Here is a 115,343-nt window from a genome sequence, read left to right as displayed (position 1 = left end):
GAGAAAGTTGAGGTATCTTATAAGTGATTTAGTTCTTCTAATAATACCTTTTCCCTCCATGATTCCAATCACCTTATTTTTTTCGTCAGTTATTTCACCAGTAAAAGCACAAGCTGATTGATTTTACTGGTGAAATAAAGCTCGTTCATCCTCGACAAAAAATTGGGGGCATTTTCTACAATCCTTAGTTTTTACGAAGTTCCATTGGATGACTAATACTGCCAAGTTAATCTACCTTTCTTATAAGTCCTGTACTTTCTAATAGGGGGCTACAACTTCGTATTCTATTTGTGGGTTGGTATTTAATCATAAAAGAAATATAAAAAACTGGAACAATCGTGAAGGAACTGAAAAAATTAATTGGATAGACAATAATACAGTGGTAATAAACGGTCATACGTTAGATGTGTCAAATGATAAATTTAAGTTTAGAAAACAATAATACTCGCCCTTTTCTTCAACAATCGGGCGCGATTCGGTAGTGACCCCTTAAAGTTAGAGTTTTTATTATGCAGCTAATTGGCTGGCATGTTTTCGGTAATTTACCGGACTCATGCCGGCCAGTTTTTGTTTAATACGAACATTATTATAATAATTGATATACTCATTTATTTTCTTTTGTAATGCTTTATAAGAGATTAATTGTTCTCCATAATACATTTCCTGTTTTAGTAAGCTAAAGAAGTTCTCCATGGCCGCATTGTCTGCGCATGTTGCTTTACGAGACATGCTTTGAAAAATCCTGTTCTGCCTTAATGTTTTCACCCACGTATTGTGTTGATAGTGCCATCCTTGATCAGAATGAATTGTTGTCCGATATTCAGCACGCTTTAGAATAATTGGAAGTGCTTGTTTAAGTGAATCTAACACAAAATCTAGGCTTGGCCGTTTTGACATACTAAACCCAATAATCTCACCATTATATAAATCCATGATCGGACTTAAATATAATTTTTCATCATCTGTACATTTAAATTCAGTTACATCAGTCACCAATTTTTGAAGGGCATATGACGTTCTGAATCTACGATTCAAAAGGTTTTTAGCGACTTTCCCAACTGTTCTTTTGTATGATTTGTAGCGTGATTTACGTACGAATTTTACACATTTTAACCCTAGGTTTTTCATGATTCGTTGTACCTTTTTATGATTAATTGTATGTCCTTGCACTCTTAATTCCGCATGAATTCGGCGGTAGCCATATCGACCTTCATGTTTTTCAAAAGTCTCTAAAATCAAGACTTTCCTCTCTACGTCTGGATCCTTTTGCCCCATCTGTTTGATATGATAATGATACGTCGCTTCTGGATTTTATTGATAACAAAAACCCCAGTTTGATACTGGGGAGACGGTTTGTCAGGTAAAAATATTATTTTTCTGGATAATCTACATGTAATGGTGGTGGAACTAACCAACCTTTATTTTTATTTAGACGAAGTAGTTTTGCACCGATTTGAGCTTTTGCTGTATGAAATTGACTATACATTAGTGCAATATCTTCTCGAGTAGATGTTCCCATTCCTTGACTGCATGCAACTAATCCTGTAGCAAGGTCGGCTGTAAGTGCAGCACTTATTTCAGGATCATTAAATTTTGCTCCAGGAGGAATATCTTCCACCCTTGCAACAGGTCGTTCGGGTGAAGCAGGAGGTAGAGCAATACCATTAGTTTTTAGAATTTTTTCTAATTGTTTTACTCATCTCTACAAAGTTCAATAATATCTTCAATAATTTTCTTAAGGTCTTCATCTCCAGCATGATTGTAAAATGTTTGATAGCCAGAAATTATACCATAGTTCACAACTAAACCCGACCAAACACTAAATACTTCACCATAATGCAATGGTTCATCTTTTGGATTTCCACCCATAATACCCATAATTACAATGTAAGGATAGTATGGTTAAAATTTAAAAAAATTTATTTAAAAAATTATGTTACTGAACATTTTGAGGACATCATGTAATAGTATTTCAATAATAGGGCGCTTTCCTGGAAACGTGGAAGATTAATTAGAGTTCAAAACAAACTATTGATGCATTGCTGCTGAACAATAAGCGCATATAAAAACACTGTTTATCAGTCTATTTTCCCAGAATTAAATAAATACTTTTAGACCGGAACATATATTTAAATAATAATATTTCGGTTATCTTGGTAGTTAATTACCAATTTACTTGCAATGCATATACTTTTGCGTTTATTTTTCTATTGAATGTCGGTACATCTAATGCAAGTGAAGTAGTTTTAAACGACACAGAGATTGAAAAATTGAGAGAAAATTACATATCACTAGGTATTGATGAAGTATCAGGAGAAAAGCTAATTCAAAAAGTATTAAATGGGGAGCTATTAGATTCACAAAACCCTGAAAAAATTAAAGAAAAAGAACATGAGCTTGTTTTACTACCAGATGGCGAAACAAATATCATAGTTTTTGATGACGGTTCGAGAATTGCTTTACAAATGGAAGAAGAAAATTTAATTACACCATATGGGTATTCTGAAGTACCTGTGAGCAACAGTTGTTCTTCAGGTTCTGGATATAATACATGTACTGTTACAGTAAAATACAATGATTTAATATGGACTATTTCATATAAAACAACAGTAACTCGTGTACAGGGTGGACAAACTACAATAACAGATCCTAGAGACCTATATGTTGATATGGTTTTATACGATTGGTTAACATTGGATCAAAAAGCTACTAATCCAACGGCAACTAGTTCAAAACCAGCTAGAACTGCTTGGAAATTCAAGGCTTCTCATAAAACAGGTTTGTACACTGTTACAAGAGATCTTGCAGTATATGCAACAAACTCAAGTATTTATACTAGACTAGAATGGCAATAATTTTTTAAATATTAAAAGACAAAATCAATTATTTAGGTTTTGTCTTTTTATATTTAATATGAATTAGCCGTAAGGGAGATAAATTATGGACATTATAGTTTTAATAGCAATATTATTAATTATTTTTTTCACGAGTAGCACAATAGAAAAAAAAATAGAAAAAATGAATGATAAAAATTCAGAGATAATTGAGTTATTAAAAGATATAAAAAATGAACTTAAAAACAAATAAAACATTGAAATTTTTTTGCCTTATTCCTAAAAGGAGTAAGGTATTTTTTTCTCATTAGAAATTTGTACATAAATCCATCGTTTTGTATACACGGAATATACTCTACTAAAAAATCAGGTTTATTAATTTGAAAAAAACCATATTTGTCTTCTAGCTTAGGAGTTAAAAAGTAAAGGTTCAAAAATGCAGGCAAAAGGTTCTAGCCCCTGCTGTTACAGAATCAGACTTGAACTGAGAGTTCTTTGGATGTAGATGAGTTTCAATATGAAGGGAGATTTTCTAAGTGTCATACATCAAAAGAAATGTTAGATCTTTACAATAGCAACAAGACTGTAGGTATGTTTAACAACAGGAAGTAAAGAAGCGTTAATGATACACAAATATGGATTTTCCCCAACATAGATGATGACGAATCTAATTTTCGTGTATTTTTATATTCAACAATCGTGCGCAATTGTTGGGCAACAAATCAACTATAAAAGTAAAAGGATCGAGCCATACACAATTATTATAAATAATCGAGAAACACACTTTCCTTCCAATGATAATGAAAATTAAAAGCAAAACCCACAATAAAGGAGCTTTATGTCCTATATTGAGGATTTTTATTAATTCCTAAGTATACAACTTTTTTGCAACACTTATGTGGATATCTTATCCAATAAAAAGAATTTAAAAATGCGTCTTTTAGCGTTTGAAAGTATAAGACCTTTTTTTAACTTAACAGTGAGTAATAACTAATACTGTCACATTATATAATTTTATTTGTCCTATAAACCTTGGTACAGAGTAGTTGTTGCTGTATCAAGGTTTATATTTTTTCCTAGATTATTTTTTATAAAGATTAAAAACTTCTACAATAATTATAATTAATGTTTTCCTCTCAAAATTCCTCTGTCATCTAATGGTATATAAAACCTTCAACTGATTGGTTGAAGGTTATTCAAATATTCCTTTGAACTATAGTATAATCAAGAAATTAAGTTTGATTAAAATTAGCCTTTCTTATAATATTTAGTAAGTTTTTCATATTCAAAATAGCAGTCAGATTACATAGCTGGTCACAAAGTTTTTAGGTAATTGGAGTGGCATATTTTTAACTATAGTGGGGTGAAAATTAACAATAATAAATGAAGTACACTAGTCGAAAAGGAAAAAATACATTGAAGAAAAATAAGATTCCATTACAAACAAAAATATTGGGACTAATTAGCACCCTGATCCTTTTTATTGTATGTCTTCTTGCAAGCGTATTTGCTTACTTGCAATATGTTGATGCTAGGACGCAAGTAAAACAATTAGCATTGCAATCGGCTATGACTATTTCTCTCATGCCGGAACTTAAAGAATCTATTGGGAAAAGCGATTTAGAGCTAAGTTTTCGTCCAATTGCTGATCAGGTAATAGATCAGGTAAATGCGGAAAATATTATTATTGAAGATCGAGAGAAGATTATTTATTCGCATAGAAACCCAAGTCAGGTCGGTAAGAAGAGTTTTGACCATACAAATAATCATGGATTAATATTTGGTGGCTCTAATAATTTTGAAGTGGAACGCGAGAGTGGTTCTGTTTTAATAGGGAAGGTTCCTATCATTGCAGACAATGGAGAGTACACTCGTGTAATTGGAACCGTAGCAGTTGAATACGCGGAAAAAGACATCTATCAAAATATTTACAAGCGTGTTAAGTCTATTCTCATTGCATCTTTAATTGTTTTAATTTTAGGAATCATTGGTGGTATTTTTTTAACCAAAAGTATTAGAAAAGATACTATGGGCCTGGAACCGCATGAAATCTCGTCATTATATAGGGAAAGAAGCGCCATTTTGTTATCGGTCAAGGAAGGGATCATAGCAATAGATCATAATGGATTCTTAACTTTAATTAATCATTCTGCAAGGTCAATGTTGAACCTTATTGATGATTCCTCGATTGGCCAACATATTAAATTTGTATTACCATCCATTAATATCGACTATGTCCTGCAGAAGGGTAAGCCAATTCATAATGTAGAGATAATAATAAATGATAAAGTATTTATTTTTAACTTTATTCCAATCATTGAAAATGAACAGATTGTGGGTGTAGTTTCTAGTTTCCGAGATAAAACAGAGCTGAAAAAGCTTATTGATACGATCACGGAGGTTCGCGAATATTCAGAGGGACTTCGTGCCCAAACTCATGAGTACGCTAATAAACTTTACTTATTATCAGGGTTAATTCAATTAGAGAGATACCAAGATGCATTTGAATTTATACAAAAGGAGTCAACTAATCATCAGCAACAGAACCGTATACTTTTTAATCAAATTCATGATATAAATGTTCAAGCTATACTATTAGGGAAACTAGGTAAAGCATCGGAAAAGAAAATTACTTTTGAAATTGATCCCGATAGTTATGTAGACCTCTTACCAAGTCATATTGGAATCACTGATATCGTTACAATCATTGGAAACCTTATTGATAATGCTTTTGATGCAGTAGCCAACCAAGAAGAGCGAAAGGTGATCTTTTCAATTACAGGAATTGGGAATGATATCATTATTGAAGTAGCAGATAACGGAAAGGGGATTGCTGAAGACGTGTTAGATTCTATATTTGATTTACACAGCTCATCTAAAGGTAAAAACAGAGGGTACGGCTTATTTAATGTTAAACAAATTGTAGATTCTTTAGGTGGAACAGTAGAAGTAAATAATGACAAAGAAGGAGGGGCCATTTTCACGGTATTCCTTCCGAAAAAAATTAAGGGATAAAATGAAACCTACTCAGTGAAATTTTCTAGAGCTCCACTGATGTTGAAATTAAGGGTTTACTCCCATCTAAGACGTTAAACGGGTTGGTGTTTATATACCAGCAAAGCGAGATAAAAGAAGGAGAGGAGAAAAATGATTAAGGTTGTCATAGCGGAAGATGATTTTCGAATTGCACAAGTACAAGAACAGTTTTTGCAAAAGGTACCAGATGTAAAGGTCGTTCAGAAGGCACTGAATGCAAAGGAAACAATGGAAATACTAGAGAATTACGAAGTTGATTTGCTTTTTTTAGATATCTATATGCCTGATGATCTTGGAACAAATTTGTTATCAAAGATTCGAGAAAATTATCCTTCAATTGATATTATTATGGTGACTGCTGCAACAGAAAAAATAATGCTTGAAGCGGCTGTGAGATATGGTGTTAGTAATTATTTATTGAAGCCAGTGACCTTGGAGAAGTTTGTTGAAGCAGTTGAAGAATATAAAAAGAAGAAAAGACTACTAAGCCATAGTGATGAGGTGAACCAAGTATTGATTGATCGATATTTTGGGGTAGCTAATCAAACCTCCGTCAATCAAAAAGATTTACCTTCAGGTGTAGATCGTCATACTTTGGACAAAGTGAAAAAAGTAATGAAAGAACTAAAAGGCGGTATTTCCATTGAGGAAATGGGTGAACAAATTGGAGCATCACGTACCACTGCAAGAAGGTATTTAGAGTTTCTCGTTTCAATTGATGTTTGTACGGCAAAACATGAATATGGAGTCGTCGGTAGGCCTGAGAGGAAATATTACTATAAAGGATAACAAGGTTCGATCAATAATATGGACAAGGAATGAACAATGAGAAAAATAATGAGTATTTTCACGCTTATTGTCATACTTTGCTGTGGTTGTTCACAAGATGATGGGCAAGAAGCTATAACAGATACAGTAACAATCATTGCTCCAAGCTCTATAGGTGGAGGTTGGGACAAAACAGCAAGAGCTATACGGGACATTTTAGTGAATAACAATTTGGTTGACGAAGACATTCATGTACTGAATAAAATAGGTGCTGGTGGAGAGCTAGGATGGAAATATACAAAGCAGCAAAAAGATCATGTGCTGGCAATGAATTCAAGCCTACTCATTACCAATCATTTATTGGGACAAAGTAAGTTAACTTATAAAGATTTTACACCGATTGCCACCCTAGCTACTGAATGGGATGTTGTCATTGTTTCAAAGGATTCAGAAATAAAAAGTGCAAAAAATTTAATGGAGAAGCTGAAAGAAATACCTCAAGCATATAAAATAGGTGTCTCCCCGAGATTAGGCAATGATGATCAGATTTCTTTTGTATTAGCGAGTAAACAGGCAAAAGTAGAACCTGAAAAACTAGATTTTTTTGTATATGAAAATAGCAATCAAGTAGTGGATGCATTATTAAAAAAGCAAATAGATGTTGCAACGATGACTTTATCCGAGGCTAAAAAATATTATGATTTGAATCAGGTGCAACTGCTCGTCATTTCATCAGAGAAACGATTAAAGGAGCTTCCCGAAATTCCTACATGGACAGAAGAAGGAATTGATTTAGTTTTTAAACATTGGCGCGGCATTATGGGACCGCCTAATATGTCAAAAAGGGAAATCGAATTTTGGGAGATGACATTTGCAAAAATGGTAAGAACTGAAGAATGGAAACAAACTTTAAAGAAATATATGTGGGAAGATTTTTATATGAACAGTAGTGAAACCTCAAAATTTCTTGATGAGGAAAATAAGAAATATGAGAAATTATTAGAAATTTATTAAGAAGAGCTACTCTTTAATATTTTAATGGAAAATTAATGGTTTTTTCTTCTTTATTATATTCAGATATGACTTACAAGGTTGACTTATGAGACCTATGTTTTTGTCTTTCTACCATTTCATACATGTGGTAGAGAGATCATGCATAGTCCTAGGTTAGCCTTTTTTGATTTGTGTTAGGGAAGACATTAGGTGGCGTAAATCTTAAATTTACCGTGAACAAAATGTACGAAATAGATAAAAAGAAATTAATAAACATTAATTTGTAAACGATTACATTTGATCGAAATTATTTTATTATAGGGTAAATATTCGAAAAATTAGTTATTTATCGAATTGGTAAATAATTTAGTAGAGCAATTGGGGGGAGAATTATGCTAGCAATTTTAGGCTTTTTAATGATATTAGTATTTATGATTTTGATTATGACGGGACGTCTTACAGCAATGATTGCATTAATTGTAGTTCCAATTACGTTTGCAGTTATAGGTGGATTCGGAAGTGAAATGGGTCCGATGATGTTGGATGGAATTAAAAGTGTCGCTCCAACAGGGATTATGATTTTATTTGCAATTCTATTCTTTGGTATTTTGATTGATGCTGGTGTATTTGATCCAATCATTAAAACAATTCTAAGGTTAGTAAAAGGTGATCCTGTAAAAATTGCCATTGGAACAGCAGTTTTAGCTCTTTTGATTTCTTTAGATGGTGATGGTACGACAACATACATGATTACTATTTCTGCATTTCTGCCGCTTTATAAAAGAATTGGCATGCGACCAATTGTATTAGCTGGTATTGCCGTTTCAGCTTCAGGTGTAATGAATCTTCTACCTTGGGGGGGACCAACGGCAAGGGTTATGACAGCTTTGAATCTTGAAATGTCAGAGGTTTTTACACCCGTAATTCCTGCAATGATTGGCGGCGCTATCTTTGTTCTGTTTATGGCATTTATGTTTGGAAGAGAAGAAAGAAAGCGAATTGGCGTTATAGAATATGATTTTGAAGCTACAGCTCAGCTTGCTGCAACAGTAGAAGATGACCATTTAAAACGTCCAAAATTAATTGTCTTTAATTATGCTCTAACAATCGTCCTTTTAGTAGCATTAATTATGGAGTTATTACCACCGGTTACATTATTCATGCTTGGTTTTGCGATTGCGATTACTGTAAACTATCCAAAATTAAAAGATCAAAAGGAACGTATTGCGAATTATGCTGACAATGCATTATCTGTTGTTTCAATGGTTTTTGCAGCAGGGATTTTTACAGGAATTCTTTCAGGTACATCAATGGTAGATGCGATGGCAAACTCAGTTATTGATTATATTCCAGATGCTATGGGTTCACATTTTGCTGTTGTTACAGCGATCCTTAGTGCACCATTTACATTCTTTATGTCAAATGATGCCTTTTACTATGGAGTACTGCCGCTACTTGCTAAGGCAGGAGCAGTATATGGCATTGATCCAGCCTTAATCGGTAGGGCTTCCCTTTTGGGGATGCCAGTCCACCTTTTAAGTCCACTTGTTCCATCTACTTATTTATTAGTCGGTATGGTTGGAGAAGATTTCGGCACATTACAACGTATCTTCTTAAAGTGGGCATTCGGCTCTACAATTGTCATGATTATTGTTTGTGTAGTATTAGGAATTTTTCCTCTTTAATGAATTATCGTTACGCAATATCTCTTATCCATAAAAACAGAATCGGCAAATCAATCTGTTTTTATTTGGATAATCAACATAATTAAACATTTCAATCTAAAAACGCCCAGAGTATAATCTGAGCGTTTTTATTACGCTTTAATATGTACAATCAAGCGTCATCCCCACCCATTTAAGATTATTGCATTAGTTTTGAATAGATAATTTTAGAACCGGATATAAATATAAAAAAATTGAAAGGAACTAGTTATGGAATTTTATAAAGAGAAGGAAATCTATTGTTTTAGCTGTCGTAAAAAAACTATATTTACCTGTAAAGATATGCATAACAAAATTGGGGTAGACAGCCATTGTAGCGAATGTTCAGGTATTTGGTTTGAGTGGCAAAATAGAGCAGTTGAAAGAGAAATGGAAAAATGGATTGAATATAATAAAGGGCTCCTTAACTAGTTTTAGGGTGGATAGAGGTTTTGGGACTATCCAAAATTAATCTATACCGATCGTAGCTTAGTAGAAAATAAAATCATTTACCTCTATTTTTCTTAGTAGTGAAATGATTTTTTTATTAGATCAATTTCCATAATTTATTATTTTTTATATAAAGATGTAACCTTTTAAAATAGTAAAACGTTTAATATAGTAAGCCAATTAATCAAAAGGTGTTTATATTTCTAAGATAATGTGGGTGGGTTTTCAACTAATCAAGAAATAGTTATGTATAACTTATGCAAAGGAGTGTTTTTATGAAAAAGCTATTGATTATAACAAGTTATTTAGGGTTTTTTCTACTAGGAGGTTTGACTTTTACGTACTTCTCAACATCTGAAGCGGCTAGCATTACGAAAAAGATCGAAGTAGTTCAGGATAAGATTAGTTATTATGTAGATAAAGTTAAAAAAGTACCCCCTGAAGGTCAATCTGGATTTATCTATCAAGGCACTACATATGTTCCAATGCGCTTTGTTGCTGAGTCTTTAGGAGAAAAGGTGACATGGGATGGGAAAACTAAATCAGTTTATATTGGTGATGTTCCAAAATTCATCTCTTTAAAAGATGTAAAGCCTATTGGAAGTGAGGAAGACCACTTCTTCCACAATCCAAGCACTGTCGTTATTAGTACAGGAGAGAAGTTTGAACAATCCTATCAGCTTGGTGGTTATCATGGCGGAGGAGCTGTACAAGATCATACCGTTGAATATTTAGCTAACGGAAATTATAAAGGATTCGAAACATATTTGGCGCCAGTTAAAAAGTTAGTAGCTGGTTCTTCAGGTATAGGGTCCTTGAAGATTTATGCGGATAATAAATTGATTTACGATAGTGGCTCAATAAAAGACAAGGTGAAGGTAAATGTTAATTTAGAGGGAGCTACAAAAGTGAAATTTGAAATTGTAGGAAGTGGATTAGGTATATTAAATCCTCAATTTGTTCAATAATCGTTACGTTTATAAACAGAGAAGATGACATGTTGTCATCGTCCTAGTATTGGTATCTATTTATTAAATGCTAAGTTACAAAATAAGCGGGTAAAAGTATTTAATATCATTTAGAGTAAGACGTGGATGATGTAAAGCCGTCTTATTAAAAGTGAATTTTTCTCGTAAAAGTTAGATTACTTTCTAACTTTTGCGAGTTTTTTTTATGCATGCCTAGTAAATAGTATTTTATTTCCAACAATCTAAATAGTCGGATTATTGTTGCAACACTAAAAAAATCATGATAATATTAGTAAAACGTTTTACTAAAACGTTTTACTTGTGAAGGGGATGAACATATTGAGAAATAAACGAATTGCAACGATTGGGGATGCAATGGTCGTTTTTAATCCATCTAAGACAGGTCCTCTACGTTTCGTTCCTTCCTTTGAGCGAGCTGTTGGTGGTGCAGAATTAAATTTTGCAATAGGTGTTACACGTTTAGATATGGAAGCAAAATGGATTAGTTGTATTGGAGACGATGAATTTGGCAAGTTAATTTATAACTTTGCGCGTGGTGAAGGAATCGATGTATCACATGTTTTACGAACACCCCATATTCCAACGTCTATCTACTTTAAAGAAATTCGGGAAGACGGGGCAGGTAAATCGTTTTATTACCGTAACCCATCACCTCTACTTGAGTTGACAGAAAATCGTATAGATGAGTCAGTACTTGATGATGTGGATTTATTACATATTAGCGGAGTGTATTTAGCAGTATGTGAACATAACATTCAAGTTGCATTGAAATTAATTGCCTTAGCACAGGCAAAAAGTATTCCTATATCCTTTGATCCAAATTTACGTTTAAAACTATGGTCTATAGAAGATGCCAGAGAGGTTTATGAAAAAGTGTACCCATCTATCAATCTTCTGCTAACAGGACAGGATGAATTTGAACTTTTATTTGAAGGGCGAACAGTTAAGGACGTTCAAGAGAGTTATAAAATAGATGAAATTATTGTAAAAAAAGGTGAGCAAGGTGCAACGGTTTATACAGCCACTGAGCAGTATGATCGAGAGGCTTTTACTATTCGTGCTATTGACACAGTTGGAGCAGGGGATGCATTTGATGCGGCCTATGTCTATAGCTATTTAAATGGTGATGATATCGAAGAACGTCTCCGTTTAGCCAATGGCGCAGGTGCATTGGTAGCAACGATTAAAGGAGATAATGAGGGTCTTCCATCATTGCAAGAGTTAAGACAATTTATCGGCGACGAAAAATTAATTGAACGTTAGGGGTTGTCAGGAGTGCAAAAAATTGAAATTTTGAAAGCGTTGTCAGATGCAAAAGTTGTCGCTGTTATTCGGGGACGTTCACCCGAAGAAGCGACGGAAATTTCAAAAGGTGCCATTACAGGTGGCATTCGAGCAATTGAAATAACGTATACAACACCTTTTGTTGAAGAAACCTTTAAAGCATTACGCGATTGTGATGCAATAATTGGAGCTGGCACAGTATTGGATGTTGAGACTGCACGTCACGCCATATTAAACGGTGCAAAATTTGTGGTTAGTCCTAGCTATAATGCTGCGATTGCGAAGCTTTGTAATCGTTATAGCATACCGTATTTACCAGGGTGTATGACTATTACAGAGATGGTGACAGCCCTTGAGGGTGGTAGTGACATTATAAAATTATTCCCGGGAAATCAATATGAACCAAGCTTTATTAAAACTGTTAAAGGCCCTCTCCCAAATATCACAATTATGCCTACAGGCGGTGTTGGTTTAACTAATATGAATAAATGGTTAGATGCTGGTGCGGTAGCGGTTGGTATTGGAAGTGATTTAAATAAAGCATTTGCAACAGATGGCTATGAAGGTGTTGTAGCTCAAGCAAAAGCTTATATGGAAAATCTATCAAACTAGGAGGTAACAAGTATGAATATGACTTTTAGATGGTATGGTCGTGGCAATGATACAGTGAAACTAGAAGATGTGAAGCAAATACCTAATGTTAAGGGGATTGTTTGGGCACTCCATCACCTACCAGCAGGGGAAGTATGGTCTAAAGAAGCTATTCAAGATGAAGTTGATTATATTCAGTCTTTTGGATTCCATACAGATGTCGTAGAAAGTGTCAATGTCCATGAAGATATTAAACTAGGATTGCCAACACGTGATCAATATATTGAGAACTATAAACAATCTATTCGGAACCTTGGTGAAGTGGGTGTTAAAGTTATTTGCTATAATTTCATGCCAGTATTTGATTGGACACGTACAGACTTATTCCATCCATTAGAAGATGGCTCAACGGCTCTCTACTTCGACAAGGAGAAGGTAATGAATTTAGATCCACAAGAACTGGTGAATGAAGTAAGTGCTTCTTCGGATTTAACCCTTCCAGGATGGGAACCAGAACGATTAGCTCGACTTTCAGAATTATTTGAGCAGTACAAAGAAGTTGATGAAGTTAAACTTTGGGATAACTTAGCTTACTTCTTACAAGCTATTTTACCAGTTGCAGAAGAAGTAGGTATTCAAATGGCGATTCATCCAGATGATCCACCGTATTCAATCTTTGGCTTACCGCGCATTATTACAGGATCAGAAAGCTATGAAAAATTAATTAAAATATCTGATTCAAATGCGAATGGCTTTACGTTTTGCTCAGGTTCAATGGGAGCAGACCCACAAAATGATATGGTAGCAATCGCTGAAAAATACGCACATCGTGCTCCGTTTGCCCATATCCGTAATGTGAAAATCAAGGAAAATGGTAGTTTCTTTGAAACATCGCATTTTACATCGGATGGCTCAATCGATATTAAAAATATTGTCCGTACATTAAATGACCAAAACTATGAAGGCTATGTTCGTCCAGATCATGGTCGTCATATTTGGGGCGAACAATGTCGTCCAGGCTACGGCTTATATGATCGTGCACTTGGCATTATGTATTTAAATGGTCTTTGGGATGCTTATGAAAATCTAAAGAAATAGGTGACATGTATGAAAGCACTACAAGTAATGAAACCTTTTGAAATGGCTTTAATTGATGTAGCAGAACCAGTGATAACAAATTCAACAGACGTGCTTGTACAAACAGCATATGTTGGAATATGTGGCTCAGATATGCATATTTATCATGGTTCGAATCCATTAGCGACATTACCTCGTATACCAGGGCATGAAGTTGTTGGACGTGTATTAGAGGTTGGCCAAGAGGTACAAGGATTAAAAGTGGGTGACAAAGTTGTTGTCGAACCAATTCGTTATTGTGGTGAGTGCTACGCTTGCCGTAAAGGACAACCAAACGTCTGTGAACAGCTTTCTGTTTTTGGTGTTCATGAAGATGGAGGTATGCGTGAGCGTTTTGTAGTTGCAGAAAAGCAATTGCATAAAGTAGCAGATCACACACCTTTTGAAGAGGCTGTCTTAATCGAACCTTACACAATTGGCGCACAAGCCGTATATCGTGGTGAACTACAGAAAGGTGAAACCCTATTAATTCAAGGTGCAGGACCGATTGGCATTTGTATTTTAAAGATGGCTAAATTAATGGATGCTCGTGTAATGATTTCTGATTTGGATCCAGCTAAGCTTTCATACGCAAAAGAACTTGGAGCGGATGAAGTTGTCAATGTAAAGGAACAAGATTTATTAGAGGCTGTTAATCAATGGACAGATGGAGTAGGTGTCAATGTATCTATTGATGCGGTATGTATTCCACTAACATTTAAGCAATCGATCGATGCTGTTTCAGTTGCTGGAAGAGTGGTAGTTCTTAGCTTTGGAGAGGAAGCCATTGAGCTTGCCCCCCTACCAATCACGAAAAAGGAATTATCGATAAAAGGATCACGTTTACAAACATTCCAATTTGAAAACGTAGTGAAGCTTGTTGATGCTGGGAAGCTACAGCAACAAGGTTTAATTACACATACTTTCTCATTACATGAAGCAAAAGAAGCCTTTGAATATATAGAAAAAAACCCAAATGAAGTACGTAAAGTTATTTTAAAAGTAGGTGAGAAAGGTGCATGAAGCATTACAAAATAAAGTTGCCGTTGTAACAGGTGGTAGTGGTGTTCTTTGCTCAGAGATGGCAAGGGAATTGGCTAGGCAAGGTATGCGAGTTGCCATTTTAAATCGTACAGCACAAAAAGGAGAAGCAGTCGTCCAATCGATTAAAGAAAATGGTGGAGAAGCTATTAATTTTACTGTGGATGTTTTAAACAAAGAATCATTAATAGCATCGAGACAAGCAATTTTACAGCGTTATGGTCAAATTGATGTTCTTATTAACGGAGCGGGTGGCAATCATCCAGATGCTATTACGGCTGATGAAGTATATAAAGAAGAATCAATTACACCCAATTTCTTTGAATTAACGGCAAACGGTTTTGAAAGCGTATTCTCGAATAATTTTACAGGTACGTTTATAGCTTCTCAAGTTTTTGGAGAAGCATTGCTGAAAACGAAGGGGACGATTATTAATATTTCATCCATGAGTTCCTATGCCCCTATGACAAAAGTGCCTGCATATAGCGCGGCAAAAGCAGCGATTAATAACTTTACGCAATGGATGGCTGTGCATTTTGCAGAAGCATGTCTACGAGTTAATGCCATCGCACCTGGATTTTTTATTACTGAACAAAACCGTAATTTATTGCTGACTGAAGATGGATCACTAACAACCCGTTCAGAAAAAATTATTACAGCTACACCACAAAAGCGTTTTGGAAAACCACAAGATTTATTAGGAACATTATTATTTTTAGCTGATGATACATACTCAGCATTTGTCACTGGCGTAACGATTCCTGTTGATGGTGGATTTATGGCTTACTCCGGCGTTTAACAGAGGGGATTTATTTCAAATTTAGGGGTGAATGATATGAAACAACAAGGTATTTTTGGAGATGGCAAAACGGTTGTTATTGTCATGCTATTTTTAGCGGGTGTCATTAACTATTTAGACCGTTCAGCATTATCAATTGCAGCACCATTTATTCAAGAAGATATTCATCTAACGTCAACACAATTAGGGATTATCTTTAGTAGCTTCTCTGTTGGGTATGCCATTTTCAATTTCTTAGGTGGAATGGCTTCCGATAAATTTGGTGCCAAGTTAACGCTATTTGTAGCAATGATTGTATGGTCTTTATTCAGTGGAGCAATGGTATTAGTAGTAGGGTTTGCTTCATTAATTATTGTTCGTATTGTATTTGGTATGGCGGAAGGGCCACTATCCTCAACCATAAATAAAATGGTGAATAACTGGTTCCCAGCGGATAAACGTGCCTCTGTAGTAGGGCTAGCCAATAGTGGTACGCCACTCGGTGGTGCGATCGCTGGTCCAATTGTTGGTTATATAGCATTAGCATATGGCTGGAAGTATTCATTTATTGCGATCATGATCCTTGGATTTGTTTGGGCAATTGTATGGTTTAAAGTAGTAAAAGAAAAGCCGAACAAAGAAGACAGTGTAGAATCAATGGCACAATTAGAAATTGCAGCAGAAGATATCAATCATAGTCGTGGCCTGTCTTATTATTTAAAACAGCCTACAGTATTATTTACAGCCTTCTCATTTTTTGCCTATAACTATATTCTGTTCTTTTTCTTGACTTGGTTCCCAAGCTACTTAGTGGAAGCTCGTGGCATGGCTGTTAAAGATATGAGTATCGTAACAGTTATCCCATGGATTTTAGGATTCCTAGGTTTAGCATTGAGTGGGATTGTATCAGATTTCATTTATAAACGCTTTATGCGTAAGGGTGTTTTATTCTCTCGTAAAGTCGTTCTAGTTACATGCTTATTCTTAGCTGCTGTCTCTATTGGCTGTGCAGGTATTGTAACAACAACAATTAGTGCTGTTGCGCTTGTTGCCACTTCCGTTTTCTTCTTATATTTAACAGGGGCTATTTACTGGGCCATTATTAATGATGTGGTGGAATCTAAGTATGTTGGATCTGTTGGTGGATTTATGCATTTTCTTGCAAACACGGCGGGGATTATTGGACCAACTTTAACAGGTTTCCTAGTAGATAAAACAGGAACGTTCTCAGCTGCTTTCCTACTTGCAGGTGGCTTAGCAGTCATCGCTTCATTAGCAGTTATTAAATTTGTTACACCAATAGTTCATAAAGAAATAGCTTAGAAATAGAAAGGATGGATTCAAATGAACAATCAGTCAGTTATTAAAATCCATCCGATGGACAATATTGTCATAGCCTTGAGTGATCTTCCTCAAGGCTTTTTACTTCCATTGGATGGGATAGAAATAACGTTACAGCAACCAGTACAACGTGGGCATAAGATTGCCATCACAACTCTTTCTAAAGATACACATATCACAAAATATGGTTTTCCAATTGGTCATGCGACAGAAGAAATCCCATTAGGTAGTTGGGTTCATTCACATAATATGAAAACCAATTTATCAGGAGAATTAAGCTATGAATTTAAACCCAAAACACATCCCATAGCAGAGCCTCGTCATGTACAGCGCACGTTTAAGGGCTATCGTAGAACAGATGGTCAGGTTGGCGTGCGGAATGAAATCTGGATTATTAATACGGTTGGTTGTATTAACAAGGTAGCTGAAAATTTGGCGAAGTTAGGCAATCAATTATTAAAGGCTGACAATTTTGATGGTGTACAGCATTTCGCACATCCATATGGTTGCTCACAACTGGGTGATGATTTAACGTATACACAAAAAATTTTAGCTAATTTGGTTCACCACCCTAATGCAGGGGCGGTCATTGTATTAGGGCTAGGATGTGAGAACAATTATATTGAGTTATTTAAGAAAACAGTCGGGCATTATGACGAACAACGCGTAGCCTTTTTAAATGTTCAAGAGTCAGCAGATGAAATGGAAGAGGGGCAACAATTGCTGGAAAAGGCCTTTGACTATGTGACGACATTTAAAAGACAAGCATTACCTATTTCAGAACTGAAAATTGGTTTGAAATGTGGTGGTAGTGATGGTTTCTCTGGCATTACAGCTAATCCGATGATTGGCCTATTCTCTGACCAATTAATCTCAGCAGGTGGATCAACGGTGTTAACGGAAGTTCCAGAAATGTTTGGTGCTGAACAGATTTTAATGGAACGTGCAAAAGATGCCGCTGTTTTCGAGGATATTGTGCATTTAGTAAATGATTTTAAACAGTATTTTATGAAATATAATCAACCTGTATATGAAAATCCCTCTCCAGGAAACAAAGCGGGTGGAATAACAACATTGGAAGAAAAGTCACTTGGCTGTATTCAAAAAGGTGGATTCCAAGAAATAAAAGAGGTGCTTGATTACGGCGACCGTATGTCAACAAAGGGGCTACATCTACTAAATGGCCCAGGAAATGATCTTGTATCAACAACAGCACTTGCCGCAACAGGCTGCCAAATTGTTCTTTTCTCAACAGGTAGGGGAACACCGTTTGGAGGACCTACACCTACAGTTAAAATTTCAACAAATACTCCACTTTATGAACGCAAAAAAAATTGGATTGACTTTAACGCAGGGCAGTTAGTGGATGGTAAGCCTATGGATGAAGTAGTCGATGGATTTATGGAGTATATATTAGCGTTAGCTTCAGGTGAAGTACAAACGAATAATGAGAAGTATGGTTTCAAAGAAATCGCCATTTTTAAAGATGGCGTGACGATGTAGGAGAGAAAATGACATGAAGCATCCTATTAAAATTATGCAAATAGGTGATGGGAATTTTATTAGAGGCTTTTTTGACCTAGCGGTTGAAAAACTTCAAGTTCCTTGCAGTATCGTTTCAGTTGCAGCGACAGCAAGAGGAAAAACGGTCAAACAACTAGAAGAACAACAGTTGCAATTCACTGTGATGGAACGAGGGTTAAAAAATGGTGAGGTTGTAGAAGAAGAAACCTCCGTTAAGGTTATTCAAGATACTATTCATCCATATGTGAACTGGCATTCATTTTTGCAATATGCGCAGTCAGAAACACTTGAAATGATTGTGTCAAATACAACAGAGGCCGGAATTTATTACGAAAATATCCCTTATCCAACTGCCTGTCCAACAAGCTATGCAGCAAAGTTAACAGTCTTCCTAGAACAATATTTCAATCATTTTCAAGGTGAAAAACAACTGGCCATTGTGCCTCTGGAATTAATAGAACAGAATGGTTCTACCCTAAAAATTATTTGCCTACAGCATGCTAAAGACTGGAACCTGCCTACAGCATTTAATGAATGGCTTGCTACTTTAACTTTTTGTAATACACTAGTAGACCGTATTGTAACAGGTTATCCACAAGATTATCACGGTGAAGATGCCCTTTATACAGTTTGTGAACCCTATTTCCTTTTTGTAATTGATCAGAAAGAGCCGTTTAAACATTGGCCAACAAATAATGATTTACCTTTTGTATTTGATGATTTAGACATGTATCGGAAACGCAAAGTTGCCATTTTAAATGGTAGTCATATTTTGCTTTCAGCATTTGGGAAAATTTTTCAATATACAACTGTAAGAGATGCATTTTCTAACACAGGTATTCGAGCATTTATTGAAAAAGTAACAAATGATTTTACCAAACGATTTCAAGTGGATGAACACTATCAGCAAGATGTTTTTGAACGTTTTTTAAATCCATTTATTGAGCATCAGCTATATGATATTCAATTAAATGAGTTATCAAAGTGGCAAACGCGAATTGCACCATACGCCGAAACAGAAATATACTATCAAGCTTTAGCGTTAGGAATCTATGCAATGAATCCAAGACGCTTTTCCATGCGTGAATCGGATCAGATTATTGAAATACTGACTGAAATCCATAACCATTTTGAACAAGGTCAAACAGAGCCAATGCAACAATTTATTGAACAACATTTCCAGTGTGATGCAACTAAGGTTATTCAGCAATTATCCACAATTCATAGATTATTGGAGGAAATAGCATGCGACAATTGATCATTAATGAACCATTTCAAATGGTGGAACGTGAGGTAGACAAGCCAATTATTAAAAAAAGTCATGATGTTCTATTAAAAATCACACATATTGGCGTGTGTGGAACAGATACACATGCTTTTGCAGGTGAACAGCCATTCTTTAGTTATCCACGAGTGTTAGGCCATGAACTAGCTGCTATCGTGGAGGAAGTCGGTGAAGCAGTTAAGGACATCCACGTAGGAGATCGTGCAACAGTTATTCCATACATTCATTGTGGAGAGTGTGTTGCATGTCGTCGAGGTCAAACAAACTGCTGTAAATCTTTGAAAGTATTAGGTGTACATATGGATGGTGGTATGGGCGAATATATCGTAGTTGATGACAGTATTGTCATTACAGATAATGCTGTATCAGGTGACCAATTAGCCATTGTGGAACCATTAGCTATTGGTGCCCATGCAGTACGTCGTTCGGAACTAACAGAAAATGATACGGTACTTGTTATCGGTGCAGGGCCAATTGGATTAGGAGCAGCACGTTTTGCTAAGTTACGCGGTGCAAAAACAGTATTAATGGATTTGAACGAAGAACGTTTAAAAGAAGGACAGGCATGGTCGGAAGCGGATGGTGTGATTGTTGGTAGCCATGACATAATGGCGCAGTTACATGAAAAATTTAATGGTGAACTTCCTACAGTTGTCTTTGATGCAACAGGTAATCAACAATCAATGGAATCTTCATTCCAATACGTAGAAAATAGCGGCACATTAGTATTTATTGGTTTAATGAAGAAGACCATTACATTTAATGATCCTGAATTTCATTCAAAGGAATTAACGTTAAAGAGTAGTAGAAATGCTACTTTAGAAGATTTTGAGACAGTGATGAACTATATGCAGTCAGGAGCGATAAAGCAAGGCTATGTTACGAAAAATATTGCATTTGACGAAGCGATTTCTTACTTTGAGGCAAAACAATATAACACGAACAAAGCGCAAATTTATTTTAAATAATGGGGAGGACTTTCAATGAATATTTCTGTATCAGCATTAAAAGAATTAGTTGCTCAAAAATTCACAGCTCATGGTGTTGACGCTGAAACTGCGGCGCAAGTAGCAGATGTTTTGATTTATGCAGATTTACGTGGTGTCAGTTCTCATGGCGTTATGCGTGTGGAACATTATATAACACGTTTAAAGGCAGGGGGCATAACGAAAAACCCAAATTTTTCAGTTGAAAAGCGTGGCACAAATCACCTTCTATTTAAGGGGGATAATGGTTTTGGACATGTTATTTGTAAGGAAGCAATGGATGAAACGATTAAAATAGCAAAGGAACATGGCTCATGTACAACGATTATTCAAGAAAGCAGCCATTGTGGGGCACTCGGCTATTTCCTTGAACAGGCTACGAGCAAAAATTTAATTGCTATCATGTGCTCTCAAACCGACTCAGCAGTTGTCCCTTTTGGAGGAAAAGAGCCTTATTTTGGCACGAATCCGATAGCTTACGGTTTTCCAACAGACGATAAACCAATCATTTTGGATATGACAACAAGTAATGTGGCCCTCGGGAAAATTTTATATGCACGTGAAAAAGGAGAGACAATCCCTAATACATGGGGAGTTGACGTACAAGGGGCGCCAACTACAGATCCTCATCAAGTAAAATCTTTAACACCGTTTGCAGGGGCAAAAGGATATGGTATGGCACTTGTAGTAGATGTTCTCTCCGGAATTTTAGCAAGTGCAGCTTTTGGTCCACATATTTCAAAAATGTATGGTGATTACGAACAAAAGCGTAATCTAGGACAATATTTATATGTATTAGATCCAAATATTTTTGGAGATATTGATCAATTCAAAGCAAATATCTCACAAATGATTAATGAATTACATGATGCTCCAACGGCACCAAATTTTGATCAAGTACTGGTACCAGGCGAAATTGAACAGAAACGAAGTGCGGAAACAATGGAAAAGGGCATTGATTTACCTGAACAAGTGTATAACTATTTGAATAGTTAATTTAACTAGTAAAGTATGCTATGCTACATAATACCAAGGAGAGTTTTCATATTTATAGGTAGGAGATTGATTTTAGTGAAAAAAACAACAATTGCCGATGTTGCGCAATATGCAAATGTTTCAAATAGTACCGTCTCTCAATTTTTAAATAAGCGATATGAATATATGAGTGTAGAGACCCGTAAGAAAATTGAAGAAGCTATTGAAACTTTGCAATATCGTCCAAATTTAATGGCTCGTAGCTTAAAACAGAAATCCACCTTTACGATAGGTATTATAGTAGCGAATATAATCCATGACTTTTCAACAAAAATTATTAATGCATTGGAAGCAGAGTTCGATAAAGAAGGCTTCCATATGATTGTATGTAACTCGGCGGATAACCCTAAAAAAGAGAAAAAGCATATCGAAACCTTACTAGAAAAACAGGTGGACGGCTTAATCGTTTTTCCAACGGGAGAAAATAAAAATCTCTATATAAGACTTCATCAACAAGCAATGCCAATCGTTTTTATTGACCGATTTATTGAGGGAGTAGATATTCCTGCTGTGTTGCTTGATAATTTTTCTGCAATGGATATGGCGGTAGAGACGTTCCAAAAACAACCATTAGCCATTATCACTACTTCTTTAGCCTTACCGATTACTCCTCGTGTAGAACGTTTAGAAGGATTTCGACAAGCGCTCAGAAATAGGAATCTGTTGATTGATGAGCGCTATATAAAAAATGGTGAGCCAGCTGAGATGACAGAGATATTCAATCAATTATTTACATTGGAACAACCACCAAAGGGAATTATTGCGGCAAATGATCGTATTTTTCAGGAATTAATGCTTTATATTAAAAAAAGAAACTTACATGTGCCAAATAATGTACAAGTAATCGCTGTTGATGATGTACCATATGCAAATTTTTTAACACCTTCCATTACAACCTTGAAGCAGCCCATTTTACCAATGGCTCAGAAGGCGGCTTCGTTGCTCCTAGCAAAAATCAAAAAAGAACCACTAGCTGATGAACAAAAATTATATCGCTTTAAACCGATTTTAATTCAGCGAGATTCAACAAACTAAACAAGCAACCCAAAGCTATGCATTTAGCTAGGGTTGCTTGTTTTAGTTGCACTGTAATTCATAGATAGATATGATTATCTAAAGGAATACTTTTATGTAAAAAAAGACCAATAATTCATTCTTGGATGATAGAAAGGAGACTTATGAGCACCATTAGGAAGTATCGTCTCATTCTGTTTGGCTTTGGTTTCTCATATTTGGGAAATTGGGTGAATTTAGTTGCCCTTAATTTATTAGTTTGGCACTTAACAGAGTCCCCAGCAGCTATGGCTAGTATCTTTATTGTGGGGCCAATTGCGCGTATTATAACGAGCTTTTTTGCAGGTTCTATTATTGATCGATCCAATAAACAAAAATTGATGATTTATAGTGATATTGTTCGTGGCATATTGATTTTATTGTTACCGTTTACATCCTCGATTTGGCTTATTTATTGCGTATTATTTTTATCTAATATAGTAAGTAGCTTTTTTGGACCGAGTAGTACCTATTATATTTCAAAATATATTCCAGACGAAGATAAACAATCCTTTAATGCAATTTTAGGAATGTTTAGCTCTGGCTCGTTTTTAATTGGACCTGCATTGGCTGGGTTTATTATTGCAATATCCAGTGTATCTGTTGCGATTTGGTTTAACGCCTTGACGTTCTTTGTCTGTGCTTTCTCGATTTTTAAGCTTCCAGCAGTAGAAGATCATCAGAACATGCATCGACAGCGCATTACTTGGCAAATGCTAAAAGAGGATTATGGTGTTGTCTATTCATTTACAAAGAAAGAGGGCGCTTTTGCAAAAGTTTTTCTCTATTTTCAAGGTGCTTTAATGATTGCTTTTGCATTAGACTCACAAGAAGCTACATTTATTAAACAGAACTTACAAGCTTCAGATGGTCTATATGGTGTAATTGTCAGTATTGCAGGAATTGGTGCCATTATTGGAGGAGCAATGGCTGCACGATATGCTAAAAAGTTTTCGACAAGACAATATATTGTTTATGGTCTGCTCCTGACAATGATCTGCTACACATTATTTTACTCATCACCGAATGTTACATTAGCAATTATTAGTTTTATTGCCTTAGGGATATGTATGTCATTTTGTAATGCAGGCTATAGTACATTTTATCAATTAAGTGTTCCAACAGCTATCATGGGGCGGTTTGGCAGTGTTTCAACAATGGTAATAAATGTACTGCAAATTGGTTTTACTTTAGCTTTAGGATTGCTAGCCGAATGGTTTTCGCTACAAATGGTTTGTATCGTATTTGGTGCGGTCGCTATTTTTATCTCGCTTATTTTATATGTATTTATGCATTCAAAATCAGCATATGAGGGTTTGAAAGAAGAGATTGTCTGAAGTAGGACCACTCTAATTTTAGCTAGTATTAGTCATGTTAAAGAGAATTTCTCTTAGTAAAAGTTAGCACTCATATAATCAAAAAAACAACCCAGAATAATGTTATGTCAAAATTTTAGGAGGTTAACATGGCTAATTCAAGACAACGAAAACCAGATGATCGATCCAATAATGTTGAACGAATTCAGGGTATTATTAAAAATACCGAAGAAAAACTTCATGAAGCAGAAATTAGTATGGAGTTTGCAGATCCTATGCAAAGTAAAATGGTAAAAGAAAAAAATGAGCGTCGTAAACAATCGATAGAAGCGTTGAAAGATGAAATGAAAGATGAAATGGCAGCACGTAAAAATGGCGAAGTGTAGTACTGTATTGTTGGAAATAAAGAAATAAAACATCGACTTCCCATAAGGGTAAGATATCATTGATCAGATGGTTTAGATGTCCTATCAGGATTTCTATATGGCCATCTGCTTTTTTATTTTCAACATGCTTCATGTTATGGTGGCTTTTTATAATTAAATTACATAGAAAAATCTAAAAAAATGAACCTTTCTTAATAGTCATTTGTTTATAAGTTAGAACAAGCAGAAAGGAGTGCCATAAATTGACTGAACGTGAATTATTCGATTCATACAACAAAGATGTATACCGTACTTGTTATTACATGCTACGGAACACCCAAGATGCAGAAGATCTTTGCCATGATGTCTTTGTCATCGTCTTTCGTCAGGATTGGAAAAGCGTTGAACACATAAGAGCTTGGATTATGCGTATTGCAATGAATCAATGCTTAAATCTACTAAAAAGAAAGCAATCTCACCTGAAAAAACAGAGTCAGATTCAATTGCTCCACGAACAGACTACGGCATCAGTTAAATCTGTCGACACCATTGTACTGGAAAAAGCAGCAGAGGAGGAGTGGGAAGATCTTCTAAAGCAGCTACCAGAAAAGCTGATGGCTGTTATCACTCTCCGCTATATCGGAGAATTATCGCTAGCAGAAATTGCAGAAACATTAAAGATCCCAGTAGGCACAGTAAAATCTAGGCTTCATAAAGCATTGAAAATCATGCGAAAAGAACTGGAGCAAAATCAAAACCTTTGGTTGAAGGGAGAGAATCAATTTGGAACGCATTGAGAAGAAGCTTAAAAGCAAGATGAAGACAACCAATAATGTACAGTATCCTGATTTTGATCAAATGTGGAGCAGTATCCAGAAAGATGAGTTAAAGACTTTAGAAGAACCAATCGAACTTCGACCTCGTAGAAGGAAGAAATTTGCTTTAATAGCGGGCCTAGCTGTGGCTCTAATGGCTACCCCTGTCTATGCAGCATTGAATTATGACTGGTCTAACATACTTTCGTATAGAGAGGGAATTCAGTCTGCTTTAGAACAGGGCTTAGGCCAAAAAGTTGAACAATCTGTTACGAAGAGTGGGTTTATGCTAACCGTACATACGGTGTTTATTGATGAAAACAGAACCTTCCTTTTGTATAGTTTAAAACCTGACGCCTCTTGGAAAGGAAAGGATGTTAGTTTTGATCAAATTGGTCTTACAGACTCTAACGGAGATTTTATTAAAGGAAATTATGCACATCTTTGGAATGAAGATCTCGGCCTCTTCCAAGGATATTTTGAGACAGACTGGGTTGCTGATGACCAGAAGTCCAATATTAATTTCTCGATGAAAAATATTCATTCGATTGGTAATGAAGAGAAGTCAATTAACTATAATCCTAATGATACTAATACGCAGGTTTTCACTATTCAAAAGGATGGAATTGATAATGTAACTATACAAGCTTTTGAACAACCAGAGGGGAAAATACTCCTTCAATCAGCCGTTACGTTTACAGACGCTAAAATGAAGAACAAGTGGGTACGTATCAAGGCTTTAGATGATAAGAATCAACCTATACAAGAAGCGGAAACACCTGTTTTTGGTACTCCTGGAGCAACAGATGAATACTTGAGTCAACAAATTTTTACTAAAGATAGCTTAAAAACCAAAGGGTCAAATTTTCAACTGGCGTATGAACATACTTTAGGTGTTGCAGAGGATACTTGGAGTATTGAGATGAATCTGACCAAAGAGCAACTGAAAAAAGGATCATTTAGAAAAGTGGTAAATATTCCTTTAGAAAATGTCCCTGGTGGAACAAAAATTCATGAAATGAAAGTTACACCAACACAAGTTCGATTAATTCTGACAAGTGAAGAGAGATATGCTCATCAACCTTATATGGATTATCAACTGGATATTGGAGGAGTACTATTAGATGGAGGAAGATGGGATGTAGAAAATGATCCCTATAAAGTAGAACTTCGCTTTGAAATGACGGGGGTTGATGTGTCGATGTTGGCGAAACAATCTATAACCTTAGTAGCCAAACACCGAGTGGATGTAGAAGATGGCGATCATAAACCGATTCGTTTGACTGACATATCAGAGAAACCTCAAATTAAAACATCTACGATTGGGGAGTTTCCAATTACATGGACGTATTATAAGAAGGACAATAACCTTTACGTTGAATCCTTTAGCTCTGATCCAACGTTTGGTGGTGTCAGTCAAACTTATTACCTAGACCATAAAGATCGAAATTATGGGATGCCTCTCACAGTAGGATTTCTCGGTGATAATAATAATAAGAATATAGATGAGTATAAGAATTTCAAAGGTAAAGATCTTGATATATATGTTTGGAAATATACTACGAACCACCCAGATGCAGAGCTACGTGTGCCACTACAATCTTTGAAATAAAAGGCTTACCAATCCCACTTATTTGGATACTTCAAATGAGTGGGATTTTATTTTTATAGAGTTACCGCACATGTATAATTAAATAAGTTACATTAGAATTGCACACGATTATTAGTTTGATTTACCTCTTAGTATGAGGAAGAAAGGAAATTTGAAATGGAACATTCTTTGAAAAAAGCGATTGTCTTGCAAGCAGTAGAAGAGCCGGTTACATACACGGACAGTAAACTAGGTGGTCAACCTTATTGTAAGCCGGGTGATGAATTCCCCATCCATGAGAGTGGAACACCTTATATGTTTTTGGCACAGCTTAATTTTTCACAGCTACCTAAGCTAGAAAATTACCCACAGCATGGTCTTTTGCAGTTTTTTGTATTGGCAGATGAGGATTATGGTCTTTATGAGGATGGCTATTATTGTAGGTACTATGAGGAAATTGAAACCTCCGTTGATATTGAGCCTTTTTCTGAAGAAGAAGAGGAGTATGAGCTGTGTGAACCGATCATCTTTGGTGGCCCTTATGCATTAAAAGCTACTTTACAGGAGGAGTTAGTACCTTATACTGATCCACGTTCAGTTCACTATGAATTACCAATGGAGGATCCTGAGTATGGTAAGTATTTTGATAAAACGGATAGTAGTGGCACAAAGATAGGGGGCTATGCGTTCATGGATAAAAATAGTTTTGATGAACATAATAGCCATGCCGAATTGCTGTTTCAATTAGATATGGAAGGTAATGATAAAAAGACCTATGCCATGATATTAGATTCAGGTACAATGCAATTCTTTATTGAAAGAGAAGCCCTAAAAGCTAAGGATTTCTCCAAGCTATATTATTATATTTATAGTTTGTAAAATAGAACTATTTTAAATTAAATGAGGAGATTCATGTTATGCCCTCTACTGAAAACAAAAAATCCTTTACATATAAGCTTGGTATAGGCGTTATTATTTTTTCTCTTTCCCTATGGTTAGTCCCAATCATTACACCATTCACACCCATACCTACAAAAGTAAAGGCTGGGCTTATTCCAGGAAGTATTATTGTAGCTGAAATCATGTTTTGGCTAGGTGCTCTACTTGTTGGGAAGGAAGTAGCTAACAAATTTAAAAGTTACCTCAACCCTAAAAAATGGCGAGAAAAAGACGACACGAAATCGAAGCAATAATCAAAGCACTTGTTTGAATTTTTGTATCGCTTCATTACATCTCCTGAAGCGACTGTTCATATATGGCTGGATCAATTCGTTAAAAATTTATATTTTAAAAACTGAGAGCATATAGTCATTAATTTGGCTATATGCTCTATTTTTTCTCTTCACGGTAACTATATCCCTATTGTGGGTCTTGGTCGCGTAGTGGGGATAGTTACACAAAATTGCTAAATAAAAGTAAATTATAGTTGCAAATCTGGTTTAATGTGTATATATTGTATATAAAGTATATATACAATATTTCACGAAGAGGTAATTGCATGCAAATTATTATTTCAAACAGTTCAAAAGAGCCTATTTATGAACAAATATATGCGCAGATTAAAAAATCGATCTTAACAGGTGAATTACAAGAGGGGCATCCATTACCTTCCATGCGCCAGCTAGCAAAGGATTTAGAAATTAGTGTCATTACAACGAAACGAGCTTATGAAGAGCTTGAAAAAAACGGCTTTATTTACTCTATTGTTGGAAAAGGTTCGTTTATCTCTGAACAAAATACAGAAATCATGAAGGAAAGAAAAATGAAGGCTATTGAGGAAAAGTTATTAGTGGCGATTCAAAATGCGAAGGAAATGGATATTAGCTTAGTTGAGTTAAAGGAAATGCTTACTTTATTGTATACGGAGGATGAGTGATGGAAAGTGTTATTGAATTACAACATATACAAAAATCTTTTAAAGGTTTTCAAATAAAAGATCTTTCGATTAACGTTAAGAAAGGTTTTGTCACAGGGTTTATAGGAGGGAATGGAGCAGGGAAATCGACCACAATTAAAATGATTATGAATTTATTACAGCAGGATAGTGGGACCATTTCTATTTTCGGTAAGAGTTATAAGAAACACGAAAAAGAAATAAAAGAGCGAATCGGTTTTGTCTATGATGAGAATATTTTTTATGAAAATATCACACTAAATGATATGAAAAGAATCATTAAACCAGCTTATAAAAACTGGGATGACAAGGCATTTCAGCAGTATATTGAACAGTTTGAGTTACCTCTGAACAAAAATATGAAAACCTTCTCAAAGGGGATGAAGATGAAGGCATCATTAGCGATTGCCTTAGCTCACCATGCGGAATTAATTATTATGGATGAGCCAACGTCAGGTCTTGACCCTATTTTTCGCAGAGAGCTTCTAAATATTTTACATGAATTAATGCAAGATGAAGAAAAAACTATATTTTTCTCAACACATATTACAACAGATTTAGATCGCATTGCAGACTATATAACCTTTATTCACCAAGGTGAGCATATATTTACGAAGGAGTTTTATAAGATTGAAGAGGATTATGCCGTCGTCAAAGGGACACTTGATCTATTAGATCGTGAAACGGAGCAGGAGTTCGTGTCCATTCGCAAAACAAACAGCGGATTTGAAGCGTTAGCGAATGAGAAACATCGTATTAAAACTATATTTGGTGATACCGTTGTTGTAGAAAAACCCACGCTTGAAGATATTATGTATTATACAAAGAAGGGGTGGTAATATGCTGAATCTTATTCTAAAGGATATCTTAATCCAAAAAAACACGCTCATCATCTACATAGCTACTATTCTACTTTATTTACTGGTTAATGTTTCTCCGGTATTTATAGTATTTGTTTATAGTGTTGTTTTTATTTTAAATGCTTTCTCTAGTGATGAAAAAGATAATGCCAACATCTTACTTAATTCATTACCCTATACACGAAAAGAAATTGTTAGTTCAAAATATATTGGAGCGTTAATTTTTACAGGATTATTCATATGCTATACGTATTTAGCCAATTATCTTTTAAATGGAACAGTGGTATTAATATTGTGGAAAGAAATATTACTTAATATGGGTCTCGTTATGATTGCCATATCATTTATTTTACCGATATCCTATAAATTTAAAACCAAGTATCTAACTATTATTTGTATTGCTTTAGTTGGAATGTATATGGTCGTAATAAATTATTTTGTTCCTAACTTTAATGATAGGTTAAGAACCCTAGTGCAAAATTTTATGACTGTACAGGAACTACAACTATACCTTTTTGCCACAATCATTACTGTTCTGTTATTTATTAGCTCATGGTTGCTATCGATACGTATTTATGAGCGGAAAGCTTTTTAAAACTTTCAATGAGGTACTAAAAAAGTGAATGGGGTGTTACCATGACTAGATTTTGTGTGCTGACTATTGGTAAGACACACAGTGGTAAATCTACATTTGCACGAAGTTTAGAGCAGATGTGCCAAAATTGTATTGTGATAGATCAAGATCAACAAGCACAATTTTTATATGATTCTTATTCTAAGCTAATCCCGAATAATGGGGAAAATACGATTAAATATAAATTAACAGAAACACTCGTACAATATGCGGTAGATCATACGAAGTTTCATATTGTGTTATGTAATTCTAATTTAAACGAATTTAATAGAAACCGTCTTATACAAAGGTTTAATAATAGCGGATTTCACATCATCATTGTCAAATTTGATTTACCTATAGAAATACTGGAATCTAGAATTAATGAGGCGAGGCGTGATACCTCTATTTTGCGAACCGTTCAAACTTTTAAGGATGTTCTTAACTCACAAAAAGATTATCAGCTAAAGAAAAGTGTAGAACATGCATACAAAGAATTTTATGTAACAAACGAAATTCAAGTAGATTCTGTTTTAAGTGAACTAAAAAACTTGCTAAACGGATAGTTTAAAGAAGAAAAAACGGCTAATCCCATTGAATAAAGGGAATCCAGCCGTTTTTTAATTACAAAGAAGATTTAAAAGCAACTTTCCATATCACCATATTGATAAAGAAAAGCATAATGAAATAAACAGTGGATCCGAAAGTAACCTGACTAGCGATTAAAAAGTGTAAACCTGCCAGCATAGCTAAAGGGATAAACAGCAACATTGTTTTCCAGCCTTGAGCATCTCCAATTTCATCATAGGGTCTGGTAAAGGGTATTTTGTTGCTCATCATAACAAAACAGAAGACCGTATATAGCCAGCTTGTTACTAAAACCACTAACAAATCTGGGATAATTCGAACGCCGTAAATATAGCAAAATACAATACTTAGTACGATATATAAAGGTATATACAATTTAATTAAAAAGGCCTTTAAGCTACCTTTTTGTAAACCTATATAATCTTTAATCGGAAGTGTTTTATAGATCCAAGCGGCCTTATATTTAGCAGAATGACCAAGGAAAAGCACTGCAGAAGGAATAATTAGCATACTAAAATAAATCGTTAAGTAGCCCATACTGCTCGAGTAGTCAATCTCCTCAGATCTGCTAAAGGTAAAGATAAAAATAAATGGGATAATAAATGAAAAACCTAAAGAAGGATAGACTTTGAGCTTAAACTCTCGCTCTTGCCTCATCATCAGAGTGGAAAAACGATAGAAGGCTCGTTCTTCATGTGTTCTACAAATAAGAGATAATAACAATGATTTGAGTCTATTGTTCTTCTCTTTTTTAGATTTACTTGTACTTAGTAGTTTTTGAAGATTGCGTTCAAACGTTGGGATGAGTTTGATATATAACCAAATAGAGATGATAGGAATAATCACTGCTAAGATACTGTAGATTACTGTTAATAAGGATGTGTCACCATGAAGTATTAATTCATACGGAGCGGCGAACCACATCGGGATGAGGAAGAGGCTCCACCAATGAAACGAAACCACCATATCTAAGTTAACAAATTCAAATGATCGAATCAGCACTTGATAACCAATCATGAGCATCAGAGATAGTGCAATTTGTACATAGTTAATCATATCCTTCAACTTTTCGCCATCAAAGAAACGTAAGATAACGATATATAAAATGGCAGTTAACGCCACGATAAATAAATTAATGAGTATGATTTCAAAACCTGTTAAAATAAAAAATACAATTCCTTGCGTAAAGAGGCTGATAACAAGGGGGATAGCTGTTAAGGCAATTGTTAAATAGGATAAATAAATAAAAATATGCATAAATTTTGCGGCATTAATAGTTCTAGCAGAAATCGGCTTCGTCGAAAGTATACTTTTATCTCGCACATCTAAGAGCACAGAAGAAAAGTCAGAAATTAAAGAAGTCATAATTAAAAATATAATCATTGCAAAGGCAATACTCATTTGAAAAAGAAAGTTTTGACCAAATCCCATAAGTGGGATGAGTATAAGTCCGAATAAGACATAAATCCATAGAGACTTAATATATCCAAATTTTTGATCGTCTTTCTTTTTATTCTGTTGAAATAGTGTGGGTACTTTACGCTCATCCATCGTTAGTTTAAGTTGTAGAATTTTTCTCATCATGTCATAATCAATGCCCATTTTTACAAAAAGCCATCGAAATATATCAAGCAATTGAAGTGTTTTAAAATCCGTCATAATGACACTCCTTGTACGATGGAGACAAACTTTTCTCCAATCTCCTGATGTTCATGGAATCCAGTTAACTGGTTAAAAATTCTTTCCAGCGTTCCTTCCATGTTATCAGCTTGTAATTGGGCAAATGTTCCGTCCGCAGCAATTTTCCCATCATACAGCAGGATGATACGACTACTGATTTTTTCAACGACATCCATAATATGAGATGAGTAGAAGATGGTTTTTCCTTGGGCAGCTAGCTGAGTTAAGATTTCTTTAAATATCATGACACTGTTTGCGTCTAAGCCGTTAATCGGTTCATCTAAAAATAGTAGGTCTGGATTATGTATGACGCTTGCAATGATTAGTAGTTTTTGTCGCATACCCTTTGAATAAGAAGAAATTCTAGAATAATACGCTTCACCAACACCAAACAGTTCCATTAGCGATTTCGATTTGTCAGATGCCTCCTCAAGCTCCAGTCCATACAGCTGCCCAATAAATGTTAAATATTCATAGCCTGTTAAGTTATCATAAACATCCGCAATTTCAGGAACATACCCGATTTTCCGCTTATAATCAATTTGATCCTGCTCTATGGTTTTTCCAAAAAGCTTGATTTCTCCGCCATAATCGCCCTCAAGCCCTAAAATTAATTTTACAGTTGTACTTTTCCCAGCGCCATTTGGGCCAATATAGCCAATAATTTCTCCTCTAGATACATGAAGGTCAATCCCCTTTAAGATTTCCTTGTTCCCATAACTCTTCGTTAAATTCGTAATCGTTAAAATTTCCTCCATTTCCTAGCTCCTTTCTAATTTCTAGAAATTTTACCATAACTACACTATAGCATACTTATAAGTAGAAAAATTCCTTTTGGTAAAATGAAACCAGTTCATTTCCAGCTTTGTCTAACTTTATAAGAAGGGAGGGTTTATTATGACAACTGATGACAAAGAAAAATTGCTTTATGAAGTAATGGATCAACATGGGGATTATTTAAAAAGATTAATTTATACATATGTAAAAGAAATTCAGAAGACGGAGGATCTTTTACAAGAAGTTTTTATTAAATTTTATAAAAGCCTTGATGTCTTTGAAGGACGTTCTACTATTAAAACATATTTATATCGAATAGCAGTGAATGAATGTCAAAATTACTTAAAAAGCTGGCATTATAAAAAATTTGAAGTGACAGAAAGAGTGAAAAATTGGTTAAAGAGAGACTCTATTGAACTAGATGTTTTACGCCAAGAGCAAAATCAGTCTATAGGGCAAATAGTGAATTCTTTACCCATCAAATATCGAGAAGTAATTTGGCTCCACTATTATGTTGAATTATCAATAGCAGAAATGGCTGAAGTGTTAAAATGCTCTCCCAACACAGTTAAGACCAGGTTAGCTAGAGGGCGGAAATTAGCAAAAATAACGATAGAGGAGGGTAATTTAGAATATGAGTATTAAAAATGAACTGGAGAAATCAATACCTACGTCTATTAAATTTACAAAGAAAGATAGAGCAGATATTTTGGCTAAAATAAACCAATCTCCTAATTATAAATATCAGTGGAAACCTTTGGTGGTTTCTATTTTTGCAGTTGTCCTAATTGGAATTAGTCTCTTACCTACTCTTCAAACAGTAGAGAAAACTACAATAGATTCTCCCTTAGCTACTACAGATACGCGTGATGAGTCTCAATTAGTAGAAAGTACTGCTATAAAGCCACTTCCACCTCTAACAGAAGAAATAAAAAAACAGTACTATGCGCAATATGTAAAAATTATAGAGGAGGCTATGGCGCTGAAATCAGGTTTAAACATTGCTGTTGGACCAATGGAGGATTTCGAAGATGAATATTGGATTTCACCTGAAGAATTTGAAAAGAATGTCCAATCTTGGGTAAAACAACATTTAGCCACAGAACGCGAAAGAATTAATAACTACCTGATTACACCAGAACCTGTAATTACCAATGACGATGGTAGTACTACTAAAAAAACCTATATGTACTTCCCTGATATTTTAAGAACTGTTGAAGTAACAGGGGATTTTGAAACGCAATATGATGCATCCCACAAACGCCAACTGTTTTCTTCTGTTGAAAATGTTTCTACAAGCCTAATAAAAACGCAATCAGGAACGTGGAAGCAAACCTCCTATAAAACAGCGTTAATTGACGATGGGCGAACATTTAGTATTCAAATAGAGGGGATATTTGAGCTAAATACAATACAATACGAGAAGAGGTTTACCATTGAATTTTACTGTGATGAAAATGGCAAAATCTTTTAATCGTGACCACTAAATTAATTTCTCCGAATTTAATTCATCAATTTTCTTATACGGTCTCTTTTTCTCTTGGCTTTATAAAATTGCTCATCACCATTTGTCTGGACGTTCTAAAAAAGAAAAATAAAGGTTTTCAATTTTGATTGGGTTTTAAGAGGGGGCAGATAGTTGAGCGGGCCTATAAAGAAGCCCACAGTTATGAAGATATGATTTATCAGCTATTAGAAAAGTTGAATCCGGATGAAAGAAGGATTAGGTGATACTAATAAATAGTAGAGAAAATCATATTTTCTCTACTTATTGTACATGGGATATTTCGGGTATTTTGAAGCTGGTATTGTATTTAGCAATTCCCATATAATTAATGTTGTAAAGGGAAGATTGGGAGGTATGGAATGTTAATTAAATCCAATGAAGATTTGCTTGTTTTATTAGACGGTTTGTTGCGTGAGCCCCAACATTTCTGGAATGACTTTTATGATACATTTCAAAATATTCCTTTCTTTGTGAATAAGCCTGACGAAAATCTTGTACACTACTTTGAGAAGAATATGATTAATCCTGGTAAAGTGTTGGAAATTGGCTGTGGTGCTGGACGAAATGCTATTTATTTAGCTAAAAATGGATGTTTCGTGGTTGGAGTGGACATATCCGATAACGCACTGAAATGGGCTCAAAGAAGAATGAATGAAGAAAATGTCAATATAGAATTCGTCTGCGCTAATATTTTTGAGTTGGATTATGAACAGAATAGTTTTGACTTTATTTATGATTCAGGATGTTTTCATCATATAGCGCCACATCGTCGTGTTAGTTATATAGATATGATTGATAAATTATTAAAACCAGGTGGCTACTTTGCTTTATGCTCGTTTGAGGAAAATGGTGCATATGGCGGTTCTGCCATGACGGATGAAGAAGTATATTTAAAACGAAGTTTAGAGGGAGGACTTGGCTATACACAAAATCAATTAAAAGAAATATTTCACTTTTTAGAGGAGATAGAAATAAGAAAAATGTTATCTAGGTCTACGGATGATCTATATTTCGGATTAGATGGATTTATTGTAGGATTATTTAAAAAAGAAATAGCTAGGTAAACAAAGATGAGAAAAATTAAAGTGGTATTGTCAGAGTATGACTTGAATTGGGAAGAACAATTTTTATATGAGAAAAGAAGAATTCAAAAAGTTATTGGACATGCATTATTAGGGATTGAGCACATCGGTAGCACATCTATCAAAGGTTTGAAGGCCAAGCCCATTATTGATATTCTACTAGGCGTCAAAAGTATAGAGGAGGTGCCAGAATTAATAGAGGCGCTAAGTAATATTGACTATGAATACGTTCCGAAGCTAGAGCTAATGGATAGAAGATTTTTTAGAAAAGGGTTATGGGGCCAAGGAACATGTCATTTACATGTATGTGAATATAACAGTAAAGAGTGGAATGATAAATGCCTGTTCCGAGATTATCTCCGAATAAATCCTCAAGCAGCGAAAGAATATGAAACGTTAAAAGAACAGCTTGCTAATCACTTTCAGTATGATCGCCAAACCTATACCAAGAAAAAAGGGCCGTTCATTCAAAAAATTATTGCTAGGGCAAAAGTTGAAGACTTACTATAAAAGCCATTCTCAACAATATAGAGAATGGCTTTCTTCTATTATAAATAGTCTATCTAGCAAGCTCGACAACGGTATCATAAAAAATATTAGTTGCTACAATAATATCTTCATCTGAACTGTATTCTAAAGGATTGTGACTAATACCGTCCTTTGAACGGACGAATAACATCCCAATCGGTGCAATTTCCGCGATATTCATGGCGTCATGCCCAGCACCACTGATGAGGGAGTAAGGACGTATTCCCTGTTTTTCAATGCTTGTAGCTAATTGTTGTTGTAGCGCTGTATTTGTTTTTGCAGGTTTAATGCGCTGTAACACTTTAGAAGTCAATGTGACATGTCTTCGTTTAGCAATCAGTTGCAGTTGTTGCAATATGGCAGCCTCTAATGTACTTACTTTATTTTCGTCAATATCCCGTAGATCAATCGAGAATGTGACCTTGCCAGGAATAACGTTTGTGCCATTTGGAGAGACAGTCAACTTGCCGACAGTTGCGACAGATTCAGTTGTGTCATTTAATAGCTGCTCAATAGTTAAAATCATTTCACTTGCTGCAGTTAGCGCATCCTGACGAAGCGGCATAGGTGTTGCACCAGCGTGTTCGCTGACACCTGTTACGGTTACCTCTAGCCATAATGGGGCTGCTATGCCTGTTACAACACCGACGGGTAGATCTTCATTCTCTAATACTTTTCCTTGCTCAATATGCATTTCTAAATAAGCTGTAATGTCATTACGTTGTGCATTTATTAAAGGATAAGGAGTCAAGTTGAATTCCTTCATTGCCTCTTCAATGGAGATGCCAACTTCATCTTTATGCTGTAATTGTTCCTCTGTTAATAGGCCAGCCATTGCGCTACTGCCAAGTAGACCAAAGCTAAATCTCGTACCTTCCTCATCTTTAAAGGCGACAACTTGAATTTTTTTTGAAGGTAGTAACTGTTGCTCGTGCATAGTATGTACCACTTCAATTGCCGCTAGCACACCTAATGCACCATCATATTTACCGCCTTCTGGTACTGTATCAATATGAGAGCCTAGCATTATGGTTTCATTACCCTCACCATAAGTTCCAATAAGGTTTCCAACTGCATCGACTGTTACACGCATTCCTGCTTGTTCCATATAAGTTGTGACTAACTCAATGGCTTGCTTTTCTTCCGGCGTGAACGAGAAACGATTAATACCACCTGTTGCTTCATTACGGCCAATTTGGCTTAAGTCTTGAAGATGCTGTAAGAGTCTATCTCCATTAATCATGACAATCACTCTTTCATTTGGAATTGGAAGTGGCATTGACCTTCACGCAAGACAAATTGGTCATGAACCACCTCTAAATTTTTATTGTACCCTTTGGCAATAGAGGGGTCGATCACTTTGCAATATAAAATGCCGTATTTGCCCATATCATCATCAGCCCATTGTTGACCTAGTGGGCAGTGAGTAAATGTTTGTTCTACCTCATTTTCTTTATAGACGGTTTCAATTTCAAATAAATCACTACGGCCCATATCATAGTTTGTTAAATAGTTATCCACTGAATTTTCTAGGCCGTTTGTGCGTGCACGTTGAGCAATACCTTGGCCCCGTTTATGGCCGAAACGTTCGACTGCGCGCATGATGACCTGTTCACCCGCTTCACCAAACTCATCTACAACTGGCTTAGCAATTTGTGCAAACATTTTTGAAAAACGGGCGAACGTTGTTAAATCCGCAAATTTCTCTTCACCTTCCACGATCGATGGTAAATATTCAAAGAAAGTATGATTTTCGCCTTCTGCTGTTGCCTTCTTAGCCATGGCTTCAGCGTCCTTTAAACCAAATGCCTCTAAACCTTTTTGTATTAATTCACGACCATGCTCCCCATATTGCTCTGTAATGGAGAGATGTAACTCTGTAAACATTTTTGCCGTAATTACGTCCATGGATAAAGCCTTCATCATTAATTTTTCCCTTGCCATTAGTATGAGCCCCCTCAATACAAATCTTATTGATTTACTTGGATTTTATTTTTATTATAGAGGTGGCTAGTAAATGAAATCAAATGAATATTTACACAATTTATTATGAAAAAAAATCATAAAAGGAGATGGCGGTAATATGGCAACATTGGCACAATATATTGCTTTCCATACGCTGATCAATACGGGGAATTTTACAGAAACAGGATTAAAGCTAAATCTTACACAGTCTTCAATCAGTCACACGATTAGTAATTTAGAGGCAGAATTTGGTTTGTCACTAATTATTCGAAACCGTAACAATATTGTTTTAACGAGTGAGGGAAAGATTATTTATGAGCATATCTCAAAGATATTGCAGCAACAGCAGCAACTAGAAACCTCAGTCGCTAAATTAAAAAACCTAATTGGTGGTACGTTATCCGTTGGTATTCTACCAAGTGTTTCACTTGTCTTACTGCCAAAGGTTTTAGCGTACTTTGAACAGCATCATCCGGATTTACACATTCGTTTGTTGGAAGGGGATTATGACCAAATAGAGGATTGGTTACATAATGGGGTAGTAGATATTGGATTTTTAGTACAACCACATTCTAAACATCTTGTATTTGACGCGATTTTTGATGATGAACTTGTCTGCATCATGGCGAAGGAGCATCCATTAGCAAAAGAGAGTGAACTTAACATTGAGCAATTACAGGATGAACGTTGGATTATGCCTAAACGTACTATTGACCGAGATGTATCAAGGGTTTTAGCCAAACATAAAATCCACCCGAATGTGGTATATGAATTATCGGTCGATCAGGTCATTTTAACAATGGTTAATGAAAATTTAGGTATTTCCATTGTTCCGAATTCTCTCTTACTACATGCGCCAAGTAGTTTGATTAGAAAAAAATTTTCTCAAGCATATATTCGACAGGTTGGAATTGCATACAAACACAGTGTTCATCTTTCTCCGGGGGCTTTAAAGTTTGTAGAAATATCGAAATACTTTGCATCCTTTTTACAAATTTAGTTATTGACAATTAAAATAACCCGAACTATTATCTGATAAAACCAATTGGGATTGTTTACTTTAATCAGATGGAGGACGTTTGGGTTATGCATACGATTGTTTATGTTGAGATATTTATCTATTTACTCGCAATGCTTGGAGTTGGGATTTACTTTAGCAAAAAAGATTTATCACATAATGATTACTTTCTAGGGGGCAATAAACTACCTGGCTGGGCGCTAGCCTTTTCAGAACGAGCTACTGGGGAGTCAGCCTACATGTTTTTAGGGGCAATTGGCTTTATTTATGTAGCAGGACTTTCTGGCATTTGGATTTTATCAGGCATGCTCTTAGGGGTAGTTGCTTCATGGTTATTTTTATCAAAACGTTTTATGACTGAGCAACAAAAATATAAGGTGAATAGTTTAACAGACTATATTGCTGTCAAATTTCCAAAGCATGCTGACATTATTCGTTGGCTAGCTTCTGCGGTTATGGTGTTATTCTTTGTTTGTTATTTAGCTGCTCAATTTTCAGGGATGGGCAAAACGATTTACTCCTTCTCAGGATTAAACATTACTTGGGGTACAATTATTATTGGTGCAATAATAATTGCCTATTCATGTATGGGAGGATTTATGTCTGTTGTGTGGACAGATACAATCCAAAGTTTTTTAATGCTCATCTCATTTATTATTGTCCCTATCGCGGCTTATATGGAAATCCAACATCAGGGTTTAAGCATTTCAACAGAGCTTGCGAATATGGGCAATGGTGCGGATAGCTGGGTGGGCGGCTTAAATGGACTTGCTTTAGGAGCTATGCTATTTACAAATCTGTCATGGTTCTTTGGTTGGCTAGGCGGACAACCTCAATTAAGCTCTCGTTTTATGGCTATTACAACTGAAAAAGAGCGCATTACAGGACGTAATATGGCCATCATTTGGACGCTCATTGTATATGTAGGTGCTTTCTTATCAGCTATTTTCGCATCCACTTTGTATAAACAAGGCTCTATAGAAGACCCAGAGATGATTTTACCTCATATGGTATTTGAAATCTTACCACCGTGGGTTGCGGGAATTATTGTTGCAGGTATTTTAGCAGCAATTATGTCCACAGCATCATCACAATTATTAGTGATTACAACGTCTATAAGTGAGGATATTATCCACAAGACATTACGTTGGAATGTTTCTAGTAAAAAACTAGTTCACCTTTCTCGTCTAGTTGCAGTGATTAGTGGGATTGTAGGTATTATTATTTCACTTAAATCAGGCTCAGTCATTTATAATTTAGTTTCCTTTGCATGGGCAGGGATTGGTAATACATTTTCTGTTGTCATTCTTTTAATCTTTTTCTGGAAACGTGTTTCAGGTATTGGGGTCATTGCCACAATTGTTGTAGGTTTCATTAGTGCAATTGCATGGTCTCTCTCTCCTATGGAGGCCATTGTTTCGGCTAAGGCAGCGACATTCTTTATTTGCTTAATTGTTGGGGTTATCGTGTCTTTAGTATGTCCTGATAAAGAGCAAGAGCAAATAAAAGTGTAGAAGTTTAAAAGTATTTTGGAATAATAAGTGGAACTCCTGTTTTGAAGATATTTCTCAAAATAGGAGTTTTCTTTTTATACAATTGAAATATGATAAAAGGAAGAGCAACCACTCTAACAGGAAATTACATAATGTGTGGACCTTTTAGATAAACGATGGATATGCAAAAATGAAGCAAGGGGGTTAGGAAGTTGTTTAATGATTTTAAGGTTTTAGATGAAGGTCCTGTTTATGTGCAATTAAAGAAATATGTTCAAGATATGATTGTCAAGGGACATCTATTGGAGCATCAAAAGCTTCCATCTACCCGTGAACTTAGTAAGTTATTAACAGTCAGTAGAAATACAGTGTTGAACGCATATGCCGAATTAGAGCAAGATGGCATTATCTATGCAGTGAAGGGCAAAGGGCATTTTGTTGGAAAGGTTACTACATTAAAAACATCGTCTATTATTGAAATGGATTGGAAGAAGAGGTTAAATGATACGACTTTATTAGCAGATGAAATTGATTTAATAAGACAAGATATACACTGGCAAAAGGGCATGATTTCTTTTATTAGTATAGCCCCAGAAGAAAAGCTTTTTGATGTTGAAAACTTCAAAAGGGCATTCCTCACAAGAATGTCCATTGAAGGAGATATTGTTTTAAATTATGGCTATGCAAAGGGATATAAACCTTTAATTGATTACCTTCTTGGTTATATGGAAATGAAGGGTGTAGATATTTCTAATAAAGATATTTTGATTACTAATGGTTTTACGGAGGGGCTAGATATATTATTGTCCTCTTTCGCCAAAAAGTCAGGGCGTGTTCTATGTGAAAACCCTACGCATCATGCAGCATTGAAGCTTTTCCATATGCATGGATTAGACATTCATGGGATCGATATGAGTGATGATGGGGTTGATATAGGTCAGGTGGAACAAGACTTAGCGGAAAAGCAATTTGATTTTGCCTATTTCATCCCGTCCTATCATAATCCAACTGGAATCGTCACTTCTTCTGAAAAAAGGAATGCTATTTTCCAGCTCTTTTCAAAATACCAAATCCCCATTGTAGAGGATGGCTTTAACGAAGAATTAAGGTACACAGGTTCTCATTTGGCACCACTGATAGCCTTTAGCGGATCAGGTAATAACATTGTCTATATTGGCAGCTTCTCTAAAATCCTATTTCCAGGCCTACGTGTTGGCTGGATTTTAGCAGATAAAGAATTAATCAGTTATTTAGAGAGCATGAAAAGAGCTCGAACGATTCATACATCGACATTAGATCAGGCGGTGTTATACCAATATTTGCAGGATGGCTATTTTGAAAAATATTTAAAGAAGGCAAGGTCTGTTTATAAGAAAAAATATGAGCTTGCTCGTCAAGCTTGTATGCAATATATTCCCTTTAGCAGAATAACAGGTGATGGGGGCCTCCATCTTTTTATAGAGCTAGAAGAGGGTGTAGATGCACGGATACTATTGGAGAAATGTTATAACAAGGGTGTCGTGTTTTATCCGGGAGATGTATTTTTCACAAATGGAAGAGGTAATAATACATTTCGTTTAGGATTTTCTCGATTATCAGACGAGGATATAATTCGTGGAATTCAAATCATCGGTGATACATTGAAAAATGACATGAGGGGTTGAGAAAATGAAGGTTGGCGTAATCATGGGTGGCACTTCCTCCGAAAAGCAAGTTTCGATTATGACTGGTAAGGAAATGGTCGCTCAATTAGATAAGCACAAATACGATGTTGTTGCCATTACGTTGGATGACAACAAAGAGGTAATAGATAAGGTTCGTGACATTGATGTGGCGTTGCTGGCACTACACGGTAAGTTTGGAGAGGACGGTACGATTCAAGGTGTATTAGAAGCATTGGATATCCCTTATACCGGGAGCGGTCTGTTAGCTAGTAGTTTGTGTATGGATAAAAATATGACTAAAAAAATACTACGCTATGAAGGGGTTGCTACACCTAATTGGCTGCACTTTGTTAAGGGCGAGGAGCTTCCTTTACAGAATATAGAGCTTATGGGCTATCCACTTGTTGTTAAACCGAATGCGGATGGCTCAAGTGTAGGTGTTCACATCGTTCACGATCGGAGTGCCTTATTAGCTGCTGTTACGGACGTATTTAAATCGAATAACGAAATTATTATCGAGGAGTATTTGATCGGTGACGAGATTACATGCGGGATACTGAATGAGGAGCTATTACCTGTCCTATCAATCAAACATACGGCAGTATTTTTTGATTATAAGGCGAAATATGATGATACTTCCACGATAGAGGAGCCAATAGAACTTCCGCCTGCTATTCATGAACGAGTAGCAAAGGCTGCTATGATTAGTTACAAGGCATTAAAATGTAGCGTTTATGCTAGAGTGGATATGTTGGTTAAGAATGGCGTTCCTTATGTGCTGGAGGTTAATACACTCCCTGGAATGACACCAAATAGCTTACTACCAAAAAGTGCACAGGCTGCTGGAATTAGCTATTCAGCATTATTGGATAGCATTATTGAAAGCTCCTTACAGATTAAGAGAAATGGATAAAATAGAGAAAACACCTTTTGTTTTTGCGAACAAAAGGTGTTTTTGACTTTTTTAAGATTTTGCTAATTCAATAAAACCTTCTCCAAAAACGTCTCTTACATCATGAATGGCAATAAAGGCGTCTTTGTCGACCTCTTTGACAATTTTTTTGAGCTTTACAACTTCTTGCTTACTAATCACAATATACAGGATTTCCTTTTGTTCCTTTGTATAATAGCCATGGCCTGCAAGAACTGTAACACCACGATTCATATAAGCAGTCACCTGTCCAGCAATTTCTTCAGGTTTTTTGGAGATAATTGTAACAGCCTTTTTAGGGTTAACCCCCTCAATGACAAACTCCATCACCTTTGTGCCGATATAGAGCATAATAATCGTTAGCATTAACGCCTCTGCCCCAATAATAAAGTAAGATGAAAAAGCGACAATTAAATCAAAGAATAGAAGTCCATAGCTAATACTCCAACCAAGATATTTGTTAGTAATTCTAGCTAAAATCGTAGAGCCTGCCGTTGTACCACCAACTCTTATAATCAAGCCAATGCCGACTCCGGCAAAAACGCCACCAAAAATCGTATTGACGATAATTTCATCTGAGGAAATAGACCAAGATTCTGTTAAATGTAAGAACAGCGAGTGGAAGGAGACCGCAATAATTGTGTAGATTGTCGTTTGCCTATTTAAAAATTTATAGCCGATGATCAGTAAAACTGCGTTCATAACAAAGCTGACAATACTTGGCGACCATCCGAACAAATAGTAAGCTATAATTGTTAAGCCTGTTACGCCACCCTCACCCAAATCATTCGGAATAACAAATAAGTTAACCGCTAGGGCAAAAAGCAAAGCTCCAAGCATAATCATAAAAATATCAATAACGTATTTTTTCATTCACATAACACCACCATATCGAAGTTTATTTTTTTCTTAAATTCCATACTATATCAGGTTTTCTCTAAATGATATACTTTTTAGAATGTTCATTTGTGATATATCGACAATAATTAGTTTGTCTTTAGAAGGAATATTGAAACTTGACATATTGTAGATAGAATTTATAATAATCGTAACAATTCAAGGAGGATTATTAAAAAATGACACATGCTATGAGACTACGTTTCCCAATGTTGAACCAATAACTAAATAGGGTCAAAAACTCTGTTTGTGAAATCAGAGTAAACGGGATAGTCTGTCCTTTTTTAATCATCTTCATATGTATAAGAAAAGGGAAGCAAGGGCTTCTTTTTTAGTGAGAATAAATCTACACTATCTCTTTTACTTTTCAACACAGACAAAACCAAGTCTGTGTTTTTTTATTGAATATAGGGAGGGAAATGTAATGTACAGTCTATTATTCTTTTGATACGAGCTTTTAATAGAAGCTCGTATCGATACCATAGCTATCGATACGAAATAATTAAATTTCGGGAGGTAGCAACATGGAAAAGGTTTGCTTTGAATTAGAGAATGTAGTCGTGACTTATTTAGATCAAGAGATATTGAATATAGAAAAATTAGCTGTGCATCAATTTGACCGAATAGGAATCGTTGGTAAAAATGGTGCTGGTAAAAGTACATTAATGAAATTACTTGCTGGGAAGATTCGACCAACAAACGGGAGGATAAAAAGCCATGTTCATTTCGGGTATTTTGAACAAGTGGAAGCACCGACATCCACTAAACCAGATCCAGCCTTATTGGGCAAACTTGCCGTACCCAAGCAATCTGACCAGCTTAGTGGTGGAGAGCAAACACGATTAAAGCTAGCACAATTATTTTCTATTTATGAGGAAGCTTTGCTCATTGATGAGCCAACAACACATTTGGATCAAAAGGGTATTTCTTTTCTACTTGATGAATTGCGCTATTATTATGGGGCACTTATACTAATAAGTCACGATCGTGCTGTACTAGATGATCTGGTTACAACCATATGGGAAGTTGAAAATGGTAAGATCACAATTTATGCGGGCAATTACAGTGATTATGCTTACCAAAAGCAATTAGAACGAGATCAGCAAAGTCAGGCATATGACCAATACTTGAAAGAAAAAAGCCGACTTGAAAAAGCTGTTGATGAAAAGCTGAAAAAAGCTGAAAAAATTGCTCAAGCAGGTAGTATGTCGAAAAGAGAGGCTAACGCAAAACCGAATCGTATGTTTATGACAAAGTCCAAAGGCACAAGTCAAAAAGCTGTGCAGCGTGCAGCTAAAGCCATCGAGCATCGAATAGAAAAGCTCCGGAAAGTAGAGGCTGTACAGGGAGAGAGAAAAATAGTTTTCCGGCAACCGAAGCCTTTAAAACTACACAATAAATTTCCGATTATGGCCGAGCAGCTCTGTTTACACGTTCAGGAAAAGGTACTATTGGATAATGTAAGCTTTCAAATACCATTGGGTAAAAAAATTGCGCTTACAGGTAGTAACGGTTGTGGTAAAAGTACCTTACTACGACATATCGCTAATAATGGTGAAGGATTAACCATCTCCCCTAAGGCTAAGATAGGTCATTTCCTACAGATGAGCTATCAATTTAAAAGCGAGGAGACCGTTCTGCAATTTTTGAAAAATCGCTCTGAATATGATGAAGGCCTATTACGAAGTATGCTTCATTCCATGCAGTTTATAGGAACCGATATACAAAAAGTCGTAAAGTTTTTAAGTGGTGGAGAAGCCATACGCCTCCAGCTCTGTCAGCTGTTTTTGGGAAACTATAATATTTTACTATTGGATGAGCCGACTAATTTCTTAGATATTCATGCATTAGAAGCGCTTGAGCAATTTATGGCTGCCTATGAAGGAACAATCATCTTTGTCACGCATGATAAAAAGTTCATCAAAAATGTAGCGGATGTCCAGTTTGTAATAGAAAATAAAAAGATATTTTAAATAAAAAGTGCGATTCTTTTATTAGAAGAATCGCATCTTTTTTATTGAATTTTTATTTTGAAGGAGGTAAAAGGGAAAATTTGGCGAAGGTGTAAGATAGACATTATAAAAAGGGATGATGACGATGATCAATACGAGTGTGACGACAAAATTAAAAATTAATCAGCCAGCCCATAAAGTATTTGAAGCCATTATTTCTCCCACTGAGATCGGGAACTATTGGTTCTCTAGCAGCTCTGAAAGATGGGGAGAGGGTAAAAGAATTACGCTTAAATATGATGAATATCAGTTCGAGGGTGTCATCACCGTACTGGAATTGGAGGCCAGTAAAAAAATTGTGTTTGTTTGGGGCGAAGAGCAAGGAGAAGTGACAATGGTTACCATTACCCTTGAAGAGTCAGAAAAGGAAACGATTATTACTGTAGTGGAGTCAGGATTTAATGCACATGACCCAGAAATTGTGGCAAAAATGATGGGTCAAAAAGAGGGATGGGTTTATACGTTAACATGCCTCAAAGGATATGTAGAGAATGGAATTAGTACTTTAAGAGCTTCGTTAATTCATTGAGGAGGAAGGGTATGACAACGGCTAACAGCGATGGAGTTTGCCTTGAATCAAACAAGAGCTTCTATTTGTATCCTTGTGGGAGTGATGCTACCAGAAGAAATAAGCACAGAAAATAGTGTTACGCTTAAATAATCAATCGTCTACAGCGATGGTTGCTGGAAGTAGCAGAGTGATGGGAGGAGAATATGAGAACGTTGTTTTGGGTGATTGGCATTGTTTTAGTTTGTGCAGTATCAGTACTAGGCATTGTCTTTTGGAAGTTTCAGAAGGAAATTAAGAAGGATGATCCTGAATATATTGTGCAATTTATCAAGGAACATAAAGAGGATAAAAATGTTTCTGTAACAATTCAATACAATCAACAACATTGGGTGGAGCTCAATACAAAGGAACCGTTACCGCTTGCAAGTACGGTTAAAATAATCGTAGCCATCGCTTATGCGCAACAGGCAGCAGATGGTCGTATTAATCCTCAGCAACAGGTCGATCTAAAGGAATTAGAGCCATTTTATATTCCTAAAACAGATGGCGGTGCACATGAAGCATGGTTAGCACAATTAGACCTTCAGGGTATGGAAAGTGTCCCTTTGAGCGAGGTAGCAAACGGTATGATTGCGTATAGTTCCAATGCGAATACGGATTACTTAATGCATATACTCGGTCTTCAATATGTAAATGATGTTCTTACACAACTTGCTGTAAAAGAGCATGAGCCCTTATATCCAATCGTAAGTGCTATCTATATTCCCACTCAATTAATGGAAGAAAAGAGTTTAACGAAAAAAGAAACATTAACAGCTTTAAGAGATATGGATATGACTGAATATCGAGAAAGGGCATTGACTATTCACGAGAATTGGGTAGAGCACCCTTTAACAAAAGAAGAGAAAGCAAAGGCACTAAAAATGCTCAATATGGATTTTCAAAAGGTATGGTCTGATCGTTTAATAAGGGCTTCCACAGACAATTACATCTCTATTTTAGAAAAATTGAATAGTAAAAATTATTTTAGTAAAGATGTACATAAGTACTTAGATCCTGTAATGGAGCAGTTGATGCTTAACCCCAAAAATCAAGAATGGCTCAAACATGCAGGCCAAAAGGGAGGATCGACAGCTTTTGTGTTAACTTTAGCTGCCTACGCGGAAGATAAAAAAGGCAATCAAACGGAAATCGCCTTTTTTGCTAACGACTTAAATACGATGGAACAACTGAAATTATCTAATAGTATGAATAGTTTTCAATTGAAATTTCTTACAGATGAGGGCTTTCGGATGCGTTTAAAAAAGGAGTTGTCTGAGTCGTGAGTTGCCTTTAGCAGGGAACTCATAGTACACCAGCAGTAGGATCGTGCAAGCTAAATCCAAGCTCTGCTTCGGCATCTCGTTTCCAATCATCTTCAACTCCTTGTTCAGGAACCCATTTTATCGCAGTACTACTAGATAGATAGCTTTTTGACCAGTCTCTCATACATGACAACTTCGCCCACTCTTTTTATAGGTGTACCTTCTTTCATTCAACTGCATAAACTAATGTTATTATGCGTGAGAGGATTGAGTTGAATGTATCACCCTTATTATGGAAATAACCAAATGTATTATTATGGCTATCATCCGGTTTATTGGACCTATCCAAATCAAATAGAGCAAGGGGAAAGAAAGATTGTAAGAACTGACTATGGGCCTGAGCCATTCATTGTAGACATTGAAGAGGTAACAAAGCAAAACAAAAATTATCGCACAGCATTGTGGACAGGTAAAAACCTACAAGTAACGGTGATGAGTCTCAATATAGGTGAAGATATAGGCTTAGAAGTTCATCCTCATGTCGATCAATTTATATGTATTGAGGAGGGACATGGAGTAGTACAAATGGGTCCTACAAAGGATTATTTAAATGATCAACGATATGTCTCAGAAGATACGGCTATCATGGTACCTGCAGGAACTTGGCATAATCTTACGAATACAGGCAATAAACCGCTAAAGCTTTATTCGATTTATGCGCCACCAAATCATCCATTTGGAACTGTTCACATAACAAAGGCAGATGCGATGGCAGCAGAATGATAGAATGGCAAAAGTGACAGTTAGGGCTGTTGAACAAACTAATAGAGTTTTTAAAGTGATGGATAGAATGCTAAAAATAAACTGATAGGAACTAGGGAAATACCCTAGTTCAGTTTTGCTTTAATTGCATGAGAGCGCCAAAATATTGCTGTGCTGTTGTAAAGCAAATAAATGCTAGCAGCTCACTAATTTCTGCCTCTGTTAAATAGTCTTTTAAAACAGCTGTGACATTAGGAGCTGTATGGCCTTTTGAGGCTAGGAAGGCTTCGGCAAACCCTGTACATATCGCTGTTTTCTCATCATAATGCTGTGGATCGGGTTTTCCCTTTGCCTTACAATATTGACAACCATTTTTTTGAGCCAATGTTTTGCGAACCTCTTCTTTTAATGGAGCAGATAAATGCCCATCCTTTTCGAGTACCTCGCCCAACTGTTGCCAGTGCAACTGTATGCCCTCGTTATAGCCTAAAAGTTGTTGAAATGGCGTTAAGCCTTTGTCGTGTAAATGAATTAGTGTCATAAACATCCCTCCTTTAATTAGTGTAAAATGTGAATAACGAAGTTGACATACAAATTCGAAGGAAGATGTTATTATTTTCTTTTAAAAAGAAGGGATATTTCCAAAATGGATTTCATTAACGAATTGATACTAAAAGAGTTGAAAAAAGATAGTCGGATTTCCATCAGTGAATTAGGGAGAAGGGTACATTTATCTGCACCAGCTGTTCGTGAAAGAGTAAAGCAATTAGAGGAACAAGAAGTTATTAAGAGGTATACACTAGATATAAATCAAAAGGCATTAGGTTTTCCAATTGAAGCTATAATCGAAGCAACAATCAAAAATAATCGCTATGCGGATTTTAAAGATTATATTAAGGCTTATACAAATATGGATTTTTGTTATCGAATATCTGGTGAAGCTTGTTTTTTATTAAAAGCCCATTTTCAATCTTTTTCTGATGTAGAACAATTTATTGATGAATTACAACCATATGCACATACAAAAACTAATTTTATCTTTTCTGATATATGTGACGACATTTATTAAAGAAGGAGATAGTGATGGATATCAAATTATTTGTAGATGAAATTGATGCATTAGTACATTTTTTAACACAAAATGAATGGTTTTATCACACGGATCAGCATGTAAAAGCAGAGTCTGTTCGAGCAGCGTTTGCAAAGGGTTTTTTTAAAGACGATCGTGAAACATATTGGTTACTTGAAAATGAAGAAAAAATAGGGGTTATGATTATTCATGATATAGGCGATACTATCCCTCTTTTTGATATTCGTTTAGATGCAAAATGTAGAGGGAAAGGATACGGTGTCCAAGCACTACGTTGGCTACAAGATTATTTATTTGGCGAAAAAGGTAAGGTCCGTATTGAAGGCTATACAAGGGTTGATAATATTGGCATGCGCAAGTGCTTTAGCAAAGCTGGTTTTGTGAAAGAAGGCTATTTGAGAAATGCGTGGGAAAACGAAGATGGTACAGTGACGGATAGTATTTTGTATGGTGCCATTAAAGATGATTGGGTTTTAGGAGAAACTACACCCATTAAAATAGATGAAGTACCATTTTAAATATTTGTAAGGAGCGCTTTGACATGAACAACGAGTTATTAAGTGTCTTAAGAAAATCTTGGTCGATTCATTCTAGTTCTAAATGGAGTTTAGATAACCCTGCAAAAGGACAATGTGGAGTCACTTCTTTAGTTGTACAGAATATCCTTGGTGGCGACATAAAGAAGACATTTCTTGATGAAGGTTGGCACTTTTATAATGTAATTAATGGGGAAAGAATGGATTTTACGAAGGAACAGTTTTCATACATAATTGACTATCAAGATATCGATTCAAATAGAGCAGAGGCTTTTCAAGATACGAATGATGACCAATATAGTTATTTAAAATCACAAGTGGATAAGATTTTAAGTAAGGCAGAGAGCTAAATTTCTCTGCCTTTTAAAATTAAAAAAGAAAGGTGTTGACGTTTAGTAAAATATCGTGTTATTATTATCTCGAATTCAAGATATATAAATTCAAGATAAATGAATTCAAACCTTTAGTTCTCGCAAGGAGGTACAATTATGGGTTTTTTGAATAAATTATTTAGTTCAAAAAAAGAGGAGGAACAAACAATGGCAGAATTAAATATTGGTATTATTATTGGATCAACTCGTGAGGGGCGAGTAAGCCCTCAAGTAGCACAATGGGTAAAGGAAATTGCAGATCAACGCGGTGACGCAAATTATACAGTAATTGATATTGCTGATTATAAATTACCTTTATTAGGCGAACCAGGACAAGATGCTTCAGGAGCACAAGGTTGGTCAGAAATTATTGCTAAACAAGATGGTTTTGTATTCATCGTACAAGAATACAATCACTCTATTACAGGAGCATTAAAAAATGCACTAGATTATTTACGTGTAGAGTGGAATAACAAAGCAGCTGGAATCGTATCTTATGGTTCTGTTGGCGGTGCTCGTGCAGCAGAACATTTACGTGGCATTATGGGCGAGCTTTTAATCGCAGATGTACGTGTTCACCCAGCACTATCATTATTCACAGATTTTGAAAATGGAACAGACTTTAAACCAAAAGAAGTACAAACAGATTCAGTAAATCAAATGTTAGATCAATTAATCCCTTGGTCTAAAGCGCTATATACAATTCGCTAAGCTTATATAGTTTGAGGTAGGTTGTAATTGGGCACAGTAAAGGTAAGAAAAATTAGTCATGAAGGGGCTTGTTAACATGAAAAAACATACAGCAGGTATTCACCATATCACAGCGATCGTAGGACATCCGCAAGAAAATATTGATTTTTATGCAGGAGTGTTAGGCTTACGTTTAGTAAAACAAACAGTAAACTTTGATGATCCAGGCACATATCATTTATATTTCGGTGATAAAGGTGGGAAACCAGGAACAATCATTACATTCTTCCCTTGGGCTAATGCTTATCAAGGACGTATTGGTGACGGTCAGGTCGGTGTCACAACGTATGTTGTACCAGAAGGGGCACTACCATTTTGGGTTAATCGCTTAGCGAAGTTCTCTGTTCCTTTCCAAAAAGCTGAACGTTTTGGTGAGCAAGTCATTCAATTCGATGATCCGCATGGTCTGCATATTGAACTCGTTGCACGTGCTGAAGGTGAATTAAATGAATGGACATTTGGTGAAGTCACACCTGAAGTTGCCATTAAAGGCTTTGGTGGAGCTATTCTATATTCAAGCCACCCTGAAGAAACGGCAAAAGTTTTAACAGAGGTAATGGGTTTTGAAAAAGTAGCGACAGAAGGTGACTATACTCGATATAAATCTAGTGCAGAGATCGGCAATACAGTAGATTTAAAAACAGTTGCAGGTCAACGTGGTCAAATGGGTGTAGGGACAGTTCACCATATTGCGTGGAGAGCTCAAGATAATACGGATCATTTAGAATGGCAAGAGTATGTTATGAATCATGGACAACATGTAACGGAAGTAAAAGATCGTAATTATTTTAATGCGATTTATTTCCGTGAACCTGGCGAAATTTTATTTGAAATCGCTACAGATCCTCCTGGATTTGCTCATGATGAAACACCAGAAACAATGGGTAGCCAATTAATGTTGCCACCTCAGTATGAGCAGCATCGAGAGCAATTAGAAAGAACATTAATCCCGATTAAAGTGCGTGAGCTTGATTAAGAGGGGTGAGTCGCTTGATTTTGATTGATCCTAAGAATAATTCAGAGCGCGAAAACTATAAGTTATTGATTGGAAGTATTATTCCAAGACCAATCGCGTTTGTAACGACGAAGTCAGAGCAAGGGGTTATCAATGGAGCACCATTTAGTTACTTTAATATCGTGTCATCCAATCCACCGATGATTTCTTTAGCGATCCAAAGACCAAATGGACGTTTAAAGGACACAGCTCGACATATCCATCATCAGCAACAATTTGTAGTTCATATTGTCGATGAAGATAATGTAGAGCAGGTGAATGAAACAGCAGCTTCATTGCCTGTTACAGAAAGCGAACTTGCACGAACAAATTTTACATTAGTCGATAGTCAACAAATTGCCGTTCCTGGCATTCGAGAAGCAAAGATTCGTATTGAGTGTCGCCTAGTACAATCCGTTCCTTTGATGAATGGGGAGGAACAGACAGGAGATTTATTTATTGGAGAAGTTGTTCAATTTCATATAGATGAAGCAATTTATCATGAAGGAAGAATCGATCCAAGAAAACTAAATGCTGTTAGCAGGCTTGCGGGATCAAACTATGCTAAAGTTGGCGAGATTTTCTCGATAGAACGTCCACAATAGATGAACAAATAAATGCGAAAATGTTGTGTTATCAACATTTTCGCATTTTTATATCTCTTGATTCATGGGTGATTAGAAGGCGAAATGACTAATCAAATATTGAGTGCGCGTGCCATGGCATCTAAATAGTTCTGAATAGCCAGCTGACTTATTTTCGCTTCTGGCACAAAGACCTCAAAACAATGGTAACTGCCAGGGTAGAGGTGGAATTCAACCTCAACTCCTGCCTGTGCAAGACGTGTTACATAATCAAGGGTTTCATCACGAAATAAATCAAGTTGACCAATACATATATAGGTTGGCGGTAATCCTGCTAAGTTTTCGGCTCTTGAAGGGACTGCATACGGAGAAAGGGCATTAATGTTCTCTTCCTCTCCTAAATACATACGCCAGGCAGTCATATTATTTGTTCTATTCCATGTTGCATGATCATCAATGATCTCATAGCTAGAATGTGTTTCGTTTCGGTTATCAAGCATCGGATACAGTGGCATCTGGAATATAATTGATGGTCCTCCTTTATCGCGAGCCATTAATGCTAGTGCTACTGTTAATCCTCCACCACCGCTTGCACCAGCAATTGCCACCCGTCTGACATCGATACCAAGTGATTGCTCCTTATTAGTCATCCAAACTAATCCAGCATAACAATCTTCAATTGCTGCTGGATAAGGATGTTCAGGTGCCAGTCGGTAATCGATGGATACGACAACGCAGTTAGCTGCTTGAACAAAGCGTTCACATAAAACATCATCCATATCAGGGTGTCCCATGACAAAGCCACCACCGTGTATCCAAAGCATAGCTGGAAGTTTATCCTGCTTCCGTTTAGCTGGTTCATAGATTTTAACCAACATTTCGCTCCCGTCATCTCTAGGAATCATCCGGTTGCTAGTAAGTACATGTTCTGATCTTTTCGAAGGTGAATGGGACAGGAGACTTCGACTCCAAGTTAAATCCTCCTCCAATCGAAAGCCAGGAAATTCTGTGTAAGCCTTCCTTAATTCTGGTAAGACTCGGTTAATAATGGTCATAAATAAACTCCTCCTGTTGAATAATGAAGTCTTAAAGAAATGGCTCTCCTTCTAGAGCCATTTCAGCTTCCCATTTGGCGACTTCCTCACGTACACGAGGGGCAACTTCTGTTCCAAGTAGTTCTATAGCTTGCATGACTTGATCATGTGGCATTGTACTTAATGGCACGTATAGCATAAAGCGTGTAATTCCGACGTGTTTACGAAGGTGAATAATTTTTTCAGCAACAGTATCTGGATCTCCGACATATAATGCTCCGTCAAAACTTCGTGCAGCATCATAACTAGAACGATCATAATAAGGCCATCCTCTTTCTTTGCCTAATTTATTCATACCAGCCATTGTTGATGGGAAAAATGTGTCTGCTGCCCATTCCCTATTCGGCCCAACAAAACCTATTGAATGAGAACCTACTTGAAGTTTTGATAAATCATGACCTGCATGAAGCGCGGCCTTTTTATACAGCTGTACAATCGGTGCAAACTGCATTGGGCTGCCACCAATAATGGCTAGCATAAGCGGTAATCCTAAAAGGCCAGCACGCATAGCAGATTGTTGATTTCCTCCGCTAGCCACCCAGATTGGGAGAGACTCCTGAACTGGTCTAGGATACACACCTAAATTATTGATTGCTGGTCGATGTCTACCTTCCCAAACTACTTTCTCGGACTGTCGAATGTTAAGTAGTAAGTCTAAATGTTCCTCAAATAGTTCATCGTAATCATGTAAATCGTAGCCAAATAAGGGGAAGGATTCGATAAAGGAACCACGACCTGCCATGATTTCTGCACGTCCATTCGATAGTCCATCCAATGTGGGAAAATCCTGAAAGACACGCACAGGATCAGCCGAAGAAAGGACAGTTACGGCACTTGTGAGTCGAATGTTTTTCGTTTGAGAAGCAGCAGCAGATAGCACCATTGCTGGAGAGGATGCGGCATAATCTTCTCGATGATGCTCGCCAATGCCAAAGACATCTAATCCTACTTGATCTGCAAGAATCATCTCTTCTACTACTTCACGTAAACGCTGGGCATGACTAATTACTTCACCACTGTGAATGTCTGGTTTTGTTTCTACGAAAGAAGTAATTCCTATTTCCATTTTGTATATCTCCTAATCAAATTAATAATTTGTAAATCGTTTTGTCGTTACCCAAAAAAGAAGGGCGATCGTGCTAATAGAAGCTCCAAGCAAGCAAACGCCTTTCCAGCCGAAGAGTGCATACGTCTGTGTAGAAGCGATTGAACCGCCAGCGCTTCCGATAGAATAGAACACCATATAGCCAGCGGTAAGACGGCTGCGGGCTTCGCTAAGCAATGGAAGAATCATCGCCTGGTTTGTGACATGAACTGCCTGTACAGCCAAATCAAGCAACACGATACCTACAATTAATGCCCATAACGACTGTTCTAAATAGTTGATAAACAACCATGAAATGAGTAAAAGCATTAAAGCAATACCTGTGGTTTTTTGTCCAAAACCTTGATCTGCTAATTTCCCTGCCTTTGCAGCCGCTAAAGCACCAGCCACTCCAACAAGGCCAAATGCTCCAATGACACTGTGTGAAAGAGCTAATGGTGGCGCACTAAGTGGCAGAACAAGTGGCGTCCACAAAATACTGAAATCAGCAAAAATTAGCATGGCTACAACAGAGCGAATACGTAATGTTCTTTCTTGAATAAACAGCGTAAACACGGAGCTAATTAGCTGCCAATAGGATAGTGATTTTACTTCACGCTCTACTCTTGGTAACACTTTGAGAAACAGACTGACCATTAAAAGCATGAGGGTGGCAGAGACAAGATAGACAGAACGCCAGCCTGCAAGATCTGTTAATAGACCAGCAAAGGTTCGAGCAAGCAGTATACCTATGACGATGCCACTTGTGACAATGCCAACGACACGACCACGATTTGTAGAAGAAGCCATGGTTGCTGCAAATGCCACCAGTGTCTGTGTCACAACGGCAAGTAAACCAACTAGGGCCATACCAGCGAATAGCACTACAATATAGGAGGCAGTACCGACTATAAACAAAGCCACGGTGGATAATAGCATTTGACCAATAATCAAGCGTCGTTGGTTTAGTAAATCTCCAAGTGGCACTAGAAGTAGTAAGCCTAGACCATAAAAAATTTGCGTGATAGTAATAATCAAACCAATAATCGAATGATCAATAGCAAACTCTAGAGCTAGTTGATCAAGCAACGGCTGTGCAAAATAAATATTGGCGACAGACATTCCGCAGGCGGTTGCAAATAATAATGTTACAGCTTGAGACATCGTAGGTTGTTGACTTAAAGAGGGTGCATCTTTTTGTGGTTTTGGATCATAGTCCACGCTGTATATTCTCCTTTCGTAATGAATTGTCATCATAACATACCGTTCGGTATAATATAATTATTGGTAAATATATCTTAGTCGTATTTATCATGTCAAGGTTTATTAAAAATAATGTATAAATGGTTTGATTTATAAAGTGGAAATTGACAATAATAACAATAGGTAATACAATAAATACATACTGTTTGGTATTTAAAAATATAAGACCTACTCTCGAATCCTTAAATAACGGAGGTAAAATTTGAATGGCAAGAACCCGTGAATTTGATGAGGAAAAGGTATTAGAAGCTGCTATGCAATTATTCTGGGAAAAGGGATATGAAGCGACTTCTTTAAGTGATCTTACTGCTAGAATGGAGATTCAGCGTCCTAGTATTTATTCAACCTTTGGGGATAAAAGGGAGCTATTTGAAGCAGCACTTCGTAAATATACGACATCTCGAGCGGCTGATATACGAGCAAGACTTCAAAGTCATTCATCTGTAAAAAAGGCATTTACTATTTTTTTCGAAGATGTAATTGCTGGAGAATATACAGGTGATATTAGTAAGGGGTGTTTTTGTATAAATACAATGGTAGAACTGGCACCTCATGATGAAAGATTTGAGATCTTGACTAGAGAGCATCAACTTTATTTAGCTGTCATTTTTCAAGAGACGATAGAACGAGGAATCCAGACTGGTGAATTGGATGCTGACACAGATGCCAAATCATTAGCACAAGCTTTAATTGTTGCGTTAATAGGGTTAACGGTCATGCTGAAATCACAGCCCCAAAGATCATTTGTTGACAATGCAATTGCAACTACTCTTACATTACTTAAATAAAACAATGTATGAAGGAATGGCAGAAGAAGCGGTGCCCCTTTAGGAGTGGTAAAGGGGTACTTGGGGGAATACACAAAACTGCACACTTTATTAAAATCTAACATAGAATGATTTTATAATTCCTTACAAGCCCATGCGTCTATCTCAACCTTTAAGGAAGGAGTAGCCAGTGCTACTACGTAAATTAATGTCATGCAAGGTAGATGATCTCCCAAAAAATCACCTATTATTTCCTTTCGTTGACTAGCTTCCATATCTCCTACTAAATAAAATACGAGCTTTGTAATATCACGAACCTCCATATTAGCATTTTCTAAATTTTTTCTAATATTTTCTAGCGCTATCTTCAATTGAGCTACCGCGTCTTCAGGTATAGTTCCATCTGGTTGCATGCCAATTTGTCCAGATAAGGTTAACCATCTATGTGGACCAGTGACTTCGATTTGATGGACATAAGGAGCGACGGGTTGATGAATATTCTCAGGGTTTCTTGAAATTTTCATGGAATCAGTCCTATCTATTTCTAAATTGTACTTTTAATCAAGTTAACATAAGGTATCGGTAATTAAAAGATTCTTACAAATACCATTATAAAAGAACATACAAATTGGATATGCTGTTATAAAGGGTTATAATAGATTCATAGAATGTAGGCTTATACGCTGATAAAGCTTTCACAAAGGATAAAAGTATTGACATTTTAATTTGACAAGACATACAATTCACCCACGCCTTAGGTTTTATATAGACACTTCTTTAGAAACATAAATTTCGTCTTATTTTGAAGGTAGCTGGCTATACTTAATTAATAAGAGGGAAATTTTTACATAAGAATGATGCGTATTGTTATAATTCAATTTTTTATTGTGTTTAGTTGATAGTGTAGCCCTAGGTAGCAGAAACAGCGAGGCCGTTTTGTAGAAGGAGTGAATAAATGACTAATTTCTTTCGGAGTAATGGATTTAAACGTTTTATAATTCTAGTTGGTATTGCTATTGCCTTATATTTAATGCGTAGTATGATCAATCTAATTCTGCTAACGTTTATTATTACCTATTTGATGAATCAGCTTACTACGAAGACGACGAAGGGTATTAAAAAATATGTACCGATGAATGAAAAAGCTGTTACGGTAACGTTATACCTTTTACTTGTTGCAGGTATAGTTGCAGTGATATACAAATATTTGCCGATTGTGACCCAACAAATTACACAGCTTTTTGATCTAATTGCGAGTTTTAATCTCGATCCAGATGATAATGAAATTGCTAGGTACTTAGCTCCTACCTTTGAGAAAATTGAACTTGGGAAATATTTAGAGCAAGGTGTAGATTTAACTCTTAAAAATATTACGAATATTGGTAAAATCATTATGCAAATATTGATTTCACTTATATTGAGTTTGTTCATTCTGTTAGAAAAGAAGCGCATTATTGAGTTCACAGCAAAGTTTAAGGATAGTAAGGTTGGACCACTTTATGATGAACTTCATTATTTCTCAAGAATATTCATTCGCTCATTTGGTAAAGTAATTGAGGCACAGTTCATTATTGCAGCGGTTAACTGTGTGCTATCAGTAATTGCCCTTTCTATTATGGGCTTCCCACATTTGATTGCCCTTGGTATCATGCTCTTCATTTTAGGCTTAGTACCAGTTGCAGGTGTCATCATTTCATTAATTCCACTAAGTATTATTGCCTATAGTATCGGTGGTTTGATGTATATTGTCTATATATTAGTGATTGTCATGGTATTACATGCTATTGAAGCCTATTTTTTAAATCCAAAGCTAATGTCCGCAAAGACTGATTTACCGATTTTCTACACATTCATGGTCATTCTCTTCTCAGAGCATTTCCTTGGTGTATGGGGATTGATTATAGGTATTCCACTATTTATGTTCCTTCTTGATATTCTGGGGGTAACATCCTCGGAAGATCCTCACAAGAAAGCAGTAGTGGTACCCAATGAGAAACAAATAGAATAGATCTAACAAAGGAATCATCCACATATACAAGATGGTTCCTTATTTAATGTTCAAGGGGGGGATTTAAATTGATAAAAGATCAACAAGTCTATTTAAGACCAATTGGAATGATATCGAAAGTATTGCAAGATGTTTTCAAAATGAAGAAATTATGTACATGACAGGAACTCGTAACTTATTAACAAAGGAACAAATTAAAGAAGCTATTCAACGGTTTAGAGAAGATGCCTCTCGTTATGATTTTGCAATTTGTTTAATTGACAACAATCAAGTAATAGGTGATTTAGCAATCATGGAAGTTGATTTAGATAATAAAAAAGCCATGTTCCGTATAGCCATACATAGTATAGAGTATTGTGGCAAAGGATATGGCACTGAAGCAGTGCAGCTTGCCCAAAAGTTCACATTTGAGGAGTTGAATTTGAATCGCTTAGAATTACAGGTGTACTCCCATAATACTAGAGCAATTAAATCCTATGAGAAAGTTGGTTTCAATAAAGAAGGAATATTAAGACAGGCACTATTTATGAACAATACTTATTCAGATGAAATCATAATGAGTATATTGCGAGACGAGTATATAAAAATATAAAATAGAGATTTTTAGCCAACACAGACTTTTTGTGTTGGCTTTTATTTTCTTCACTATTGAAATAGATATTAAGTTAATAAATAAAATTAAATTGCTAATTATTTTTCTTTTATGTATATTATTACAAAAATAATTAGATAAATACACCTTGATGACGAGAATGCTAATACCTTTGAGGATCTACATTTTTAAGTGGCCCTTATAATTTTATAGAAATAAAGGAGAGATGGAAGATGAAAATACAATATCCTACTGTAAAAATCCCTCTAACTATTGGGGTAACTGCTCCATCTAGTGGAGTTGAGAAGCACCTACATCTTTTAATAAAGGAGGCAGAAAAGCAATTAGTACAAAGAGCTCTTAATGTTGTCATTGGGAATACTGTATGGACACAGGATAAGGGGAGAAGTGCAACAAAAGAAAAGCGCGTATCTGAGCTCACGGACTTTTTATTACATGAAAATATTGATGTTATCATGCCTCCGTGGGGTGGTAGTTTTCTGATGGAAATATTACCTTTAATTGATTGGGAAAGGATTAAAAAAGCAGGTCCAAAATGGGTATTAGGCTATTCGGATATTAGTACTCTATCATTTGTTTACACAACTATGACAGGATACGCTTCTGCACATGGTGTCAATTTTACAGAACTATCAGCACCTAAATGGGATGAACTTTCTTCTAAATGGATAGAGGTGATTTCATGTAACGCTAGTCAATCGATAATTCAACATTCTTCAGATTATTTCCAGTCGACTTGGGAGCATGTATATAAAAACCCCGCTACAGGATTTTATTTTGACTGTGCAACCGAATGGAAGGTTCTAAATCATGAGCGTAGTAATCGTATAACAGGTAGATTAATAGGTGGCTGTTTAAATACTTTGCAAATCCTTATTGGGACACCCTTTGACAACACTCAATCCTTTATAGATGAATATTGTTCAGAGGAAGGAACAATATGGTATTTGGAAAGTGTAGGGATGGATGCAGCAAAAATTTACCGTGCGTTGTGGCAATTAAAATATAATGGCTGGTTCTCTAAATGCAATGGTGTCCTTATTGGGAGAGCGGGATTATATGAAGATATAGGGGATTTTACATTAGTGGATGCATTGCGAGACATCTTTGATGAAATGGAGATACCTGTTTTTTATGATGTAGATATTGGCCATGTACCACCCCAATTAATTTTAGTTAATGGAGCAGTAGGTGAAGTTGTAGTGGAAGATGGGAAGGGTACTCTGAAAATGCAATTTTGTTAAGAGAAACAGAAAGAGATCTCGTGAGGTCTCTTTCTATTTAAGCATTTTGGAAGTTGAAATCGTCCGTGGATTTTTCTTAATGTACCAGTAAATAAGGCAGGCTGTAATTCCCTCCGCTACTGGAAAGGTCCACCATATTGCCTGTGGGCCAAGGAATTTAGGCAATAGGATAAGTGTCGGTATAAATAAAATAATACTACGTAGTAACATAATGGTTGTAGCAATTCGAATTTTCTCTATAGATTGAAAGAATTCTGCGAGCACCATATTAATACCTAAAAATACATAGCCAATGGCAAAGTGAATAAAGCCTTGAGCAGCCATGCTACGAATTTCAAATGAGCTATCTCCGAATAATGCCATTAACTGCGAAGGGAATAACATGGCAATAAGTGCTGTCGTTAACCCTAAAATAAAAGCAGTAGCTAAGCCGATTTTTAATAATGCTACTAATCTTTCTATTAATCTTGCCCCATGATGATAACTAACTAATGGTTGAAGGGCCATACCGATCCCAAGGAAAATTGTTAATAATACAGTATGGATATAGTTGACCATGGCATAGGCTGTAACGCCATTTGCCCCTAAATAGTGTAAGAAGGTCACATTATATAAAATAACGATAACAGCTACCGAAGCTTCTACGATAAAGCTAGGTAGTCCAATAGCAAAAATTTTTCTTAAATCTGACAGATTAAAAAATGAAGGGACAAACTTTAATTCAGATTGTGGGCGGAAAAAATGGAGACATAGTACAGACGTACCTATAATAGTAGCTATGGCTGTTGCTAAGGCACAGCCTGTGACACCATAATTTAGTACAAAGATAAAGACATAATTTAAGATAATATTTAATACTGACGTCGTTATTAAGCCAAGCATAGCAAGTCTCGGGTTACCATCGTTTCGAATGAAAATACTTAATAGATTTTCAATCGTGTAAAACACACCAAAGAGTAAAATGACGTGTAGGTATTGTTGCACATATGGAAATGTAACGTCGCTTGCTCCAAATATAAAGGAAATCTCCTTTAGATTGAACGCAAGAAGTCCAATAATCGTGATCACGACCATTAGCATCGTAGTGAACGCCAATGTAAAGAGTTGGTGGGCTCGTTGTTTATTCCCCTCCCCAAGAGAAATCGAGTAAAGTGTAGCTCCTCCCATACCGATCCACAGAGAAATCGATAGCAAAATTGAGAAAATGGGGACGGCAATATTAACCCCTGCTAATGCTGATGGTCCCACGCCATGACTAACGAAAATACCATCCACCAAAATATTAACAGACATCAACAGCATACCAATCATTGCTGGAAATAAGTACGATAAAAACAATGGTTTTAGTGGTCTTGTTTCAATTGGATTAATGGTTGTCATGTCCATATACCTCCAGCACCATTACTTTTTCTCCTTTGTCATCTAGTTCACCATTAAACATAAAACCAAATTGTTTATATAGTTGAATGGCTACAGCGTTATTTTCATACACACTTAAATAGATTTGGCGACAGTTGAACTTTACCGCTAAGTATTGAATAAGTTGCTGTAAAAAATGTTTACCTAATCCTTGCTGTTGATAGCGTTCATCAATTAAATAGCGATCTAGCCATACACGCTGACTGTGATCTTCGTGGGGGAATAGACCATACATAGCGAAGCCGATTGCGATGTTATCTTTATACAGACCTAAGGGGGTAAAGCGTTGATCCAATTCTGCCTCTGCTAAGCATTGGTCTGTTGATTCAATAAAATGTTGCTGATTATCAGCGATATGTAATGCTAAAATTTCTTGCTTGTTAAAAGCTGTAATGTCACGAATCTCCGTGAACATAATGTCAAAACCTTTCTATTTTTATTGTGAATAGGTACAATTTAAAGTATATAGTAACTATATAGTCAAGGGAGGAAACTCAAAAAATGCTTAATAAAAATGTAAAATATTTTACAACGGGTGAATTTGCCAAAATATGTAAGGTTAATAAACAAACATTAATTTATTATGATCAAATTGGTTTGTTATCTCCCATCATGAAAGATAGTAAAGATTATCGTTATTATTCACTTGCACAATATGATTTTTTTGGTGTCATTGAATTATTAAAGGCAGTTGGTATGTCATTAAAGGATATTCAGCAATATATGGCGGAGAAATCCCCAGAAAATTTTTTAGAATTAATGCATCAGCAAAAGGAAATCGTAGCAAAGAAACGTCGAGAGCTAGAAATGATTGAAAATATCATTGATGTCAAAATTAAAACAAACGAGGAAGCACTTCACCTTAACTTTGACGATATTACAATTGAATATTTTCCTGAAGAAACACTATATCTAAGTAAAAATATCGAAGATTCTACAGAAGAGCAGTTTGTAAAGGCTGTATCGGATTTTATCGAGGAGTTAGATCGTTCTCAATTGGATACAGGTTATCCAATCGGTGGAATGACAAGGAGAGAGCAGGTTTTAGCTGGAAATTACGATAATTATAGCTATCTATATATTGAACAACCTAATCCAAGAGAAGGACATCCTTATTTTAAAGCAATTGAGGGTGAATTTGTTATTGGTTATCATGTAGGACCTTCTGCGAAGCTTGGAGAGACATATACACGATTATTTAATGTCATGCATGAAAAGGGCTATGAATTAGGTCAATACGTTTATGAGGAATATATTTATGATGCCGTTATTAAAAATCGAGAGGAAGAATATGTGACAAAGATTATGATGGAGGTAAAAAAATTAAGTAAACACAGCTTAAGAAGAACGAACTAAATTGGTTGAGTAATTTATCATACTTGGATGCTTTGATGTCAGTAAAATAAGAGTATTTTGTAGTTAAATTAAAAATTAACCTCATTAGTAATTGATTTCCTGACGATAGAAATAAAAAAGACGGAAATTTGAGCACGATGTGGAGATGAGCAACAATGTGGATTGAGCGTTGGAATTTTTTGATGAAACAGCTGAAGCAACAAGGTGCCTTTGTACATCCAATTGAAGTACAACCTGTCGCTAGTGAACAAGATTTACGCAAGGTAGAGTCAAGGCTTGGTATACAACTTCCTAAGAAGTTCCGTCAAGCAATGCAAACCAGCTCACAACAAGTGAGTATCTATTGGTCGTTGCCAGATGAGGCTATCTTGCCAAACGAACTGATTGATACGCCATCAGGTGAGTTTGGCTGGAGCTTGAAAGACTTAGATTTCCCATACTTTGGCGGGGATGATAAAAATCTTGAACAACAATACGTACAATTTTTTACTGCAGGTAATGGGGATGCGCTTCTTATCAAGCTAGAGGATGAATCGATTTGGTATTGGAGTCATGAAGAGGATGAATTTGATTTCCTTGCCGACAGCTTTAATACATATGTTGACAGTATGACAGCTTTAGGATGTATTGGGGTAGATTGTGGGCAACACCGACAATTTTGTAGCGAAAATGGTTTGGATATTCATCTGACAAGCTCACAAATATGGCTAACATGGCTAACGCAATTTTTAAGCTCTAATTTACAATTGGCTAAAGCTAGTCTAGAATCGTTACTTCATTATGTTTCCATGCATGGCGTAAAGGAAGCTCAAGTGCAGGAAGCTTTCTTGCATTTTGATAAAGAGAAGGTGTATCAGGCTCTCCAACATAAAATTATGCGGGCGCTATCTCCATCAGATCAAAAGGCATGGAGTGAAGTGCTAATAAAGGTATGTTCAAAAGAGGCTGAAAATTGGGTAAGAGAGCTTTGGCAAGAGAAAAGCGATATTCCCAACTGGTTGCGTGATTATTTAACGGCACATTGTTTGCCAGCAGATGAAGGCTTAGCATTCATTTTATCTGATATGGAAAAGGATAAGATTAATGCTTATACTGCCTTACATCGATTACATCATTTACACAATCCAACCATCATAGAATGGATGAGGCCATATGTGGCATTTCCAATCGATGGTTGGGATATGCTGTTGGCAGAGTCACAGCCTAGTGCTGATATATTACTTGAATGGTTGAGTGGTAGTGAGGCAGAGAGGATTACCTCAATCAGAGCTATTTGGCATATGATGCAGCAAGGCAAAATCCCAACGACAATTGTTGACGAGGGAAAATGGCGGCCATTGCTGACCTATTGGCATGAGCATGAGGTTCTTCGTAAAAATAGACAGTTGTTTAGCCAAGTTCTTAATCATTTGGATAATTGGAAACTGGCAAGCTTTATGCAACAAAGGAGAGAGTAGTTTGAATCATTTTACAATATTTGCGTCTAAAAATGATGTGGATGATATTCAAGACAAAATAGCAGAGGTATTTGCAAAAGGCTTTACCATTGAACGAGGTGATAGTGGATATTTAGTAAAATCCAAAGGGCTTTTCAAAAAATCCAGATGTTCTATTACCGTTTTATTTGAAGATACTAATCCAGATTATTTCACTCAAAATATCCCGGGGATGATGGGGTATTACGATAGAATTCCTTTTCAGGATGAAGATTTAAAAGAACAGGTTATGATACAAATATCTGTATTCAATACAGTCATTGCAATCGAAATGGATAAAGAGATAACGGAAAACCATATGCAACTATTTACGAGACTGCTAGCAAGCATAGGTGGTGTAGGTTTTCTACCGGATGGCACTTTACTGGATCAGAGTGGTAGCGTTATTGTTTATTCTAATGGGGAGTCAGGTCCTGCAAATTTTAGACCTCAAGCCTGTGCAAGGAAGATAAGAAGTCAGGAAGTGACATCAGAGCAGGGGGAAACACGAAAAAACAGAACGATTGCCTTTTTAACAGACAAAGAAATCCCTTATGCAACTTCTCTACCCCAACTGCCACCATTAGAAGGTTGCCGCTTTAAGAGCCAAGAAGAAATTGCAAAAAGGGCAGTTTCCCTGTTGATTGTTATTCAATTTGCCTGTGATGTAGCACAAAATGGAAATATTGAAGAGTCTAGAGAATTCTTCACTAATATGTTACGTACATATGAGGTGCAAGAATCTTTAACAGAGCATGAAAAATTCTTTCTTGAGACTCAGCATCCCAGTCCTCAAGATGCTGTCAATATTTCATGGCAGTATGAAGCCTATTGGACACTCATTTGGGCATTAGGGCTTGTAGAAGAGCTAGATTTCCCTGACGACGTATGTGATTGTGAATATGCTATACAGGTCGTTTCTCGTTGTGAAACATTTGAACAATTTTATAAGCAAACAGTATTGCGCAGTAAGGAAGAGATATTAGATGAAGCAGATAAGATCTACAGATTACATTGGGCTTGTGTAGATAGTCGAATAAATGGACAAGTAGCTCCTTTATCGTTAAATGAAAGTGTTGTGATGGAAAGACGTAGAGGCTTATTCTGGATGATGGGCTATCAAGATGAAGAATGGGATACTATATCAATGGATACTTAAAGGAATAGCAAACTAGGAAGCCTAGTTTGCTATTTTAATATATGAAATTATTTCACATAAGTTGGCTTATTCACCTTATCAATTAAAAGTATACCATCGTATTGATCGCGAGGAACTAAGCTTTCCTGTATCATACCCCAACTGTAAGATAAGCGGGGCTCGAACATCCATGAGTTGCCTCGTTCATTCTGGCGGTTGCGCAAATCAATGAATGTGTAAGGTTTACTAGTTGAAGACAGTATATCCTCAATAGATCCCTTGATAGGAGGTAAAACAGCCATCGGTTCACCCATATTATTTGCTGTCTCTCCGCTAGTCATATATAGACCTAATACATAGCTATATTTCTTGTAGATTTCTGGTAAACGTTCCCCCATTAATTTGACTGGATAAGGGGAACCCATTACTTCCGATTGTGCCTTACGAATATGGTCGTTATGTGCCCATACGATGAACTTTTCTGTTGGATAAACCTCCTCAGCTAACCAAAGTAAGTTCTCCATCATCGATTGATCACGCCATTCCATTGTTTTTAAAAATGTTTCAATATTATTTTGTTCAATATCAATATTGGACTGGATCGTTAGCTCCACATATTCGTCTGCTAAGCGAATGCGATCTGTTACAGTACGTTCCATTAGTTTGACAATATGAGACTCGTTTGGATAAGCCGCTTGTAATTCTTTTTCTTTCAATTGAATTTGAGACTTTACTTGTTTATACACATCTATGATTGTAGCTTTTACTTGCTGATAGCCCTTTAAATCTTTCCCGGAGCTCCATTCAGCTAGTTGTTTCTCAGCTTCACTAAATTGTTGAGCTAACTTAGGATTCTGGAGCCAATCGCCGTTCGTAAATGCCCCTTGCTGTTGAATATCGAAGCCAGTAAGTATAAGTGGTTGTTCTGTTGCTTGAGTTGATTTTGCATAGTCAAACAGAGGCAATGTTTCTTTCGTCCACCAAACTCCAAAAATAGAATCCTTCATTGTTTGTAGAGCTGCTTGTTTGTCAATTTGCCCTTGGGCGTTCATCACATTACCCATACCACTTTCAAAGGCAAGAACATTATAGCCCATTTCCTGATGCAAAAATTGTATTAAACGTGTTTTAACATGATTGAATTGTGCCACACCATGAGAGCTCTCTCCTAGAAAAACAATACGTTTATCGTGTAATAACGGCTTAAGCATCTCCAAATCCTCAAATTGATTAGAAGGGATTTTCGTTCCACTCGATACTTCAGGTTGGATGGATGACAAACTGTAAGCATGATCGTTCACCCACTTTTTCCAATCAAGTAATGTTTCATTAGAGGTCCTAGCCTGTTTAACTGTAGATTTGTTTTCTATATTGACCTGTTGCTCTTTTGCAGGAACAGCTGCAGAGACACTTGCTACGCCGTTCAATGTCATTAAACTTGCCAGTGCAAAACTTAATAAAACTTTATGCTTCCTAGCCTTCTTCATTGATAATCAGTCCTTCTCTTTATGTTGATACTAATTATAGAGAGCTTAGTTTAAAGCTTAGGAAGAGTTAGTTTAAATTTTGTTTAAATTTGGTAGGGTCAGTTAAAAAGAAAAAACATCTTCGATTAATGAAGATGTTCGATTGCTATTTATAATGGTACGTACTAGCTCTAACATGGTTACGTTGGATTTGATTGAACCATGCGCGGTCTTTTTCTTCTTGTTTTAACGTACCAACAATGGAGGAGGAGCAGCTCACACAAATTTTAGCCTGTGTAATTTGTCCACAACGTTCACAAGGTGCACCTAAATTAGGGAAAATTGATTTTTTTAACTTTCCTGCTTTTACCCATTTGAAAAGCATCTCAGAGGACACTCCTGTTAAAGTGACAACCTCATCATTTGTTAAGTAGCGATTATTTTTTCTTAATAGAAAGTGATGCAACTCTGAAAATATATCTTCTTCTCTCACATCTATTCTCTTATGAAATAGCAACATTACAAGTCCTCTCCTCGTCCCATTAATTAATAGTTTCATTAACTGTTATAGGTTGTTCGTCATATTTATAATTTTCCCAACGATTACGGGCAAGCTTTCGATATTTTGGCGAGACATTTCTATCAGCGATTAAGCGAGAGAAGCCTTTTTGGGCTTCCGCCATATCACCAAGTCGGAGGCTTAGTTCAGCATGTAAAAACTGAATTCTCTCTCCACCCTCCTGATTGGATGCAAAGGATTTACTATAAAAGTCTCTTGCTGCAAAAAGGTAGCGTTTTTCGGATTCTTCATCGTTTTTTAAACGATATAGCCAACCTATTTTTAATGCGAAATTCGCCATTAAGAGAGATTCTTCCATTGAAGCACGGGATACTAAATAAGCAAGCTTAAAACTGATTATGGCATCATCGATTGTACGTTCCTGGCAGATGTCCATGGGTTTTTGGAGCTCTTTAATGTATAGTTCATCAATGAGCTGCATGAACGGTCCATAAGTCCTTGTCATAGATTTGTGGTAGGCGTAGCCACAATGTGGGCATACAGCGACCTCATACAGCAAAGGATTTAGGCCATCATAAACAGGCATGAAATCTGTTTGTTCCTCGATGATTTTATATCGATTAGGGCGTACTTTATATGTTGTAAAATGCCTTTTGCAAAATTTGCAATCTACACTACTTTCGTAGTAATAAATGTTAAATGCCATAAGAATCAACTCCTTTGCCTGCTTTAGAAAATTATTTCTTTTGTTCTATCTATTCGTTAAAAAGTGTCGTTCAATATATTTAAATGATTATCTTTTATTTTAACAATTCTGTGTTCTTTGGTATACTCCTTTAGAATTATTAAAATAAAAATAATCATTACATTATTTATTAATTGTCACTAGAACTGTTCCTTTAATAGTATTTATCGGTGCTGTTAATGTAAGTTATATAGATGGTTGAAAGTTTGTCGAAATACGTACAAATATTTTATTAGTAATCGTTAAAGGGATTTTTTTGTGTGGTTCAAAAGTATTGTTTTGGAGGATGATTCAAGTTGAACTATAAAATAGTGTTTTTTGATGTAGACGGCACACTCATCAATTATGAGGATGGCTGTGTAGAAGAAAGTACAAAGCAGGCAATTGATTTATTAAAGAATAAGGGAATTCACCTTGTAGCAGCTACAGGAAGACCTTTATCCATGTGCCGTGAGTTGGAAGAGTTGGGGATAGAGACCTTTATTACGGCAAATGGTGCATATGTGAAACATCATGATCTTGTCCTACATAAAACGCCTATTGCTAAAGAGATTGTCCAAAATGTTGAGGCTTTTGCAATGGAACAACAGCATAGCTTAACATTTTTTACAGAGCAGCTAGCGATGAATAGCATACAAAGTCCAGCTGCTTTACATGCTATGCAGGAAACATTGTCTTTGGGAGATTTTCCGGTTATAAATGAAAAAATTACGAATGAGGAAGTTTTTCTCATGTGTCTATATACAGATGAACAGGGAGAAAAAAGATATGTTAGTCAATTTCCGAATATATTATGGCAGCGATGGCATCCTTATATTGTGAATGTACTACAGCAGGATGTTTCCAAGTCAATAGCTGTTCAAGCAGTACTAGATTATTTTAACATTGATTCTAAAAATGCCATTGCTTTTGGAGATGGGGATAATGATATGGATATGCTGGAGCTGGTAGGATTAGGAATTGCTATGGGAAATGGCAGCTTAGCTTTGAAAAACGTTGCTGATTTTGTTACAAAGAAATCTACCGAGGGCGGTATTGACTTTGCTTTGCGTCAGCTTCAAATAATTTAAAACAATCTTCAAGTTGCTTCTTCTGTTTTCCGCAGTTTGATTATAATGAAACCTGTATATTTTATAGTTAAAAAATTTTTAGGTGGGATAGTTTATGGCACATCACGTGCAATCTCTAATTGAACATTACGGGTATTTTGGCATTATCGTAATCCTAATTGGAGGTATAGTTGGATTGCCACTTCCTGATGAAGTTTTCTTAACATATGTAGGTTATAGTGTTTATAGGGAAAGCCTTGAACATATCCCTGCATTAGTAAGTGCCATGATTGGCGCAGTTGGAGGTATTACTTTAAGCTACTATATTGGTTATCGATTTGGCTTACCATTACTACAAAAGTATGGGCCAAAAATTCATATAACTGAACAAAAAATTGATTTTACGAAAAAAATGTTTGCCAAAATTGGACCTATCTTATTGTTAATAGGCTATTTTATCCCTGGTGTCCGCCACATAACAGCGTATATTGCGGCTATTAATAATTATCCATATAAAAAGTTTGCGTTCTTTGCCTATACAGGAGCATTTATCTGGACATTCACATTTATAACGTTAGGGAAAATGCTTGGAGAGAAATGGCGGTTTGTTGGTTACTACTTATCCCATTATAGTATGTATCTCATCCTATTATTTGTTCTATTAATGTTCGTCGTTTACTTTATATTCAAAAAAAGAAATGTACAAAAATAAAAGTCGGTATCTCTATACCGACTTTTAAGTTATGGCAAAATAGCAAAGGAGCGAACAGGGAATCCAGATGCTTTTTCTGGTTTAGGTACAATATTAAAAATAATTGCACCTGTTGCAGGTAGCTTGTCTAAATTAGTCATTAACTCAATTTGATAAGTGTCTTGTTCGAGCACAAAGTATTCACCATCTAGTTTGCCATTTTTACGAAAATCAGCTGCTGAATCAGTATCGAATGTTTCGTGACCAATCGCACTAACTTTACGTTCCGTCAGTAAAAATTGTAAAGCCTCTAAGCCCCAACCTGGAATATGGTTATACCCTTCCGCATCTTTATTGCTGAATGCTTCCTTATCTGGCCAACGTTTACTCCAATCGGTACGTAGCGCTACAAAGGTACCTGCCTCAATTTTTCCGTGCTGTGCTTCAAACTCAAGTATATCTTGAACACTTAAAGAAAAATCATGATTGCTAGCAGCTTCTTCGGACTTATCAATGACAACAAGGGGAAGAACAAGCTCTTTTAAATCGAGCTCTTCAAGGTACCGTGTGTCTCGCACAAAATGAATGGGTGGGTCGATATGCGTACCATATTGACCAGGGAAAGTGAACTGTTGTGCAAAGAACCCATCATCGTGAGAGAATAATGTTTCAAATTTTGCATCTTCGAACATGAAAAAATGGGGTGAGTTAGGGCCGAATGTATGTGTTAAATCGACCCATTGTTTAGATTTTAATAATTGTAATGCTTGTAATAATTCATTAGGCATCGTTTTCCCTGCTTTCTTAAAATAGTAGTAAAAAAAGAGCCCCCTATAGAAGAGGACTCCTGAATAAACAACGGTAGTTCATCTTCTCATCTTCAAGGCTTTGGAATTAGGCCAATTGGAATTAGCACCATACTGTTGAGCTGGTTGCTGAGACTTCATCGGGCCAATCCCTCCGTCTCTCTTGATAAGAAAAATATAAGAATTTTCAGAAATAATAATACAAACACTTTATCATAGTTTTCTATAGTTTACAAGTTCAATAGGGATACAAGGTTAGGGTTTTTTTCACCAATTTAAATTCAATATGACACCACAACAGCCATTATCAATTAGACGTATTCTAAAACTATCAGGTGTATAGTTCGTTTCGAATTTCATCGTAATACCTGTGGATGAAATTAATTTCTCCACTTCTGCTTTATTTGAAAGTTGTGCTGCATTCATTAAATCATGGGCAAATTGCTGGGAGCTTTCAATTTTATCCGTCAGTAATTGGGCTTGCTGCATAATTGCCTTTATCCGTGTAACCGATGATTTTAATTTATGTGTATCAACAGGTGGAAAGGGATTGTTGGTCGGCATTGCAAGATGTTGGGGAAAGGATCTTACAGCAAGGTGGTTGGCAATTGGTGGCGCTGAGTAATGATAGGGATGAACGAAATACGGATAAGGATTGTAATACAATGGAATTCCTCCTATCCTATAGCTGATATCTTATCTTATGTATTCAAGCGAATTTAGGTGTAACTCCATTCTTGTCTTACTTATAACACAAAAAGGAAGCCACAGGGAGCTTCCTTTTTATCAATATTGTATATATACCGATGTTAAATTACCAAAATATCAAGTAAATGCTAGATAAACGGACTAACAATATTATTGTTTTTTATTATCGAAAAGCAACCATAATAATGTAACAATCGCTGCTAGCATAACCATTAGGAATCCATAAAGAGGCGTATGTGCTAATGATTGATGGCGAATAATAAAACCTCCAATATAGGATCCTAAAAATATACCAATGTTAAAAGCAGAAATGTTTAATGCTGAAGCCATAGAAATAGCTGACGGCACATATTTTTCAGACAGTAGAACAGCATATAACTGTAATCCTGGGACATTCATGAACATAAATAATCCCATTGTCAGTACCATGACTAAACCGATAATCGGTGATTCAAGAGTGAAGCCAATACCAAGTAACGCTAAGGCAAGTCCAACAAAAATTATAAAGATGGAACGTAGCGGATTTTGGTTAGCAAAATGGCCTCCTAATGTATTACCAATAGCAACGCAAATACCATAGACAACTAATATAATTACTACTGCATGTGGGGAATAGCCCATATATTGCTCTAAAATAGGTGAAACATACGTATAGACTACAAAGGCCCCACCATATCCAATAGCTGTAATGAAAAGGATTAATAACATGCGAATATTGCCTAATACTTTGCCAATATCACGTAAAGAAATAGGATTACCTTTTGATAATTGGTTAGGTACTAGTAAAGCATTACTAATTAAACCGATAATGCCTATAATGACGATAAAAATGAACGACATACGCCAGTCTGTTACTTGTCCAATAAATGTACCAAGTGGAACACCGGTCACAGTAGCTAGCGTTAAGCCTGTAAACATAAAGGCAATCGCGCTTGCTCGTTTATTTGGTTCAACTACATCAGCTGCTATAACAGAGGCGATCGACATAAACACACCATGAGCTAATGCTGAAATAATACGACCTATTATCAGTATAGAAAAAATTGGTGCGATAGCTGCAGTTAAATTCCCCGCTATAAAAATGGTCATAACAAGCAATAAAACTGTTTTTCGACTAAGACGAGATGTTAAGGCTGTTAATAATGGAGCACCAACAGTGACACCTAGTGCGTATATAGAAACGGTTAAACCGGCAGTGCTTAAAGATATACCAAAATCATCTGTAATTAATGGTAAAAGTCCAACACTGATAAATTCAGTGGACCCTATACCAAATGCACTGATTGCAAGTGCTAGCAATGTCAATTTTGCATTTGGCTTTTTTGATTGTGACATTTTACTAATATCTCCTTTGATTTTTTTTAGTATGTGTAGTAATATTCATGCATGCCTAAAAGTTGTGTAGAGTACTTTTAGTTACTTTTGAATATTACGGGGGTTTACAATGCAAAAAATTTATAATATAGGTGTTGAAGCTACGCTTGAAGTTATTGGTGGTAAATGGAAACCGGTCATTCTTTGCCATTTGAACCACCATGGTGAAATTCGAACAAATGAATTTCGACGATTGATTCCAGGCATTTCCCAAAAAATGCTTACAAGTCAATTAAGAGAGTTAGAGCAAGCTGGTTTAATCCATCGCAAGGTCTTCAATCAAGTACCGCCTAAAGTGGAATATTCATTGACTTCCTATGGACAAGGGATGGAGCCTATTTTGAATATGCTTTGCACTTGGGGCGAAAAGCATGTTGAATTACTAAAGGATAAAGGTGAAGATGTTCTGTTAAAACAACGCGATGAAGATATCGCTATGCAGCAAACATCATAATGAGGGAGAAAGAGACTGTCACATACAAGACAGTCTCTTTCCTCTTTTTAATGCTTATAGAGCAAAGTCAAATTCATCTGGATTTGGACCAACACGTTGTTCACGATTCATCTCATTGATTAATGCCATTTCTTCGTCTGTTAAAGTAAAGTCAAAGATATCAGCGTTTTGCATCATACGCTCTCTACGTACTGATTTTGGAATTGTAATCACTCCATTTTGTACATCCCAGCGTAAAATAACTTGAGCATTTGATTTTCCGTATTTTGTTGCAATTTTTGAAATCGTTTCATCTTCAAGAAGACCACCTTGCATTAAAGGTGCCCATGCTTCAAGTTGAATTTGGTGCTTGTCACAGAATGAACGAAGCTCCACTTGTTGTAAGCGTGGGTGGAATTCCACTTGGTTCAAAACAGGTTTAATACGAGCAAATGATAATAAGTTTTCCAAGTGTGCCACAGTAAAGTTACATACACCGATTGCTTTGATCTTGCCTTGTTCATATAGGTCTTCAAGTGCTTTCCACGATTCAGCATATTTATCTTTACCAGGCCAATGAATTAAATAAAGATCTAAATAATCTAATCCTAATTTTTTTAGGCTCTCTTCATATGCTGCAATTGTTTCATCATAGCTTAAGCCATCGTTCCATACTTTTGATGTAATAAATAAATCTTCACGACGTAAGCCAGTTGATGCTAGAGCTTGTTTAATACCTTCTCCTACACCTGCTTCATTTCCATAAATAGCAGCAGTATCGATGCTTCGATAGCCAACCTCGATCGCATTTTTAACCATTTCTGCAGTAGCGTCATTTTCTACTTGAAAAACGCCTAAACCCATACCAGGCATTTGTAGGCCGTTATTTAATGTGATTGTATCTTGTAAATGAGTAATCATTATTATTCCTCCAATTGTGTGTTTGCTTGATTGCTTTTTCATTATGATGCCCCACAAGAAGAAAAAAAAGTACGTACATTTTTGTTTCATAGAAACGTCGAGGTAACTTTTGTGTGATGCCAATGGTTAGAGAGATAAAAGTTTTTTAATAGTACTTTTTGCAATTTAAAATTACAGGTGAAATCAGGAGGATATAAAGAAATGAAGGGTAATCCATAGTGAAATCCAAAAAAATGAATAGATTATGATTATCTCTGTGCTGATGCAACCAAATGACTTTCTTCACGAATTAAAAGGAAAAATTTGTTGGATAGAGAATTTAAATAGTAATACTACTTTAAAAAGGGGATTGGAAAATGAATCGTTTAAACTTAATCACATTAGGCGTTAAAAATATGGTGGAGTCACTTACCTTTTACCGAGAGGGACTTGGCTTTGAAGTAGTAGTGTATGGAGAAGAAACAAATCCAGATGTAATGTTCTTTAATAATGGGGGAACTAAAATATCACTATTTCCAATTGAACGTCTTGTAAACGATATCAATGAAGCAAACCCACCAGAACTTAGCCCCGGCTTTGGAGGTATCACCCTTGCTTACAATGGTAAATCAAAAGAAGAGGTGGACCGCGTATTTGCATTAGCTAAAAAAGCTGGAGCGTCTATTGTAAAAGAGCCAGAAACAGTATTTTGGGGCGGTTATAGTGGCTACTTCCAAGACCCAAACGGTTACTATTGGGAAGTAGCTTATGGTGATATGTGGAAATTTGATGAAAATGATATGCTAATTATTCAATAATGATTCAAAAAGAGAGCTCACTAGAAACGTTAGTGTGCTCTTTGCATTGACTGCTTAACAATAATGTTCCCTCATTAAATTCACAAAGTTTTGTGCAGCTTTAGATAAATAATGATTCTTCATCCATACAAGTCCTACGGAAGTGGATAACTCTGTAGTTGGGATTTTGTAGGCATGAAGCGGTAGGTCTTCAAATTGCTTTAGAATGGTTTCAGGTACGATGGAGGAGCTAAAACCTGATTCGATTAAATTCATTAAAAGCGCAGTATCTGAACATTCCCCGACGATATGGGACTGTAATTGGAAGCGGGAAAATGCTTCTAAAATTGAATAGTGAACTCCTAACCCTTCTGTACTCGGTAATAAAATCGGCCAATTTTGAATTTCGGCCAAAGTCACCTCATGTTCTAACAACTTAAACTTCTTGGATTGTATAAAATAAAACGGTTCTGTGTACATATGAAGGACAGAGAAATCATCTAATTCTAAGGGCAAACGAATGATCGCTAGTTCTACTACACGATCTCTTACAAGCTTACAGAGATAAGAGGATTCATTTTGTTGAATTTTATAAGTTACCTTAGGAAATTGTTGTTGGAATTGATGTAATAATTGGGGTAACTCAACAACTGAAAATGTATTGATGCCTAATGTTAATCGTCCATGAATGCCTAGCCCTACATCCTTGACCTCTGCTTCCGCCTCGTCCATTAATTGAGCAACCTGCAATGCATATTTATATAAGGTCTTCCCAGCCTCCGTCACTTCAAAGTACTTGCCGCTTCTCTCTACCAATTTTGAACCAAGCTCTTCTTCCATTGTTTTTAGATGTTGGCTTAATGGTGGCTGAGAAATATGCAGTCTTTCAGCAGCAGCAGAAATCTTCCTTTCCTCCACAATCGCTATAAAATATCTTAGTTGTCGAATATCCAATTAAGTCACACCCCTTTATTATACGTAAAACCTAAGTAAAACAAATTTTTTTAATGTTTTTCATATAGTTAGTGTCATGTTAGCATATTCTAGCACCTACGTGTGAAGTTTCTAATTGTATTTAGAGCAGATGAGAAAGCAATTACAGATAATAATATCTACCTTTAAAACGCAACTTACACAAAGCTATTAATAGTTGCGCTTTTTTATATCTACTCAATTAATAGACATTTTTCAAATTTCCTAAGAAAATAAATAGCGTTTATCCTATAATAACCATGTATGCAATAATATTGTTTTTAATTTCTAGTTAACTTCATATTGCAAAATATGGTATTTTAATATAGCTTTTGATTATCAACAAGAAGGAGGATGAACATTGATTCATATATTGTACATAGAAGATGAGAAAGAAATAGGACAATGGGTTAGCAAGGAGTTAACGGAAAGAGGCTATGAGGTAACATGGCTAGAGTCTGGCGAAGGTCTTGAACAACACATTGCTTCAAAAGATCTTGCTATATTGGATGTCATGCTACCCGGGTTAGATGGTTTTTCGATTGGCAAAAGAATAAAACGAGAGAATAAAGATTTACCTATTTTGATGCTATCTGCTCGAACAGCCGTTGAGGATAAAATTGAAGGGCTTAATTTTGCTGATGATTATTTAACAAAGCCATTCCATCCTGATGAACTAGTAGCAAGATTAGAGGTATTACTAAGAAGATATCAAAAAAACGATGATGTATTGGCATTGCAGCATCTTAAAATTTATACAAAAGATATGCGAATTATTAATACATTAAATGAAGAAGAAATTCTTCTCACTGGCAAACAATTTTATTTATTGCAGTATTTTATTCGTCATCTAAATCAAATTTTAACGAAGGAACAACTCTATGAGGGTGTTTGGGGTGAGAGTTACATTGAAGGTGATAAAACATTGATGGTTCATATTCGATATTTAAGAGAAAAGATAGAAATTAATCCTGCAAAACCCCAGATTATCGAAACAATTAGAGGAATTGGCTATAGGGTGAAACTATGAAATTTTTCCGTTCATTATTAGCGAAATATATGCTCATTATTGTATTAGCTATATCGATTGTTCAAATTTCCTATCTCGGTGTTGCTACTTTCATGTTAGGCATTTCAAAGACAGGATCTGGAGACTTTTCAAGTGAAGCTCTTCTGGAAAGTGATATTGAGGAACAATGGCATACACAAGCAAAAAGTATAAACAATGCATCAGAAGCTACCATTGAACAGCTTTTTCAAAAATGGCAAAAGCAATATCCTACAGCTTCAATGTTCTGGGTAAGTGAAAAGGGAAATTTACTGACTACCATGAATGTTCAGGATGAGCTTCCTAAAATATGGACACCTGCATTTACAACCAAATTTATTAAAGAGCGCTATGGAAGTGATCCATTTACTGTAATTGCTTTCTTAGGTGATGATGTGTCAAATGGCTTTATTGTGTTAGAGATTTCAAGGGATGTCTTTAAGCCCCCACTTATAAAGATTTATGATAACTACGGTAGCTTCTTATTTTTTGGTGTTGTAGCCGTTATCCTATTTTTTATTGCCGTTTCATTTTTATTTTTCAAGGGAATTCGAAAAAGACTATTACATCTACAAGAGGCTATGGAAATTCGTGATGTTGACGGTTTACCTATTGAAATACAGGTGAAAAAGCGGGACGAAATTGGACAATTAGAGCATAGTTTTAACAGAATGGTTTGTGAGCTAAGAGATAGTAAACAGCGTCAGCAGAAGGAAGAACAACTAAGAAGAGAGCTGATCGCCAATTTATCACATGATTTGCGAACACCTTTAACAAAAGTAAGGGCTCAATCTTATACAATTAGCAAAGAAGCATTGTCAGAGGAAGGTATACAGGCTTTAAAAGCAATGGAAGCATCCATTGTGAATATTGATGCTTTAATTGAAAACTTAATGTCGTACACATTGCTAATGGCAAGCAAATATAAATTCGAACCGAAAAACATCAATGTTATTCGGTTTGTGCGGGAACATTTAACAACCTGGTACCCAGTTTTTGAACGAGAAGGATTTACTATCGATATTGAACTGCAAGCATTTGAATCCAATGAGTGGAGTGTTGATCCATTATGGCTAGGGCGAATATTTGATAATATCTTTCAAAATGTGCTACGTCACGCTTACAGTGGTAAATATATAAGTGTGAAAACAAAATCCACGGATAGCTATAAAGCATTTATTATTGAGGATCATGGTCAAGGGATGAAAAATGAATCCAATGCAAAAGGAGCAGGGATTGGTCTATCTATTGTCGATATTATGGTAAAGGGTATGGATTTAGAGTGGGAAATAACTTCTAGTCAATCTGGCACAAAAATTATAATCAAAAATGTTATGCAATCTGCGAAGCTTGGGAAGTAAAGGCTCGCAGATTTTTATTTTTAGTGTAGTGAAAGCTTGGCATTTGATGATGGTAGACATTTTTAAACAAAATTTAAACTTGGCCCTTACCTATTTTTAAACTTCTATTCTTATGATAATGAAAGAGGTGAGGACAATGGAATATATCGTACAAACACAAAACTTATCAAAACGCTTTGGAAAAGAGCAAGCTGTAGCAAATTTGAACTTGCAAATACGAAAAGGCGAAATATATGGATTTTTAGGACCGAATGGGGCAGGAAAAACAACAACGATTCGTATGCTTCTTGGTTTAATGAAGCCATCCTCAGGGACAATAAAAATCTTCCAAAAGGATATTACAAAGGAGCGTATCCAAATCTTAGCTAATGTCGGCTCGTTAGTAGAAAATCCTTCGTATTATCCACATTTAACAGCCTATGAGAATTTGGAGGCGCTAAGAAAAATTTTAGGTGTGCCTAAATCTCGAATAGATGAGGTTCTAGAAATTGTTCGTTTGAAAGAGGCTGCCAATAAGAAGGTTAAGGGCTTTTCGCTAGGTATGAAGCAACGTCTTGGAATAGCAGCTTCACTACTACATAATCCTGAATTACTCATTCTAGATGAACCTACTAATGGTCTCGACCCTTCAGGCATTATTGAAATTCGTAATTTAATTAAACGACTACCGAAGGAATACGGCATGACGATTATAATTTCCAGTCATTTATTATCAGAGATCGATCAAATGGCTACACAAGTAGGTATAGTATCTAAGGGGAAATTGATATTCCAAGATTCCATTGAGGAGATGCGGAGATTCGCTCAGCCAAAGGTACTATTTAAAGTAAATAATAGTGAAAAGGGATGGCGCTGTTTACTGGCAAATGGCATTAAGGCAGATTATCAAAATGGCGTTATTTTCTTAGAGGAATGCTCGGATGAAAAAGTAGCTCATATTGTCCAAGTCCTTGTTCAGGAGGGCATTTCTGTATTCCGTGTAGAGGAAGAGAAACGCTCATTGGAGGAAATCTTCCTGCAAATGACGATGGGAGAGCAGGCGATATGATAGGTAAATTGTTAACTGCTGATTTCTTGAAGATCAAACGTAAAGGATTATGGTTTTTAACGCTTTTAGGACCATTGGGTGTAGTCGCCCTACAAATGGTTAATTACGGAGTAAGGAAAGATTATTTATTACAACAAAGTGAGGACGATTGGGGCTATTACTTATTAAACATCCATTCCTTTACACCGCTTGCCATTGTGCTGGGCATTGCTATTCTAACTTCATTCATGGCGAGTATTGAAAATGAGACAAATGCTTGGAAGCAGCTGATTGCCTTACCTGTTTCAAAATTATCCGTGTATTTATCTAAATTTACAGTGTTGGCCCTATTACTATTTTTGGCTTCCACAGTACTGATGATTTTTACGCTTAGTTATGGGCTGTTTTTAAACTTAGGAGCACCTGTACCTTACTTAGAGGTTGCCAAATTTAGTTATTTTCCTGCGCTAGCAGCATTGCCTATATTGGCGCTCCAGCTTTGGATTGCGAGTGTTAGCCACAATCAAGGGATTCCTATTACAGTAGGTATTTTCGGAGTGATATTTGCCTATTCTTCATTTGTTTTACCAGATTGGATGATATGGAAATGGCCATCATTAATGAACCAATGGGATGAGCCAATCATCAATGTGTTATTAGGCGTAGGAATTGGTATTTTACTATATATTGTTGGGATGATTGATTTTGCAAGAAGGGACGTGAAATAATGATTGCTCTACTTCGAGCCGAATGGTTTAAGTTACGTAAATCAAAAATGGTGCCGATTATTTTCGCAGGACCAATAATAGGTTTGTTTATTGGACTATCAGCCAATCTAGAGAATACTATGTCAGGGGTTCAAATCAATGAATGGTTTATTTCCTTATTCTCAATGAATTTAACATATGCATTATTATTTTTACCTCTTATTACTGGCGTTTTTGCAAGTATCATTTGTAGATATGAGCATCAGTCAGGTGGATGGAAGCAGCTTTTAGCACTGCCTGTAACAAGAGGGAAAGTATTTGTCGCGAAATATGTATTGGTTATGCTGCTTGTTTTGGCTATGCAATTATTGTATTTAGGATCTATCTATGCTGTAGGTATGCTGAAGGGCTACACGGATCCCTTTCCAATAGAGATCGTGTGGAAAAGTATTGCAGGAGGCTGGGTGGCAACATTACCCCTAGTAGCCTTACAATTGTGGATGTCCATTATGTTTAAAAGCTTTGCTGCTCCCTTTGCTGTCAATGTCATATTTACGTTACCTTCTATTTTAGCGGTAAATTCTGAGCGAATTGGTCCATATTATCCTTGGGCACAACCATTTTCAATGATGTATATAGGTGGCAATACAGACGATGTATTTTTTGTGCCTTGGGAGCAATTACTAACAGTTATAGGTGGGGGATTCATCCTATTTTTCCTCGGCGGATATTACTATTTCCAACGAAAAGCGATTTAACCTTAAGGGAGTATTGACATGACAATGATTAAACGAAGTTTACGATTATTCACTGCATCTTTGCTACTTATTGCTTTAGCAGGGTGTGGACAGGGAGAGGCAGTAACAGATGCCTCGCAATACATTAGTGAAATAGAAAATATTTCTATTCCTGATGATGTGAAAATTATTGGTTTTGGGGAAGCAACACACGGAAATATTGAATTTCAAACATTAAAAAAAGATCTGTTTGAAGCGATGATCAAAAATGAACATGTCCAAGTCTTTGTTTTAGAAGGGGATTTTGGAGGTGCCCAGCAAATTAACCAATTTATTTTAAAGGGTATTGGTACGGCGGAGGAAGCTATAAAAGCTTTAGATTATGGCATCTACCAAACCGAACAAATGGTAGAATTAGTGCAGTGGATGCACGACTATAATCTGGCAGTCGAAGAACAAGATAAAATTTATTTCTATGGTAATGATATGCAACGCTATGATTATAGCAAAAAGGGATTGCTAGATTATTATACAGATGTACATGCGGGGAATGCTGAGAAATTTAAGGCCGAGCTAAAACATATTTCAAACAAAACGATGAGAGAATTATCGAATAGTCAGCTAACAGAACTGGATAAAACGATTGATACAATTATTGAAGATTTACAATCGAATAGAGAGGCATATGAGAAAAAGTCATCGAAGGATGCTTTCTCCTTTGCGGCACAATATGCTCAAATAATGAAGCAGCGAACGCAATTATTTTTGAATGATGGAAACTATATGAATTTACGAGATGAATATTTAGCTGAAAATTTACAATGGATTGTTGAATATGAAGCCACGAAAGGGCATGATAAAGTATTCATGTCAGCACATAATGGTCATATTGAGAAAACCTCTGCGACGATGGCAGGATATCAATCGATGGGACAATATTTAAACGAGCAATATAAAGATCAATATTTTGCGATTGGTACAGACTTTGTAAAAAATACATTCCAAGCACAAAATGGGTCTGGTGAACGAAAGGAATACACGATTGAACATCATAATGCTTTAGTAGATGCTTTTAGTGAGGTTAACGATACTATTTTTTATGTAGATTTTGAACATGCTAGTCAATCAGAGGAATTAGCAAGTATTCTTTCTAAAAGCCAAAGAATGGGCAATGTCGGTGACGATTTTCGTCCATGGTATAAGCTAACACAAATGCTGTATACCATTAAAATGACACCTGTTGAAGCTTATGATGGTCTTATTGTTGTACAAGAAGCAACGCCAACCAAAATAATCGATTAAAAAAATTAGCAACCTTTATCAAAAAAGCTTTTTCCTTCTCCAGTATGATGAAGATGAGGTGAGTAACATGGAGTATAGTCAGGCAACGCAAAGGACCATTGCCTTTATTGAGGAGCAGTTGACAGAAGAAGTGACACTTGAGCACCTTCCTCATACTGCTGGCTATTCGAAATATCATCTAAGTCGCATTTTCAAACAAGAAACTGGATTAACAATTGGTGAGTATATTCGTATACGCCGACTAGCTTTGGCGGCAAGTTATTTAATGTACTCCAATGCATCGATATTAACAATTGCATTTACACTTCAGTTTCAATCACAAGAAGCTTTTACACGAGCTTTTAAAGAAATTTACGCTTTGCCGCCAGGGAAGTATCGAAAAATGATGCAATCATTAAGCATGACGGAGGAGGAAAAATTAGTGGTATCAAATGAACAGGTTAAGGGTTGGATGTTGAGCGGTGGGAATCCTGAGTTATATCAATTTCATACAGATGACAAGGTATTTCATTCAGGAACTCGTTCGGGAGTATTGTATTCTTCAACCGCTTCAGCGAATAATGGACAATTCGCTACGATGATGCAGGGCTTTCAAGCAGCTGAATTTAAAGGCAAGCGCTTGAAAATGTCATGCTATTTAAAGACTGTAGATGCTGCCAAATGTGGTGCATGGATGCGCATTGACAATGCTACGGGTGATACGATTCAATTTGACAATATGGATCAACGGTCTGTAAAAGGGACTACCGAATGGAATCACTATTCTATTGTGTTAGATGTGCCTGAAGAAGGTGATTCCATTTATTTTGGTGTGTTATTAATTGGCTCGGGTAAGGTATGGGCAGATGGTTTCCGCTTTGAGGAAGTCGACGACAAGGTACCTTCAACTAACATGCTTTCACAGGAACGATTACCTAAACAACCAGCTAATTTAGACTTTAGCATGGATTGATTTTGATGCTTTGTTATTCAAGCTCACCAGTGATTGACTTTGATTAATAACGTATCGTTTACCTCTAATTTGTTAAAGCTAATAAAGAGGAGGTGTGAAACGATGGCACAAGAAATTCTTTGTGAAGTCAATAACTGTACATTTTGGGATTCTGGAAACAAATGTACTGCAGAAAAAATTTATGTTGTCAGCCAGAAGGGACAACATGCTTCCAACAGTGAGGAAACAGACTGTAAAACATTCGAACCTGAAACGCATTAATGACAAAAGGGTAATCATGAGTATGATTACCCTTTATCCCTGTCTTTATTAATAAATATCTACTTTTTCTTTGTTAAATAAAAGTGCATGCGCATTTTTTACTTTTTCTTCTACATAATCCAATGAGTATTTACCAACAGAATCTGTTAAATCTCCAATTGCCCGCGATAAATTATCAATAATCGGAATTAATTTGTGCATTTCAGTGCGATGTTTCTCTTTGTGCATCTCATCCATGATTTCATATGCAAGACGCTGGATCTTCCTTAGTCGCAATTTTTCAGATTGCATTGAATCCTCCTTATTGAACCAATTTATGATGTCTAATTATATGAGCTACAATAAGGTTTCATGAATGATGTTCTTTAGAAATAAATGCTAGTGTTATGTTATCTTTTCGGAAGTCTAATGGTGAATGTAGTCCCTTTAGCAAGCTCGCTTTCTATAGAAATAGTGCCACTATGTGCTTGAACAAGGTTATAAACAATTGCCATGCCTAATCCAGTGCCTTCAGAAGAGGTATCTGTAGTTGTCCCACGATAATACTGTTGGAATATATTCTCTGTCATCTCGGGAGACATACCTACACCGTTATCCACAATGTGAATTTCAACAAATTGATCGCTATCAAAAATATGTGTATAAATATCAGTGTTCTGAGGATTGTGGATAATCGAGTTCATTAAAATATTTTGCAATATCCGCTGCATGTATTTAGTGTCAAAATCAATGTTTATAGAATTTTTATCTGCTTGAAAATGCAATATATATTTTTCTGCTTGTGGATAATTGCTTATGTTAGCAACAATTCTTTTTGTAAATTCAACAATATCATGTTTTGTTTTGTGAAGGGGTAGTTTTCCATTTGTATTATTTAACTGAATAACGAGACTTAAATCTTGAATTAACTCCTCCATATGTTTTCCTTTATCAGCAATTTCCTGAATAAAACTATGTGCTTCTTCCTTCGACCATTCATATTGATCGTTTAATAATAGTGTAGAGTAGCCTGTAATATAGGTAAGTGGTGTTTTCAAATCATGAGATATACCAGCTATCCATTCTTGTTTTGCTTGTTCCACTTGGGCTCTTTCTATTTCGGCAGCCTTGAGTTTTGCTGATAAGGATTGTAGATGTTCTAGTACCTCTTGGTATAGCATAAAGCGCATACGAAGTTTGCCTTTCCGGTTATAAATCTTAGAAAGTCCATTTGGTTTTATGTAGTTTTCCTGTGAAAGCTGCTGAATCCAAGTCATGATAAAACCGAGCGGACCTCCAAAATACCAGCCAAATACAGCAATGCAAATTAACGTGCTAAAGCAAAAAATCCATAGTACCAGCAAATTCTCATAATCTTCACTAACAGTGTGCTTAAAGATTGGAAGAATACCTTCAAGCCCGATTAAAATGCAAATGCCGCTAAAAAGTATCCACAGTATGATCCCCAAAGCGAGATGTAGTGTAAATCGAGTATTTATTCGCATAATAATCCCTCTTTTGGTGGGATAAATTTATAGCCAATGCCTCGCAGATTAACGATTATTTTAGGTTTACGCGTATCATCCCCAAGTTTTTTTCGTAATTTCGAAATATGAATGGTAACAGTCTTCTCCTCACCATAAACATCATTTCCCCAGACAAATTCGTAAAGTTGAGAAGTTGTATAAATACGATTTGGGTTTTTACAGAAGAAGTGCAGAAGCTCCAGTTCTTTAGCGGTGCATTCAACAATTTGATGATCTACTTTCAGCGTCGCCGACTCCGGATTAAAGGCAAAATAACCAAAATCGTACTTAATACTTTGTTGTTGCTGAGCAGCCTCATACATTTTTTGACGTCGAAGAATAACTTTTATTCTAGCTACAACCTCTAAAGGATTAAATGGTTTTGTTATATAATCGTCGCCGCCAATACCTAAACCAGTTAATTTATCAAAATCTGTTGACCGAGCGCTGACAAAAATTATAGGTGTGTTGGTATGCTTACGTATTTCCGTACATAACTCAAAGCCACTAATATCAGGTAGCATAATATCCAGCAGAATGACATCGTAATCATTGTCTTTAACAAGCTGTAGAGTTCCTTTACCCGTTGAAGAAGTCTCAATATTTATAAAGTTCTCTTTCCGTAGTGTAATATCTAATAATTTTAAAATGCCCAATTCATCATCCACGATTAAGATATTTGCCGTTTCCACTTTTATCCCTCTTTTCCTTTTCATGATAACAGCTTCTAGTTTTGAAATCCTCATTCAGTAAAAATATTACGGTCATTTTCCATTGTGTTTACTTTATTTTTACTTTCCTTTATTAAGCTTAAAGTAACGAAAACAAAATGGTGAGGAGCTAAAACTGTGGAATTTGTTATTGAAATTAAACAATTAAATAAAAGTTTTAAAGGAGTAGAGACCATCTCTAGTGTCAATATGAATATTCGGCCAGGAGAGATTTATGGTTTCTTAGGTCCGAATGGAGCGGGGAAAACGACCATTATGAAAATGATTTTAAATTTAATAAAACCTACATCTGGTGACATTAAAGTTTTTAATCAACCTGTTACGAGGACTTCTTATCAATATTTAAGCAAAATAGGAAGCATTATTGAGTACCCCGAATTCTATGAAAGGCTGTCAGCAAAGGAGAATTTAGAACTACATTGCGAATATATGGGCATTTATGAAAAAAAGGCAGCTGACGAAGCTCTCAAAATAGTTGGCCTGCAAGGTGTTGAAAATAAAAAGATTAGTGAATTTTCCTTGGGAATGAAGCAAAGATTAGGGATTGCGCGTGCCATTGTTACCAAGCCAGAGATTTTAATTTTAGATGAACCGATTAATGGTCTTGACCCGATTGGCATTAAAGAGGTGCGTGAATTGCTAGTGCTACTAAAAGAAGAGTATGGCATCACAATTTTAATCTCGAGTCATATTGTATCAGAGATTGAATCTATCGCGGATACAGTAGGCATTCTTCAGCATGGAAAATTACTAAAAGAAGTCAGGATGGATGATATTCGAAAAGAAACAATGGAATATCTTGAAATCACGGTGGACGATTTAAAGAAAACAACGAATGTCCTGGAGAGTTTGAACATTCGAAACTATGAAATCGCGAGTCAACAGAGGGTGCGTATATTTGATGAAAATAATTCATCATCTCAAATTAATAAAGAACTCATTGTTAATGGCATCGTCGTTCATAGTATTGAAAAGCAACAACAGCATTTAGAAGAGTATTTTTTAAAACTGATTAATGGGGGAAGTCAACATGCTTAAACTACTAAGGCTAGAGTGGAAAAAGAATCGGATGGCGGGTTATTTTAATGGCTTAATCATTAGTATAATAGGTATTTTTGTAGCTGTTACATTAATGGCGGTGGGGTCTGAGGGGGATAGTGAGTTTCAGAATTACACAGAATTTATGTCGTTAACGAACATTTTAATTAGAATTGTCTTTATTATTTTTTCGAGTGTTATTCTTGCACGTCTAGTTATCGATGAATATAAAAATAAAACAGTTCAATTATTATTTTCATATCCATTGAAAAGAAAAAAAATTATAGTGGCTAAGCTTCTTCTCGTCTTTAGCTTTTGTTTTGTAAGCATCATAAGTGCAACAATCGTTATCAATTTACTTATTTATTTTTTAAATCCGACATTGGGTCTTTTTGGGGAATCTACTGACTTAAAAGAAATGCTTGAGACAGTTCCTTCGCTGCTACTAAGTGCTTTTATGACAGCTGGCGTAAGCTTAATACCGTTGTACTTTGGTATGCGAAAAAAATCAACCGCCTCAACCATTACATCAGCTGTATTCATTGGATTTGTCATTAACGCAACAGTTTCTGATGGCTCTACCTCCTCTAGTTTATTTCAAATCATTGCTGTGCCAATTATGTTGTGTTTAGTAGGGTTTTTTGTAGGTTATCTATCCTACCGCAAAGTTGATAAAGTGGATCTAACGTGAAATGAGGAGATTTGATGAAAAAAACCATTGTAACGACTCTACTATTTTTTATTCTAGTAGGTGGACTATTAGTTGTTTTGAAACTAAATGGGGAGCAAAGCTATGAAAAACAAAAGTCTTTTGATGGACAGCAAATTCAAATACTAGAAATAGACAATGAGTCGTGGAATATTGTATTAGAAAATACAGATTCAGAGGAACTGAAAATTAATATTAAAGGAAATAAGCAAAAGAAACAAAGTGACCCTGTGGAAATAAAAGAAGATGGTCAAAAAATAAGTGTATTTCAAAGAGATACAGAAGTAGGTATTCTAAAAAATATTAGTATTGGCGAAAAAGGAACTATTCACATTGCTATACCAAAGAATTCAGTTAAATTAATTGCAATAAGAAATAGTTATGGGGATCTTCGTATTAATCATTTAGCAACTGAGGTCATGACAATATCAAGTGAATCAGGCTCAACTATAATGAAGGGGCTTGCAGCCAATAAAGGAGAACTTATATCGAAGGATGGGGAAATAAATATTTTAGATAGCTCTTTGGAAAAATTATTAATAAGTGCTACGAATGGTGATAGCTACATTACTAACGTTTCTAGCACAAAGACGAAAATTACTTCATCTAGCGGTGAGGTTGTTTTGAAAGAGATAGATGAAGAAAAATCATTATTAATCGAAACTGGCTCAGGAGATATTACGATTTCTTATAAAAATAACCCACAATCATTAGAGCTTTCAGCTTCGAGTGATTCAGCAGACATTACTGTTGATTTAAAAGGTTTAAACAAAAAAGATGTGAGTGGAAATTCAATGAGTGGGACAATTGGAGAGTCGTCAAATAAGTTGGAACTAGTCAGTAAAGCAGGTATAATAAATGTTAAATAAATACAAATAAAGGGGGCTTTTATGGGGGAGATTTACGTCATTAGACATTGTCTAGCAGAAGGGCAATCTGAAGATGCCTCTTTAACGCAGGAGGGAAAAAAGCAGGCGGAAAGTTTAGTAGATTTTTTCAAGGATATAAAAATTGATCGAATTCTTTCTAGCCCTTTTTTAAGAGCAATTCAATCCATAGAACCACTAAGTACGAAGGATAATATTACGATAGAAATTGAGGAAAGACTTTCAGAGCGACTTTTAAGTACTAGAGATTTACCGGATTGGTATGAAAAATTACAGGCAACATTTATCGATTTGGATTTAACATTTGATGGTGGCGAATCTAGTAAAGAAGCGATGAATCGAATTGTAAATGTTGTAGAAGAAGCATTTGCTCGAAATGTTGCGAGTACAGTAATCGTAAGTCATGGCAATATCATTGCATTGTTATTGAAGTATTATGATAAGGACGTTGATTTTCAAAGCTGGAAAAATTTAAGCAATCCAGATGTTTTTCGATTAAGTAAAAAGCATAGCAATGTCAGAATAGAGCGAGTATGGAATCCGGATTTTTAAATACAAGGTGGTATGGTAGGAGTGTCTTATCATACCTTTTAGTATGATTTCAGAGAAATTGTTCTATATAAAAGAAGGAGTGTATAATGGAGACCATTTTAAAAGATATTTTAACATGGATTACGTTAGCTGATAAAAGGATAATCATTGGCATTTCAGGGCATGGAGCTGCAGGAAAAACAACGTTTGCCCATAAATTAATAAATGCTTTAAATCGAGATGAAGTGAATTATATGAATACGGATCCGTATATTGTAAGTTCAGATATACGCAAACAGGCAATCATTGATTATACATATCAACATCAGGATCATCGTTTTAAAATGACTGCTTGTCATCCTGCTGCACATCATCTACCTTCATTGGAAAGAGATGTTCAGATGATAAAAGAAGGACTAGATTTATGGACCATCGATACACATTATATGAAAAGTTCTTTCGTTTCTTCCAAAAGGCCAATTACGATTGTTGAAGGTATGAGTGTAGCGTTTATAAATCCGGAGTTATTTGACTTAAAAATTTACTTTTATACAGATGAAGCTACAGAACTAATGAGAAGATCTGGACGTGATGTAAACGAAAGAGGAACAGAACTCAATTATTTAAAGCAGTCACATAATGAACGACGTATTCAATATGAGTTATTTATGCATCCGTATAGTCAGTATTTTGATGTGGTGATTAAAACACATCAAAATGAATTTCATATTGAGAAAAATATTTTTTTAAAATAATAAAAGAGCCTTCATCGCCACAAGCAGAAGGCTCTATTTGTTAGTATTGATATGTTACGCGAACAGTAGCTTGGATTGCTACTTGCCCTTGTGCGATAGGTGTATTTCCAGAGGCATCAACCATAGAACGATAAAGGATAGGTGTGTTAACCTGCTCCTCGACAATTTCAATTGGGAGAGGTTGTAAAGGAAGATGCATGGTTTCCGCAATCGTTTTTGCCTTCAATAGAGCATTTTGAAGGGCTACTCTTAATGCTTGCTGATAGTAAGCATCTGTATGGTCAATATTGAACTGAATGTTGGCAATACGATTTGCCCCATGCTCTATGGCAGTATCAATGATTAAGCCAAGATCGTCTATATTCGTTACGTTGACAGTAACGGCATTAATCACTTCATAGCCATTAAAAATTTGCTTGCCATCTTCAAACTGATATAGCGGTGTAATTGTATAACTTGTTGTTTGAATTTGTTCTCTTGGAATACCAAGCGCTACGAGTGATTGAATGACTTGATTCATAATGATCGCATTCTCCTGTTGTGGCACCTGGACATTATCCCCTTGTGTTTGAACTTCAATTTGTAGTTGAGCAGAAGTGGGCGTAGCCTTTACCTGTCCGTTGCCAGTTACAGTCATAACACGCGATGTATGGGTTGCTTGTTGATTGACCTGTGCATAGTACATACAATACCACCCTTCGTGAGCTTTATAGTATAAGCTATGCAAAAAAGTTTATGACTTGTCTAGTTTTTTTAATAATTTATTATGGAGCTTTGTAAATAATAATAAGGTTAAAATTGTTCCTAGCAAGGCTAAAAACATGTCCCATTGAGCATCCCAGCGATCTCCCTGCATTCCTAAAAAGTCTTTTGCCCCTTTACTGCCCTTCGAGACTCTTGTGCTTAACCATTCGATGATTTCATAAAATGCAGCAATTGCAAGCAAAATACTAATTGTTATGCCTGTTAACCAAGCTCCTTTAGTAAGCGTAGTCTTTCTAAGTAGTATTTCTCTTATAACAATAGCTAATAAACCTTTTAAAAAATGGCCAAAGCGATCATAGTGATTACGTTGTAAATGAAACTCTTCTTTTATCCAGTTAAAAAGAGGGACTTCCGAATAGGTATAATGCCCACCTATAAAAGTAAGGATTGAAAGTAGGGCAATGATAAAGTAAGAAAATGTTGTGAAGCGAAATTTATTATAGATACAAACAACAACAATAATCGCCACAATGCCAGGGCTTACTTCTGCTAGCCAATCTAAGTAGGAGGATGGCTTAATGACAGACCAGACGAAGACAATCAGGACGATAGCAAGTAATGTTACATGTATCTTAAAATGTTTCCGATTATTCATAATGATACACTCCCTTTGTCCCACAGTATGGGGAAGGGGGAAATTGCTTATTCAAGAAGTAGTAAGAAAAAGCGTCTAGTTACTCTAGAACTGACGCTTTTAGTATGTTAAATCATTTTTAAAAGTGCTTCTACGCCAGACATTCCTTCTGTAATACCAAGCTGCTCTGCTTCATATGTTACCGATTCTAATGGAGCTGTTAAAAGCTCATCAATTGTCTTCACCCCAACTGCACGACCAGCAACAATTTTTCGATCAACTAAGCGACTATTTAAAAGACCAACATCTAATGCTCCACACATAATATAGCCCGTATTATTGGAAATGGTCAGTAGCGTTGTTTTAGGTAATTGAACAACTACTGCTGTGAAGAAATGCCCTTTAATCATAATAGGTTCAATTGTCACCATCAAAATCACTCCTTTTCTCTATATACATATGGTGATGGTGAGTAAGGTGTTCAACATTTCTATTAAAAAAATGTGAAAGAAGGTGACAACTAAACTAATCAATTAGTTATATGGAAAAAACCAAAAAAAATCTACTCGTAATGAATAGATACCTTTACCTTTATTTTGTATAAGAAAGTAAAGCGGTTTGCTTAAAATTATTTAAAGCAATTGTTGCCTCACTTTTAGTACTGTATTCAAACATGCGATACGTATTTTTTTCAAATACCGTAATAACCCACATATATGTCATCTCCTTTATTGTGTTACATAACATTTAATTTATTTGTGAATCTGTTATATATCAATGGTGATTTTATTTTACATTAGATCATAAAAAAATAAAGGTCTATTCATAACCTTTCACATATTGTTCAAAATTTTATGTAGTTCATAATGTTTTTTTGAAATAATTAAAGGAGAAAACCGTCAGTCCTTTTGGAAGTATAATTCACTGTAATTCGTAAATAGTAAGTTGACGGAGTTCTGAATGTTGGACTTGGGAGGTGATGCTATGACACGTAATTATGTACTGCTTCTAACAGTTTGCTTTTTAATCATCTCGGGATTTTTAGGAATGAAAGGCTATGCAGATAAGGGGCGCCCTTATTATGAAGAGACAGGTAAAGTTGTATGGGATATCAATACAGAAGATAAAATTGTTGCCCTTACCTTTGACGATGGCCCACATCCAAAATACACGGCTGCAGTGCTTGACTTACTAGCTAAATATGATGCTAAAGCAACCTTTTTTATTATTGGAAAAAATGCAGAGAAGTATCCAGAGCTTGTTTTACGTTCTTATACAGAAGGGCATGAATTAGCAAATCATACGTATACACATCCATTTAAAGTTTCCATCAAAAAATTGCAAGAAGAGCTTCAACAAACGAATGACACGATTTATAGTATTACTGGTTTTTCCCCAGTTTTATTCCGTCCCGTTGGTGGAAATTATACGGATGCTATGATAAATGCTGCTGTTAAGGACGGCTACAAGGTCGTAATGTGGTCTTGGCATCAGGATACTCAAGATTGGAAGGAGCCTGGTGTCAAGAAAATAGTGCAAAAGGTGATGAAGGGAACAAGACCTGGAGATGTCATTTTATTTCATGATGGTGGCGGGAACCGTTCGCAAACGATTAAGGCACTAGAAGAAATAATACCCGCATTAAAAAAACAAGGCTATTCATTTGTCACAATATCCGAGTTGATTGAAAGTAAACAGCAACAAGAGCAAATTCAATAACGAAAAATAAGCCATCTCAACTAGGTTTGAAATGGCTTATTTTTCATAGTTTGATTTAGAAGAAAATAATTGGAGCTAGTGCAATACCTAATATTGTTCCTAAAGCTATTCCATAGCCAAAACCGGCACCTCTATATCCCCCGAATCCCCAAAATCCTAAACCATAACCACTGTATCTTCTATCAGGTAGAATCCATACCTGTCTTCTGTCTACCCTTGTGATTTCCCCAACATGTACTCTACCAGATGAATCCGAAATCCTTACACGTTTTCCATGATATTTACAGCAGAGATTATAAGCATCAGATGGATTCACACATATCCCTCCTTTCGATGTCATTACAAGCTAATATATGCGGTTTAATGCATTTATCACTAGCCGATTGTCTATTCCAACATATGCTATATAGAGGTGATGACATGGCAGTCGTGTCAACAGATAAGTGGCTGGAGGAATTTATAAGTGCAAGGAAATTGGCAAGAAAAAAAGAACTAAATAGCTTACAGTGTTCCATTCTTTGTGAGCGTTTAGGAGAGATATTTCAAGATGGATTGCCAGAAGAAATACAATTTTCATTACAGCAACAGGGGCTTATTCTTCCAAATGAGGTAGTTCAATTAGAGAAATTAAAGAAAAACAATGTTTGGGATTGTGTGGAACAGGAATTTATTTATTTACAACAAAAATGGAATGGTCCAGCAGTACCTATTTATATTTTTCCAATTACACAGCAGCAAACGATGACCAATAAAAACGGTGTTGCATATCCTCAAGCACTTTTTTTATTTATTGGTGAAATAGAAACAAGAGAACTTCAAGCGCTGTTTGCCCATGAATATAACCATGTATGCCGTTTACACAACTTAAAAAAGTCTCTTGGAGATATGACTTTGTTGGATTCTCTTATTTTAGAGGGAGTAGCAGAATGTGCGGTGCAAGAATTATACGGAGAAAAATGGCTATTACCGTGGTTAAAGAACTACAAATTGGAAGAGCTTTTAGCTTTGTGGAAGACCTATTTTTTGCCTCATTTAAAACTTCAAGGAGTTGAAAAACATAGGCCATTTTTATATGGTGGAAAGCTTCCTTTGTGGATAGGCTACTGTATAGGCTACGAGATCGTGCAGACATATATAAAGAATCATCCTACTCATCATCCGTTATCCATATCAAGCCAAGATATACTTGCTGGATCAGATTTTCCGCTACAATAGAGAAAAGGAGTGATTGTTGTGTCAAATGAAATAACAAATGTATTATTACCAGTCGTAAATTCATCAACAAAGGTGCTTATTGTTGGCTCGATGCCTGGAAAGCAATCATTAGAAAAGCAGCAATACTATGGTAATCCACGCAATCACTTTTGGCCCATTATTGGTGAAGTATTGGAAACAGATATTCCAGATGAATATGATAAAAGAATTGCATTATTAGAAAGCAATTCAATTGGTCTTTGGGATACGATTGAAACCTGTGAACGTGAAGGTAGTCTTGATGCAACGATTCGTAATGAAAAGCCGAATGATTTTCAAACACTTTTTGAAAAGTATCCTAACATCCAATTAGTGCTTTTTAATGGAGGGAAGGCATTTGAAGTTTTTAAAAAGCATCTTGGCCTAGAACTGATTGAAGGACGAGCTTACAAAAAAATGCCGTCCACAAGTCCAATCCCAGGAAAAAATATAAAATCCTTTGCTGAAAAGCTAGAGGACTGGCGCATTATCCAATCCTATTTAACTTAATTTCAGCAATCACTAAAACCTAGGTTCATTTGAGTAGCTCGAATGAGAAGAAATAGCTGCCTTAAAATTTCTTGCGCTTTTAAACCAATGATAAAAAAGGATATAAACAATAATCATTTCAATTGCATCGCCACCGTAATACATGATCTTGGCACCTAGCTCTGCCTGTGTAGCTATTACATGCTGAGGAGGATACGCATAAATATATTTTGCTAGGATAGAGTGAGCTGCTAATGCTACTAATAATATAATGGATCGAAAGACATAGGAGTGTGGATGTGGAGTGGGATCAATATAAATAAAAGCAATGGTAAACACATAACCTGCTAGAAAAATGTGAAGATGAATAAAAATATATAAAAGTAAATGTTCGTGCATCATGTTGAAAAGTGGTGTTGTATAGAGTAACCATAGACCACCTACATTTAGCGTAGATGCAATTATCGGGTGACGAACAAAACGGAAATAAGGACTTCTTATTATCCGAGAAAGAGTACGTGCCGTATTTACTGGTAAGGTCCTTAAAAGTAATGTCATAGGTGCTGCTAATACCATAAGTAGTGGGGCAAGCATACCAAGCAATAAATGACCTATCATGTGTGCGACAAAATTGACATGAATAAGGGAAGCCAATGGGCCAATTAATGTAACAAGGGCACTTACACATCCTACTATCCAACAGCTAGTACGATAATGTGACCATTGCTTTTTATGTTGATTCGAAACAATGACAGCAACGATATAGAAAATAAGTGCTATAAAAAATGGAAAAGCTAATATTTGCTGTCCAAAGGTGAAAAAATTTTGGATGTGAGCTTCATGAGAATGCAAAATGAGCAACCCTCCTAACGTGCTTTTTGATTTGTTTGGAATAATAAAATGATGCCAATTACAATTAATATAGCTGCTAATATATTCCACACTAGATCATAGGGTAGAATATCGACATGATAGCGAATTTGATGAAGTTTCATAAATTTATGCTGAATAATCCCATCGTAAAGCTGAAAGACTCCAGCTCCGAGAAAAATACCACCAAGCCATCTTTTTAACCAAAATCCATGTCTTCGATGTAAATCGGCCAATAGAAAAGCAGAGCCAATCGTAGCAAAAAAGCTGAAGGCATGAAATAAACCATCTGACACTAATCCAATATTAGCTGTAGATTTATCATAGAAATGATGCCAATGTAATAATTGATGGAAAATAACCTCATCTATAAATGCAACAACCCCAAGTCCGAATAGTATACCTGTCCACATATTGCGTTGCTTATAGTGAAAGCGATTTTCGTGTTTATGATTTTTTTCCTCATACATCTCTGTCATCCCCAAGCATATCACCTCACGTTGAATTTCTTTTAGTCTACCCACGAGAGGAGCTCTTAAACAAAATATCCCCCCGAAACAAGTGTTTTCAGAGGGATGCTACGCTCATTGCCAGGTATTATAGTATGAACCAGCCGGGCTATAAAAAAATTTAAAGTTATACTTCTTCGCCAATGCACGGCTTTCTAATTCATCTGTAAAGCCGATTGCCATAACCTGTGTACCAAATTCCTCTCGTAGATGGACAAGTTTTTTCATCATTTCGAGAGACCATTCATCATTCCCTACCTCATGATATGAGAAGTCTTCCCACATAATAAAATCGACATAGGGCGCGGTATAATCTATTAGCGTTTGAAATCCCCAATTTTGAGCAACCGATAAAGTGGGATGGCGTTGTTTAATTTGTTGGATAAAAGATAACATGGCTTCATTTTGCCACTTTTGTTCATCTTCAGGTAAATAAGAATTGATATTACCAACAGTATCTAAAAACACACCGTCTAAGCCTTTCTGAACAATTTGCTTCTCTATTTCTGTTAGCAAAATGTCTTGATAATGCGAAGAAGTCATATCCATTAAATAAGAATCCCACTGTGCGAAGTACATTTTTTCACCTTGCTTGTCTCGATAAAAATCATCTTCTTCTAGCTGGCGATAGAGGACTGTATTCCATTGATCTGCCTCCATTGCATTAATATATCCATAAACTAAAGTGCCGTTCTTTTGAGCATTATCTATATATTTTTGCTGCATTTCGATGGGTTCCACAATAACTAAATCTAACTTAGTCATATCCTCGCCAATGGTATCATTGCCTTTATCTAAGTAATATTTATAATCCTTTACATCTGCAAGTTTTGCTTGAATACTAGTTGAAGAGGATGAAGCAGGATTTTTAGTAATCATAAACCAAATGCTTATTGCTGTAAGCATAGCAATGAAGAGTAAAAGTATTTTTTTCATAGGGACTCCTTTTAGAAAAATATCCCGTTTATTATACAATAATAGGAAACGAATTGTCTTAGTTAGGCAATGGCTCAACGGTTAATCGCCCTTTTACATATATTGAATAATGTAAAAGGAGGGTTTGTGTGTACAATAATCCATTTAGAGAAGATAATTTTAGAAGACCGGGCTGGGCAGATTATGATGATTTTGAAACTACATCATTTGGACCTTCTAATTTTGGGTCACCTCCGGGAGGGCAAATGCCAATGAGTACCCCACCAGGCTTTTCACCAACAATCCCTACATCGCGTGTAGGTGCAAGTGGTATACGTTCCTGTTTATTTAGAAATACTTATATTTGGATGAATAGCGGTAGAAGCTTTTGGTTTTTCCCAACAGTTGTGGGAAGGGAATTTATAGCTGGTTTCCGCTGGAGTAGAAGATATGGCTGGTATTTCCGAACAATTTCCAGAAACCAAATCCGTTCGTATGAATGTTTTAGATAAGCATTAATAAAGAGTAAAAGAATTTTTATTTTTCAAAAATGATGTTACAATTGACGGTAACTAATGAAGAAGGGAAGATGGGTGGCTAATGAATAACTAATCTTATTTTTTGTATTTGAAATTTTATATTTCGCGAACAACAAAAATAGGATTAGTCTGCCCATTTTTCATAATAATTGCTTGATATTAGTGAGTAGATGCTAATATTTAGCTACTCCAAACTTTTTTATAAAGATTCTGGAGCGACAAACTAGCTATTTTAATAGCTTATTTGTGTATGATATTGTAGAGACTAATCCTTCCAAAATACTTGGAGGGATTTTTTTGTCCCTCCAACTGGAGAGGATGGATAGTATGAAGGAACTTTTAAAATTACAGGATGTACATTATGAAATAAAGGATACCTTACTATTTGAGCATATGACAGGCACAGTGAAGCAAGGTGAGGTCATCGGAATTATTGGTAGAAATGGTGCTGGAAAATCAACATTATTACAGTTAATACAAGGAAAGGTTTTGCCATCTAAGGGAGTAATACAAAGGATACAGAATGTTAAGATTGCCTTTGTTGAGCAGGAGCTTGCCGAATTTGACAAACTAGAAGTAACAGCAAGAGAGGCAGATTTGTTGGCTAAATGGCAGGTGCCAAATGTGTCATTTACAGCTTTAAGTGGGGGTGAAAAGCTAAAAATGCGTCTAGCAGAGGGTTTTTCACAGAATACCCAACTCTTACTGCTTGATGAACCAACCAATCATTTAGATGACCAAAGTACAGCTTTTTTGATAAGGCAAATACAAAACTATAAGGGAACGATAATGGTTGTCTCACATGATCGTTATTTTTTAGATAAGGTTGCTACAAAAATCTGGTCTATTGAGGAAAAGAGTCTGATTGAACATAATGGCAATTATACAAGTTATATGGCTGAAAGAGAGCATAGAAGATTAACGCAACAACGTGCCTACGAAAAGCAGCAAAAAAACATAGAGCGCATTGAGGATCAAATGCAGGAGCTAACATCATGGTCGCAAAAGGGCCATGCACAGTCAACAAAACTAGAAGGCTTTAAGGAATATCATCGTGTGAAAGCAAAACGTCTAGACTCGCAAGTGAAATCTAAGAAAAAACGATTAGAAGCTGAGCTTGCAAAGGCAAAAGTTGAAGCTGTGGAGCCAGATACAGACATTCGTTTTTCTTTAGGAACATCTCAGCGTGTCGGTAAGCGTCTTTTGGAGACCAAGAACTTATCTTTATGTTTTGGTGATCGCATGTTATTTAAAGATGTTAATATCACTGCTCAATTTGGAGATAAAATCGCCATTATAGGAAACAATGGAAGTGGAAAAACAAGCTTTTTAAAAGTACTTTTAGGCAAGTTAGAAGCAGAGGGTGAAGTGTGGCTATCTCCTGCTGCCAATATTGGCTATCTGACGCAGGAAGTTTTTGATTTACCAATTGATCAGACACCAGAGCAATATTTTTACAGAGAAACATTTGAAGAGCGGGGCAAGGTTCGCAATTTAATGAAGAATTTAGGGTTTGCACCGACACATTGGACGTCTACTATAGGAGAAATGAGCATGGGAGAACGTGTAAAGTGTAAACTGATGGCCTATATTTTAGAGGATAGGAATGTTCTTATTTTAGATGAGCCAACGAATCATCTTGATTTACCTTCGCGTGAGCAATTGGAGCGCACACTTGCCCAATATAATGGGACATTACTTGTCGTATCACATGATCGATATTTTTTAGAGAAAGTAACGAATAGTGTTTGGGAGCTTCGCGGTCAACAGATGGAGAAAAAATGGAGTAAAGAGGCTCCAAAGCAGTTGGATGATCTTGTAGCTCTTCGTTTAAAGCTTGAAACGGAAAGGCAAGAGGTGTTAGGAAAATTGAGTTTTCTTACAGCAAAGGATAAAGACTATGCAATGCTTGACCAAAAGTTTAATGAGCTGACACAGCAAATCAATAAGCTTAAATAGATAAACAAGTTTAAGTTAACCGTTGTCAGGGAAAAATGCCGAAAAAGGGTATTACTAGATGGAGGTTAACACAATGAAAAGATGGCTATTTCTCATTTTACTATTGAGTAGTAGTATCATAGGTGCTTGTGCTGGTCATGAAAAAATTCATCAAGCACAAGAAAATGAGATCGATGAACCCGTCGTACAATCTAATAATGACAATAGGGATACAGTTGTGTCACAAGGTGAATCTCTTCAACAAATAAAGGATCAGATCCATTCGGATATACCAATAAAAATGCCAACAACATTACCGATTGCAGATGATGCTTTTTTAACGGCCACAACACGTGCTGAAGGGGACCATGTTGAAATTATCTTTTATGAAAGTAAAGAAAATATGCCAATTAATGATATTCGATTAAAGAATTCTGCGACTGCCATCTGTAGATTGTTCGTCAAGCAATACAAAAGTGCTGAAGGGGCTAGTACACAAATCGCATTCGATAATTTTAGTCAAAATGGAGGGCACGAAGTTGATCTTGGCTACAATATAACGGGTTATCAAGATGCGGGTGCTGGCTCGTTATGGACGGGTTGGAATGAAGGGAGATGGGCCATCGCCACACATACACGCACTGACGACCCAGAGGCAGGTATTAAGCTTGCTAAGCAGGCAGTAAAATATTTAGAAAATCATATGCTACCTATTCCAAAGCAATATGGTTTAGCTCAGCTGGATTTATATCAATCTGGTAATTTAATTGTGTGGCAGGATGAAAAGCTTGTCTACACACTCGATTCGATCAAAGAGCCGTTAAAAGCTCTTGAAATTGCTACAGCTTTTTATCAATAGAAAAAGATTGTATAGCAAGGTGAGGCGTTGATTTTTGTTCCGCCAGCATCCCTTTCAGGGGGCGTCCGATGAGCCGCTTCACTCCCTAACGTTCGCTCCAGGGTCTCATCTGTGACGCTAATCCCCTAGGAGTGACGCTTGAACGCCAATCAACCATATCGTAGTAAGAAGCTCACACATTAAAAGAGTAGGGAGCACATAAATCTTTGCTAAAAAGATAACATCCATTTGAAACGAACTTTCCCTTTCGTAATCATGCTATGATTGTTTTTCAACACTATAAAAACCTAGAGCAGTAGTTGCTCTAGGTTTTTTGCAATTTAAGATCTTACATCATCTATGAGCTTCTTGTATTCGTTAAAACGTTGCTGCCAGTTTTCCATTGGGAAGCTTTGATGTTCTACACCATTCAATAAATCTGATAACAAGTCAAGGCATATATGCCATCCTGCTAAATCCTTTGGCGTGTGGTCGGTTAGCTCTTGTAGGGTCTCAATTAATCGTAATAATGAGCCATTGTCTGTAGGTGACAGTTCAAATCTAACGCGATCTTGACCCCATTCAAATTCGAGTACTTGTTTTTCAGCATAATCTGTTATGGCAATTTCCTCATAGGTATCTGTTCCATCGTTCATATTAAAATGTATTTTACCGTGCTGACGTAGCTCAATGATTTCAAGATTACTCATCCACTTTTGTAGGTTTTCATTGGTAGTTATGGCCTTCCAAACAGTGTCAATTGAATGTGGTAGCGGTCTTTTGTACGTTACGACATGACAATCTGAGTGCTTTTTAATAGTAGCTAACATAGCTATCCTCCTAAATACTACGCATAATATATTTTATCTTCATTATAGGCTTTAACAGCAAAATGTCACACGACAATCATTAAAATTTAGGATAATATTGTTAAAAAGGAGGAGAGCTGATGACACATCAACAAGCACTGGAAAGGTATATACAAGCAACAAATACACATGATTTTAATCAAGTAAAGGCAATTTTGCATCCTCAGGCAATTTATTGGTTCTCTGATAAAACATGCACTACTACAGAAGAAATTGAGGCGTACTTTAAGCATGCGTGGAATGTAATCAAAGAGGAAGTTTATTCGGCATCAGATGTAAACTGGATAACAGTTGACGAAAAAACAGCTACCTGTCTTTATACATATCACTATGAAGGCTATCTAAACGGAAAATTTGTAACAGGTAGCGGTAGAGCAACAAATATTTTTACATTCGTTGACGATGAATGGAAGTTAATACACGAACATTTGAGTGGTGCTCAGTAAATGAATGTAAATGCCACTTGGATAATCAATAAAAGAATAATGTAAAATGCCCCATATTGTTAATACATGCAACGGTACCTGCAGAGTTAGATACGATAAGAAAAAATTGTATCCAGAACTTACAAATGAAAATAGGACATTTAAATGTTGAATCAATTGTAGGAGCTGGACATGATATATTCCGAGATGCACCTGAAATGGTAGCGACAAGATTAAAAGTTTGGTGTAAAAGTTAAATTGGAGGCTGACGACTTGAGATTGCTACTAACGGAGGAAGAACTAAAAAATCTAATAGTGGCAGATGATTGGATGATGGATATTTTATCTACAGTGGAAACATTGCAGCTGCCAGATTGGTGGGTATGTGCAGGGGTCATTCGCAGGTATGGGATGTCCTTCATGAAAAAGAAGATAGAACACCGATTACTGATATTGATGTGATATATTTTGATAAAGAAAAGGTAGCGGAAAAAATAGAAAAACACTATGAACAGGAACTCAAACAGATATCTCCAAATGAGCCATGGTCTGTGAAAAATCAAGCACGAATGCACGTCCTTAATGGAAGTAAACCGTACAAATCTGCTGTTGATGGAATTGCTCATTTCCCTGAAATACCAACGGCTATTGGCGTGAAATTATCAAATGGTTTACTAGAGATTGCTGCACCGTATGGGATTAGACATCTAGGAGCAGGTATTGTAGAGCCGACGCCATTTTTCCTTGAAAATAATTATGAGATTTATCGTCAAAGAATGCATCTTAAACAGTGGCACTTAAGATGGCCAAAGTTAGAAATTAATCTTCAGTAAAGAGGTGAGCTTTATTGCAAAGAGATAAAACCTATGTTATCAACCACTATAAAAAATCAATGGATTGGATAAGCGATTTTAGGTCTCTATCTGAAGTTCAATGGCGTATGCCAATTGAACCTGGGAAATGGTCAGTTGCAGAGGTGATAGGACATCTTCACCCCTGGGATGAATTTGTGTTAAATCAACGCATACCTTTTTTCTTTGTTGATGAACGTCTACCTAAAGGACCAGATGCTGAAAAGCTAAATACGAGTGCAGCCAAGAAAAGTCGGGAACAGCATATGGATCAAACAATCACGGATTTTATTACCTCAAGGAGTCAGCTATTACAAGTTCTTCAGCAATTTACAGATGAGCAATGGCAGCAGACATTTACAATTGGTCAATCAGAGATAATCATTGTTGACTATTTTATCGGGTTAATCAATCATGATTTACATCATTTTTCACAGATTCAGAATGTTATACATGTTTAGGAGTTAGCGTATGGATATCAAATATTTAATTGATTACTTTGCACATGCTTCTGTAAAATTTACGGATGTTTTTACTAAAAGAATGGAACCCGGTGAAGAAGATACAGGAAGAACAACAGCGCCAGGAAAATGTGGCTTAGTTATACCTCTTGCAGGTAGTGCCATCTTTAGCTTTAAAGGAACTCCCTATGTTATGGAGCCGGGAATGATTGTCCATGCAGGTTCCCAGATGCCGATAGAAGTAAAGGTTACCAGTCACAAAGGTTGGGAATATGCAGTTATTCATTATAGTCTACCTACAGAGGAATCTGCTCTTTTCCCATTAGCAGAGCAACATTTTTCAATCAATACAGGCTTTAACACGCAAATCATTAACATCGTCCAGCAAATAATAGAAAGCTACTCACTTCCAGGAAGTATGGCTATTTTTAAGTCCAAGACTTTATTTATGAATTTGCTAGAAAATATTCTTATAGCGGCAAAAATGAAGGTTTTAGATAGTGCTAGTAAATGGATGGAACAGGCCTTAGAGTATATACATGAGAATTATGCAGAGCAGATTTTGGTGTCAAATATTTCTAAAGAATTTGGAATTGAACGCCGTCGCTTTGCGTATTTATTTGAGCAGCATACAGGTATGAATCCTAGCACCTATATAACGGAATACCGTATACGGCGCGCAAAGGACTTACTAGAATATGCTGAAATTCCTATAGCTGAAATTGCTGAATGTGTAGGGTATGTAGATTGCTTTTATTTTAGTAGAGTCTTTAAAAAATGTACTGGTTTGTCACCTTCAGCTTATCGAAAGATAAAAATGGAGGAAGCTAACTATGTGTAAATGCTGTTTCTTATAAAAAAAGAAGCAGTTTTTTTATTATTTAAATCGGCAAAAATCCATGTCATTTTCGAAATCGTCCATTCACAATCTTTTTTTACTTTGTTAGGATAGTATCCGTAAATGATAATGAATATCAATTGTGTATTGACTTGTTTGTGAAAACGATTATCATTATCAATAAAAGATTGTTAGGAGAGAATTTTTATGAATAAATATTTTAAAATGTGTGCTCCGGCACTTTTAGCACTGTCACTTGCCGCATGTGGGACAGATAAGGCGGAGGAGTCTACGTCAACAACTAATACAAGCGCAACAGAATCGCAGACAGAACAAGCACAAACACAAACAATTACATACTTAGGTGAAAAATATGAGCTTCCAGCACAAGTTAACAATATTGTTGCTGCAAGTCTAGAATCAATGGAAGACGCTGCTATGCTCGGCATTAAGCCAGTAGGTGTACTAGAAGTTGGTGGTAAAGTTCCTGCTTATCTAGCAGCGGATTTTGAAGGTACTACACTTGTAGGAAATAAAATGGAGCCAAATGCGGAAGCCATTCTTAATCTAAATCCTGATGTCATCGTTGGCACTTCGAAATTCCCTGAGGAAACGGCTGAAAAGCTGAACAAAATTCAAACAATGATTCCGTACTCACATATTTCAACAAACTGGAAGGAAAATTTAACATTACTTGCACAATTAGCTGGTAAAGAAGAGGATGCTAAAAAAATCATCTCTGACTATGAAGCTAAAGTTGCTGATGCACAAGTGAAATCAAAGGAACAATTAGCAGATAAGCAAGTATTAATAATCCGTGTTCGTGGTGGTGTAATGTACATTTATCCAGCAGGTGTTTATTTAAATCCAGTCCTCTATGAAGATTTAGGAGCACCCGTCCCAGAAGTGGTCACTACAGCTAAGGCGCAAGCTGAACTATCACTTGAAACATTAGCTCAAGTAAATCCAGATGCGATTTTCTTACAATTCGAGGATTCAGAGAATAAGGATACGCCAAAAGCTTTAGAGGACCTACAAAAGAATCCGATTTTCATGAGCTTGAAGGCAGCGCAAAATAATCAGGTTTTCGTTAATGCAATTGAGCCATTAGCACAAGGTGGTACGGCTTGGTCTAAGGTAAAATTCTTAGATGCTGCAGCTGAAAAATTACTTAAATAGTATAGCAGGCTGGTAGTAGATTTGGTGATGTCACCGGGCTATTACCGGCCTTTTGTTCAGTAACAGTTTGGGTGTGAAAATGGTAAAGAAAAAGGTGTAAAAGTTGAAAAAAATAAACATAGTGTCATTTTCAATATTAGCGGTATTTCCTTTCCTTATTGCCCTTGTGGCACTTGTTTCTATTACGTATGGCACGAAGGATATTAGTGCAATGACAGTATGGCAGGCGATGGCAGCTTTTGATCCTTCGAATGTTGATCATCAAATTATACGGACAGGACGTATTCCCCGAGTAGCCGCAGTATTGTTAGTAGGAGCTTTTTTGGCAGTAGCCGGAGCAGTTATGCAGGGGATTACACGAAATTATTTAGCTTCACCGTCATTAATGGGCGTTAACGACGGCTCCGCTTTTGTCATAACATTAGCTATCGTCTTTTTCCCCGGACTTCCAAACTATCAAATGATTTTATTATCTATGCTTGGTTCAGCATTGGGAGCCGGCATTGTCTTTGGTTTTGGTTCATTAATTCGCAATGGCCTATCACCAGTAAGGTTAGCGATTATTGGTACGGTCATTGGTACGTTTTTAAGCAGTATTGCTACTGCCATTGCGATGTATTTCCAAGTCTCGCAAACAGTCAGTGCTTGGTATAACACAAAAGTACATATGGTGGACATGGATATGCTTATTCTTTCTATTCCGTTTGGTTTAACAGGATTAGTCCTGGCTTTATTATCTGCGAAAGCCATTACTATTACGTCATTAGGTGAAGATATAGCTATGGGACTTGGGCAGAAAACAAAAGCAGTGCGAATTATTAGTATGCTAGCAGTAGTATGCCTGACTGGAACAGCGGTGGCTCTTGTTGGAAAAATCGCCTTTGTAGGGCTAGTTATCCCACATATTACACGTTTCTTAGTTGGAGTAGATTATCGCTATATCATTCCTTGTGCCGCTGTTATTGGTGCCTTCTTTTTAGCGCTTTGTGATGTCCTTAGTCGCTATGTTAACTATCCATTTGAAACGCCAATTGGAGTCTTAACAGCATTAGTTGGCGTACCCTTCTTCTTATATTTAGTTCGCAAGCACGGAGGTGAAAAACGTGCGTAAAAAAACCTCCAATATTTTTGTTCTAACTATATCAATGCTTATTTTATTAATTTTGCTTGCGAGCTATCTACATATAACAAATGGTGTTTTTGATATGTCTGTCATGGATGTCATTAAAACATTGTTGCGGATTGAGGCAAATCCTAAATTTGATCTAGTCATTTTTGAATTTCGCTTGCCTCGAATTGTTATTGCCGGACTAGTCGGCATTGGCTTAGGTTTGGCAGGGGTTGTCTTACAGGGGATTACACGCAATGGACTAGCGGACCCTGGGATTTTAGGAATTAATGCTGGCGCTGGTGCAGCGGTCGTAATTTTTATGTTCTTCTTTCAATTAAAACTAGTGAGTGCAGATATGAGTAGCTGGTTGTCTATTTTAATGATGCCATTGTTCGGTTTTATCGGTGGTGCGATTGCTGCTATATTGATTTTCTCATTTGCTTTAAAAAATGGTCATCTAGATATGCAGCGTTTAATTTTAACAGGGATAGCGATTAATAGTGGGTTTGGTGCTTTGTCATTATTCTTTTCTTTAAAAATGAGTGCTCAAGATTTTGAATCTGCAGCTATATGGATGGCAGGGTCTATCTATAATGCGAATTGGATTTTTGCCCTAACGATGTTACCTTGGCTCTTAGTTTTAGGAATGTATGTGTATAGAAAATCGCATTTACTTGATTATTTTCAGCTTGAAGAGGATAGCATCACAAGTTTAGGAATCGCTGTTGAAAAAGAGAAAATGAAGCTGTTATTAGCTAGTGTTGGGCTTGTTAGTGCCTGTGTATCCGTATCAGGAAGTATTGGCTTCATAGGTTTAATGGCTCCTCATATTGCGAAGCAGCTGGTCGGTATTCAACACCGTTTTGTCATGCCGGTAAGTGCATTGATTGGTGCAGCCTTGTTAATTTTAGCTGATTTTATTGGCAAAACCGTATTTGCACCATCGGAACTGGCTGTTGGAATTGTTGTTTCCATTATTGGGATTCCCTACTTTTTGTATTTACTTGTGAAATCTAAGGCATAGGAGGAAATGATGTGCAAACTGCATTTAGAATGGAAAATTTAGCTTCCGGTTATGAGCAGGTTCGTGTATTTGAAGGCTTAAATTTAACGATAGAAGAGGGCAAGGTGACAACGATTATTGGTCCAAATGGGTGTGGTAAATCAACACTTCTTAAAACAATTGGACGTATATTAAAAAAGCAGCAAGGCACGGTATACTTGCAAGAGCAAAATATGCAAAATTTATCGACCAAGGATATTGCAAAGAAACTAGCTATTCTATCTCAAACACCTGTTGCACCTGGTCAATTAAAGGTGCAGGAGTTAATTGCCTATGGTCGTTATCCACATCGAAACAATGTCAATCGGTTAACAAATAAAGATGAGGAAATGATTGAGTGGGCGTTAACTGTCACAAATACGATGGAATATCGTAATCGAGAGCTTGCACAGCTGTCTGGAGGTCAGCGTCAGCGCGTTTGGTTAGCGATGGCTTTAGCACAAGAAACAAATATTTTACTGTTGGACGAGCCTACTACCTATTTAGATATGGCACATCAGCTAGAAGTGCTGGATATAGTCAAAAGCTTAAATGAGCAGCACGACTGTACAATTGTCATGGTTCTACATGATATTAACCACGCTGCCAGATATTCAGATCATCTTATTGCGATGCAGAAAGGTGTTATTATACAAACCGGAACGCCGCAGGAAATAGTAAGTGCAGAAGTGATGCGTAAAGTATTTCATATTGATGCACGCATTATGGAAGATCCAGTAACGAATACACCTGTATGCTATGGCTATGACATTTTAAAGGAGGGTGACAAATGAAGAGAACTAAAATAGAGCATGCCACACAACAAATAACATCGAAATTAACGGATTATACGTACACGATTAATATCTATGTGCCAAGTGAGGAAGCACCAGAAGTAGGCTTTCCGGTGTTGTATGTACTAGATGGCTCATCTTATTTTAATCTTGTAAAGGAAGCGATACGTTTACAAAGTCGTAATGCACCAAAGACGGGGGTCCTACCAGCTGTTGTTGTAGGCATCGGACATGGCGATGATATGCGTGAAAGAAGATTTTATGATTTTACGGCGCCAGCAGAGACATATATTTATCCTGCACGATTTAAAGGGAAGGGTCATGAAAAGTTAGGAGGAGCAGTGTATTTTAGCCGCTTTATAGAGGAAGAGCTGAAGCCGACAATTGAGGCCCAATATCCTGTGAATAAAGCACAGGAAGCTTTATTTGGTCATTCCTTAGGAGGTTATTTTACGCTTTGGCAACTGTTTCACCATCAATCTAGCTTCCAACGCTATCTAGCTATTAGCCCTTCAATTTGGTGGAATGAGCATGAATTAGTACAATGTGCGTCAGTATTTTTGAATGAGCATCAAGAAATGAACGAAACATTGTTTATTAGTGCAGGTGAACTTGAAACCTTTATGGTGGATGATGCGCGCCAAATGGCAACGTTACTAGAAAAAATAATGAATGTTGAGTTTTACGAGGCTTTAGACGAAAATCATGCTTCAATTGTACCAACTGTTATGAGTAGAGCCATACGCTTTATGCATAAATAAACAAATTGGTAGACCGCATTGTCTTTTGATAATGCGGTTATTTTTATGAATATGTATGCTTAATAGGTCATCTTTCTATGATGAATTGAGGTGGAGTAATTTACTCCAGTGCATTAGATCAATTATTAAGATATGCTGTAAGAAAAGAAGAAATGGGAGGGAATCTGGTAAGGTAACAATGGAAAAGAGGCTTTCCAATGAGGAGGAAGGTATTTGAAGAAACGAATTGGCTGTTTGCATGCCCATTATTCCAATATAGAGTACATAGAGCGTACTTTCCAAAATGATGAGGATATGGAATTGCTTCATTTTGTAGATCCTGGAGTCATGCAGCGAGTATCAAAAGGAATGGGTGATGTAGCTCGTAAAGTTAAGGAACAAATCGAATGGATAGCTAGCTGTGATGTGGATGCTATTTTAATAACATGTACTAATTATATTGCCTTGTTACAGGATGATGCTACTGTCGATTCATCAATTCCCATAATAAAGATTGATGAGCTATATTTTGAAAGCATATGTAACGTACAACAACCTATAACCATTCTTTTTACAAATCCTATGACCGTTGAAGGAACAATGGCTAGACTTCACCAATATGCTAAGCATCATGAAAAATCAGTAACTGTCGTGGCAAAAGTCATTGAGAATACATTTGACCTCATTATGCAGGGAAAAAAGGAAGCCTACAGTGATGCCATTTTACAGACTCTGCTTTCATTAACTGATGAACAAAGGTTGATCTCTGTAGCGCAGCTTTCAATGGTAGATGCCGCACAACAATTTGAAGAGCAAACAGCTATATCAGTTATCCATCCATTAAAGCCATTAGTAGCTGTTGTAAAAAAATCTCTATGCATTTAGCATTTTAATTTACTGAATTATCTGTAATAATTTAATAAAGAAAACGGTTTATAAGAAATGGGGGATGTTGTGAAAAGGTTTGTACTGTTAGGTGTTCTATTGTTACTCGTAGTAGGCTGTGCAGATAAAGAGAACATAACAATGCCAGAGGGTATACCTGATTTTGTACAGGAAAGTGATTTTTCCTCGATTGATTGGAGTCGTAAAGCAGTTGAGTTCGGCGATAGGGGCATCATTGGTAATGCTAATAAATCGGGAGTCATTGGTGCTGATATGCCAAGCTTAAGTACACAAAAGTGGATGTGGCATCTATGGGGAATGGATGACAGTGGTAGTACAGAGTTAACGGTTGTAGGTTATCATAAAGAATCAAAGGCCATCCAGCCAATTTTAGTAGATGGATGGAGCATTGTGCTTGGTGGGCCAGTAAATGGAGCAGATGCTCATGCACCCTCTAGTGTAAAAATCCCTAAGCCTGGTGAATGGGCTCTCTTGCTGTATACGAATGGGAAATACTTTGATACGTTGATATATGATATTCGTCAATAATTGGCAAGTACCCTTTCTTGTAAGTTATAATACTACCATTTGAATAGCACAGAAAACACAATTGATACGGAGGAGAACAATATGACAGATCTACAATATCCTATTGGACAGTTTCAATTACCAAAAGAGGTTACTTCACAGCAGGTAAAAGAATGGATTGACGACATTCGTTTATTACCGATGCAGCTTGCAGAGGCCTTGAGTGGAGCAAGTGAGCAAGCATTGGCAAAAACCTACCGAGAAAATGGTTGGACAGTTAAACAGCTAGTCCATCATATTGCCGACAGCCACATGAATAGCTATATCCGTTTTAAGCTAGCCCTAACAGAGGACGTCCCAACCATTAAACCATACAATGAAGCGGAATGGGCACAGCTACCAGATTCTGCAATGCCAGTAGCAACTTCTTATAATTTAATAGAAAATTTACATGAACGTTGGGTTTACTTGCTAAGTAACTTAAAAGATGAGCAATTACAACGAGCATTCAATCATCCTGATTCAGGACTGACAACACTGGAGCAAGCAATCGGTTTATATGCTTGGCATGGTAAGCATCATTTGGCACATATTCAGTTTGCTTTGGGGGCATAAAAAATAGGCGATTTTTTTGCAAATCGCCTATTATACAATATTTCACGATTTTTCACTTTTTAAGGATGCTGATTATAATAATAATTATTTACATTCACTTATACAATATTGATTCCTGCACTTGCGTTACCAGTAACAGTAGCTACAACCCCTGATGTAGTAACGGAGAACACCATTAGTAAACGATCACCAGTACTTACTGGCACGGATACGTTTGCATTACCGCTTACAATTGTACCTGGTGCTATTGCTAAAGCTGGTAAAGTTGGTAGCAAATCAACAAACGCTGCAGTTGGACTGAAAACATTACTTCCTTGAACTGCACGGTAAATTTGTGCTCTGACTGTTGCTGTTCCAGTTAAAGTTAAAGCACCAACTGTCGCGAGTGTAGCAGAAATAGATGTAATAGTACCTGGGCGTGGAACTGTAAACGCTTCTGTAGTACCAGCAGCTGTTAAATCAATATTAACACCAGCAAGAGAGACACCAGGAACAGATGTACCGAATCCTACAAGACTTACAGTATCTACCAAACCAGTAGCGAGCGATACTAAAACAACAGGAACTATCCCTGAAGAAAATGGGATAATCGCACCTGTAGCTACTGGTGGAGTAATACATGCCGCATCAATACCGATAAATGGCCCAAGCGCAGTACAGTCACCATTACCATGACAATTACCAGAGCAACCACACATTGAATTATTTAAACACATTGTTACACCCCCTTTCTTCATTATTCTATTCATATGGGAAAGGAGGGTAAGGGCAAATATCTACTTCACCTATAAATTCAATGATTTCTGAAAGTCAGCTTTTATTTGAAACATAAAGACATCCACCATGTATTTTCATACGTAGTGGATGTTTTATAGAACGATAAATTTAACTCCATCTTTTAAAGAAATTGAAAAATGAGTTCTTTCCCTTCTTATTTTCTTCTTCGATCGGCTTATTTACAAGGTCAGACTGCTTACTTTCTTCCTCGATCAGTTCATTTACAGGTTCGGGTTGCTTATTTTCTTCCTCAATCGGCCTAATTACAGGTTCGGGTTGCTTATTTTCTTCCTCAATCGGCTTAATTACAGGTTCAGGTTGCCTATTCGCTTCTTCGAGGGATGGATGAATCTCAAACGTTGTTCCAGCTTGATATACTTCAACATATTCTTCTGTTTCCAATGAAGGGGAGTGATGTGTGTTTACAGGCATTTCTACATTTTTTGAAATGACTTGGTTGATATCCTCGCTAGGTAGCTCCAATATAGCTTGTTCTAACGACTCATTAGATACTTCTGGCATCTCAAGACGGTTATGTTCACTTTCTGTTTTCACAACCTCGATAGGAGCATCTAACGTTTCCGTTTTAGTGCTTTCCGCTTCAAGAACAATAGAAGATTCTAAATGTTCATTCTCGATATTTTCTTCACTAGAAGTTTGCTGCAATGGATCATAAACACTTACTGGAACTTCCTTTGCATCCGTGGCATTTTTAAAATGGAAGGTGGATTCAACTGTCGTGTTTCTGTATAAACCATTATATATTTGGCTCGGGTGCGTATTGATTGATTGAAAATATTGCTGATTAAAATGCCGCTCTTCAGGTTTAGTTGCCTGTATATCATGGTGAGGAGAGGGACCGCCATTATTTACATTTAGTTGGTGCTTTTTAGCTTTACCAGCAAAATTCTGTAGTAGTCTATAAGATGGTTGTGCTGTTGTAATCGTAGTTTGATCTGCTGTCTGTGTCATTCTAGGTTGTCTTGGTAATAGAGCAGCCGAAGTGTGAGAAGGCATTTCAATGGAGGGAGGAATAGTTGTTGTATCAGCAGTTACTAATTTGTTTAAAACCGCTAAAATCTCTTGATTCATTCCTTCAATCGTATGATTCAGAGACTCAAGCTGTAGTGATAGAAGCTTTATTTGTTCATCATAGCCTTTTATATACGAATTTTGTTTAGTATCTAATGTTTCTGTAATCCCTTCTAAATGAGCCATCTGCATTTTTAGCCCATCAAACTCTTGCTTCATATAAAGAAAATCTTCAATTGACGTCCCCTTTTTTAATGTAGTTAACGATTCTCTATAGGCATCGATTTTTTGCTTTAAATTTTCAATTTCTTGAGTGGTATACAATTTTGACTCTTCCATTGTAGTTCACCCCTTTCAATCCATTATTAGTTTATTAAAAATACTGACTTTCTGTTACAAATATACCGGTCCTTCCAACATTTTTGTTCGTACCATTAAAGAGAAAACTGTATGTAAAAATGATCTTAGTCGATTTTGATAAATATCCAATGTAACTATTTGTTAGCCCATACACTTATAGCTGAAAAACATATGCTACAAACGAAAGATAAAAATTTTATGGAGGTGTCAAAAGGATGCAAGAGCATATGCCATCCCAGGCGCAAGAACTAATTTGTATAAATGTTGACAAGGTATATGACTGGATTGTAAAAGAAATGTCATTCGATATTTCACCTACAGGGCCAATTACATTCCCAGGCGTAACTGCAGCGACTGATCTAACTGGTGCTATTGTTACTTGTAGAGTAATTCCAGCAGCTACTAATCCAATTGTGATCCTGAACCGTGAGAATCGTCAATTCTCCATTGATGGATCAACTGTTTGTTTGCAACATTTAAATATTCAAAAGAACTTTGTTCTAACGATTGTCGTTACTTTACCAACAGGCGCTGTTTTCACAAGCGCTGATATTCCGGTTTCTCGCTGTGAACAAGTGACATTATGTGCACCAAAAGGGACAGACGTAGAAATCTTATACACAGATTTAGATTGCTTCGTATGTACAACTGGAACACTTACAGCTGCTGCAGGTGCAATTACGTTCTCTGCGTTGACAATTACTGTTGCTGTTTGTCAAAGTATTCAATCTACATTCCCAGTTACTGTGGAATTCTTAGCAACTTTCTGCGAACCAAGAGCAGACTTACCATTCTCATGTCCAACTGCGGTTCGTCCACAACAATGCCCTGTTATTTTCCCACCTATGGGTTAATGGTGCTAACAAATAGAAGAAAGTCATATCATGAAGAGAGGGTTATCCTCTCTTTTTTTTATTTTGTCGTGTTAGCGAGTCATATGGTTCTCTAAGAGTTGAAGAGATGCTTTGTAAGTAAATAACAACAAGGAGGTACGAAGTGACAAAACGTATAGAAGACAAGATACTGGCACTAAAAGAACAAACAAACGCCTATGTTCATGAAATTAAGCAGTTGGTTGGGGAGTTGACAATTCCAAACAGGTTTAGCCTCATTAGTTATTTTACAACCTCATTCAATATTTCCTATAATCCTGAGCAAGAGAGTTTATGTTTAGGCTCCTATCATATTCGCAACATCGGTAGTACAGCCATTACAAACCCCTATTTGTGCATAACAGTACCTAAGGATTCTCCATTTTATTTTTCTGGGAGATATGTTCATGAAAATTTCACACCAAATTTGAAGACACAAGGGCAAATTAATTGGGAACGATTTAATGATAAGTTAAGCAAAGAAGAGTATTGGCTGAGACCAGTAGGGAAGACAACAATTGAGCCCAATGAAACCATTTCATTTACTAATTTTCAAATAAAATGGTCCCATAATTTATCGTATTCTGGCACTATTATGGGCTTTACATATTGCGATCAGCTAACAGATGGTGTTGTTGTTTTAAATCCTATTAACCTTAATGGTATCGGTCAAGCACAGGAGGATGACAATGAAGGATGATCAAAAGCAAGAGTACAGTAGTGTAACTCAACAACTTTTAAAGGAGCAACTCAATCGGCGTAATGAACAAGATAATAGCTTTGCGTTTCTTGAAAAA

Annotated in this window: 128 protein-coding genes, 3 pseudogenes and 1 riboswitch (1 of these 132 cut by a window edge); of the genes and pseudogenes, 94 read left to right on the top strand and 37 right to left on the bottom strand. The window is 36.2% G+C overall.

Features of this window, described 5'->3' with window-relative positions:
- Window positions 1-277 precede the first annotated feature (277 nt).
- Window positions 278-442: pseudogene (locus MKY49_RS21600) on the top strand (DUF5412 family protein); the annotation flags it as partial.
- Window positions 443-507: 65 nt separating this feature from the next.
- Here MKY49_RS21600 and MKY49_RS21595 read toward each other — a convergent pair.
- Window positions 508-1,290 (bottom strand): annotated as a pseudogene (locus MKY49_RS21595) (IS3 family transposase); the annotation flags it as partial.
- Window positions 1,291-1,369: 79 nt separating this feature from the next.
- Window positions 1,370-1,878 (bottom strand): annotated as a pseudogene (locus tag MKY49_RS21590) (DUF3231 family protein).
- Between the two features lie 332 nt (window positions 1,879-2,210).
- Here MKY49_RS21590 and MKY49_RS21585 point away from each other — a divergent pair.
- The 28 genes from MKY49_RS21585 to MKY49_RS21450 all read left to right on the top strand — a co-directional run bounded on the left by MKY49_RS21585 (window position 2,211) and on the right by MKY49_RS21450 (window position 30,827).
- On the top strand, window positions 2,211-2,855 hold the full coding sequence (locus tag MKY49_RS21585) for a hypothetical protein (protein ID WP_312506583.1): 645 nt from the start codon (window positions 2,211-2,213) through the stop codon (window positions 2,853-2,855).
- Between the two features lie 85 nt (window positions 2,856-2,940).
- Complete coding sequence (locus MKY49_RS21580; protein WP_169745643.1) at window positions 2,941-3,087, top strand: hypothetical protein; 147 nt, start codon at window positions 2,941-2,943, stop codon at window positions 3,085-3,087.
- 1,163 nt (window positions 3,088-4,250) lie between these two features.
- On the top strand, window positions 4,251-5,849 hold the full coding sequence (locus MKY49_RS21575; protein ID WP_341387069.1) for a sensor histidine kinase: 1,599 nt from the start codon (window positions 4,251-4,253) through the stop codon (window positions 5,847-5,849).
- 132 nt (window positions 5,850-5,981) lie between these two features.
- Window positions 5,982-6,659 (top strand): response regulator, encoded by a 678-nt coding sequence (locus tag MKY49_RS21570; protein ID WP_274794917.1) that lies wholly within the window; start codon window positions 5,982-5,984, stop codon window positions 6,657-6,659.
- A gap of 36 nt (window positions 6,660-6,695) precedes the next feature.
- Window positions 6,696-7,652 carry a tripartite tricarboxylate transporter substrate binding protein gene (locus MKY49_RS21565; RefSeq protein ID WP_341387067.1) on the top strand — a complete coding sequence of 319 codons (957 nt, stop codon included), beginning with the start codon at window positions 6,696-6,698 and terminating at the stop codon, window positions 7,650-7,652.
- A gap of 371 nt (window positions 7,653-8,023) precedes the next feature.
- Entirely contained in the window at window positions 8,024-9,316 is a 1,293-nt protein-coding gene (locus tag MKY49_RS21560; protein ID WP_341387066.1) for a CitMHS family transporter, read from the top strand.
- Between the two features lie 743 nt (window positions 9,317-10,059).
- Window positions 10,060-10,752, top strand: coding sequence for a stalk domain-containing protein (locus MKY49_RS21555; RefSeq protein ID WP_341387065.1), 693 nt, complete (start codon window positions 10,060-10,062; stop codon window positions 10,750-10,752).
- 330 nt (window positions 10,753-11,082) lie between these two features.
- Window positions 11,083-12,036, top strand: coding sequence for a sugar kinase (locus tag MKY49_RS21550; protein ID WP_341387064.1), 954 nt, complete (start codon window positions 11,083-11,085; stop codon window positions 12,034-12,036).
- 12 nt (window positions 12,037-12,048) lie between these two features.
- Window positions 12,049-12,669 (top strand): bifunctional 2-keto-4-hydroxyglutarate aldolase/2-keto-3-deoxy-6-phosphogluconate aldolase, encoded by a 621-nt coding sequence (locus MKY49_RS21545; RefSeq protein WP_274794912.1) that lies wholly within the window; start codon window positions 12,049-12,051, stop codon window positions 12,667-12,669.
- A 12-nt stretch (window positions 12,670-12,681) separates the two neighbouring features.
- A complete protein-coding gene (gene uxuA / locus MKY49_RS21540) occupies window positions 12,682-13,746 on the top strand; it encodes a mannonate dehydratase (protein ID WP_274794911.1) in 1,065 nt (354 codons plus the stop codon).
- 9 nt (window positions 13,747-13,755) lie between these two features.
- A complete protein-coding gene (locus MKY49_RS21535) occupies window positions 13,756-14,787 on the top strand; it encodes a zinc-binding alcohol dehydrogenase family protein (RefSeq protein ID WP_274794910.1) in 1,032 nt (343 codons plus the stop codon).
- Window positions 14,771-15,604 (top strand): SDR family oxidoreductase, encoded by an 834-nt coding sequence (locus tag MKY49_RS21530; protein WP_341387063.1) that lies wholly within the window; start codon window positions 14,771-14,773, stop codon window positions 15,602-15,604. Before MKY49_RS21535 ends, MKY49_RS21530 begins: the two co-directional genes overlap by 17 nt.
- Before the next feature lie 36 nt (window positions 15,605-15,640).
- Window positions 15,641-16,906, top strand: coding sequence for an MFS transporter (locus tag MKY49_RS21525; RefSeq protein ID WP_274794908.1), 1,266 nt, complete (start codon window positions 15,641-15,643; stop codon window positions 16,904-16,906).
- Between the two features lie 21 nt (window positions 16,907-16,927).
- On the top strand, window positions 16,928-18,427 hold the full coding sequence (locus MKY49_RS21520; RefSeq protein WP_274794907.1) for a UxaA family hydrolase: 1,500 nt from the start codon (window positions 16,928-16,930) through the stop codon (window positions 18,425-18,427).
- Window positions 18,428-18,440: 13 nt separating this feature from the next.
- Window positions 18,441-19,706 (top strand): mannitol dehydrogenase family protein, encoded by a 1,266-nt coding sequence (locus MKY49_RS21515; RefSeq protein WP_341387062.1) that lies wholly within the window; start codon window positions 18,441-18,443, stop codon window positions 19,704-19,706.
- Window positions 19,694-20,701 (top strand): zinc-binding alcohol dehydrogenase family protein, encoded by a 1,008-nt coding sequence (locus MKY49_RS21510; RefSeq protein WP_312506577.1) that lies wholly within the window; start codon window positions 19,694-19,696, stop codon window positions 20,699-20,701. The genes MKY49_RS21515 and MKY49_RS21510 overlap by 13 nt, the downstream gene beginning before the upstream one ends.
- A gap of 15 nt (window positions 20,702-20,716) precedes the next feature.
- Window positions 20,717-21,715, top strand: a complete 999-nt coding sequence (allD, locus tag MKY49_RS21505; RefSeq protein ID WP_341387061.1) for an ureidoglycolate dehydrogenase — start codon at window positions 20,717-20,719, stop codon at window positions 21,713-21,715.
- A gap of 75 nt (window positions 21,716-21,790) precedes the next feature.
- Entirely contained in the window at window positions 21,791-22,789 is a 999-nt protein-coding gene (locus MKY49_RS21500) for a LacI family DNA-binding transcriptional regulator (protein WP_274794902.1), read from the top strand.
- Window positions 22,790-22,932: 143 nt separating this feature from the next.
- On the top strand, window positions 22,933-24,144 hold the full coding sequence (locus tag MKY49_RS21495) for an MFS transporter (RefSeq protein WP_274794901.1): 1,212 nt from the start codon (window positions 22,933-22,935) through the stop codon (window positions 24,142-24,144).
- Between the two features lie 128 nt (window positions 24,145-24,272).
- Window positions 24,273-24,509: a small acid-soluble spore protein Tlp gene (gene tlp / locus MKY49_RS21490; RefSeq protein WP_274794900.1), complete on the top strand. Its 237-nt coding sequence runs from the start codon at window positions 24,273-24,275 to the stop codon at window positions 24,507-24,509.
- A 242-nt stretch (window positions 24,510-24,751) separates the two neighbouring features.
- Complete coding sequence (locus MKY49_RS21485; RefSeq protein WP_274794899.1) at window positions 24,752-25,285, top strand: RNA polymerase sigma factor; 534 nt, start codon at window positions 24,752-24,754, stop codon at window positions 25,283-25,285.
- Complete coding sequence (locus MKY49_RS21480; RefSeq protein ID WP_322610538.1) at window positions 25,272-26,915, top strand: DUF4179 domain-containing protein; 1,644 nt, start codon at window positions 25,272-25,274, stop codon at window positions 26,913-26,915. Before MKY49_RS21485 ends, MKY49_RS21480 begins: the two co-directional genes overlap by 14 nt.
- 156 nt (window positions 26,916-27,071) lie before the next feature.
- Window positions 27,072-27,773: a YwqG family protein gene (locus MKY49_RS21475; protein ID WP_312506575.1), complete on the top strand. Its 702-nt coding sequence runs from the start codon at window positions 27,072-27,074 to the stop codon at window positions 27,771-27,773.
- Between the two features lie 38 nt (window positions 27,774-27,811).
- On the top strand, window positions 27,812-28,087 hold the full coding sequence (locus MKY49_RS21470; protein ID WP_274794896.1) for a transporter suffix domain-containing protein: 276 nt from the start codon (window positions 27,812-27,814) through the stop codon (window positions 28,085-28,087).
- A 305-nt stretch (window positions 28,088-28,392) separates the two neighbouring features.
- The gene (locus MKY49_RS21465) at window positions 28,393-28,770 is read left to right on the top strand and encodes a GntR family transcriptional regulator (RefSeq protein ID WP_274794895.1); all 378 of its coding nucleotides are present in this window, start codon (window positions 28,393-28,395) and stop codon (window positions 28,768-28,770) included.
- Entirely contained in the window at window positions 28,770-29,627 is an 858-nt protein-coding gene (locus MKY49_RS21460) for an ABC transporter ATP-binding protein (RefSeq protein WP_274794894.1), read from the top strand. Before MKY49_RS21465 ends, MKY49_RS21460 begins: the two co-directional genes overlap by 1 nt.
- A 1-nt stretch (window position 29,628) precedes the next feature.
- Window positions 29,629-30,243 carry an ABC-2 transporter permease gene (locus MKY49_RS21455; protein WP_274794893.1) on the top strand — a complete coding sequence of 205 codons (615 nt, stop codon included), beginning with the start codon at window positions 29,629-29,631 and terminating at the stop codon, window positions 30,241-30,243.
- A gap of 41 nt (window positions 30,244-30,284) precedes the next feature.
- The gene (locus MKY49_RS21450; RefSeq protein WP_274794892.1) at window positions 30,285-30,827 is read left to right on the top strand and encodes an AAA family ATPase; all 543 of its coding nucleotides are present in this window, start codon (window positions 30,285-30,287) and stop codon (window positions 30,825-30,827) included.
- 58 nt (window positions 30,828-30,885) lie between these two features.
- Here MKY49_RS21450 and MKY49_RS21445 read toward each other — a convergent pair whose 3' ends face one another.
- Together MKY49_RS21445 and MKY49_RS21440 are read right to left on the bottom strand one after the other, a co-directional pair.
- Entirely contained in the window at window positions 30,886-32,508 is a 1,623-nt protein-coding gene (locus MKY49_RS21445) for a hypothetical protein (protein ID WP_341387060.1), read from the bottom strand.
- A complete protein-coding gene (locus tag MKY49_RS21440) occupies window positions 32,505-33,287 on the bottom strand; it encodes an ABC transporter ATP-binding protein (protein ID WP_341387059.1) in 783 nt (260 codons plus the stop codon). Before MKY49_RS21440 ends, MKY49_RS21445 begins: the two co-directional genes overlap by 4 nt.
- Window positions 33,288-33,426: 139 nt before the next feature.
- On the opposite strand from MKY49_RS21440, the gene MKY49_RS21435 reads away from it, so the two are divergent.
- The 4 genes from MKY49_RS21435 to MKY49_RS21420 all read left to right on the top strand — a co-directional run bounded on the left by MKY49_RS21435 (window position 33,427) and on the right by MKY49_RS21420 (window position 36,405).
- Complete coding sequence (locus MKY49_RS21435) at window positions 33,427-33,951, top strand: sigma-70 family RNA polymerase sigma factor (protein WP_312506573.1); 525 nt, start codon at window positions 33,427-33,429, stop codon at window positions 33,949-33,951.
- Entirely contained in the window at window positions 33,941-34,780 is an 840-nt protein-coding gene (locus MKY49_RS21430) for a hypothetical protein (protein WP_341387058.1), read from the top strand. Before MKY49_RS21435 ends, MKY49_RS21430 begins: the two co-directional genes overlap by 11 nt.
- Before the next feature lie 392 nt (window positions 34,781-35,172).
- A complete protein-coding gene (locus tag MKY49_RS21425) occupies window positions 35,173-35,877 on the top strand; it encodes a class I SAM-dependent methyltransferase (RefSeq protein ID WP_341387057.1) in 705 nt (234 codons plus the stop codon).
- Window positions 35,878-35,883: 6 nt separating this feature from the next.
- Window positions 35,884-36,405, top strand: a complete 522-nt coding sequence (locus tag MKY49_RS21420) for a GrpB family protein (protein ID WP_274794886.1) — start codon at window positions 35,884-35,886, stop codon at window positions 36,403-36,405.
- Window positions 36,406-36,454: 49 nt separating this feature from the next.
- Here the strand turns inward: MKY49_RS21420 and MKY49_RS21415 are convergent, their stop codons facing one another.
- A complete protein-coding gene (locus tag MKY49_RS21415) occupies window positions 36,455-37,666 on the bottom strand; it encodes a Zn-dependent hydrolase (protein WP_341387056.1) in 1,212 nt (403 codons plus the stop codon).
- 5 nt (window positions 37,667-37,671) lie between these two features.
- Window positions 37,672-38,367, bottom strand: a complete 696-nt coding sequence (locus tag MKY49_RS21410) for an L-2-amino-thiazoline-4-carboxylic acid hydrolase (RefSeq protein WP_341387055.1) — start codon at window positions 38,365-38,367, stop codon at window positions 37,672-37,674.
- Between the two features lie 139 nt (window positions 38,368-38,506).
- Between MKY49_RS21410 and MKY49_RS21405 the strand changes: the two genes are divergently transcribed.
- The 4 genes from MKY49_RS21405 (at window position 38,507) to MKY49_RS21390 (ending at window position 43,476) form a co-directional block, all read left to right on the top strand.
- Window positions 38,507-39,388, top strand: a complete 882-nt coding sequence (locus tag MKY49_RS21405) for a LysR family transcriptional regulator (protein WP_274794883.1) — start codon at window positions 38,507-38,509, stop codon at window positions 39,386-39,388.
- 86 nt (window positions 39,389-39,474) lie between these two features.
- A complete protein-coding gene (locus MKY49_RS21400) occupies window positions 39,475-40,920 on the top strand; it encodes a sodium/proline symporter (protein ID WP_274794882.1) in 1,446 nt (481 codons plus the stop codon).
- A gap of 191 nt (window positions 40,921-41,111) precedes the next feature.
- A complete protein-coding gene (gene pdxR / locus MKY49_RS21395) occupies window positions 41,112-42,563 on the top strand; it encodes a MocR-like pyridoxine biosynthesis transcription factor PdxR (RefSeq protein WP_341387053.1) in 1,452 nt (483 codons plus the stop codon).
- A 4-nt stretch (window positions 42,564-42,567) separates the two neighbouring features.
- Entirely contained in the window at window positions 42,568-43,476 is a 909-nt protein-coding gene (locus tag MKY49_RS21390) for a D-alanine--D-alanine ligase (protein WP_341387052.1), read from the top strand.
- A gap of 51 nt (window positions 43,477-43,527) precedes the next feature.
- On the opposite strand, the gene MKY49_RS21385 is transcribed toward MKY49_RS21390, so the two are convergent.
- Window positions 43,528-44,367: a YitT family protein gene (locus MKY49_RS21385; RefSeq protein ID WP_274794879.1), complete on the bottom strand. Its 840-nt coding sequence runs from the start codon at window positions 44,365-44,367 to the stop codon at window positions 43,528-43,530.
- A gap of 203 nt (window positions 44,368-44,570) precedes the next feature.
- Here MKY49_RS21385 and MKY49_RS23075 point away from each other — a divergent pair, with 203 nt between their 5' ends.
- The 4 genes from MKY49_RS23075 to MKY49_RS21370 all read left to right on the top strand — a co-directional run bounded on the left by MKY49_RS23075 (window position 44,571) and on the right by MKY49_RS21370 (window position 48,239).
- Window positions 44,571-44,615 carry an erythromycin resistance leader peptide gene (locus MKY49_RS23075; protein ID WP_112118014.1) on the top strand — a complete coding sequence of 15 codons (45 nt, stop codon included), beginning with the start codon at window positions 44,571-44,573 and terminating at the stop codon, window positions 44,613-44,615.
- A 300-nt stretch (window positions 44,616-44,915) separates the two neighbouring features.
- Window positions 44,916-46,364 carry an Msr family ABC-F type ribosomal protection protein gene (locus MKY49_RS21380; protein ID WP_322605248.1) on the top strand — a complete coding sequence of 483 codons (1,449 nt, stop codon included), beginning with the start codon at window positions 44,916-44,918 and terminating at the stop codon, window positions 46,362-46,364.
- Window positions 46,365-46,488: 124 nt separating this feature from the next.
- Window positions 46,489-46,932: an SRPBCC domain-containing protein gene (locus MKY49_RS21375; protein ID WP_322605249.1), complete on the top strand. Its 444-nt coding sequence runs from the start codon at window positions 46,489-46,491 to the stop codon at window positions 46,930-46,932.
- A gap of 185 nt (window positions 46,933-47,117) precedes the next feature.
- Window positions 47,118-48,239 carry a serine hydrolase gene (locus tag MKY49_RS21370; RefSeq protein WP_341387051.1) on the top strand — a complete coding sequence of 374 codons (1,122 nt, stop codon included), beginning with the start codon at window positions 47,118-47,120 and terminating at the stop codon, window positions 48,237-48,239.
- Window positions 48,240-48,258: 19 nt separating this feature from the next.
- On the opposite strand, the gene MKY49_RS21365 is transcribed toward MKY49_RS21370, so the two are convergent.
- Window positions 48,259-48,402 (bottom strand): hypothetical protein, encoded by a 144-nt coding sequence (locus MKY49_RS21365; protein WP_322605251.1) that lies wholly within the window; start codon window positions 48,400-48,402, stop codon window positions 48,259-48,261.
- Between the two features lie 92 nt (window positions 48,403-48,494).
- On the opposite strand from MKY49_RS21365, the gene MKY49_RS21360 reads away from it, so the two are divergent.
- Window positions 48,495-49,001: a cupin domain-containing protein gene (locus MKY49_RS21360; protein ID WP_274794874.1), complete on the top strand. Its 507-nt coding sequence runs from the start codon at window positions 48,495-48,497 to the stop codon at window positions 48,999-49,001.
- A gap of 109 nt (window positions 49,002-49,110) precedes the next feature.
- On the opposite strand, the gene MKY49_RS21355 is transcribed toward MKY49_RS21360, so the two are convergent.
- Window positions 49,111-49,521, bottom strand: a complete 411-nt coding sequence (locus MKY49_RS21355; protein WP_341387050.1) for a carboxymuconolactone decarboxylase family protein — start codon at window positions 49,519-49,521, stop codon at window positions 49,111-49,113.
- A gap of 105 nt (window positions 49,522-49,626) precedes the next feature.
- Between MKY49_RS21355 and MKY49_RS21350 the strand changes: the two genes are divergently transcribed.
- The 6 genes from MKY49_RS21350 (at window position 49,627) to MKY49_RS21325 (ending at window position 53,326) form a co-directional block, all read left to right on the top strand.
- Window positions 49,627-50,049: an Lrp/AsnC family transcriptional regulator gene (locus tag MKY49_RS21350; protein ID WP_341387049.1), complete on the top strand. Its 423-nt coding sequence runs from the start codon at window positions 49,627-49,629 to the stop codon at window positions 50,047-50,049.
- Between the two features lie 14 nt (window positions 50,050-50,063).
- Window positions 50,064-50,588 (top strand): GNAT family N-acetyltransferase, encoded by a 525-nt coding sequence (locus tag MKY49_RS21345; RefSeq protein WP_341387048.1) that lies wholly within the window; start codon window positions 50,064-50,066, stop codon window positions 50,586-50,588.
- A 23-nt stretch (window positions 50,589-50,611) separates the two neighbouring features.
- Window positions 50,612-50,956 carry a YunG family protein gene (locus MKY49_RS21340; protein WP_274794870.1) on the top strand — a complete coding sequence of 115 codons (345 nt, stop codon included), beginning with the start codon at window positions 50,612-50,614 and terminating at the stop codon, window positions 50,954-50,956.
- A gap of 138 nt (window positions 50,957-51,094) precedes the next feature.
- The gene (locus tag MKY49_RS21335) at window positions 51,095-51,688 is read left to right on the top strand and encodes an NADPH-dependent FMN reductase (RefSeq protein WP_274794869.1); all 594 of its coding nucleotides are present in this window, start codon (window positions 51,095-51,097) and stop codon (window positions 51,686-51,688) included.
- Window positions 51,689-51,764: 76 nt separating this feature from the next.
- Window positions 51,765-52,703 carry a ring-cleaving dioxygenase gene (locus tag MKY49_RS21330; protein ID WP_274794868.1) on the top strand — a complete coding sequence of 313 codons (939 nt, stop codon included), beginning with the start codon at window positions 51,765-51,767 and terminating at the stop codon, window positions 52,701-52,703.
- Between the two features lie 14 nt (window positions 52,704-52,717).
- Window positions 52,718-53,326 carry a flavin reductase family protein gene (locus tag MKY49_RS21325; RefSeq protein WP_341387047.1) on the top strand — a complete coding sequence of 203 codons (609 nt, stop codon included), beginning with the start codon at window positions 52,718-52,720 and terminating at the stop codon, window positions 53,324-53,326.
- A gap of 92 nt (window positions 53,327-53,418) precedes the next feature.
- Here MKY49_RS21325 and MKY49_RS21320 read toward each other — a convergent pair whose 3' ends face one another.
- From MKY49_RS21320 to MKY49_RS21310, 3 genes are read right to left on the bottom strand one after another with little or no spacing between them, the layout of a single operon-like run.
- On the bottom strand, window positions 53,419-54,360 hold the full coding sequence (locus MKY49_RS21320; RefSeq protein ID WP_341387046.1) for an alpha/beta hydrolase: 942 nt from the start codon (window positions 54,358-54,360) through the stop codon (window positions 53,419-53,421).
- Window positions 54,361-54,391: 31 nt separating this feature from the next.
- Window positions 54,392-55,465 (bottom strand): LLM class flavin-dependent oxidoreductase, encoded by a 1,074-nt coding sequence (locus MKY49_RS21315; protein WP_341387044.1) that lies wholly within the window; start codon window positions 55,463-55,465, stop codon window positions 54,392-54,394.
- A 21-nt stretch (window positions 55,466-55,486) separates the two neighbouring features.
- Window positions 55,487-56,647 carry an MFS transporter gene (locus MKY49_RS21310; protein ID WP_274797393.1) on the bottom strand — a complete coding sequence of 387 codons (1,161 nt, stop codon included), beginning with the start codon at window positions 56,645-56,647 and terminating at the stop codon, window positions 55,487-55,489.
- Window positions 56,648-56,952: 305 nt separating this feature from the next.
- Here MKY49_RS21310 and MKY49_RS21305 point away from each other — a divergent pair, with 305 nt between their 5' ends.
- Window positions 56,953-57,534 carry a TetR/AcrR family transcriptional regulator gene (locus MKY49_RS21305; RefSeq protein WP_274794864.1) on the top strand — a complete coding sequence of 194 codons (582 nt, stop codon included), beginning with the start codon at window positions 56,953-56,955 and terminating at the stop codon, window positions 57,532-57,534.
- A 113-nt stretch (window positions 57,535-57,647) separates the two neighbouring features.
- Here the strand turns inward: MKY49_RS21305 and MKY49_RS21300 are convergent, their stop codons facing one another.
- On the bottom strand, window positions 57,648-58,037 hold the full coding sequence (locus tag MKY49_RS21300; RefSeq protein ID WP_274794863.1) for a RidA family protein: 390 nt from the start codon (window positions 58,035-58,037) through the stop codon (window positions 57,648-57,650).
- Between the two features lie 431 nt (window positions 58,038-58,468).
- Here MKY49_RS21300 and MKY49_RS21295 point away from each other — a divergent pair, with 431 nt between their 5' ends.
- From MKY49_RS21295 to MKY49_RS21285, 3 genes are all read left to right on the top strand, one after another.
- Complete coding sequence (locus MKY49_RS21295; protein WP_274794862.1) at window positions 58,469-59,521, top strand: AI-2E family transporter; 1,053 nt, start codon at window positions 58,469-58,471, stop codon at window positions 59,519-59,521.
- A gap of 157 nt (window positions 59,522-59,678) precedes the next feature.
- Window positions 59,679-60,113 carry a GNAT family N-acetyltransferase gene (locus MKY49_RS21290; RefSeq protein ID WP_409264161.1) on the top strand — a complete coding sequence of 145 codons (435 nt, stop codon included), beginning with the start codon at window positions 59,679-59,681 and terminating at the stop codon, window positions 60,111-60,113.
- Window positions 60,114-60,346: 233 nt separating this feature from the next.
- On the top strand, window positions 60,347-61,378 hold the full coding sequence (locus tag MKY49_RS21285) for a S66 family peptidase (RefSeq protein WP_322605257.1): 1,032 nt from the start codon (window positions 60,347-60,349) through the stop codon (window positions 61,376-61,378).
- Window positions 61,379-61,411: 33 nt separating this feature from the next.
- Here the strand turns inward: MKY49_RS21285 and MKY49_RS21280 are convergent, their stop codons facing one another.
- Entirely contained in the window at window positions 61,412-62,758 is a 1,347-nt protein-coding gene (locus tag MKY49_RS21280; RefSeq protein ID WP_322605258.1) for an MATE family efflux transporter, read from the bottom strand.
- On the bottom strand, window positions 62,745-63,212 hold the full coding sequence (locus MKY49_RS21275) for a GNAT family N-acetyltransferase (RefSeq protein WP_341387043.1): 468 nt from the start codon (window positions 63,210-63,212) through the stop codon (window positions 62,745-62,747). The genes MKY49_RS21280 and MKY49_RS21275 overlap by 14 nt, the downstream gene beginning before the upstream one ends.
- A gap of 86 nt (window positions 63,213-63,298) precedes the next feature.
- Between MKY49_RS21275 and MKY49_RS21270 the strand changes: the two genes are divergently transcribed.
- From MKY49_RS21270 to MKY49_RS21260, 3 genes are all read left to right on the top strand, one after another.
- The gene (locus tag MKY49_RS21270) at window positions 63,299-64,153 is read left to right on the top strand and encodes a MerR family transcriptional regulator (protein ID WP_274794859.1); all 855 of its coding nucleotides are present in this window, start codon (window positions 63,299-63,301) and stop codon (window positions 64,151-64,153) included.
- Between the two features lie 155 nt (window positions 64,154-64,308).
- Entirely contained in the window at window positions 64,309-65,610 is a 1,302-nt protein-coding gene (locus MKY49_RS21265) for an SMI1/KNR4 family protein (protein ID WP_322605259.1), read from the top strand.
- 1 nt (window position 65,611) lies between these two features.
- Window positions 65,612-66,787 carry a DUF4272 domain-containing protein gene (locus tag MKY49_RS21260; RefSeq protein ID WP_274794857.1) on the top strand — a complete coding sequence of 392 codons (1,176 nt, stop codon included), beginning with the start codon at window positions 65,612-65,614 and terminating at the stop codon, window positions 66,785-66,787.
- A gap of 47 nt (window positions 66,788-66,834) precedes the next feature.
- On the opposite strand, the gene MKY49_RS21255 is transcribed toward MKY49_RS21260, so the two are convergent.
- From MKY49_RS21255 to MKY49_RS21245, 3 genes are all read right to left on the bottom strand, one after another.
- Window positions 66,835-68,253, bottom strand: a complete 1,419-nt coding sequence (locus MKY49_RS21255; protein WP_274794856.1) for an erythromycin esterase family protein — start codon at window positions 68,251-68,253, stop codon at window positions 66,835-66,837.
- Between the two features lie 145 nt (window positions 68,254-68,398).
- Window positions 68,399-68,752, bottom strand: a complete 354-nt coding sequence (locus MKY49_RS21250) for a hypothetical protein (RefSeq protein WP_322605260.1) — start codon at window positions 68,750-68,752, stop codon at window positions 68,399-68,401.
- Window positions 68,753-68,774: 22 nt separating this feature from the next.
- Window positions 68,775-69,458, bottom strand: coding sequence for a DUF2225 domain-containing protein (locus MKY49_RS21245; protein ID WP_274794854.1), 684 nt, complete (start codon window positions 69,456-69,458; stop codon window positions 68,775-68,777).
- A gap of 335 nt (window positions 69,459-69,793) precedes the next feature.
- Between MKY49_RS21245 and MKY49_RS21240 the strand changes: the two genes are divergently transcribed.
- Complete coding sequence (locus MKY49_RS21240) at window positions 69,794-70,567, top strand: Cof-type HAD-IIB family hydrolase (protein ID WP_274794853.1); 774 nt, start codon at window positions 69,794-69,796, stop codon at window positions 70,565-70,567.
- Between the two features lie 94 nt (window positions 70,568-70,661).
- The gene (locus MKY49_RS21235) at window positions 70,662-71,258 is read left to right on the top strand and encodes a DedA family protein (protein ID WP_274794852.1); all 597 of its coding nucleotides are present in this window, start codon (window positions 70,662-70,664) and stop codon (window positions 71,256-71,258) included.
- Window positions 71,259-71,287: 29 nt separating this feature from the next.
- Here the strand turns inward: MKY49_RS21235 and MKY49_RS21230 are convergent, their stop codons facing one another.
- From MKY49_RS21230 to MKY49_RS21220, 3 genes are all read right to left on the bottom strand, one after another.
- On the bottom strand, window positions 71,288-72,025 hold the full coding sequence (locus MKY49_RS21230; RefSeq protein ID WP_274794851.1) for a cyclase family protein: 738 nt from the start codon (window positions 72,023-72,025) through the stop codon (window positions 71,288-71,290).
- 83 nt (window positions 72,026-72,108) lie between these two features.
- A riboswitch (SAM riboswitch) is annotated at window positions 72,109-72,216 on the bottom strand.
- A gap of 94 nt (window positions 72,217-72,310) precedes the next feature.
- Window positions 72,311-72,709: a hypothetical protein gene (locus tag MKY49_RS21225; protein ID WP_274794850.1), complete on the bottom strand. Its 399-nt coding sequence runs from the start codon at window positions 72,707-72,709 to the stop codon at window positions 72,311-72,313.
- Window positions 72,710-72,901: 192 nt separating this feature from the next.
- Window positions 72,902-74,086: an MFS transporter gene (locus MKY49_RS21220; protein WP_274794848.1), complete on the bottom strand. Its 1,185-nt coding sequence runs from the start codon at window positions 74,084-74,086 to the stop codon at window positions 72,902-72,904.
- Window positions 74,087-74,195: 109 nt separating this feature from the next.
- Here MKY49_RS21220 and MKY49_RS21215 point away from each other — a divergent pair, with 109 nt between their 5' ends.
- Window positions 74,196-74,579 carry a winged helix-turn-helix transcriptional regulator gene (locus MKY49_RS21215; RefSeq protein WP_274794847.1) on the top strand — a complete coding sequence of 128 codons (384 nt, stop codon included), beginning with the start codon at window positions 74,196-74,198 and terminating at the stop codon, window positions 74,577-74,579.
- A gap of 54 nt (window positions 74,580-74,633) precedes the next feature.
- On the opposite strand, the gene MKY49_RS21210 is transcribed toward MKY49_RS21215, so the two are convergent.
- Complete coding sequence (locus MKY49_RS21210) at window positions 74,634-75,479, bottom strand: aldo/keto reductase (protein WP_274794846.1); 846 nt, start codon at window positions 75,477-75,479, stop codon at window positions 74,634-74,636.
- 356 nt (window positions 75,480-75,835) lie between these two features.
- Here MKY49_RS21210 and MKY49_RS21205 point away from each other — a divergent pair, with 356 nt between their 5' ends.
- On the top strand, window positions 75,836-76,276 hold the full coding sequence (locus MKY49_RS21205; RefSeq protein WP_274794845.1) for a VOC family protein: 441 nt from the start codon (window positions 75,836-75,838) through the stop codon (window positions 76,274-76,276).
- Window positions 76,277-76,330: 54 nt separating this feature from the next.
- On the opposite strand, the gene MKY49_RS21200 is transcribed toward MKY49_RS21205, so the two are convergent.
- Window positions 76,331-77,209, bottom strand: coding sequence for a LysR family transcriptional regulator (locus MKY49_RS21200; protein WP_274794844.1), 879 nt, complete (start codon window positions 77,207-77,209; stop codon window positions 76,331-76,333).
- Window positions 77,210-77,588: 379 nt separating this feature from the next.
- Here MKY49_RS21200 and MKY49_RS21195 point away from each other — a divergent pair, with 379 nt between their 5' ends.
- The 8 genes from MKY49_RS21195 to MKY49_RS21160 all read left to right on the top strand — a co-directional run bounded on the left by MKY49_RS21195 (window position 77,589) and on the right by MKY49_RS21160 (window position 84,622).
- On the top strand, window positions 77,589-78,257 hold the full coding sequence (locus MKY49_RS21195) for a response regulator transcription factor (protein ID WP_274794843.1): 669 nt from the start codon (window positions 77,589-77,591) through the stop codon (window positions 78,255-78,257).
- Window positions 78,254-79,636 carry a sensor histidine kinase gene (locus tag MKY49_RS21190; protein ID WP_312506560.1) on the top strand — a complete coding sequence of 461 codons (1,383 nt, stop codon included), beginning with the start codon at window positions 78,254-78,256 and terminating at the stop codon, window positions 79,634-79,636. The genes MKY49_RS21195 and MKY49_RS21190 overlap by 4 nt, the downstream gene beginning before the upstream one ends.
- Window positions 79,637-79,772: 136 nt before the next feature.
- On the top strand, window positions 79,773-80,684 hold the full coding sequence (locus MKY49_RS21185) for an ABC transporter ATP-binding protein (RefSeq protein ID WP_312506559.1): 912 nt from the start codon (window positions 79,773-79,775) through the stop codon (window positions 80,682-80,684).
- A complete protein-coding gene (locus MKY49_RS21180) occupies window positions 80,681-81,391 on the top strand; it encodes an ABC transporter permease (protein ID WP_274794840.1) in 711 nt (236 codons plus the stop codon). Before MKY49_RS21185 ends, MKY49_RS21180 begins: the two co-directional genes overlap by 4 nt.
- Entirely contained in the window at window positions 81,391-82,128 is a 738-nt protein-coding gene (locus MKY49_RS21175) for an ABC transporter permease (protein ID WP_322605262.1), read from the top strand. The genes MKY49_RS21180 and MKY49_RS21175 overlap by 1 nt, the downstream gene beginning before the upstream one ends.
- A gap of 18 nt (window positions 82,129-82,146) precedes the next feature.
- Window positions 82,147-83,409 carry an erythromycin esterase family protein gene (locus MKY49_RS21170; RefSeq protein WP_322605263.1) on the top strand — a complete coding sequence of 421 codons (1,263 nt, stop codon included), beginning with the start codon at window positions 82,147-82,149 and terminating at the stop codon, window positions 83,407-83,409.
- 67 nt (window positions 83,410-83,476) lie between these two features.
- Window positions 83,477-84,361, top strand: coding sequence for a helix-turn-helix domain-containing protein (locus tag MKY49_RS21165; protein WP_322605264.1), 885 nt, complete (start codon window positions 83,477-83,479; stop codon window positions 84,359-84,361).
- A gap of 102 nt (window positions 84,362-84,463) precedes the next feature.
- Complete coding sequence (locus MKY49_RS21160; RefSeq protein ID WP_004231699.1) at window positions 84,464-84,622, top strand: DUF1540 domain-containing protein; 159 nt, start codon at window positions 84,464-84,466, stop codon at window positions 84,620-84,622.
- Window positions 84,623-84,670: 48 nt separating this feature from the next.
- Here MKY49_RS21160 and MKY49_RS21155 read toward each other — a convergent pair whose 3' ends face one another.
- The 3 genes from MKY49_RS21155 to MKY49_RS21145 form a co-directional block, all read right to left on the bottom strand.
- Window positions 84,671-84,913 carry a hypothetical protein gene (locus tag MKY49_RS21155; RefSeq protein ID WP_004231701.1) on the bottom strand — a complete coding sequence of 81 codons (243 nt, stop codon included), beginning with the start codon at window positions 84,911-84,913 and terminating at the stop codon, window positions 84,671-84,673.
- A 98-nt stretch (window positions 84,914-85,011) separates the two neighbouring features.
- Complete coding sequence (locus tag MKY49_RS21150) at window positions 85,012-86,106, bottom strand: sensor histidine kinase (RefSeq protein ID WP_274794837.1); 1,095 nt, start codon at window positions 86,104-86,106, stop codon at window positions 85,012-85,014.
- On the bottom strand, window positions 86,097-86,819 hold the full coding sequence (locus MKY49_RS21145; protein WP_312506554.1) for a response regulator transcription factor: 723 nt from the start codon (window positions 86,817-86,819) through the stop codon (window positions 86,097-86,099). The genes MKY49_RS21150 and MKY49_RS21145 overlap by 10 nt, the downstream gene beginning before the upstream one ends.
- Before the next feature lie 156 nt (window positions 86,820-86,975).
- On the opposite strand from MKY49_RS21145, the gene MKY49_RS21140 reads away from it, so the two are divergent.
- The 5 genes from MKY49_RS21140 (at window position 86,976) to MKY49_RS21120 (ending at window position 90,778) form a co-directional block, all read left to right on the top strand.
- Window positions 86,976-87,896 carry an ABC transporter ATP-binding protein gene (locus MKY49_RS21140; protein WP_322605265.1) on the top strand — a complete coding sequence of 307 codons (921 nt, stop codon included), beginning with the start codon at window positions 86,976-86,978 and terminating at the stop codon, window positions 87,894-87,896.
- Window positions 87,889-88,587, top strand: coding sequence for an ABC transporter permease (locus tag MKY49_RS21135; RefSeq protein WP_274794834.1), 699 nt, complete (start codon window positions 87,889-87,891; stop codon window positions 88,585-88,587). The genes MKY49_RS21140 and MKY49_RS21135 overlap by 8 nt, the downstream gene beginning before the upstream one ends.
- Window positions 88,588-88,601: 14 nt before the next feature.
- Window positions 88,602-89,474: a DUF4097 family beta strand repeat-containing protein gene (locus MKY49_RS21130; protein ID WP_322605266.1), complete on the top strand. Its 873-nt coding sequence runs from the start codon at window positions 88,602-88,604 to the stop codon at window positions 89,472-89,474.
- A gap of 21 nt (window positions 89,475-89,495) precedes the next feature.
- On the top strand, window positions 89,496-90,044 hold the full coding sequence (locus tag MKY49_RS21125; RefSeq protein WP_274794832.1) for a histidine phosphatase family protein: 549 nt from the start codon (window positions 89,496-89,498) through the stop codon (window positions 90,042-90,044).
- Window positions 90,045-90,130: 86 nt separating this feature from the next.
- Window positions 90,131-90,778 carry a uridine kinase family protein gene (locus MKY49_RS21120; RefSeq protein ID WP_322605267.1) on the top strand — a complete coding sequence of 216 codons (648 nt, stop codon included), beginning with the start codon at window positions 90,131-90,133 and terminating at the stop codon, window positions 90,776-90,778.
- Window positions 90,779-90,818: 40 nt separating this feature from the next.
- On the opposite strand, the gene MKY49_RS21115 is transcribed toward MKY49_RS21120, so the two are convergent.
- The 4 genes from MKY49_RS21115 to MKY49_RS21100 form a co-directional block, all read right to left on the bottom strand.
- Entirely contained in the window at window positions 90,819-91,463 is a 645-nt protein-coding gene (locus tag MKY49_RS21115; RefSeq protein ID WP_274794830.1) for an SIMPL domain-containing protein, read from the bottom strand.
- Between the two features lie 48 nt (window positions 91,464-91,511).
- A complete protein-coding gene (locus tag MKY49_RS21110) occupies window positions 91,512-92,138 on the bottom strand; it encodes a DUF2238 domain-containing protein (protein WP_312506551.1) in 627 nt (208 codons plus the stop codon).
- A gap of 107 nt (window positions 92,139-92,245) precedes the next feature.
- Window positions 92,246-92,548: a YunC family protein gene (locus tag MKY49_RS21105; protein WP_274794828.1), complete on the bottom strand. Its 303-nt coding sequence runs from the start codon at window positions 92,546-92,548 to the stop codon at window positions 92,246-92,248.
- 160 nt (window positions 92,549-92,708) lie between these two features.
- Window positions 92,709-92,831, bottom strand: a complete 123-nt coding sequence (locus MKY49_RS21100) for a hypothetical protein (RefSeq protein ID WP_274794827.1) — start codon at window positions 92,829-92,831, stop codon at window positions 92,709-92,711.
- A gap of 270 nt (window positions 92,832-93,101) precedes the next feature.
- Between MKY49_RS21100 and MKY49_RS21095 the strand changes: the two genes are divergently transcribed.
- Window positions 93,102-93,836, top strand: coding sequence for a polysaccharide deacetylase family protein (locus MKY49_RS21095; protein ID WP_274794826.1), 735 nt, complete (start codon window positions 93,102-93,104; stop codon window positions 93,834-93,836).
- 55 nt (window positions 93,837-93,891) lie between these two features.
- Here MKY49_RS21095 and MKY49_RS21090 read toward each other — a convergent pair whose 3' ends face one another.
- The gene (locus MKY49_RS21090; RefSeq protein WP_274794825.1) at window positions 93,892-94,152 is read right to left on the bottom strand and encodes a hypothetical protein; all 261 of its coding nucleotides are present in this window, start codon (window positions 94,150-94,152) and stop codon (window positions 93,892-93,894) included.
- A gap of 104 nt (window positions 94,153-94,256) precedes the next feature.
- On the opposite strand from MKY49_RS21090, the gene MKY49_RS21085 reads away from it, so the two are divergent.
- Together MKY49_RS21085 and MKY49_RS21080 are read left to right on the top strand one after the other, a co-directional pair.
- Window positions 94,257-95,051 (top strand): DUF2268 domain-containing protein, encoded by a 795-nt coding sequence (locus MKY49_RS21085; protein WP_341387040.1) that lies wholly within the window; start codon window positions 94,257-94,259, stop codon window positions 95,049-95,051.
- 18 nt (window positions 95,052-95,069) lie between these two features.
- Window positions 95,070-95,579: a DNA-deoxyinosine glycosylase gene (locus MKY49_RS21080; protein WP_341387039.1), complete on the top strand. Its 510-nt coding sequence runs from the start codon at window positions 95,070-95,072 to the stop codon at window positions 95,577-95,579.
- A 12-nt stretch (window positions 95,580-95,591) separates the two neighbouring features.
- Here MKY49_RS21080 and MKY49_RS21075 read toward each other — a convergent pair whose 3' ends face one another.
- From MKY49_RS21075 to MKY49_RS21065, 3 genes are all read right to left on the bottom strand, one after another.
- Window positions 95,592-96,410: a cytochrome c oxidase assembly protein gene (locus tag MKY49_RS21075; protein ID WP_322605270.1), complete on the bottom strand. Its 819-nt coding sequence runs from the start codon at window positions 96,408-96,410 to the stop codon at window positions 95,592-95,594.
- Window positions 96,411-96,424: 14 nt separating this feature from the next.
- Window positions 96,425-96,898 carry a DUF2243 domain-containing protein gene (locus MKY49_RS21070; RefSeq protein ID WP_341387133.1) on the bottom strand — a complete coding sequence of 158 codons (474 nt, stop codon included), beginning with the start codon at window positions 96,896-96,898 and terminating at the stop codon, window positions 96,425-96,427.
- A 114-nt stretch (window positions 96,899-97,012) separates the two neighbouring features.
- A complete protein-coding gene (locus tag MKY49_RS21065; RefSeq protein ID WP_322605271.1) occupies window positions 97,013-97,873 on the bottom strand; it encodes an endo alpha-1,4 polygalactosaminidase in 861 nt (286 codons plus the stop codon).
- A 128-nt stretch (window positions 97,874-98,001) separates the two neighbouring features.
- Here MKY49_RS21065 and MKY49_RS21060 point away from each other — a divergent pair, with 128 nt between their 5' ends.
- The 3 genes from MKY49_RS21060 to MKY49_RS21050 all read left to right on the top strand — a co-directional run bounded on the left by MKY49_RS21060 (window position 98,002) and on the right by MKY49_RS21050 (window position 101,188).
- The gene (locus MKY49_RS21060; protein WP_274794820.1) at window positions 98,002-98,364 is read left to right on the top strand and encodes a hypothetical protein; all 363 of its coding nucleotides are present in this window, start codon (window positions 98,002-98,004) and stop codon (window positions 98,362-98,364) included.
- Between the two features lie 354 nt (window positions 98,365-98,718).
- Entirely contained in the window at window positions 98,719-100,350 is a 1,632-nt protein-coding gene (gene abc-f, locus MKY49_RS21055) for a ribosomal protection-like ABC-F family protein (RefSeq protein WP_341387038.1), read from the top strand.
- A 73-nt stretch (window positions 100,351-100,423) separates the two neighbouring features.
- Entirely contained in the window at window positions 100,424-101,188 is a 765-nt protein-coding gene (locus tag MKY49_RS21050) for a hypothetical protein (protein ID WP_341387037.1), read from the top strand.
- Window positions 101,189-101,508: 320 nt separating this feature from the next.
- On the opposite strand, the gene MKY49_RS21045 is transcribed toward MKY49_RS21050, so the two are convergent.
- Complete coding sequence (locus MKY49_RS21045) at window positions 101,509-101,997, bottom strand: SRPBCC family protein (RefSeq protein ID WP_341387035.1); 489 nt, start codon at window positions 101,995-101,997, stop codon at window positions 101,509-101,511.
- Window positions 101,998-102,116: 119 nt separating this feature from the next.
- On the opposite strand from MKY49_RS21045, the gene MKY49_RS21040 reads away from it, so the two are divergent.
- From MKY49_RS21040 to MKY49_RS20980, 13 genes are all read left to right on the top strand, one after another.
- Window positions 102,117-102,482, top strand: a complete 366-nt coding sequence (locus MKY49_RS21040) for a YybH family protein (protein WP_274794816.1) — start codon at window positions 102,117-102,119, stop codon at window positions 102,480-102,482.
- 252 nt (window positions 102,483-102,734) lie between these two features.
- Complete coding sequence (locus MKY49_RS21035) at window positions 102,735-102,923, top strand: hypothetical protein (RefSeq protein WP_341387034.1); 189 nt, start codon at window positions 102,735-102,737, stop codon at window positions 102,921-102,923.
- The gene (locus tag MKY49_RS21030) at window positions 102,845-103,294 is read left to right on the top strand and encodes a nucleotidyltransferase family protein (protein ID WP_341387032.1); all 450 of its coding nucleotides are present in this window, start codon (window positions 102,845-102,847) and stop codon (window positions 103,292-103,294) included. The genes MKY49_RS21035 and MKY49_RS21030 overlap by 79 nt, the downstream gene beginning before the upstream one ends.
- Window positions 103,295-103,308: 14 nt before the next feature.
- The gene (locus tag MKY49_RS21025) at window positions 103,309-103,773 is read left to right on the top strand and encodes a DinB family protein (RefSeq protein ID WP_322605278.1); all 465 of its coding nucleotides are present in this window, start codon (window positions 103,309-103,311) and stop codon (window positions 103,771-103,773) included.
- 10 nt (window positions 103,774-103,783) lie between these two features.
- Window positions 103,784-104,614: a helix-turn-helix domain-containing protein gene (locus MKY49_RS21020; RefSeq protein WP_274794813.1), complete on the top strand. Its 831-nt coding sequence runs from the start codon at window positions 103,784-103,786 to the stop codon at window positions 104,612-104,614.
- A gap of 204 nt (window positions 104,615-104,818) precedes the next feature.
- Window positions 104,819-105,790 carry an ABC transporter substrate-binding protein gene (locus MKY49_RS21015; RefSeq protein WP_274794812.1) on the top strand — a complete coding sequence of 324 codons (972 nt, stop codon included), beginning with the start codon at window positions 104,819-104,821 and terminating at the stop codon, window positions 105,788-105,790.
- A 103-nt stretch (window positions 105,791-105,893) separates the two neighbouring features.
- Window positions 105,894-106,901, top strand: coding sequence for a FecCD family ABC transporter permease (locus MKY49_RS21010; RefSeq protein WP_274794811.1), 1,008 nt, complete (start codon window positions 105,894-105,896; stop codon window positions 106,899-106,901).
- Between the two features lie 34 nt (window positions 106,902-106,935).
- Entirely contained in the window at window positions 106,936-107,925 is a 990-nt protein-coding gene (locus MKY49_RS21005) for a FecCD family ABC transporter permease (protein ID WP_341387131.1), read from the top strand.
- A 29-nt stretch (window positions 107,926-107,954) separates the two neighbouring features.
- Complete coding sequence (locus MKY49_RS21000; RefSeq protein ID WP_274797390.1) at window positions 107,955-108,737, top strand: ABC transporter ATP-binding protein; 783 nt, start codon at window positions 107,955-107,957, stop codon at window positions 108,735-108,737.
- Complete coding sequence (locus MKY49_RS20995) at window positions 108,734-109,498, top strand: alpha/beta hydrolase (protein ID WP_274794810.1); 765 nt, start codon at window positions 108,734-108,736, stop codon at window positions 109,496-109,498. The genes MKY49_RS21000 and MKY49_RS20995 overlap by 4 nt, the downstream gene beginning before the upstream one ends.
- 213 nt (window positions 109,499-109,711) lie before the next feature.
- On the top strand, window positions 109,712-110,362 hold the full coding sequence (locus MKY49_RS20990) for a hypothetical protein (protein ID WP_341387031.1): 651 nt from the start codon (window positions 109,712-109,714) through the stop codon (window positions 110,360-110,362).
- Window positions 110,363-110,431: 69 nt separating this feature from the next.
- On the top strand, window positions 110,432-110,911 hold the full coding sequence (locus MKY49_RS20985) for a hypothetical protein (protein ID WP_341387030.1): 480 nt from the start codon (window positions 110,432-110,434) through the stop codon (window positions 110,909-110,911).
- 81 nt (window positions 110,912-110,992) lie between these two features.
- Complete coding sequence (locus MKY49_RS20980) at window positions 110,993-111,505, top strand: YfiT family bacillithiol transferase (protein WP_274794807.1); 513 nt, start codon at window positions 110,993-110,995, stop codon at window positions 111,503-111,505.
- 98 nt (window positions 111,506-111,603) lie between these two features.
- On the opposite strand, the gene MKY49_RS20975 is transcribed toward MKY49_RS20980, so the two are convergent.
- Together MKY49_RS20975 and MKY49_RS20970 are read right to left on the bottom strand one after the other, a co-directional pair.
- On the bottom strand, window positions 111,604-112,221 hold the full coding sequence (locus tag MKY49_RS20975) for an exosporium glycoprotein BclB-related protein (protein WP_322610566.1): 618 nt from the start codon (window positions 112,219-112,221) through the stop codon (window positions 111,604-111,606).
- Between the two features lie 169 nt (window positions 112,222-112,390).
- Window positions 112,391-113,653: a hypothetical protein gene (locus MKY49_RS20970; RefSeq protein ID WP_322610567.1), complete on the bottom strand. Its 1,263-nt coding sequence runs from the start codon at window positions 113,651-113,653 to the stop codon at window positions 112,391-112,393.
- Window positions 113,654-113,889: 236 nt separating this feature from the next.
- On the opposite strand from MKY49_RS20970, the gene MKY49_RS20965 reads away from it, so the two are divergent.
- The 3 genes from MKY49_RS20965 to MKY49_RS20955 form a co-directional block, all read left to right on the top strand.
- The gene (locus MKY49_RS20965; protein ID WP_322610568.1) at window positions 113,890-114,528 is read left to right on the top strand and encodes a hypothetical protein; all 639 of its coding nucleotides are present in this window, start codon (window positions 113,890-113,892) and stop codon (window positions 114,526-114,528) included.
- Window positions 114,529-114,670: 142 nt separating this feature from the next.
- Window positions 114,671-115,246 (top strand): hypothetical protein, encoded by a 576-nt coding sequence (locus MKY49_RS20960; RefSeq protein ID WP_322610569.1) that lies wholly within the window; start codon window positions 114,671-114,673, stop codon window positions 115,244-115,246.
- On the top strand, window positions 115,236-115,343 hold the 5' portion of the coding sequence (locus MKY49_RS20955) for a hypothetical protein (protein ID WP_322610570.1). It continues 174 nt past the right edge of the window; only the first 108 of its 282 coding nucleotides appear in the window; it begins with the start codon at window positions 115,236-115,238; its stop codon lies off the right edge, out of view. Before MKY49_RS20960 ends, MKY49_RS20955 begins: the two co-directional genes overlap by 11 nt.

The organism is Lysinibacillus sp. FSL M8-0134 (genome assembly GCF_038069745.1).
Classification (GTDB): domain Bacteria; phylum Bacillota; class Bacilli; order Bacillales_A; family Planococcaceae; genus Lysinibacillus; species Lysinibacillus irui.
This window is presented reverse-complemented; position numbering and strand designations above follow the sequence as displayed.

Coding starts and splice junctions, on each gene's coding strand:
- MKY49_RS21580 (WP_169745643.1), top strand. CDS start 2,941: ATGGACATTATAGTTTTAATAGCAATATTATTAATTATTTTTTTCACG.
- MKY49_RS21570 (WP_274794917.1), top strand. CDS start 5,982: ATGATTAAGGTTGTCATAGCGGAAGATGATTTTCGAATTGCACAAGTA.
- MKY49_RS21565 (WP_341387067.1), top strand. CDS start 6,696: ATGAGAAAAATAATGAGTATTTTCACGCTTATTGTCATACTTTGCTGT.
- MKY49_RS21560 (WP_341387066.1), top strand. CDS start 8,024: ATGCTAGCAATTTTAGGCTTTTTAATGATATTAGTATTTATGATTTTG.
- MKY49_RS21555 (WP_341387065.1), top strand. CDS start 10,060: ATGAAAAAGCTATTGATTATAACAAGTTATTTAGGGTTTTTTCTACTA.
- MKY49_RS21550 (WP_341387064.1), top strand. CDS start 11,083: ATGAACATATTGAGAAATAAACGAATTGCAACGATTGGGGATGCAATG.
- uxuA (WP_274794911.1), top strand. CDS start 12,682: ATGAATATGACTTTTAGATGGTATGGTCGTGGCAATGATACAGTGAAA.
- MKY49_RS21535 (WP_274794910.1), top strand. CDS start 13,756: ATGAAAGCACTACAAGTAATGAAACCTTTTGAAATGGCTTTAATTGAT.
- MKY49_RS21525 (WP_274794908.1), top strand. CDS start 15,641: ATGAAACAACAAGGTATTTTTGGAGATGGCAAAACGGTTGTTATTGTC.
- MKY49_RS21520 (WP_274794907.1), top strand. CDS start 16,928: ATGAACAATCAGTCAGTTATTAAAATCCATCCGATGGACAATATTGTC.
- MKY49_RS21515 (WP_341387062.1), top strand. CDS start 18,441: ATGAAGCATCCTATTAAAATTATGCAAATAGGTGATGGGAATTTTATT.
- MKY49_RS21510 (WP_312506577.1), top strand. CDS start 19,694: ATGCGACAATTGATCATTAATGAACCATTTCAAATGGTGGAACGTGAG.
- allD (WP_341387061.1), top strand. CDS start 20,717: ATGAATATTTCTGTATCAGCATTAAAAGAATTAGTTGCTCAAAAATTC.
- MKY49_RS21495 (WP_274794901.1), top strand. CDS start 22,933: ATGAGCACCATTAGGAAGTATCGTCTCATTCTGTTTGGCTTTGGTTTC.
- tlp (WP_274794900.1), top strand. CDS start 24,273: ATGGCTAATTCAAGACAACGAAAACCAGATGATCGATCCAATAATGTT.
- MKY49_RS21475 (WP_312506575.1), top strand. CDS start 27,072: ATGGAACATTCTTTGAAAAAAGCGATTGTCTTGCAAGCAGTAGAAGAG.
- MKY49_RS21470 (WP_274794896.1), top strand. CDS start 27,812: ATGCCCTCTACTGAAAACAAAAAATCCTTTACATATAAGCTTGGTATA.
- MKY49_RS21465 (WP_274794895.1), top strand. CDS start 28,393: ATGCAAATTATTATTTCAAACAGTTCAAAAGAGCCTATTTATGAACAA.
- MKY49_RS21460 (WP_274794894.1), top strand. CDS start 28,770: ATGGAAAGTGTTATTGAATTACAACATATACAAAAATCTTTTAAAGGT.
- MKY49_RS21455 (WP_274794893.1), top strand. CDS start 29,629: ATGCTGAATCTTATTCTAAAGGATATCTTAATCCAAAAAAACACGCTC.
- MKY49_RS21450 (WP_274794892.1), top strand. CDS start 30,285: ATGACTAGATTTTGTGTGCTGACTATTGGTAAGACACACAGTGGTAAA.
- MKY49_RS21445 (WP_341387060.1), bottom strand. CDS start 32,508: ATGACGGATTTTAAAACACTTCAATTGCTTGATATATTTCGATGGCTT.
- MKY49_RS21440 (WP_341387059.1), bottom strand. CDS start 33,287: ATGGAGGAAATTTTAACGATTACGAATTTAACGAAGAGTTATGGGAAC.
- MKY49_RS21435 (WP_312506573.1), top strand. CDS start 33,427: ATGACAACTGATGACAAAGAAAAATTGCTTTATGAAGTAATGGATCAA.
- MKY49_RS21430 (WP_341387058.1), top strand. CDS start 33,941: ATGAGTATTAAAAATGAACTGGAGAAATCAATACCTACGTCTATTAAA.
- MKY49_RS21425 (WP_341387057.1), top strand. CDS start 35,173: ATGTTAATTAAATCCAATGAAGATTTGCTTGTTTTATTAGACGGTTTG.
- MKY49_RS21420 (WP_274794886.1), top strand. CDS start 35,884: ATGAGAAAAATTAAAGTGGTATTGTCAGAGTATGACTTGAATTGGGAA.
- MKY49_RS21415 (WP_341387056.1), bottom strand. CDS start 37,666: ATGATTAATGGAGATAGACTCTTACAGCATCTTCAAGACTTAAGCCAA.
- MKY49_RS21410 (WP_341387055.1), bottom strand. CDS start 38,367: ATGGCAAGGGAAAAATTAATGATGAAGGCTTTATCCATGGACGTAATT.
- MKY49_RS21405 (WP_274794883.1), top strand. CDS start 38,507: ATGGCAACATTGGCACAATATATTGCTTTCCATACGCTGATCAATACG.
- MKY49_RS21400 (WP_274794882.1), top strand. CDS start 39,475: ATGCATACGATTGTTTATGTTGAGATATTTATCTATTTACTCGCAATG.
- MKY49_RS21390 (WP_341387052.1), top strand. CDS start 42,568: ATGAAGGTTGGCGTAATCATGGGTGGCACTTCCTCCGAAAAGCAAGTT.
- MKY49_RS21385 (WP_274794879.1), bottom strand. CDS start 44,367: ATGAAAAAATACGTTATTGATATTTTTATGATTATGCTTGGAGCTTTG.
- MKY49_RS21380 (WP_322605248.1), top strand. CDS start 44,916: ATGGAAAAGGTTTGCTTTGAATTAGAGAATGTAGTCGTGACTTATTTA.
- MKY49_RS21375 (WP_322605249.1), top strand. CDS start 46,489: ATGATCAATACGAGTGTGACGACAAAATTAAAAATTAATCAGCCAGCC.
- MKY49_RS21370 (WP_341387051.1), top strand. CDS start 47,118: ATGAGAACGTTGTTTTGGGTGATTGGCATTGTTTTAGTTTGTGCAGTA.
- MKY49_RS21365 (WP_322605251.1), bottom strand. CDS start 48,402: ATGAGAGACTGGTCAAAAAGCTATCTATCTAGTAGTACTGCGATAAAA.
- MKY49_RS21360 (WP_274794874.1), top strand. CDS start 48,495: ATGTATCACCCTTATTATGGAAATAACCAAATGTATTATTATGGCTAT.
- MKY49_RS21355 (WP_341387050.1), bottom strand. CDS start 49,521: ATGACACTAATTCATTTACACGACAAAGGCTTAACGCCATTTCAACAA.
- MKY49_RS21350 (WP_341387049.1), top strand. CDS start 49,627: ATGGATTTCATTAACGAATTGATACTAAAAGAGTTGAAAAAAGATAGT.
- MKY49_RS21345 (WP_341387048.1), top strand. CDS start 50,064: ATGGATATCAAATTATTTGTAGATGAAATTGATGCATTAGTACATTTT.
- MKY49_RS21340 (WP_274794870.1), top strand. CDS start 50,612: ATGAACAACGAGTTATTAAGTGTCTTAAGAAAATCTTGGTCGATTCAT.
- MKY49_RS21335 (WP_274794869.1), top strand. CDS start 51,095: ATGGGTTTTTTGAATAAATTATTTAGTTCAAAAAAAGAGGAGGAACAA.
- MKY49_RS21330 (WP_274794868.1), top strand. CDS start 51,765: ATGAAAAAACATACAGCAGGTATTCACCATATCACAGCGATCGTAGGA.
- MKY49_RS21320 (WP_341387046.1), bottom strand. CDS start 54,360: ATGACCATTATTAACCGAGTCTTACCAGAATTAAGGAAGGCTTACACA.
- MKY49_RS21315 (WP_341387044.1), bottom strand. CDS start 55,465: ATGGAAATAGGAATTACTTCTTTCGTAGAAACAAAACCAGACATTCAC.
- MKY49_RS21310 (WP_274797393.1), bottom strand. CDS start 56,647: ATGTCTCAAGCTGTAACATTATTATTTGCAACCGCCTGCGGAATGTCT.
- MKY49_RS21305 (WP_274794864.1), top strand. CDS start 56,953: ATGGCAAGAACCCGTGAATTTGATGAGGAAAAGGTATTAGAAGCTGCT.
- MKY49_RS21300 (WP_274794863.1), bottom strand. CDS start 58,037: ATGAAAATTTCAAGAAACCCTGAGAATATTCATCAACCCGTCGCTCCT.
- MKY49_RS21295 (WP_274794862.1), top strand. CDS start 58,469: ATGACTAATTTCTTTCGGAGTAATGGATTTAAACGTTTTATAATTCTA.
- MKY49_RS21290 (WP_409264161.1), top strand. CDS start 59,679: ATGACAGGAACTCGTAACTTATTAACAAAGGAACAAATTAAAGAAGCT.
- MKY49_RS21285 (WP_322605257.1), top strand. CDS start 60,347: ATGAAAATACAATATCCTACTGTAAAAATCCCTCTAACTATTGGGGTA.
- MKY49_RS21280 (WP_322605258.1), bottom strand. CDS start 62,758: ATGACAACCATTAATCCAATTGAAACAAGACCACTAAAACCATTGTTT.
- MKY49_RS21275 (WP_341387043.1), bottom strand. CDS start 63,212: ATGTTCACGGAGATTCGTGACATTACAGCTTTTAACAAGCAAGAAATT.
- MKY49_RS21270 (WP_274794859.1), top strand. CDS start 63,299: ATGCTTAATAAAAATGTAAAATATTTTACAACGGGTGAATTTGCCAAA.
- MKY49_RS21265 (WP_322605259.1), top strand. CDS start 64,309: ATGTGGATTGAGCGTTGGAATTTTTTGATGAAACAGCTGAAGCAACAA.
- MKY49_RS21255 (WP_274794856.1), bottom strand. CDS start 68,253: ATGAAGAAGGCTAGGAAGCATAAAGTTTTATTAAGTTTTGCACTGGCA.
- MKY49_RS21250 (WP_322605260.1), bottom strand. CDS start 68,752: ATGTTGCTATTTCATAAGAGAATAGATGTGAGAGAAGAAGATATATTT.
- MKY49_RS21245 (WP_274794854.1), bottom strand. CDS start 69,458: ATGGCATTTAACATTTATTACTACGAAAGTAGTGTAGATTGCAAATTT.
- MKY49_RS21235 (WP_274794852.1), top strand. CDS start 70,662: ATGGCACATCACGTGCAATCTCTAATTGAACATTACGGGTATTTTGGC.
- MKY49_RS21230 (WP_274794851.1), bottom strand. CDS start 72,025: ATGCCTAATGAATTATTACAAGCATTACAATTATTAAAATCTAAACAA.
- MKY49_RS21220 (WP_274794848.1), bottom strand. CDS start 74,086: ATGTCACAATCAAAAAAGCCAAATGCAAAATTGACATTGCTAGCACTT.
- MKY49_RS21215 (WP_274794847.1), top strand. CDS start 74,196: ATGCAAAAAATTTATAATATAGGTGTTGAAGCTACGCTTGAAGTTATT.
- MKY49_RS21210 (WP_274794846.1), bottom strand. CDS start 75,479: ATGATTACTCATTTACAAGATACAATCACATTAAATAACGGCCTACAA.
- MKY49_RS21205 (WP_274794845.1), top strand. CDS start 75,836: ATGAATCGTTTAAACTTAATCACATTAGGCGTTAAAAATATGGTGGAG.
- MKY49_RS21190 (WP_312506560.1), top strand. CDS start 78,254: ATGAAATTTTTCCGTTCATTATTAGCGAAATATATGCTCATTATTGTA.
- MKY49_RS21185 (WP_312506559.1), top strand. CDS start 79,773: ATGGAATATATCGTACAAACACAAAACTTATCAAAACGCTTTGGAAAA.
- MKY49_RS21180 (WP_274794840.1), top strand. CDS start 80,681: ATGATAGGTAAATTGTTAACTGCTGATTTCTTGAAGATCAAACGTAAA.
- MKY49_RS21175 (WP_322605262.1), top strand. CDS start 81,391: ATGATTGCTCTACTTCGAGCCGAATGGTTTAAGTTACGTAAATCAAAA.
- MKY49_RS21170 (WP_322605263.1), top strand. CDS start 82,147: ATGACAATGATTAAACGAAGTTTACGATTATTCACTGCATCTTTGCTA.
- MKY49_RS21165 (WP_322605264.1), top strand. CDS start 83,477: ATGGAGTATAGTCAGGCAACGCAAAGGACCATTGCCTTTATTGAGGAG.
- MKY49_RS21160 (WP_004231699.1), top strand. CDS start 84,464: ATGGCACAAGAAATTCTTTGTGAAGTCAATAACTGTACATTTTGGGAT.
- MKY49_RS21155 (WP_004231701.1), bottom strand. CDS start 84,913: ATGCAATCTGAAAAATTGCGACTAAGGAAGATCCAGCGTCTTGCATAT.
- MKY49_RS21150 (WP_274794837.1), bottom strand. CDS start 86,106: ATGCGAATAAATACTCGATTTACACTACATCTCGCTTTGGGGATCATA.
- MKY49_RS21135 (WP_274794834.1), top strand. CDS start 87,889: ATGCTTAAACTACTAAGGCTAGAGTGGAAAAAGAATCGGATGGCGGGT.
- MKY49_RS21130 (WP_322605266.1), top strand. CDS start 88,602: ATGAAAAAAACCATTGTAACGACTCTACTATTTTTTATTCTAGTAGGT.
- MKY49_RS21125 (WP_274794832.1), top strand. CDS start 89,496: ATGGGGGAGATTTACGTCATTAGACATTGTCTAGCAGAAGGGCAATCT.
- MKY49_RS21120 (WP_322605267.1), top strand. CDS start 90,131: ATGGAGACCATTTTAAAAGATATTTTAACATGGATTACGTTAGCTGAT.
- MKY49_RS21115 (WP_274794830.1), bottom strand. CDS start 91,463: ATGTACTATGCACAGGTCAATCAACAAGCAACCCATACATCGCGTGTT.
- MKY49_RS21110 (WP_312506551.1), bottom strand. CDS start 92,138: ATGAATAATCGGAAACATTTTAAGATACATGTAACATTACTTGCTATC.
- MKY49_RS21105 (WP_274794828.1), bottom strand. CDS start 92,548: ATGGTGACAATTGAACCTATTATGATTAAAGGGCATTTCTTCACAGCA.
- MKY49_RS21100 (WP_274794827.1), bottom strand. CDS start 92,831: ATGTGGGTTATTACGGTATTTGAAAAAAATACGTATCGCATGTTTGAA.
- MKY49_RS21095 (WP_274794826.1), top strand. CDS start 93,102: ATGACACGTAATTATGTACTGCTTCTAACAGTTTGCTTTTTAATCATC.
- MKY49_RS21085 (WP_341387040.1), top strand. CDS start 94,257: ATGGCAGTCGTGTCAACAGATAAGTGGCTGGAGGAATTTATAAGTGCA.
- MKY49_RS21070 (WP_341387133.1), bottom strand. CDS start 96,898: ATGTATGAGGAAAAAAATCATAAACACGAAAATCGCTTTCACTATAAG.
- MKY49_RS21065 (WP_322605271.1), bottom strand. CDS start 97,873: ATGAAAAAAATACTTTTACTCTTCATTGCTATGCTTACAGCAATAAGC.
- abc-f (WP_341387038.1), top strand. CDS start 98,719: ATGAAGGAACTTTTAAAATTACAGGATGTACATTATGAAATAAAGGAT.
- MKY49_RS21050 (WP_341387037.1), top strand. CDS start 100,424: ATGAAAAGATGGCTATTTCTCATTTTACTATTGAGTAGTAGTATCATA.
- MKY49_RS21045 (WP_341387035.1), bottom strand. CDS start 101,997: ATGTTAGCTACTATTAAAAAGCACTCAGATTGTCATGTCGTAACGTAC.
- MKY49_RS21040 (WP_274794816.1), top strand. CDS start 102,117: ATGACACATCAACAAGCACTGGAAAGGTATATACAAGCAACAAATACA.
- MKY49_RS21030 (WP_341387032.1), top strand. CDS start 102,845: ATGTGCAGGGGTCATTCGCAGGTATGGGATGTCCTTCATGAAAAAGAA.
- MKY49_RS21020 (WP_274794813.1), top strand. CDS start 103,784: ATGGATATCAAATATTTAATTGATTACTTTGCACATGCTTCTGTAAAA.
- MKY49_RS21015 (WP_274794812.1), top strand. CDS start 104,819: ATGAATAAATATTTTAAAATGTGTGCTCCGGCACTTTTAGCACTGTCA.
- MKY49_RS21005 (WP_341387131.1), top strand. CDS start 106,936: ATGCTTATTTTATTAATTTTGCTTGCGAGCTATCTACATATAACAAAT.
- MKY49_RS21000 (WP_274797390.1), top strand. CDS start 107,955: ATGGAAAATTTAGCTTCCGGTTATGAGCAGGTTCGTGTATTTGAAGGC.
- MKY49_RS20995 (WP_274794810.1), top strand. CDS start 108,734: ATGAAGAGAACTAAAATAGAGCATGCCACACAACAAATAACATCGAAA.
- MKY49_RS20980 (WP_274794807.1), top strand. CDS start 110,993: ATGACAGATCTACAATATCCTATTGGACAGTTTCAATTACCAAAAGAG.
- MKY49_RS20975 (WP_322610566.1), bottom strand. CDS start 112,221: ATGTGTTTAAATAATTCAATGTGTGGTTGCTCTGGTAATTGTCATGGT.
- MKY49_RS20970 (WP_322610567.1), bottom strand. CDS start 113,653: ATGGAAGAGTCAAAATTGTATACCACTCAAGAAATTGAAAATTTAAAG.
- MKY49_RS20965 (WP_322610568.1), top strand. CDS start 113,890: ATGCAAGAGCATATGCCATCCCAGGCGCAAGAACTAATTTGTATAAAT.